Origin of the sequence: Pseudoalteromonas sp. S327 (assembly GCF_005886415.1) — a bacterium.
GTDB classification, from domain to species: Bacteria; Pseudomonadota; Gammaproteobacteria; order Enterobacterales; family Alteromonadaceae; genus Pseudoalteromonas; species Pseudoalteromonas atlantica.
In genome coordinates, this window is the sequence record NZ_PNDP01000004.1 from 1 (window position 1) to 81,936 (window position 81,936).

Annotated in this window: 76 protein-coding genes and 4 pseudogenes; 38 read left to right on the plus strand and 42 right to left on the minus strand. The window is 41.1% G+C overall.

The window, feature by feature from the left end:
• Positions 1 to 1,246: 1,246 nt before the first annotated feature.
• The 3 genes from CWB60_RS02355 to CWB60_RS02365 form a co-directional block, all read right to left on the minus strand.
• Positions 1,247 to 2,248, minus strand: a complete 1,002-nt coding sequence (locus CWB60_RS02355) for a glycosyltransferase family 2 protein (RefSeq protein ID WP_138579587.1) — start codon at positions 2,246 to 2,248, stop codon at positions 1,247 to 1,249.
• 1,533 nt (positions 2,249 to 3,781) lie between these two features.
• A complete protein-coding gene (gene deoD, locus CWB60_RS02360) occupies positions 3,782 to 4,483 on the minus strand; it encodes a purine-nucleoside phosphorylase (RefSeq protein ID WP_138579589.1) in 702 nt (233 codons plus the stop codon).
• A gap of 15 nt (positions 4,484 to 4,498) precedes the next feature.
• Positions 4,499 to 5,716 (minus strand): phosphopentomutase, encoded by a 1,218-nt coding sequence (locus CWB60_RS02365; protein WP_096042662.1) that lies wholly within the window; start codon positions 5,714 to 5,716, stop codon positions 4,499 to 4,501.
• A 194-nt stretch (positions 5,717 to 5,910) separates the two neighbouring features.
• On the opposite strand from CWB60_RS02365, the gene udk reads away from it, so the two are divergent.
• From udk to CWB60_RS02380, 3 genes are all read left to right on the plus strand, one after another.
• Positions 5,911 to 6,540 carry a uridine kinase gene (gene udk / locus CWB60_RS02370; protein WP_004587190.1) on the plus strand — a complete coding sequence of 210 codons (630 nt, stop codon included), beginning with the start codon at positions 5,911 to 5,913 and terminating at the stop codon, positions 6,538 to 6,540.
• 17 nt (positions 6,541 to 6,557) lie between these two features.
• On the plus strand, positions 6,558 to 7,781 hold the full coding sequence (locus CWB60_RS02375) for a NupC/NupG family nucleoside CNT transporter (protein ID WP_004587189.1): 1,224 nt from the start codon (positions 6,558 to 6,560) through the stop codon (positions 7,779 to 7,781).
• A 354-nt stretch (positions 7,782 to 8,135) separates the two neighbouring features.
• Positions 8,136 to 8,837, plus strand: coding sequence for a substrate-binding periplasmic protein (locus CWB60_RS02380; protein ID WP_055254351.1), 702 nt, complete (start codon positions 8,136 to 8,138; stop codon positions 8,835 to 8,837).
• A 93-nt stretch (positions 8,838 to 8,930) separates the two neighbouring features.
• Here the strand turns inward: CWB60_RS02380 and CWB60_RS02385 are convergent, their stop codons facing one another.
• Complete coding sequence (locus tag CWB60_RS02385; protein ID WP_404821060.1) at positions 8,931 to 9,467, minus strand: hypothetical protein; 537 nt, start codon at positions 9,465 to 9,467, stop codon at positions 8,931 to 8,933.
• Between the two features lie 340 nt (positions 9,468 to 9,807).
• Positions 9,808 to 10,017: a cold-shock protein gene (locus CWB60_RS02390; protein ID WP_004587186.1), complete on the minus strand. Its 210-nt coding sequence runs from the start codon at positions 10,015 to 10,017 to the stop codon at positions 9,808 to 9,810.
• Positions 10,018 to 10,574: 557 nt separating this feature from the next.
• On the opposite strand from CWB60_RS02390, the gene CWB60_RS02395 reads away from it, so the two are divergent.
• The 3 genes from CWB60_RS02395 to CWB60_RS02405 all read left to right on the plus strand — a co-directional run bounded on the left by CWB60_RS02395 (position 10,575) and on the right by CWB60_RS02405 (position 15,506).
• Positions 10,575 to 12,371, plus strand: coding sequence for a glycoside hydrolase family 3 protein (locus CWB60_RS02395; RefSeq protein WP_138579593.1), 1,797 nt, complete (start codon positions 10,575 to 10,577; stop codon positions 12,369 to 12,371).
• A 19-nt stretch (positions 12,372 to 12,390) separates the two neighbouring features.
• A complete protein-coding gene (locus tag CWB60_RS02400; RefSeq protein WP_138579595.1) occupies positions 12,391 to 13,125 on the plus strand; it encodes a 5-oxoprolinase subunit PxpA in 735 nt (244 codons plus the stop codon).
• A gap of 344 nt (positions 13,126 to 13,469) precedes the next feature.
• Positions 13,470 to 15,506 (plus strand): S9 family peptidase, encoded by a 2,037-nt coding sequence (locus tag CWB60_RS02405; protein ID WP_138579597.1) that lies wholly within the window; start codon positions 13,470 to 13,472, stop codon positions 15,504 to 15,506.
• Between the two features lie 489 nt (positions 15,507 to 15,995).
• Here the strand turns inward: CWB60_RS02405 and CWB60_RS02410 are convergent, their stop codons facing one another.
• Positions 15,996 to 17,597: an isocitrate lyase gene (locus CWB60_RS02410; protein WP_004587182.1), complete on the minus strand. Its 1,602-nt coding sequence runs from the start codon at positions 17,595 to 17,597 to the stop codon at positions 15,996 to 15,998.
• A gap of 236 nt (positions 17,598 to 17,833) precedes the next feature.
• On the opposite strand from CWB60_RS02410, the gene CWB60_RS02415 reads away from it, so the two are divergent.
• Positions 17,834 to 20,026: a malate synthase G gene (locus CWB60_RS02415; RefSeq protein ID WP_138579599.1), complete on the plus strand. Its 2,193-nt coding sequence runs from the start codon at positions 17,834 to 17,836 to the stop codon at positions 20,024 to 20,026.
• A 292-nt stretch (positions 20,027 to 20,318) separates the two neighbouring features.
• On the opposite strand, the gene CWB60_RS02420 is transcribed toward CWB60_RS02415, so the two are convergent.
• The 4 genes from CWB60_RS02420 to CWB60_RS02435 all read right to left on the minus strand — a co-directional run bounded on the left by CWB60_RS02420 (position 20,319) and on the right by CWB60_RS02435 (position 25,024).
• A complete protein-coding gene (locus tag CWB60_RS02420) occupies positions 20,319 to 21,044 on the minus strand; it encodes a YebC/PmpR family DNA-binding transcriptional regulator (RefSeq protein WP_024032996.1) in 726 nt (241 codons plus the stop codon).
• A gap of 178 nt (positions 21,045 to 21,222) precedes the next feature.
• Positions 21,223 to 21,840, minus strand: coding sequence for an HAD family hydrolase (locus CWB60_RS02425; protein ID WP_004588262.1), 618 nt, complete (start codon positions 21,838 to 21,840; stop codon positions 21,223 to 21,225).
• A 257-nt stretch (positions 21,841 to 22,097) separates the two neighbouring features.
• Positions 22,098 to 22,589 carry a DUF6702 family protein gene (locus CWB60_RS02430; protein WP_004588263.1) on the minus strand — a complete coding sequence of 164 codons (492 nt, stop codon included), beginning with the start codon at positions 22,587 to 22,589 and terminating at the stop codon, positions 22,098 to 22,100.
• Entirely contained in the window at positions 22,589 to 25,024 is a 2,436-nt protein-coding gene (locus tag CWB60_RS02435; RefSeq protein ID WP_024032997.1) for a M1 family metallopeptidase, read from the minus strand. The genes CWB60_RS02430 and CWB60_RS02435 overlap by 1 nt, the downstream gene beginning before the upstream one ends.
• Positions 25,025 to 25,406: 382 nt before the next feature.
• Here CWB60_RS02435 and CWB60_RS02440 point away from each other — a divergent pair, with 382 nt between their 5' ends.
• From CWB60_RS02440 to CWB60_RS02460, 5 genes are all read left to right on the plus strand, one after another.
• The gene (locus CWB60_RS02440) at positions 25,407 to 25,643 is read left to right on the plus strand and encodes a hypothetical protein (RefSeq protein WP_004588265.1); all 237 of its coding nucleotides are present in this window, start codon (positions 25,407 to 25,409) and stop codon (positions 25,641 to 25,643) included.
• Positions 25,644 to 25,778: 135 nt separating this feature from the next.
• Entirely contained in the window at positions 25,779 to 26,015 is a 237-nt protein-coding gene (locus CWB60_RS02445; protein ID WP_004588266.1) for a hypothetical protein, read from the plus strand.
• A gap of 78 nt (positions 26,016 to 26,093) precedes the next feature.
• A complete protein-coding gene (locus CWB60_RS02450) occupies positions 26,094 to 27,341 on the plus strand; it encodes an exonuclease SbcCD subunit D (protein ID WP_138579601.1) in 1,248 nt (415 codons plus the stop codon).
• Positions 27,338 to 30,988: an AAA family ATPase gene (locus CWB60_RS02455; RefSeq protein WP_138579603.1), complete on the plus strand. Its 3,651-nt coding sequence runs from the start codon at positions 27,338 to 27,340 to the stop codon at positions 30,986 to 30,988. The genes CWB60_RS02450 and CWB60_RS02455 overlap by 4 nt, the downstream gene beginning before the upstream one ends.
• A gap of 12 nt (positions 30,989 to 31,000) precedes the next feature.
• Entirely contained in the window at positions 31,001 to 31,657 is a 657-nt protein-coding gene (locus CWB60_RS02460) for a class I SAM-dependent methyltransferase (RefSeq protein ID WP_138579605.1), read from the plus strand.
• Between the two features lies 1 nt (position 31,658).
• On the opposite strand, the gene CWB60_RS20715 is transcribed toward CWB60_RS02460, so the two are convergent.
• Positions 31,659 to 31,829 (minus strand): hypothetical protein, encoded by a 171-nt coding sequence (locus CWB60_RS20715; protein WP_171036110.1) that lies wholly within the window; start codon positions 31,827 to 31,829, stop codon positions 31,659 to 31,661.
• A gap of 103 nt (positions 31,830 to 31,932) precedes the next feature.
• Entirely contained in the window at positions 31,933 to 32,538 is a 606-nt protein-coding gene (locus tag CWB60_RS02465; protein ID WP_138579607.1) for a short chain dehydrogenase, read from the minus strand.
• Between the two features lie 144 nt (positions 32,539 to 32,682).
• Here CWB60_RS02465 and CWB60_RS02470 point away from each other — a divergent pair, with 144 nt between their 5' ends.
• Entirely contained in the window at positions 32,683 to 33,564 is an 882-nt protein-coding gene (locus tag CWB60_RS02470; protein WP_138579609.1) for a LysR family transcriptional regulator, read from the plus strand.
• 125 nt (positions 33,565 to 33,689) lie between these two features.
• On the opposite strand, the gene CWB60_RS02475 is transcribed toward CWB60_RS02470, so the two are convergent.
• Genes CWB60_RS02475 through CWB60_RS02485 form a run of 3 tightly spaced genes read right to left on the minus strand, consistent with a single transcriptional unit; the run spans position 33,690 to position 35,099 of the window.
• Positions 33,690 to 34,082 carry an ACT domain-containing protein gene (locus CWB60_RS02475; RefSeq protein WP_138579611.1) on the minus strand — a complete coding sequence of 131 codons (393 nt, stop codon included), beginning with the start codon at positions 34,080 to 34,082 and terminating at the stop codon, positions 33,690 to 33,692.
• Positions 34,083 to 34,099: 17 nt separating this feature from the next.
• Positions 34,100 to 34,642, minus strand: a complete 543-nt coding sequence (locus CWB60_RS02480) for a DUF6942 family protein (RefSeq protein ID WP_138579613.1) — start codon at positions 34,640 to 34,642, stop codon at positions 34,100 to 34,102.
• 1 nt (position 34,643) lies between these two features.
• Positions 34,644 to 35,099, minus strand: coding sequence for a YaiI/YqxD family protein (locus CWB60_RS02485; protein WP_004588273.1), 456 nt, complete (start codon positions 35,097 to 35,099; stop codon positions 34,644 to 34,646).
• A gap of 120 nt (positions 35,100 to 35,219) precedes the next feature.
• Between CWB60_RS02485 and CWB60_RS02490 the strand changes: the two genes are divergently transcribed.
• Positions 35,220 to 35,741: a lipocalin family protein gene (locus CWB60_RS02490; RefSeq protein WP_138579615.1), complete on the plus strand. Its 522-nt coding sequence runs from the start codon at positions 35,220 to 35,222 to the stop codon at positions 35,739 to 35,741.
• A gap of 237 nt (positions 35,742 to 35,978) precedes the next feature.
• Here CWB60_RS02490 and CWB60_RS02495 read toward each other — a convergent pair whose 3' ends face one another.
• The 3 genes from CWB60_RS02495 to CWB60_RS02505 are packed head-to-tail and all read right to left on the minus strand — an operon-like array spanning position 35,979 to position 38,247.
• Complete coding sequence (locus tag CWB60_RS02495; protein ID WP_055254328.1) at positions 35,979 to 36,320, minus strand: DUF3325 domain-containing protein; 342 nt, start codon at positions 36,318 to 36,320, stop codon at positions 35,979 to 35,981.
• Positions 36,317 to 37,912, minus strand: coding sequence for a PepSY-associated TM helix domain-containing protein (locus tag CWB60_RS02500; RefSeq protein ID WP_138579617.1), 1,596 nt, complete (start codon positions 37,910 to 37,912; stop codon positions 36,317 to 36,319). The genes CWB60_RS02495 and CWB60_RS02500 overlap by 4 nt, the downstream gene beginning before the upstream one ends.
• A complete protein-coding gene (locus CWB60_RS02505; protein ID WP_138579619.1) occupies positions 37,909 to 38,247 on the minus strand; it encodes a hypothetical protein in 339 nt (112 codons plus the stop codon). The genes CWB60_RS02500 and CWB60_RS02505 overlap by 4 nt, the downstream gene beginning before the upstream one ends.
• Positions 38,248 to 38,469: 222 nt before the next feature.
• Here CWB60_RS02505 and CWB60_RS02510 point away from each other — a divergent pair, with 222 nt between their 5' ends.
• The 5 genes from CWB60_RS02510 (at position 38,470) to CWB60_RS20865 (ending at position 42,847) form a co-directional block, all read left to right on the plus strand.
• Positions 38,470 to 38,826, plus strand: coding sequence for a VOC family protein (locus CWB60_RS02510; protein WP_138579621.1), 357 nt, complete (start codon positions 38,470 to 38,472; stop codon positions 38,824 to 38,826).
• 149 nt (positions 38,827 to 38,975) lie between these two features.
• Positions 38,976 to 39,566 carry a uracil-DNA glycosylase family protein gene (locus CWB60_RS02515; protein ID WP_138579623.1) on the plus strand — a complete coding sequence of 197 codons (591 nt, stop codon included), beginning with the start codon at positions 38,976 to 38,978 and terminating at the stop codon, positions 39,564 to 39,566.
• A complete protein-coding gene (locus tag CWB60_RS02520; protein WP_138579625.1) occupies positions 39,563 to 40,300 on the plus strand; it encodes a phytanoyl-CoA dioxygenase family protein in 738 nt (245 codons plus the stop codon). The genes CWB60_RS02515 and CWB60_RS02520 overlap by 4 nt, the downstream gene beginning before the upstream one ends.
• A 163-nt stretch (positions 40,301 to 40,463) precedes the next feature.
• Positions 40,464 to 42,491 carry a TonB-dependent receptor gene (locus CWB60_RS02525; protein WP_249318308.1) on the plus strand — a complete coding sequence of 676 codons (2,028 nt, stop codon included), beginning with the start codon at positions 40,464 to 40,466 and terminating at the stop codon, positions 42,489 to 42,491.
• Entirely contained in the window at positions 42,452 to 42,847 is a 396-nt protein-coding gene (locus tag CWB60_RS20865) for a hypothetical protein (RefSeq protein ID WP_249318309.1), read from the plus strand. Before CWB60_RS02525 ends, CWB60_RS20865 begins: the two co-directional genes overlap by 40 nt.
• On the opposite strand, the gene CWB60_RS02530 is transcribed toward CWB60_RS20865, so the two are convergent.
• Positions 42,831 to 43,760, minus strand: a complete 930-nt coding sequence (locus tag CWB60_RS02530; RefSeq protein ID WP_138579627.1) for a LysR family transcriptional regulator — start codon at positions 43,758 to 43,760, stop codon at positions 42,831 to 42,833. The two genes, CWB60_RS20865 and CWB60_RS02530, sit on opposite strands and share 17 nt — an antisense overlap.
• Positions 43,761 to 43,850: 90 nt before the next feature.
• On the opposite strand from CWB60_RS02530, the gene CWB60_RS02535 reads away from it, so the two are divergent.
• The 3 genes from CWB60_RS02535 to CWB60_RS02545 all read left to right on the plus strand — a co-directional run bounded on the left by CWB60_RS02535 (position 43,851) and on the right by CWB60_RS02545 (position 47,646).
• Positions 43,851 to 44,657: a class II aldolase/adducin family protein gene (locus CWB60_RS02535; protein WP_138579629.1), complete on the plus strand. Its 807-nt coding sequence runs from the start codon at positions 43,851 to 43,853 to the stop codon at positions 44,655 to 44,657.
• 129 nt (positions 44,658 to 44,786) lie between these two features.
• Positions 44,787 to 46,772, plus strand: a complete 1,986-nt coding sequence (locus tag CWB60_RS02540; RefSeq protein WP_138579631.1) for an AMP-binding protein — start codon at positions 44,787 to 44,789, stop codon at positions 46,770 to 46,772.
• A 1-nt stretch (position 46,773) separates the two neighbouring features.
• Positions 46,774 to 47,646, plus strand: a complete 873-nt coding sequence (locus CWB60_RS02545) for a bile acid:sodium symporter family protein (protein WP_054982042.1) — start codon at positions 46,774 to 46,776, stop codon at positions 47,644 to 47,646.
• Between the two features lie 58 nt (positions 47,647 to 47,704).
• Here the strand turns inward: CWB60_RS02545 and CWB60_RS02550 are convergent, their stop codons facing one another.
• Positions 47,705 to 48,613 carry a LysR family transcriptional regulator gene (locus CWB60_RS02550; protein WP_138579633.1) on the minus strand — a complete coding sequence of 303 codons (909 nt, stop codon included), beginning with the start codon at positions 48,611 to 48,613 and terminating at the stop codon, positions 47,705 to 47,707.
• A 115-nt stretch (positions 48,614 to 48,728) separates the two neighbouring features.
• Between CWB60_RS02550 and CWB60_RS02555 the strand changes: the two genes are divergently transcribed.
• From CWB60_RS02555 to CWB60_RS02575, 5 genes are read left to right on the plus strand one after another with little or no spacing between them, the layout of a single operon-like run.
• Positions 48,729 to 49,949 (plus strand): acyl-CoA dehydrogenase family protein, encoded by a 1,221-nt coding sequence (locus CWB60_RS02555; RefSeq protein ID WP_138579635.1) that lies wholly within the window; start codon positions 48,729 to 48,731, stop codon positions 49,947 to 49,949.
• A 9-nt stretch (positions 49,950 to 49,958) separates the two neighbouring features.
• Positions 49,959 to 50,780 carry an SDR family oxidoreductase gene (locus CWB60_RS02560; RefSeq protein ID WP_055254307.1) on the plus strand — a complete coding sequence of 274 codons (822 nt, stop codon included), beginning with the start codon at positions 49,959 to 49,961 and terminating at the stop codon, positions 50,778 to 50,780.
• 12 nt (positions 50,781 to 50,792) lie between these two features.
• A complete protein-coding gene (locus CWB60_RS02565; RefSeq protein ID WP_138579637.1) occupies positions 50,793 to 51,866 on the plus strand; it encodes a phosphotransferase family protein in 1,074 nt (357 codons plus the stop codon).
• Positions 51,866 to 52,570, plus strand: coding sequence for a histidine phosphatase family protein (locus CWB60_RS02570; protein WP_138579639.1), 705 nt, complete (start codon positions 51,866 to 51,868; stop codon positions 52,568 to 52,570). The genes CWB60_RS02565 and CWB60_RS02570 overlap by 1 nt, the downstream gene beginning before the upstream one ends.
• A gap of 10 nt (positions 52,571 to 52,580) precedes the next feature.
• Entirely contained in the window at positions 52,581 to 53,327 is a 747-nt protein-coding gene (locus CWB60_RS02575; protein ID WP_171036111.1) for an SDR family oxidoreductase, read from the plus strand.
• An 89-nt stretch (positions 53,328 to 53,416) separates the two neighbouring features.
• On the opposite strand, the gene CWB60_RS02580 is transcribed toward CWB60_RS02575, so the two are convergent.
• The gene (locus CWB60_RS02580) at positions 53,417 to 53,989 is read right to left on the minus strand and encodes a hypothetical protein (protein WP_004586261.1); all 573 of its coding nucleotides are present in this window, start codon (positions 53,987 to 53,989) and stop codon (positions 53,417 to 53,419) included.
• Between the two features lie 193 nt (positions 53,990 to 54,182).
• Between CWB60_RS02580 and arfB the strand changes: the two genes are divergently transcribed.
• The gene (arfB, locus tag CWB60_RS02585; protein ID WP_024033019.1) at positions 54,183 to 54,596 is read left to right on the plus strand and encodes an alternative ribosome rescue aminoacyl-tRNA hydrolase ArfB; all 414 of its coding nucleotides are present in this window, start codon (positions 54,183 to 54,185) and stop codon (positions 54,594 to 54,596) included.
• A gap of 81 nt (positions 54,597 to 54,677) precedes the next feature.
• Here the strand turns inward: arfB and CWB60_RS02590 are convergent, their stop codons facing one another.
• The 5 genes from CWB60_RS02590 to CWB60_RS02610 all read right to left on the minus strand — a co-directional run bounded on the left by CWB60_RS02590 (position 54,678) and on the right by CWB60_RS02610 (position 58,904).
• The gene (locus tag CWB60_RS02590; RefSeq protein ID WP_004586263.1) at positions 54,678 to 55,727 is read right to left on the minus strand and encodes a DUF2955 domain-containing protein; all 1,050 of its coding nucleotides are present in this window, start codon (positions 55,725 to 55,727) and stop codon (positions 54,678 to 54,680) included.
• A gap of 10 nt (positions 55,728 to 55,737) precedes the next feature.
• Positions 55,738 to 56,802, minus strand: a complete 1,065-nt coding sequence (locus CWB60_RS02595) for an HlyD family secretion protein (RefSeq protein WP_138579641.1) — start codon at positions 56,800 to 56,802, stop codon at positions 55,738 to 55,740.
• An 8-nt stretch (positions 56,803 to 56,810) separates the two neighbouring features.
• Entirely contained in the window at positions 56,811 to 57,284 is a 474-nt protein-coding gene (locus CWB60_RS02600; protein ID WP_054982034.1) for a MarR family transcriptional regulator, read from the minus strand.
• Between the two features lie 119 nt (positions 57,285 to 57,403).
• On the minus strand, positions 57,404 to 58,288 hold the full coding sequence (locus CWB60_RS02605) for a spermidine synthase (protein ID WP_138579643.1): 885 nt from the start codon (positions 58,286 to 58,288) through the stop codon (positions 57,404 to 57,406).
• Entirely contained in the window at positions 58,281 to 58,904 is a 624-nt protein-coding gene (locus CWB60_RS02610; RefSeq protein WP_004586267.1) for a fused MFS/spermidine synthase, read from the minus strand. Before CWB60_RS02610 ends, CWB60_RS02605 begins: the two co-directional genes overlap by 8 nt.
• A 168-nt stretch (positions 58,905 to 59,072) precedes the next feature.
• On the opposite strand from CWB60_RS02610, the gene CWB60_RS02615 reads away from it, so the two are divergent.
• Positions 59,073 to 61,154, plus strand: a complete 2,082-nt coding sequence (locus CWB60_RS02615) for a TonB-dependent siderophore receptor (protein WP_138579645.1) — start codon at positions 59,073 to 59,075, stop codon at positions 61,152 to 61,154.
• A 77-nt stretch (positions 61,155 to 61,231) separates the two neighbouring features.
• Here the strand turns inward: CWB60_RS02615 and CWB60_RS02620 are convergent, their stop codons facing one another.
• Positions 61,232 to 62,107 (minus strand): LysR substrate-binding domain-containing protein, encoded by an 876-nt coding sequence (locus tag CWB60_RS02620; RefSeq protein WP_138579647.1) that lies wholly within the window; start codon positions 62,105 to 62,107, stop codon positions 61,232 to 61,234.
• A 107-nt stretch (positions 62,108 to 62,214) separates the two neighbouring features.
• Here CWB60_RS02620 and CWB60_RS02625 point away from each other — a divergent pair, with 107 nt between their 5' ends.
• On the plus strand, positions 62,215 to 62,895 hold the full coding sequence (locus tag CWB60_RS02625; RefSeq protein WP_138579649.1) for a hypothetical protein: 681 nt from the start codon (positions 62,215 to 62,217) through the stop codon (positions 62,893 to 62,895).
• A 35-nt stretch (positions 62,896 to 62,930) separates the two neighbouring features.
• On the opposite strand, the gene CWB60_RS02630 is transcribed toward CWB60_RS02625, so the two are convergent.
• Positions 62,931 to 63,272 carry a gamma-glutamylcyclotransferase family protein gene (locus tag CWB60_RS02630; RefSeq protein ID WP_138579651.1) on the minus strand — a complete coding sequence of 114 codons (342 nt, stop codon included), beginning with the start codon at positions 63,270 to 63,272 and terminating at the stop codon, positions 62,931 to 62,933.
• A gap of 171 nt (positions 63,273 to 63,443) precedes the next feature.
• On the opposite strand from CWB60_RS02630, the gene CWB60_RS02635 reads away from it, so the two are divergent.
• Positions 63,444 to 64,418: a transposase gene (locus CWB60_RS02635; RefSeq protein ID WP_138579653.1), complete on the plus strand. Its 975-nt coding sequence runs from the start codon at positions 63,444 to 63,446 to the stop codon at positions 64,416 to 64,418.
• 245 nt (positions 64,419 to 64,663) lie between these two features.
• Positions 64,664 to 65,278 (plus strand): annotated as a pseudogene (locus CWB60_RS02640) (transposase); the annotation flags it as partial.
• Positions 65,279 to 65,715: 437 nt separating this feature from the next.
• Here CWB60_RS02640 and CWB60_RS02645 read toward each other — a convergent pair.
• The 3 genes from CWB60_RS02645 to gcvA form a co-directional block, all read right to left on the minus strand.
• Positions 65,716 to 66,945 carry an MFS transporter gene (locus CWB60_RS02645; protein WP_138579655.1) on the minus strand — a complete coding sequence of 410 codons (1,230 nt, stop codon included), beginning with the start codon at positions 66,943 to 66,945 and terminating at the stop codon, positions 65,716 to 65,718.
• Positions 66,946 to 67,002: 57 nt separating this feature from the next.
• Positions 67,003 to 67,524 carry a carboxymuconolactone decarboxylase family protein gene (locus tag CWB60_RS02650; RefSeq protein ID WP_138579657.1) on the minus strand — a complete coding sequence of 174 codons (522 nt, stop codon included), beginning with the start codon at positions 67,522 to 67,524 and terminating at the stop codon, positions 67,003 to 67,005.
• 155 nt (positions 67,525 to 67,679) lie between these two features.
• Positions 67,680 to 68,609: a transcriptional regulator GcvA gene (gene gcvA / locus CWB60_RS02655; protein ID WP_138579659.1), complete on the minus strand. Its 930-nt coding sequence runs from the start codon at positions 68,607 to 68,609 to the stop codon at positions 67,680 to 67,682.
• 169 nt (positions 68,610 to 68,778) lie between these two features.
• Between gcvA and CWB60_RS02660 the strand changes: the two genes are divergently transcribed.
• From CWB60_RS02660 to CWB60_RS02670, 3 genes are all read left to right on the plus strand, one after another.
• Positions 68,779 to 69,552, plus strand: coding sequence for an SDR family NAD(P)-dependent oxidoreductase (locus tag CWB60_RS02660; RefSeq protein ID WP_138579661.1), 774 nt, complete (start codon positions 68,779 to 68,781; stop codon positions 69,550 to 69,552).
• A gap of 84 nt (positions 69,553 to 69,636) precedes the next feature.
• On the plus strand, positions 69,637 to 70,311 hold the full coding sequence (locus tag CWB60_RS02665) for a cupin domain-containing protein (RefSeq protein ID WP_138579663.1): 675 nt from the start codon (positions 69,637 to 69,639) through the stop codon (positions 70,309 to 70,311).
• A 3-nt stretch (positions 70,312 to 70,314) separates the two neighbouring features.
• A complete protein-coding gene (locus CWB60_RS02670; RefSeq protein WP_138579665.1) occupies positions 70,315 to 71,424 on the plus strand; it encodes a flavin monoamine oxidase family protein in 1,110 nt (369 codons plus the stop codon).
• Positions 71,425 to 71,662: 238 nt separating this feature from the next.
• Here CWB60_RS02670 and CWB60_RS02675 read toward each other — a convergent pair whose 3' ends face one another.
• Both CWB60_RS02675 and CWB60_RS02680 read right to left on the minus strand, forming a co-directional pair.
• Positions 71,663 to 72,655, minus strand: a complete 993-nt coding sequence (locus CWB60_RS02675) for a restriction endonuclease (protein WP_138579667.1) — start codon at positions 72,653 to 72,655, stop codon at positions 71,663 to 71,665.
• A 403-nt stretch (positions 72,656 to 73,058) separates the two neighbouring features.
• Positions 73,059 to 73,943 carry a LysR family transcriptional regulator gene (locus CWB60_RS02680; protein ID WP_138579669.1) on the minus strand — a complete coding sequence of 295 codons (885 nt, stop codon included), beginning with the start codon at positions 73,941 to 73,943 and terminating at the stop codon, positions 73,059 to 73,061.
• A 166-nt stretch (positions 73,944 to 74,109) separates the two neighbouring features.
• Here CWB60_RS02680 and CWB60_RS02685 point away from each other — a divergent pair, with 166 nt between their 5' ends.
• Both CWB60_RS02685 and CWB60_RS02690 read left to right on the plus strand, forming a co-directional pair.
• Positions 74,110 to 74,592, plus strand: coding sequence for a DUF2938 domain-containing protein (locus CWB60_RS02685; RefSeq protein ID WP_138579671.1), 483 nt, complete (start codon positions 74,110 to 74,112; stop codon positions 74,590 to 74,592).
• A gap of 21 nt (positions 74,593 to 74,613) precedes the next feature.
• A complete protein-coding gene (locus tag CWB60_RS02690; RefSeq protein WP_138579673.1) occupies positions 74,614 to 75,024 on the plus strand; it encodes a hypothetical protein in 411 nt (136 codons plus the stop codon).
• Positions 75,025 to 75,151: 127 nt separating this feature from the next.
• Here CWB60_RS02690 and CWB60_RS02695 read toward each other — a convergent pair whose 3' ends face one another.
• The 8 genes and pseudogenes from CWB60_RS02695 to CWB60_RS02725 all read right to left on the minus strand — a co-directional run bounded on the left by CWB60_RS02695 (position 75,152) and on the right by CWB60_RS02725 (position 79,564).
• On the minus strand, positions 75,152 to 75,742 hold the full coding sequence (locus CWB60_RS02695; protein WP_054982011.1) for a TetR/AcrR family transcriptional regulator: 591 nt from the start codon (positions 75,740 to 75,742) through the stop codon (positions 75,152 to 75,154).
• 126 nt (positions 75,743 to 75,868) lie between these two features.
• Positions 75,869 to 76,819, minus strand: a complete 951-nt coding sequence (gene trxB / locus CWB60_RS02700; protein WP_138579675.1) for a thioredoxin-disulfide reductase — start codon at positions 76,817 to 76,819, stop codon at positions 75,869 to 75,871.
• Between the two features lie 19 nt (positions 76,820 to 76,838).
• The gene (locus CWB60_RS02705; protein WP_054982009.1) at positions 76,839 to 77,162 is read right to left on the minus strand and encodes a thioredoxin family protein; all 324 of its coding nucleotides are present in this window, start codon (positions 77,160 to 77,162) and stop codon (positions 76,839 to 76,841) included.
• A 544-nt stretch (positions 77,163 to 77,706) separates the two neighbouring features.
• Positions 77,707 to 77,928, minus strand: a pseudogene (locus CWB60_RS20870) (GNAT family N-acetyltransferase); the annotation flags it as partial.
• Positions 77,929 to 77,966: 38 nt separating this feature from the next.
• Positions 77,967 to 78,200, minus strand: coding sequence for a GNAT family N-acetyltransferase (locus CWB60_RS20875; RefSeq protein ID WP_249318311.1), 234 nt, complete (start codon positions 78,198 to 78,200; stop codon positions 77,967 to 77,969).
• A 57-nt stretch (positions 78,201 to 78,257) separates the two neighbouring features.
• Positions 78,258 to 78,461, minus strand: a pseudogene (locus CWB60_RS02715) (GNAT family N-acetyltransferase); the annotation flags it as partial.
• 160 nt (positions 78,462 to 78,621) lie between these two features.
• Positions 78,622 to 78,864 (minus strand): annotated as a pseudogene (locus tag CWB60_RS02720) (GNAT family N-acetyltransferase); the annotation flags it as partial.
• Between the two features lie 199 nt (positions 78,865 to 79,063).
• Positions 79,064 to 79,564: a lactoylglutathione lyase family protein gene (locus tag CWB60_RS02725; protein ID WP_004586277.1), complete on the minus strand. Its 501-nt coding sequence runs from the start codon at positions 79,562 to 79,564 to the stop codon at positions 79,064 to 79,066.
• Between the two features lie 114 nt (positions 79,565 to 79,678).
• Here CWB60_RS02725 and CWB60_RS02730 point away from each other — a divergent pair, with 114 nt between their 5' ends.
• Positions 79,679 to 80,548 carry a LysR family transcriptional regulator gene (locus tag CWB60_RS02730; protein ID WP_055254265.1) on the plus strand — a complete coding sequence of 290 codons (870 nt, stop codon included), beginning with the start codon at positions 79,679 to 79,681 and terminating at the stop codon, positions 80,546 to 80,548.
• Positions 80,549 to 80,613: 65 nt separating this feature from the next.
• On the opposite strand, the gene CWB60_RS02735 is transcribed toward CWB60_RS02730, so the two are convergent.
• A complete protein-coding gene (locus CWB60_RS02735) occupies positions 80,614 to 81,813 on the minus strand; it encodes a multidrug effflux MFS transporter (protein WP_171036112.1) in 1,200 nt (399 codons plus the stop codon).
• Positions 81,814 to 81,936: the final 123 nt, after the last annotated feature.

Genomic DNA, 81,936 nt, shown 5'->3' on the forward strand with positions numbered 1-81,936 from the left:
GGAGACCTCCAGCTACGCGGTTAGCTCGTGCTTTGTAGACGCGCGTTGTTTTCGTTCATGAGTGATTTTGTTACCACAGAGAAGTGAAGGAGAAGAGCAGGAGAAATGTTACCACCCCCCATTGTTTCTTCTGTGTAGCGCTAAGCGCCTCTGTGTCCTCTGTGTCCTCTGTGGTGAAAAACAAGTTAAGCCAATTATTCACAAAGAGGTTAAGACACGCTGCGCTTTTAGAGGTAGAGAATAAGTGATTTAAAAAGTGATGAGCCAATCCCCGTGCTCTCTGTGTAACGCTAAGCGCCTCTGTGTACTTTGTAGTGGAATTCATGAGTAGCAGCGGCTTTATGCCGCGAAAAAAATTAATACCAAACGCGAGGTGAACTCCAGCTACGCGGTTAACTCATGCTTTGAATGCGCGCATTGCTTTTGTTTAAAAGTGATTATGTCACCACCGAGGAGTGAAGGAAAAGAACAGGAAAAATGCCCCCCATTGTTTCCTCTGTGTCCTCTGTGGTGTAATCAATGAGTAGCAGCGGCTTTATGCCGCGAAAAAATTTAATACCATACGCGAGGTAAACTCGCTGCTACACGATAAACCCTATTCTCTAAACACGTCTTAAAAGTGGTTATGTCACCACCGAGAAACCATAAGAAGTAATATAACCAGCCCCCATGTTTCTCTGCGTAGCGCAGAATGCTTTCTGTAGTTAAATTAATGAGAAAATACGCATCAACCCTCAGCAACCTAGGTATCTGCAATGTTTACATTAATCTTAGAGCTAACCCAACTCTATACAGCTTGCTGGCATTTTAAAAGCAACGCTTTTACCTAGGGGTTACATAATTCTTATTAAACTTTAATTAAACGAAGTAAATTTCTGTAAACTTATTTAGCTTTAACTATAAACAATAGATTAGGATTAATATTTCTCTAATGCATTAAACATTAGGTGAATATAAAATTTAAACGCTTAAAGACTTAAAATATTTGGTTCTGTTCGTAATACGATTTTGGAGAAGACAATAAGAATGGAATTATTATAGAATGAGAGGGGCCATACGCTGTTAAATTATAACTCTAACTCCTGAAAAGTGTAAAACTTAAATAATCACTACAAGCACTATATAAACTAAATAAACCAAATAAACATTATATAAATTAATTTATACTCACTTAAACAATAAAAATAAAATTACTTTTATTAATATAAAAAGCAAAAAAAGAAGTGATAAATAGAGTTTATAAAGACTATTTTATAGACAACTCAACTTCTACGTTTATATGCTCGCCTAGGCTAGAAAGATCTTTACTTACTAAATATTTAACTAATAGAAGAGTATTTTTGAAGTCTATCTCACGAAATTTTAGCATATGTTTTACCATTAATTTAAAATAAACATAGCAATGAGAGTTGAAAGTTTTCTTTAAAATTTTTCTTTGCTCTGAATCTAATGGAATATTCTCTAAAATCATCGCTGTTGCCAGAGCTTTACTTCCCATAATGTTACATGAACCTACAAGGTCCCAGCTTATGTTCGAAAAAAACATATTTACACCCTTGCCGCATTTTGTGATGTCACAAGGGTAGTACGCAACTTTATCAGCATTAGAACACAACAATAGCCACATTAGTTCATCTTCACCTGCAAACCTTAGTTGGTCGCAAAATAATACCTCAGGAAATTTACTCAGCCTGTACATAACTGTCGATGTTTGCGATAAATATTTATTGTACATTGACTGGATAATAACAGGTGAATCTATTAAAAATTTAGACTCGCCTACTAAAAAGTGGCTTAAATCGCGCTCCATTTCAGGAATATCAGTATTCCAATTAGAATCATAGAAGCCATCTCGATCTGTATTGCCAAAATAAAAGCTAGCACCTAAGTCGAAGGCCTCTAATGCTAAAGTGCTATGGCTTACACCCCATTGATCATCCGAGTCTAAAAATGCAACATAATCAACTATATTGCAAAGCTTAGTTTGAATATATTTTAATGCTGTATTTCTAGCTATAGCTGGTCCAGAATTAGTTTTGTGGTAAAGGCTAATTAAATGTATATTTTTTGGTAAAGTAGGCAGGAGTGCCAATTCTTCAGAAAGTGAAAGAGGAGAACAATCATCAACAATAACAACATAGTAAGTTATTTTACTTAAGCTTTCTTGCTCAATTATAGACTTGAGAGATTTTAACAATATTCCTTTATCTCGTTGATAAAATGGTATTACGACCCCTATACTATGCATAATAATTCCTATAAATCATCCATGTATTTAATCAATTCACTTAATTATTTGCACAAAGCCAAATTAATTATTTTTGTATGAACTAATTAATATTTTTATATTAAGTTTGTTATTTAAACCTTTAACGATTAAAAATAATACTAATTTTTAACCGTTGAAGCAATAAAACATTGCTAAAATAGCGATAGTTTTTAATTTATTGCTAGCAATCAGTAAAAAAGATTAGCTTAATAAGAATAAAAATTATTTTATATTTATTCTTATTAACTTTAATTTCGGTACAGCCACCCAATAAAGTAAGCAACTAAACTGAAAACTTACGAATAAAAGCTATTGTTCCCTATACTAACTACTAGCTAATTTATCCATTGCAGTTAACGGCATAATAGTAAAACCGTGGGGACTAAATACCTATAAATTATTTTCCCATTCTTACAAAGGGACACCATCATGAGCTTAGTGGTTATTTGGGGTATAATTTTAACCCACAGCCCCCTGCTGCTTGTAAATTTATAAAGATTATTAATAATACCTAGAATCAAATGGTCTATCAAAGAACTTCTTGGATAATTTTTTATAGGTTGCTCAAATTCCTTACTGTCAATAAGTATCTATCAGCTTAGTTGCTTGTATCCCCTCTTCTTTCCTCCTACAAACGTATATTAGAAGCTGCAAAGTTTTATTGTTACGCTTCAACGAGTGTTAGGCATGACTGTGACAGACCTGAAGCGATACTTTTTACTATTAGTGGGCTTATACGATATAAATTTGTTGTGATGCTTACAATGCAATCATTGAAAAAGTGAAGATGCTCAGGCAAATGGTAGTAGTGCAAATCAACTCTGAGCAAGCTCTACGTTTACAATATCAACATTAACACCTAAGCTGAGCCTTTCCCAGTAGACGCAAAGCTTGCTGGCGTTTTAAAAGCAACGCTTTTACCCTAGTGTAAGCCCCTTTGCTAAAGCCATGAGGGACTACCCTTCTAGCGTGAGCAAGCTCAACGACTTGTATCTCTCATTGATAAATGATTAGCTATCATTTATCACATCGAGTTCAGTGAGCTTGCCTCGACGTCTACAAGTCAAGTTAACGTCGGAGCTACCTCCTGTAGACGTGCATTGCTTTTGTTTAAAAGTGATTATGTCACCACTGAGAACACCGAGAAGATAATGAGAAGTGATGAACCAAACCCGTGTTTTCTATATGTAGCGCAAAGCGCCTCTGTGTACTTTATGGTGGAGTTAATGAGTAGCAGCGGCTTTATGCCACGAAGAAATTAATACCAAACGCGAGGTAAACTCCAGCTACGCGGTTAGCTCGTGCTGTGTAGACGCGCAGCTTGCTGGCGTTTTAAAAGCAACGCTTTTACTTAGGTGTAAATCCTTTTCCCAAAGCGCTTTTATAGGCATAAAAAAAGCCGCATAAAATGCGGCTTTGGGGGTTTAGTCTCACTTCACTTTGGGCGTGTCTCCAAAACTTAGTGAATACGTTACCAAGGAACTGTTTGCTAATTTAATAAAATTGCGTTTATTAAATAGACTCTAAAGCAATTTTAACCATTTCGTTAAATGTGCTTTGGCGCTCATCTGCAGGTGTTGCTTCACCAGTGATCACGTGGTCACTTACGGTAAATAATGCCATTGCGTTAGCACCATACTCTGCAGCTACACCATATAAACCTGCTGTTTCCATATCTACAGCTAGTACACCTAGTTTATCTAGGTCTTTGTAGAATGTGTCGTCAGCTTGGTAGAAGGTATCGGTAGTAAATACGTTACCTACTTTTGCTTTAATGCCTAGGTTTTTAGCGGCGTTAACACCGTTTAAAAGTAGGTCAAAGTTAGCAATTGCTGAAAAATCATAACCACGAACGCGTGCACGGTTTACGTTTGAGTCGGTGCTTGCGCCTTGTGCAAAAATTACGTCGCGAATTTTAATATCTGTACCAATACCACCACAGGTACCAATACGAATAATATTTTTAACGCCAAAGCTTACAATTAACTCACGCGCATAAATAGACATAGATGGTATGCCCATGCCCGAACCCATAATACTTACAGGTTTACCTTTATATGTGCCTGTAAAGCCGTACATGTTACGTACGCCTGTTACTTGCACTGCATCATCTAAAAAGTTTTCAGCAATGTATTGTGCACGAAGCGGATCGCCCGGCATTAATACTGTTTCAGCGAAGTCACCAACGTTTGCACTAATATGCGGAGTACTCATTAATTGTTTTCCTTTTTATTTAGGCGCGTTTAGCTTATTTAAAAAGCCGTCACCGTATTCAAGTGCAGGTAAGTTAAACCACTGTGCAAGGGTTTGGCCTATATCTGCAAAGCTATTGCGCTCGCCAAGCGGGGTATTTTGCATGCCCGGTTGATAAGCTATAACTGGTACATATTCGCGGGTGTGCTCTGAACCTGGAAAGGTTGGGTCACAGCCGTGATCTGCAGTGATCATTAACACGTCATCTGCATTTAATTGGTTTAGTATAGTTGGTAAGTAATCGTCAAATTCTTTTAACGCTTTTGCATAACCAACTGGGTTGCGACGGTGGCCAAACTTTTCGTCAAAATCTACTAAATTAGTAAAAATTAAGCTGTTATCTGGCGCACTTGCTAATACTTCGCTGCTTTTTTCAAGCAAATTCATCAGCCCTGGGGCTTTGTGCTTTTGGGTAATGCCTTGGTGTGCATATATATCTGCAATTTTACCAATGCTTATTACTTCACCGCCGTGTTTAGATAGCACATCTAATAGGGTCGGTGCTGGCGGCAATACTGAATAATCGCGACGATTACCAGTACGGGCGAAATCTGCGTTGCTTGTGCCTAAAAATGGCCTAGCAATAACACGGCCTATATTTAGTTTATCAAGTAATTCGCGGGCAATTTCGCACACTTCGTAAAGGCGCTCGAGGCCAAAAGACTCTTCGTGTGCGGCAATTTGAAACACGCTATCTGCTGAGGTGTAACAAATTGGTTTGCCTGATTTTACATGCTCTTCGCCTAGCTGCTCTAATATGGTGGTGCCTGATGCATGGCAGTTGCCTAAAATGCCAGGTATACCGGTAGCGGCTATAAATTCGTCTACAAATTCTTGTGGAAAACTCGGCTGTGTTTTAGGGAAGTAGCCCCAATCAAATAACACAGGTACGCCGGCCATTTCCCAGTGCCCTGATGGCGTATCTTTACCGCTTGAAAGCTCTTTTGCATAACCCCATGCACCTTGTGATGCTTGACGCTCAGAAACTAAACACGTTTCACCGCCCGCGGCTTCACAGGCATCGATTAAACCTAATTTAGATAAATTAGGTAACGATAACGCTTTACCCGTTTCGTCGTGGTATGCTTTTAATAAGTGGGCGAGTGTATTTGCTCCAACATCACCAAATTTGTCTGCATCGGGTGCTGCGCCTATACCTAGGCTGTCTGCCATTAAGATGATTGCTCTTGCCATGTTGACCTCACTTTGCTTCTAGGTGGTTACTTTATCCGCTGATCGAATTTTCCGTACAGGACATAAGTCCTGTTTCATAAAAGCTAAACATTATAAATTTGCGTTCTTAAGCAAAGCAAAAGAGATTATTCGTGTCTTTTTTGCTATTGTGATCAACCAAACAACTTTTCCTTTCTGTGTGGGTGAGAACTTTAGTGACACGAACTATTATAGCTATTGCTGGCGCATCAGCGTCGGGCAAATCTCTTTTTAGCCAAACTATTTACAATGAGTTGGTTAATGAGCTTGAACCAGGCGCTATCGCCATTATTGAAGAAGATGCTTATTACAAGGATCAGTCGCATTTGCCTATGGAACACCGTACGCAAACTAACTACGACCATCCTGATGCATTTGAACATGAGTTAATGCTTGAACATTTAACTCAACTTCGTAGTGGTAACTCTGTCGAAGTACCTACTTATGATTATGCACAACACACACGAAGCGATGAAACTCGTCGCGTTGCTGCAGCTAAAATTTTAATAGTAGAAGGTATTTTATTATTAAGTGATAAAGCACTTAATAAAGAATTTGATATTAAGGTATTTATAGATACACCCCTTGATATTTGCTTAATGCGTCGTATGCAACGAGACATGGAAAAAAGAGGCAGAACATTACAATCTGTTGTTGAGCAATATCAAGCAACTGTTAGACCGATGTTTTATCAATTTATTGAGCCTTCAAAGCATAACGCTGATTTGGTTGTGACTCGAGGCGGAATGAACCGCGTTGCGATTGATATTATTAAAAGTAAAATTAAGTATTTACTACAAGAATAATAACGGGAAACATCTGTATGACAACATTTATGAGCTTAGTAGGCATGTTTGTACTACTAAGTATTGCTTTTGCGGCTTCGACTAATCGTAAAGCAATAAACTTACGCACCGTAGCGATAGCCTTTGCTATGCAAGTAGTTATTGGTGGGTTTGTACTGTTTTTTGAAGCAGGTAAAAATGTGTTAGCAAGTATGTCTAGTGCCGTCTCTTCGGTAATTAGCTTTGCAAACGACGGGATTGGGTTTTTATTTGGCCCACTTGCTTCGCAAGATACACTCGGTTTTATTTTTGCTATTCAAGTTTTACCGGTCATTGTGTTTTTCTCAGCACTTGTTGCTGTGCTTTACCACATTGGCATTATGGATTGGATAATTAAAATTCTGGGCGGCGGTTTACAAAAACTATTGAAAACCTCTCGCACAGAGTCGCTCTCAGCAACGGCTAATATATTTGTAGGCCAAACTGAAGCACCCTTAATTGTTAAGCCGTTTATAGCAACCATGACTAAGTCTGAGTTGTTTGCAGTAATGGTAGGTGGCTTAGCCACGGTAGCAGGCTCTGTAATGGCAGGTTACGTAATTATTGGTGTAGAGCTTAAGTATTTAATTGCCGCTAGCTTTATGGCTGCACCAGGTGGGTTTTTAATGGCCAAAATGATTGTGCCAGAGACCGAAACACCTAAAGATACGCTTGCTGATTTAGACACCGATGAAGACAAGCCAGTTAATGTTATTGATGCAGCAGCATCAGGCGCAGCTAACGGCATGCATTTAGCGCTAAATGTGGGCGCAATGCTATTAGCTTTCGTAGCATTAATAGCATTATTAAACGGTTTACTAGGCGGTATTGGTGGGTGGTTTGATTACCCTACTTTAACGCTACAAGAAATTTTAGGTTATGTATTTGCCCCTGTTGCATGGTTACTTGGCGTACCATGGGATGAGGCAATCATAGCAGGTAGTTTTATTGGTCAAAAGTTAGTAGTAAATGAGTTTGTTGCTTACTTAGACTTTATAAATTATCGCGATACGTTAAGTGCGCACACTCAAGCAATTGTAACATTTGCGTTATGTGGGTTTGCTAATCTATCGTCGATAGCTATTTTACTAGGTGGATTAGGCGGTATGGCGCCTAGTCGGCGAAAGGATATCGCACGCTTAGGGCTCAGAGCAGTGTTAGCAGGATCTATGGCTAACCTTATGAGCGCAGCAATTGCTGGGTTTTTCCTCTCGCTAGCTTAGAAACTTAATGAGATGAACACCGGTGTTGCAAAACAAGAAGATAGTACTTTAAGGGGTTAAAGCACTATCTGACTTGAACGATACTTCACCAAGGGCCGCAAGGCCCTTTTATCGTTTTAGGGCCCTTATAAATATATTCTTCCTTTTAATAACAACTTTCTCTTTCTTACCTTTAAGTACATATACGCACATGGCTTTTTATATTTTTGCGATAAATTTGTATTATTGAAAAGTGGTAAATTATAAATTTTAGGCCACACTTAAGTTTATCCTAATGTAACCTACTGTTTTATTGATGCTCTACCTTTAAGCACACTCATAAAATAGCCGCTGTTGAAAAGTCGATTTATATAAATGCGTAAACTTTTATTAGTATTGTTGTTTGTTTTTTTTAATAGCTACGCAAGCTCTGACCCTCTTTTAGTTGTCACGGAACTCTCGCCGCCCGATCAAATACTTGTTGATGGAAAAGTGACAGGCAAAGGCACTGAGTTTATAAGGGCGATTTTTGCAAAGGCTAACCTAACGCCCGATATACAAATGTACCCATGGGCGCGAGCATTTAGACTTGCCAGCACTATTCAAAACACCTTTATTTACACCATAGCGCGCACTAAAGGGCGAGAAAACAACTTTCATTGGATAGGCCCTGTTTCGCATTTTGAGCTTGCTTTTGTAGCGCTTAAAGAGCGTGACGACATAATTATTAACAATACTGAGGAGGCAAAAAAATACAAAATAGCGATGCAACGTAACGACTTTTCTACTGATATATTAACCAACTTGGGTTTTGAGGTTGTGCTAACCACCGATATACAAAAATCGTATGCGTTATTGGTTGCCAAAAAAGTAGACTTAATTGTTGATGACCCCGAACTAATACATCAAATAAGTCAGTATTTACCCACCCCTGACGCTGAATTTAAAGCCATATATAATGTAGAAGAACTCAAGGTAGATGCCTATTTGGCAGCAAATAAAAACACCGATATGCGCTATATAAACGCGCTACAAAAAGCCTTTTACACACTTAAAAATACCCAAGGGCTACCCTAGCACCTAAGCTAAACCTCGCTTATTTAAGCGCAGTTTTAACGCTTAGTTACGTTAATTAGTGAAGTAATGAAGTCTAAAATAGGGGCTTAGTAATCAATTATTGCTATATGGCGCTATGAACGAATCGAGACTGCGCTCTTGTTTTAGCACTTTAAAGACACGTTGAAAGCGATCTACTATGTGCTGCGGCACCGCTTTATTAAACGCTAAATAATTATCTTTAAGGTCGTTACTTACAGGTAGCTCAGTAAGTTGCTCTACATCAAGTAAGCTCACGTTATAAGGCTTTAATTGGTTATAAATAACGTGCTCCGAGCCTAAAATAAGATCTATTTTATTGTTTATAAAAAGCTGAATATATTGCTGCTCTTCACCAAACGTCATTAAGTTTTGCCCGTTTACAAACCCTATTTTTTTGACCAATGATTGATATATGTCTCCCCTTACCATGCCTAACGAATAAAGAGTGGTGTCGTTAAGGGTATTTACAGTGACATCAGGACGGCTTTTTAACTTATAAAAATAAGTTCGTGCAGTAGTTAACGGGCCAAGCCAATTAAATAAAGGAATTCGGTTAGTATGTTGCGCCATTGAAAAAATGGCTGAATAAGGCTTTTTATGTACAAGCATTGCGGCACGCTTCCAAGGCATGACTTTAAAGTCGCACTCTACTTCTGCTTTAATACACAGTGCGTTGACTATATCGTAGTTAGCGCCAACAAGTTGGCCGTGCTAGTTTATAAAATTATAAGGTGCAAACTGATCTGTATAAATAACTAACTTAAAATGGTTTGCATAAGTAAACGTGCTAAAGAAGAAACAAGCAATAAAAGGAAAGAGTTTTAGAATAACCGCACCACTACATTAATTTATATTATTAAATGATAGATGGCGCTATTTTACAGTCAAATTTTAGACACAAAAAAAGCGCCTTAAGCGCTTTTTTTTATTTTTACTTTAAAAGTAAAAATTATAACGGAGTGATGTTATCCGCTTGAGGACCTTTTTGACCTTGTGAAAGAGTGAACTCTACACGTTGGCCTTCAGCTAAAGTTTTGAAACCTTCGCTTTTGATTGCTGAGAAATGTGCGAAAACGTCTGGGCCGTTTTCTTGCTCGATGAAACCAAAACCTTTAGACTCGTTGAACCACTTAACTGTACCTGATACGATGTTAGACATTGTAATATCCTGATATAAAAATAAAAAATATGCTCATAAGAGCGGGTGTAGCAAAAAATGAGATGGTACTTAAAAACTTCAGGACGGTACTACAAGTATTACTTATACAACAACGAAATGGAGATTTATAAATTACATGCTTTCTTTCTAGCTGCGGCCTACTATATAGAGTTAACTATTTATGTCAAGCCTTTATAGTAATGCAGGCAATAAATAGTGTTTGTGCTTAGCCTTTAATAACTCCCGTGGCTAGCCTATAGCTTAACCCCTGCGCGGCTTTAATAGTTAACTGGCCAATTAAAACAATGAACTATTTAAACTTTAGTTTTTAAAACGGCGGCAATGAGTACAGCTAATTTAACACCTACTCACCATTTAGATAAAACGTATTCAGCCATGATACACGCCTTACAACTTACCCTGTGTGTACAAACAGCTGCACTTTGCAGTTGTACACAAAAATAGATAAGCTACTGCCACTTATCTATTTAGCGTTGGAGTGTGTTTTGCTAAATAAATGCTTTATTTCGTCTGTTGTTTTTTTATCTGGGTGTTTAATGCCATTACAATCTTCTTTTGCTAAGCCTACACTGTCTCTTGAACAACAATTGGGGCAAAAACTAATACTCGATTTACGCTATTTTTGTCAGCAAGGGTCAAGCAAACAATGCAGAACACCGGTTACTACCCTACCTGATGAACTAGCAGCGGCCATTGCTAAGCATAATATTGGTGGTGTAATTTTATTTTCTGAAAACACCCAATCTATTGAGCAAACCATTACCCTTAATAGCCAATTACAAGCTGCGGCGAGTAAATCAAGTTCAAAGCTGCCATTATTTATTTCGATAGACCAAGAAGGCGGCCGAGTAGCGCGTTTACCACGCGATGTAGCCACTTCATTTACTGGTAATATGTCTATTGGTGCAACTTATAAAAAGTATGGCACTCAATACGCAACCCAAACTGCCACTGTTATAGCTAAAGAGCTTAATTCGTTAGGTATTAATGTTAACTATGCCCCTACGGTAGATGTAAACATGAACCCCGACAATCCAGTAATTAATGTGCGCTCGTTTGGTGAAAACCCAGCGCTTGTCAGTAAGCTAGGCGCAGCACAAGTGGCAGGATTTGAGAGCAACGGCGTTATTACATCGTTAAAGCATTTCCCAGGGCACGGCGATACCAACGTAGACAGCCACACAGGGTTACCACAAGTAAATCACTCCAAAGAAGACATATATCAACAAGATTTAGCTCCCTTTAAACACATAATTGCCACGCAAAACCCAGGCATGATTATGACGGCGCATATTCAATACCCACAACTCGATAATAGTACGTTTGTAAGTGTTGATGGCAAAAGCATGATAAAACCCGCCACTATGTCGCGTACTATAATTACTGACATTTTAAGAGGGGAGTTAAATTATCAAGGTGTGGTGGTAACCGACGCTTTAGATATGGCTGGCATTAGTCATTTTTTCACCCCAACCCAAGCGGTAATCAATACCTTTGCAGCAGGCGTTGACCTAGCGCTTATGCCAATAGAGATCAGAACACCGGCTGATTTAAACGCACTCGACAAACTAATGGATGAATTAGTCGCATCTGTTAATAATAAGCAGCTCAGTAAAGACGAAGTGGCTCAATCGGCTGCACGTATAACCGCTTTAAAAAATAAATTTAAATTAACCACACAGCTAGACCCATTAAGCACTTTGGCTAAAGCAAAAGATATTATTGGCTCTCAAGCACATCGCAAAATAGAAGCTGAGCTTGCCGTAAATGCTATTACTGAGGTTAAAAATAACAATAATGCATTGCCTCTTAATTTAAGAAAAGGGCAACACATCCATATTATTATGCCCGATACCCGAAAATGCATGGCCATGCAGCAAGCGCTTAGCGCTATAAGTAATGCGGCGCTTAAATATAGTTGCAGTAGTTTACAAGGGTTTGACCCTGTAAAGGCGCATAGCTTAATTAAAAATGCAGATGTTGTTATTGCAGGCAACGCTACGCCTAATCAAAGCGCTGTAGAGATTGGAGGAATGGATGATTTGAAAGACGACCCTCGCTTTGCACTCAATACCGCTGAGCAACCTAAAGCGCTGTCATCATTACTGGATATAGCTGCATCAGTGAATAAAAAAACAATATTTATAAGTTTACGTGCCCCCTACGACATAGCGCAGTTTGGCAGCAGAGCTAATGCAGTTCTTGCTTCTTATGCGTATAATATAGATTCAGATAAAAACAATGCTGTTGCGGGGCCTGCATTTACAGCGCTTGCTAAGGTATTGTTAGGCAGTGCACACGCTCATGGCGTACTGCCAGTTACCATAAAATAATAATAACAAGGGATAAAAAATGAAACTTAATTGCGATTTAGGCGAAAGCTTTGGCGCATGGAAAATGGGATTAGATGATGAGGTAATGCCTCATATTGATATGGCAAATATTGCGTGTGGTTTTCATGGTGGAGACCCAGATGTAATAGCCGATACGTTGTATTTAGCAAAGCAGCACAGTGTACAAATAGGTGCGCACCCAAGTTACCCCGACCAACAAGGCTTTGGCAGGCGCTCTATGGCGCTTAGCGCGCAAGAACTGACCAATTGCTTACATTACCAAATTGCCGCCCTTGATGGCATGGCTAAAGTACAAGGCTTAACACTTAGCTATGTTAAGCCACATGGTGCTTTATATAACGACATGATGAAAAACGATCATATTTTACAAACAGTTATTACTGCCATAGCGCACTACCCTGCACCATTAAAGCTTATGCTGTTAGCCACAAAAGACTCTGCAAAACACACCTTTGCCGCCAATAGTTTAGGTGTAGATCTTATTTTAGAAGCCTTTGCTGATAGGCAATATACAGACGAAGGGCATTTAGTATCTCGCCACCTTGATGGCAGCGTTCACGACAAGCCAGCACTTTTAGCACAAGTAAAACAGCTATTAACCGACGGCTGTGTAACCACTCGCTCAGGAAACACCCTGAACTTAAATGCCAACAGTTTGTGCGTGCATGGCGATAACGCAGCCGGTATAGCTCTTATTAAAGAAATTAAATCACTGTGTGCATCAGCAACCTAACCTTGCTTTTAACTCGTTATTAAGCCTCAAGCTATAAAACGCATGTTTACTTTAAAAACTACTTAGCTGTAAAGGGGCTTTACAGCTTTAACCTCCATTAAGTTCAATCACGTAAAACCTGATATTGCTTTAAAAAAGCACAGTAACAAAGCATAAGTAACACAGCGCTGAAATACATGGCGCTGCATATAAAAAATTTAACGCAGTAAGCCCGCTATTTATTACTCTAAAATAACCAAGTTTTACTTAAACCGGTATTAAATTTTAGTTTCACCGCATCGCGCTTTTCATCCCTTCCCTACTGACATATAACTACATATACAAAAACCAAACAGGGAATAAAAATGAAGACGCTTTTAGCACTTAGTTTAAGTAGCAGTTTATTACTTGGTAGTAGCCAGTTAGCTTTTGCAAAGGACAACACATTACAGCTACAAGATGTGTTTAATCTTGAATACGCCAATCAAATTGATATAACAGACGATGGTAAAACGGTGTACTTTGTACGTAACCGTATGGATATAAAAACGGACCGCAAAGTCAATAACATTTGGTCAGTTGATTATAAAACTAAACAACTGCAACCGCTTACCTCGGGCGTGCATATGGATCACTCCCCGGTACTATCGCCAGATGGGCAACGCCTTGCATTTATATCTAACCGCGATGGCAGCAGCCAAATTTATATGAAGTGGCTTAAAACAGGTGCTGTAGCAAAAATTAGTAACCTAACCAGCAGCCCACGCGCAATTACCTGGCATCCCGACTCTCAGCAGCTTATTTTTAGTATGTTTGTAGCAAGTAGCAGTGCACCACCTGTTAACTTACCTGGCAAGCCTAAAGGCGCTACATGGGCAGAACCTGCTAAATTTATAGACGATGTATACTACCGTGCCGACGGAGGCGGTTATAGCCAAAAAGGATTTAGCCAATTATTTGCAATAGATGCAAATGGCGGCAATGCAAAGCAGCTCACACACGATGAGTTTAATAACGCCGGCGAAGTAAGCTTTAGTAAAAACGGCAATAGCCTTTATTTTTCGGCCAATCGGCATGAGCAAAATCAACTAAAGCCCACTAATAGTGAAATATACCAGCTTAATTTAAGCACCTTAAAAATTGCTGCCATTACCAATAGAAACGGCCCGGACCAACAACCCAAAGTATCTCCCGATGGGCGTTACCTAGCCTTTACAGGGTATGATGATAAACGCACCAATTACGAAAACACGCAGCTTTATATTCGTGATTTAAAAACGGGCGATACAAAAAGCCTAACCCCTAATTTTGATAGAAGTGTGGGGCAAATTAAATGGGGTGCCAATTCAAAAGGGGTTTACTTTAGCTACGCAGACGAAGGCCAAACCGCCCTTGCCTACCAACCACGCAGTGGTAAGCGTAAAGTGCTCACCGAGCAAATAGGTAGCGTTGCGTTTGGTCGTCCTTATTCGGGCGGCGATTTTGATGTAAGCGAAGATGGCGAAATTGCTTTTACACTTGCCGATACTCAGCGCCCTGCAGATATAGCCACTATAAAACGAGGCAAAGCTCGTCGCCTCACTACACTCAATGCCGATGCGTTAGACGATAAAGAACTCGCCAACGTAGAAGAAATTTGGCTTAAATCGAACCACGACCAGTTGCCAATTCAAGGTTGGATTGCATACCCTCCTGGGTTTGATAAATCAAAAAAATACCCACTTGTTTTAGAAATTCATGGCGGCCCTGTGGCCAATTATGGCCCTCACTTTAGTACCGAGGTGCAATTGTTTGCAGCCAAAGGGAACGTGGTTTTATACATGAACCCACGAGGCAGTGACTCATACGGTAAAACGTTTGCCCAAACAATTCATCATAATTACCCAAGTAACGATTTTGATGATTTAATGAGCGGCGTTGATGCGCTAATAGCGAAAGGCTTTATTGATGAGTCTAAACTATTTGTAACAGGTGGCTCGGGCGGTGGTGTATTAACCGCATGGATTGTAGGGCACACCGACAGGTTTGCAGCAGCAGTGGTGGCTAAACCCGTTATTAATTGGATCAGCTTTGTACTAACTGCCGACTTTTATCCATTTTTTGCCGATTACTGGTTCCCAGGTAAACCTTGGGATCATATTGAGCACTATATGAAACGCTCACCTATTAGCTATGTAGGTAACGTAACAACGCCCACTATGCTTTTAACAGGGGAGGCAGACTACCGTACCCCTATTTCTGAAACCGAGCAGTTTTACCAAGCCCTTAAGCTGCAAGGTGTTGATACCGCCATGGTGCGTATTCCTAATGCATCACACGGTATTACGTCGCGCCCTTCTAATTTAATGACCAAGGTAGCCTACATTCAATGGTGGTTTGATAAACACTCAAACAAAAAATAAGCTTCGTGTTTAGGTTTTAAAATAGCCACACCTACGTGGCTATTTTTTGTAGTTAACCAACGCTTAGGTCAATTAATGCAAAACTGTAAACCCCCTTTACAGTTTTGAGCTTATCCATATCGGACTTAGGTGTTTTTCAGTTAGTAAAATTTCGGTTTATTGTAATTTTAATCGTTTGAGTTGGTAAAAAATCGGTTTGAACCACTGTTTATAAGCACTCAGTTAGTAAAAAATTGTTTTATAAAGGCACTAGGTTAGTAAAATTTCGGTTTATTATTTTACTTATACTTAGTAAAACAGCTAAAAACAGCCTTTTAATAGGGGGATTTTGCACTTTAAAGCGGCTTTACAGTAAAAAAGCAGCCATATAGCTGTACTTAATATCTACCTAGTTAAATTGTGATCCAGACTAAATTTAGCCGAGTCCGATTTATATTAATACAATAAAAAAAGGGCCTTACGGCCCTTGAGTAACACTATCTAGAAAAGTTAAAACTGGTTCATGGTATTATCTTCACCACCGGCTTTAAGTGCGTTTTCACCAGAGAAGTACTCTTTGTGCGTATCGCCAATATTAGACCCAGCTAAATCTTGGTGCTTAACTGAGGCTTGTTCGCGGCGGATTTCTTGACGTTGTACATCACGTACATAAGCAAGCATGCCCATATCACCAAAGTAACCTTCTGATAAAATATCGGTGCTTAGTGCAGCCGTATGGTATGTAGGCAGTGTAATTAAGTGATGGAAAATACCCGCTTCACGTGCACCATCGCGCTGGAAGTTTTGCACTAATACATCCGCTTCAGCAGCAAGCTCTGTATCGTCCATTTCTGGCGCCATTAGGCCTTTATTATCACCTAGGCTTGGGTAAGCGCTCAAGTCGCGACCCGCTTCTTGCCACTCTTGGTACACTTGCTCACGGAACTTAAGCGTCCAGTTGAATGACGGTGAATTGTTATAAACAAGCTTAGCATCAGGTACTTGCTCTTTAACGCGGTTAACTAGCTCTGCAATTTGTTTAACATGTGGTTTTTCGGTTTCAATCCACAATAAGTCAGCGCCCGATTGTAAGCTTGTTACACAATCTAGTACTACGCGGTCTTTTTCAGTGCCTTCGCGGAACTGGTATAAACCGTTTTCTAAACGCGTTGGCTTACATAATTGGCCATTAATTTTCATTGCCGTATCACCTTCGTTTAAATCATCTACACCGTTAATAGGTGTGGTTTCTAAAAACGCGTTGTACTGGCTAGCTAAGTCTCCTGGCGTTTGAGACACAGGCACTTTTTGCGTAAGGCTTGCACCTAATGAGTCGGTACGCGCAACAATAATACCGTTATCAATACCGAGTTCTAAAAATGCGTAACGTACAGCGTTAATTTTTGCTAAAAAATCTTCGTGCGGTACAGTTACTTTACCTGCTTGGTGACCACATTGTTTAGCGTCAGACACTTGGTTTTCTATTTGAATGGCACACGCACCTGCTTCAATCATCTTTTTAGCAAGTAAGTAGGTTGCTTCTTCGTTACCAAAACCAGCATCAATATCGGCAATAATAGGCACTACATGTGTCTCAAAATTATCAATTTTATCAAGCACCGCTTGCACATCGCCGCCATTGGCTTTCGCTTCGTCTAGATCATTAAATAAGTGGTCTAGTTCACGGGCATCGGCTTGTTTTAAAAACGTATAAATTTCTTCAATAAGCGCAGGCACTGAGGTTTTTTCGTGCATGCTTTGATCCGGTAACGGGCCAAATGCAGAGCGAAGTGCAGCAACCATCCAACCACTTAAGTAAACATAACTGCGCTTAGTTGTTTTTTGATGACGCTTTATTGCCATCATCATTTGTTGCGCAGTAAAACCATGCCAACAACCTAAAGACTGTGTGTATTGGCTGGTGTCTTTATCGTAAGCGGCCATATCTTCACGCATTACATCTGCGGTGTATTGTGCAATTTCAATCCCTGTACGAAAGCGGTTTTGTAAACGCATGCGACTTGCATATTCAGGGTTAATGGCTTTCCATGCGCTACCTTGAGATTGGCAAAGTGTTGCTAGAGTATCGGTTTCACGTGTGTATGTTGTCATAATAAAATCCTTCGAACGGGTCTATAAATTATTTAAATTATTGTGAGAGTGGCTAGGAGTGTGTGCTCCGTATCGCTTAATTCAACATTAGGCTTATTTTTTAGATTTAGTAAATTTATAGTTGTTATTACCGCTATATTTTTTGTGAATGGCTAAAAAGCACGCACTGAGCCTTTTTTGCGTTATTGTTGCTTTAACGCACACAACAACACCGCGACCGTTTAAGGAAGGTAAACATGGCACACACTCTCACACACTCAGGGCTAAGCGTAGATACACAGCTGGCCAACTTTGTAAAAACACAGCTACTCCCAGGCACTCATTTATCTGAGCAGCAATTTTGGCAAAGCTTTGCAAACATAGTACAAACGCTTACCCCGAAAAATAACGCTCTTTTAGCTAAGCGCGAGCAGCTACAACAACAAATAGATGACTACCATAAAACAAATAAAACGTGGGATAGCGCGCAGTACCAAGCGTTTTTAACAGACATTGGCTACCTAGTACCAGAGCCTGCAGACTTTGCCATTGAAACCCAAAATGTAGAGCCCGAAATAGCACTCAGCGCAGGCCCTCAGCTTGTTGTGCCTGTTAGCAACGCACGTTTTGCGCTTAATGCGGCTAACGCGCGCTGGGGTTCGTTATACGATGCGCTATACGGCACCGACGTATTAAGTGAAGACTACGGCGCTGAAAAAGGCACTACGTATAATCCGGTTCGTGGTTTTAAAGTAATGGCGTATGCGCGCCAGTTTTTAGATAAGGCCCTGCCCCTTAAAAATGGCTCACACATAGAAAGCACCAACTACTCAATTGTTGAAGGCGCCTTGTCTATCACCCTAAGAGACAGCTCGCATACTCAACTAAAAAACCCTGAGCAACTTATTGGCTACCAAGGCGAGGCGCAAAACCCAAGTGCTATTTTATTAAAAAACAATGGCCTGCATGTAGAGCTGCAAATAGACCATCACCACCCTATTGGCCAAGCCGACAAAGCAGGATTAAAAGATGTTTTGCTTGAAGCTGCACTAACAACCATTATGGATTGCGAAGACTCTGTTGCCGCAGTAGATGCCGAGGATAAAGTACAAGTTTACAAAAACTGGCTGGGTTTAATGCAAGGTAACTTGGTTGAATCGTTTAAAAAAGGCGATAAAACCATAGAGCGTACTTTACAAAGCGATAGGCAATATACAGCTCTTGATGGCAGCAGCCTTACGCTTAAAGGCCGCAGCATGATGTTTGTCCGTAATGTCGGCCACTTAATGACAAACCCTGCTATTACCGACATTTACGGCCAACCCGTATTTGAGGGCATTATGGATGCGATGTTTAGCGCAACCGCAGCCCTGCACGATTTAAATAAAAAAACAGGCATTAAAAACACCAGTGCGCAAAGTATCAATATTGTAAAACCCAAAATGCATGGCCCTGAAGAAGTTGCTTTTACAAATACGCTTTTTAGCATGGTAGAAGAAGCACTTAGCTTGCCAAAAAACACCCTAAAAATGGGGATTATGGATGAAGAGCGCCGTACTTCAGTAAATTTAAAAGCCTGTATACACGCAGCCAAAGCGCGCGCGGTGTTTATAAATACTGGCTTTTTAGACCGCACGGGCGATGAAATTCATACCTCTATGCACGCAGGGGTCGCTTTGCCAAAAGCCGCTATTAAAGCTCAGCCGTGGATCAAAGCATACGAAGACCGTAACGTTGATACAGGCCTTGCCTGCGGCCTAAGCGGTAAAGCACAAATAGGTAAAGGTATGTGGCCAATGCCAGATAAAATGGCACTTATGATGGAGCAAAAGCTTGCTCATGTGCAATCTGGCGCTAATACCGCGTGGGTGCCCTCGCCTACCGCAGCCACTTTGCACGCTATGCATTATCACGATGTAGATGTATTTACCGAGCAAAAAGAAATTGCCAAACGAGGCATGGCAAGCCTTACTGATTTACTTACACCGCCTTTAATGGCACAGCCGAAAACGCTCAGTAAAGAAGATATTCAAAGTGAGCTTGAGAACAATGCACAAGGCATTTTAGGCTACGTAGTACGCTGGATAGACCAAGGTATTGGCTGCTCAAAAGTGCCTGATATTAACCACATAGGCTTAATGGAAGACAGAGCAACCTTGCGTATTTCAAGTCAACATATGGCAAATTGGCTACAGCATGGGGTGTGTACTCAACAACAAATAGAGTCGATTATGGCTAAAATGGCTAAAGTGGTTGATGGCCAAAATGAGCACGACAGCGCGTATAAGCCAATGGCACAAAGCGAAGAGTCACTAAAAAATAGTATTGCTTATCAAGCCGCTTTAGCACTTGTATTAGAAGGTGCTAAGCAGCCAAGTGGCTACACCGAGCCCTTATTACACAGTTACCGCTTAAAATATAAAGCAAAACACTATAACCTAGCTGAATAGTTAACATTAGTTTAATAGCAAAAAAGCGCGTTTTGCCTACACAAAACGCGCTTTTTGTTTATTAGGGCGTGTTGATCTTTGCAGATTGAAATTTGTTCAACCTAGGCAGAACCCAAAAGGGCAGCGTATGTTTGGCATTTATGCTACGTTATCGCCTATTTATGGGGAATAACCACACTTCATAGGCTCTGCCTTGCCTAAAAACCAAACATACTGCTGCAAATTCAAGCGCCAAAGGTCAACACGCCCTAGTACCGTTATTTATTTAGTGCGCACTGTACCAAGCGCTAAATTAATTTTTAATTATTGCATTGTGATACACGTTTTGAACGTCATCACAGTCTTCAAGCATGTTGATGAACTTGTCAAAATTAGCAATAACTTCTTCATCTTCAATTTCTACATGCACTTGCGGAACAAACGTAATTTCATCTACTTCAAAGTTAATCCCTTCAAAGTTTTCCTCAAGCGCTGTTTTCGCTTTATAGTACTCAGTATGGGGTGCAAATACCGACACTTTACCATTTTCAACTTCCACATCGGTTACATCAACATCGGCCATCATTAGTGCTTCAAGGACCACTTCGTCATCGTCACCGGCAAAACCAAGTACAGCAAGGTGATCGAACATATGTGCAACACAGCCCGGTGTACCAATTTTTGAATCTGTTTTGGTAAACGGTAAACGTACATCTTTAATTGTACGGTTTGGGTTGTCGGTTAAGCAATCAACAATAACCATGCAGTTGCCTGGGCCATAGCCTTCGTAACGTGCGGGAGAATAATCTTCCCCTGCCCCACCGGCTGCTTTTTCAATTGCTTTTTCTATTACGTGAGCAGGAACCTGGTCTTTTTTTGCTTTTTCAATTAGACGACGCAGTGATTGATTGACATCGGGGTCTGGTTCGCCATTTTTAGCGGCAACATAAATTTCTTTACCGTACTTTGAGTTAACTTTAGTTTTTGCGTTGGCTGTTTTAGCCATCGAGCTCTTACGGACTTCAAATGCTCTGCCCATCTTGTGCCTCTAATCAATACGTTAATTTTGCCATATTTTACCAATTCAAACCCTATTGGGCTAGGGTCTGTTGAACTTTACAAACTGAATTTAAAACAACCTATTTGCTAAATAAATAAGGCCGAGCCTATGCAAATAATACAGGAGTAATTACACAAAAATAAAAGCTAAGCGCTATTTAACATAACTCTACTTTTTGTGAGTAACTTTCGACTAAAGTAACTAACTCTGTAAATTCACGTAAAACGTAATCAGCTTGGTCGGCATAAATAGGCACCGCGTTTGGCGCGTACAAACAAGCGCGCATATTTGCATTATGTGCTGCTTGAATGTCGTATAAAAAATCCCCTACGTATAACAAGTTGCTGGCGTTTATATTCCAAAGCGTGGCAATTGCATTTAAGGCACTGGGATCGGGTTTGGCTGGGGCATCGCTACGGGTTAATACCGTTTCGATAGGTAGCGGGTTATTTTGTAGCTTTATTGCTGCCGCTTTATCAAAATTGCGGGTAACAATAGCCATAGGAATATTTTTAACTTTAAGGGCGTTAACAGCTTCGGTTACGCCTGGCAATATAGTAGCAAACTGAGCGTCTTGCAGCTCGTGCTGGTGCACTATATTCATCGCTTCTTCACGCATGTAGGGCGATGGAAGCTGGGCAATATAATCAAGTAGGTCTTGCTCGCATGGGCAACCTATTTGTGCTTTTATAAGAGAGAAATCTAACTCAGACGATACTAACGTGCCATCTAAATCAAATATAACTCCTTGAATAGCCTCTACTTGAGCTTTCATATCATTCCTTGAATGGGGTAAAAATCAATACAACATGTGTACACATAATGACTCTACTTCATGAGAATAATTTAGCAAATGTTTATCAAACAAATTATTAGAAAAGTATTCACTTATCTATTACTTAGCCTTATAAACACCAATTAATTACTAAAATTCTACGAACAGCTAGTAGTAACAGATCAAAAATGAACACAGCATAAACAAAAGGAGAATACGCGCACATAAACTGCAGTGCGCGTAGGTTGGGGAAGTACTTATTGCTCGAACTTAGCCTCGAGCCAGGTATCGTTTTGGGTAAAGTGAAGGGTTTTAATCTTACCTTTACCTTCTACGTTTACCATATTTACTTGAGAAGGCCATAAGTCACGCAGTGCGCCATTACTCATTTTTATGCCTTCAATCCCTTTTGGGATAGGAGCTTCTTGATACACCCAAAAAAACTTTCCATCAATTTGCGCACCGACTTGGCTAAGCGTTAATGGCTTACCCTTTAAGGTTTGCAGCGCAACATGCGACTCAACATACTCTACAAAACGTTGTTGGTCGGCCTTGTTGCTAATGATATCGGCTTTTCCATTAAATAAATGCGCTACAGCATGCTCAGTATCATGTAAATAAAAGCGATGCATAAGCTCAATATTGTTAGTGCGTTTATTAAAAAGCACCGTAGTAACCGATGACTTTAGTTGATGCGCCATACTTGGCGCAGCAACTAAAAGGCAAACAATAATAAGCAAAAAGCGCATTATTGTTGCTCCTCACCATCTTTTTTCTCGTCTTTTTTAAGCTCAGTTTTAATGTCTTGCATAATATCTCGACTTACTTTCGCTTTACTCTTTTTCTTTTTATACACTTCAATACGTGAAGGAATAATACGACGAGGGTAGTTGTTGTTCTCAACATCTACATCAGCTGTTTCCCAGCGAGGGTCAACGCTTACCGATACCAATGGCTTATTTTTATCTGTAACAATAAGCTTTTGTACATTTTTGTGATTACGGCGCCAAATTTCAGCCGGAATGTAACGCTCTTCGGTTGTGCCATCTTCATAAGTTAGCTCTAATAAAATAGGCATTACCAAGCCACCTAGATTTGAAAACTCCATAACATAGTAGTTTTTATCTTCTTCAAGCGCGCGATCTAGCGTTTTACGCTCCCACGGCTCTAAGCCTTTTAAAAACTTGTTGTACGCGTTTCGTTCTTTATTGGTAACAGTAAAGCGGTCGTTTTCGTCGTAAAAGTCGGTAATATCTGGATTTTTTTCAACCCAAGTTTGCTTACCTTCTTCACGGTTGCGCTTAACAAATAGTGATGTTGGTTTGTCTGCTTCTATATCGCGTAAGCGTTTAAAGTCAATATCAGGGTTTTTAGTATCTAAACGTAATTGATACACTTTATCTAACGAGATATCTACATGGTCGGTGCTGTAAAACCAGCCGCGCCAAAACCAATCTAAATCAACACCCGAGGCTTCTTCCATCGTACGGAAAAAATCTGCTGGAGTAGGGCGCTTGTATTTCCAGCGCTGTGCGTACTCTTTAAAAGCAAAGTCGAATAAGTCACGGCCTAAAATAACTTCACGTAATATATTAAGTGCCGCGGCTGGTTTAGTATAAGCATTAGGGCCTAAACGAAGTACGCTGTCTGACTGCGTCATAATAGGTACTTGGTTTTGCGATTTCATGTAGCTCACAATATCGCGCGGCTCAACACCCCACGGTATAGTTGGGTCCCATTCACGCCCTGCAACGCCATCTAAAAAGCTATTTAAACCTTCATCCATCCAGGTCCATTGACGCTCATCAGAGTTTACAATCATAGGGAAGTAAATATGGCCAACCTCGTGAATAACCACACCAATTAAAAAGCGTTTTTCAGCTTGAGAATAAGTGCGCGAGCCATCATCTTGCAGCTCTGTACGTGGGCCATTAAAAGTGATCATTGGGTATTCCATACCACCTACAGGGCCATTTACCGATTGCGCTACAGGGTATGGGTAGTCAAATGAATAGCGAGAATACACTTCCATTGTATGTACTACAGATTCAGTTGAATACTTTTTCCATAAATCGCCACCCTCTTTAGGGTAAAACGACATAGCCATCACTAAAGGTTGTTCATCGCCACCTTGCTGATAGCCCTTTGCATCCCACATAAATTTACGCGACGACGCCCACGCAAAGTCACGCACATTTTCTGCTTTAAAGTGCCATGTTTTTGTTTTATCGGTACCTTGTTTTTCGTTTTCTAACGCTTCTTCTTCAGTAACAATAAATACAGGGCGTTTTGCTGTTTCAGCTTTTTCTAAGCGGTTACGCTGCGTGCGTGTAAGCACTTTGCTTGCGTTATCTAACTTACCTGTTGCCGATACAATATGATCAGCAGGTACAGTAATTTCTACATCGTAATCACCAAACTCAAGCGTAAACTCACCACGGCCTAAAAACGGCTTGTTTGTCCATGCTTCGTAATCGGTGTACGCAGCTAAACGCGGAAACCACTGCGCAAGTAAAAATATATCGTTGCCATCTTCTTCAAAGTGCTCGTAACCAGAACGTGCACCTACGGCATCTTCTTCAACAATGTTAAAAGCAAAGTTCATACTAAACTCAGCTTCTTTGCCTGGTTTTAGCGGCTCGTTTAAATCTATACGCATTAGCGTATCAACAACAGTTACGCGCAGTTCATCGCCATTGTCATCTTTTACATTGCTAATTGTATAGCCTAACTCGTTGTCGCTCATAAATTGTTGACGACGTAGCTCACCTAAACTTAATTTAGCCGGCTTTTGCGCAGGTAAACTATTTAGCGTGCTTTTAAACGTTTTTGTGGTTTCGGCAATTGAGTCGCTTTTAAAAATATTTTGATCTAACTGTAACCACAAATATTTAAGTGTATGCGGCGAGTTATTTTTATACTCAATGCTTTGGCTTGCTGTTAAGCGGCGCTTTTTTTCATCAAGCTTTACATCTATGTCGTAATTAACACGTTGTTGCCAGTATTTTTCGCCAGGCTCACCTGCGGCACTACGATAAACATTTGGGGTAGGAAGCGCTTCGTCTAACTGGCGAAACTTATCAACGAATGAGCCTTTAGTTTGCTCAACGGATGACGCTAACACAGCGCTCGACATTGCCAAAGGCAACACAAACGCGCTTAGCGTAAGAACTGTTTTTTTCATTATGAGTCCTAGTGGAATTTTGTGAGCGTACTTTGACAAAGTTACTATTTTTGTTCAATTAATTAGCGACCAACCGCCCATTAAACACGGTAATATTCACGTTGTTTTAACATGGTTTTTGAATCAGTAAATTAAGCCGCTTTTAAAACTGTAAAGGGGGTTAACACTTTATAGCTAGTTGATGTGTATTAATTAAGGTACAAACACAGTATTTATAAGGGTTCAGGCCTAATTCATGCCATTAGCTTAGGATTAAATTAAGGTGCAAAAATATGTTGTTTAAATTGAGCTTAAATTTATAGCGTTAGCAGTGTTTACACGGTTTTAATGCGCTCAGGTTCAATACAAATTAAGCAGCATATTTAAACTAAAGGAGCCCGATATGAAATTTTACATTGTAAAAAAAGATCATCAGCTCGAAGCTATCCCTGCTGATAAAGACTTACTAGAGCGCTACGAATCAAACCAATATTCGTATGTTAATGTGGTGTCGGCATGCAATAAGCAAGATGCACTAAAACGCCTATCTACTGAACAAAAACACAGTAAAAAGTGGTTAATAATTGGCGCAAATATTGCCGTGATCTCACTAATATTAACTATTTATACGATAAATTAAAAATAGTGAAATTTTAGGTTGATATTTAGTGCATTTTATATTTAAAATCGCCCACTTTTTTTATTTGAGCATAATAAAATCGTTACAATTATTCTCAAATATGTACTTATTACCAGTAAGCAATGTGGTGGGTGTATGGATTTTTATATCCTAAAAAAACAACAAGAGCTAATAGCCATTCCAGCAAATCAGCAAAGTTGTAAGCAGTATCTAGACTCAGGTTATTTTTATATTGATAAAGTAGCCGCCTGTAACGAAACGAATGCCATAAAAGCATTGCAAGCAAAGCAAACTAAAAGTTTAAAAATGCCGCTAGGTATGGCTTTGTTAGCGCTTCCTGTCATTATTATTGCTATATATAGTTTTACCTAAACTAAAGCCCTCCCGAGGCTTGCATCTTTACTTGCCTTGGGTATATTGGCGCTCTTATGGTTTTTTCAAGAGCGCGATATGAAAGTTCTCCACACCTCAGATTGGCACCTAGGCCAACAATTTTATGAACATGACCGCCGTGATGAGCACGCTGCATTTTTTACTTGGCTACTTAGCACCCTAGTAGAGCAACACATAGATATACTTTTAGTTGCAGGCGACATTTATCATACAGCCACACCCAGTGCCAGCGCCGAAAACCAACTTTACCAATTTATAAAAGATGCTAAAAAGCGTTGCCCGCAATTGCATGTAGTTATTATTGCCGGCAACCACGACTCAGCAAATCGTATATTAGCGGCGCAGCCATTACTTGCTCAGTTTGACACCCATGTAGTGGGGCGCTTTGAAGTAACCGACCCAGCCAATACCGTGATTGAAATAAATACGCAAAATAAACGCGCTGTAATCGTCGCTATGCCTTTTTTACGTACCAGCGATATAAGTTCACTTAGTCATACTAAAAACGGCCCTAGTTACGCACAAGGCGTTGAAAAAGCCTATAAGCTTGCTCTTGATCACGCCTATAGCATTAACGCGCAAAATTCGCCGTTAATTGTAATGGGGCACTTACATGCCAAAGGCGGTGATATTTCAAGTGACTCAGAACGTAATTTAGTGATTGGTGGGGAGGAGTCTATTTCGGCCAATGTATTTGGTAACAAGGCAGACTACGTAGCACTGGGGCATTTACACAAAGCGCAGCAAGTCGCTAAAAAAGACGTTATTCGTTACAGCGGTACGCCTATTCCTATGTCGTTTTCAGAGCGTAACTACACGCACCAAGTTAATGTAATAGAATTTAAAAGTGATGAAAAACAAACTATTAGCACATCTGTAAACCCCCTTTACATTCCACGCTCTGCTGAAGTAATTATTTTACCAAAAGGGGAGTGCGTGCCATTAAGCGACTTATGCGAGCAAATTAAAGCGCTCGATACATCACAACATACTATTGCGCCTTATTTACGCGTAAAACTTAAATCAAGTGATACCGACACCACCTTTAGGGAACAAATAGAGCAAGCACTTGAGGGTAAACACGTAAAATTTTGCGGCATTGAGCGGGTACGAGAACAAACCATAACAAGCGATAACAGCGCCGTATTTGAAGATTTAAGCGAAATTGAAATGCTCAACCCATTAAACTTATTAGAACAAGCCTTTGCAAACGACAAAGATATGGCCGGCCAAGCTGTACCAGATGAGCTAAAAACACTGTTAAACGATGTAATAAGTGAGCTGACGGAGCAAGAGCAACTATGAAAATAACCGCAGTTCGTATTCATAACTTAGCCTCAATAGTCGATGCCGAAATCGACTTTACTCAAGCTCCACTAAAAGACGCTGGTTTATTTGCAATAACCGGCGACACAGGCGCAGGTAAAAGCACCTTTTTAGATGCTATTTGTTTAGCGCTTTATACTAAAACAGCGCGCTTAAAAGGCGATAAAGGCAACTTAATTGATTTTAACGGCGACAGCATAAAGCTAAACGATGCGCGTAACTTACTGCGCAGAGGCAAATGGGAAGGCTTTGCTGAAGTTGATTTTGTTGGCCAAGATAAACAATTATACCGCGCACGCTACGTTATTACCCGTACCCACAAAAAGGCAACAGGCAAGTTAAAAGTAGCTGAGCATACGTTACTAACCCTGCCCGATGAAACCCTAATAGCCGATAAAAGCCAAACCATAAAAGAAGTAGAGAACAAAATAGGGCTAAGCTTTGATCAGTTTTCGCGTGCGGTATTATTAGCACAGCACGAATTTGCAGCCTTTTTAAAAGCCACAGGCGATGAACGCGCACAACTTTTAGAGTGTTTAACCGGCACCGATAAATTTAGCTTAATAGGTAAACGTATTTTTGAGCGTAATAAAGCGCTAAAAGATCAATATGAATTACTTAATGCAAGCCTTGCAAGCTACACCTTATTAAGCGATGACGAATTAAGTGCTAAACAAACCCTGCGCGATGAGTTACTTAAAAAAATTGAGCAAACTAAAAAAACGCATGCAGCAACAGAGCAAGACTTAAATTGGTATAAACAATCAGCTAGCTTATCGCAGACACTAGAACACGCAGTAGAGCAGCAACAACACGCGCAACAACAGCTTGATGCAATAGCAAAGCAAAGTGAGCAAGCTAAACAAGCACAAAGCGCCCTTGAAATAAAAGACAACCGCAAACGTCATGAGTACTTAACGGCGCAAAACAAAGCACTTAGTACGCAAATAAGCGATTTAAAAGCGATTGACCATGCTGCGCTTATAAAAGAGCAGGCCGCAACACTTACAACAAAGCAAAGCGAGTTAAAAACAGCGCAAGAGCAAAAGCAAACGGCAGAGCCAATTATTGCAAAAGCCCGCGAGCTCGACAGCCAACTTGCTATACACGCACAAACTATTACAAGCCTGACTCAGCAAAGCGAAAAAGAGCAGCAGCAACTTAGCGAATTACAAACGCAGTACACGCAAAGCCAACATGCACTCGATGAGGCAACAAAACTCAGCACTGGGCATCAAACGTGGCTAAACGAGTACACGCAGCTTAAACCATTGGCTAATGATTGGAATTATTACCAACACAGCTTTAATACGTATTTAAGTGCTAATGAGCAAATAAAGGCAACCGCTTCGCAAAACCAACAGCTGTTAGAAGAGCAAACTAAACAAGCGACACTGTTGGCTGAACAAACTAAAAAAGTAGAGTTGCAAGAGCAACAACTTGCGCATCAACAAAAAGATCTTAACCAGCTAAGTGAGCAACAACGCCAATTTAATATTGAACAATGCGATAGCAAACTTAAAAATATTGAATATTTAAAAGATCAGCGCTTGCGCTACCAGCAGTTTAATCAAGAAATAAAACACAGCACACAACAACAAGCGGCGGTTGCGGCCAAGCTTGTACACAGTGAGCAAACGCAAACAACATTGCAACAAAGCTTAGCCTCGTGCGAGCAAGCACTTAAACACAGTGAATACGCATTAAACCAAGCTCGCCTGCGTGCCAGCGAAAACGTAGAGCATTTACGCACGCAGCTTACCCCTAACGAGCCATGTGTAGTGTGCGGGGCAAAAGAGCACCCGTATGCAAGCAGCCAAAACCCGCAATTAAATAACCTAATAGCCGATTTTGAAACAAGTTATAACCAAGTTAAGCAGCAACACGATAGCGCCCAAGCTAAGCTGCATCAGCACCAAACTCAACATGCTGTACTTGTCACTGAGCACGCTCAATACAGCCAAGCTATACAGAGCGCACAGGCAAAGCAGCTAGAAATTAAAACAACAATGCAAGGGGCACGTACAGAGCTTAACGACTTAACAGCACAGCAGCTTGATGAAACATACGCCCAGCTCAGCAGTCAAAAGTCGCACTATTTTGAATCGCAAAAACAGCAAACAGCCCTGCAAGAAAAAGTAAATCAGCTAATAAATAACTTAAAAGCCGAGCAACATACACAGCAGCAATTGCATAATCAGCATGTTGAATTAACCAATAAGCTTGGCCAAATAAACACTAAGCATGCAGAGCTAAATACGCAAGTTAACGAGCTTACCAGCACCCTTAACGCACAGTTTGAGCACAGTGACTTTTGGCAGCAATTGCAAAATAACACGCTTAATATGAGCGATTTAAGCCAGCAGGTTGAGCTGTACAAGCAAACACAGGTTCAGCTTGAACAAAGTCAAAAACAAATAGACAGCGCTAATCAGCAATTACAGCAACTCACACCGTTAATTGCTAAAAGTGAGCAAGCGCTTAAAGTTTTAAACGACGATTTAGCCAAGGCGCAACAGCTGCAAAATACCACACGCACAGAGCGCCTTGCTTTATTTAACAACGAGCCATTAAGTGCCGATGATTACCAAGCAAAACTTAATGCGCAGCTTGAGCAGTGCCAAAAGGCGTTACATACAAGCCAACAAGCCCACGACAGCGCAATTAAAAAACGCGATGAGCACGCTATAACACTCAAAAACATTGAGCAGCGCTTGGCAGAGCAAATTCAAGAGCAAAGTACACTTGAAGAGCGCTACAATGACTGGTTTAGCGACTTTAAAGCGCAATATAGCGAGGCAAATCACGAACAGATCGCTATTTTACTAACTCTGACTAGTGAGCAAATAAAAGAGCAATTAATGCAGTTTGAGCAGCGTTTAGCAGCACTTACAGACGCAAATGCAGCGCTTAAGCAACAGCAAAAGGCGCAAACAGATCACCAAAATACTAACAAGCCCGAAAAAAGCGAAAGCCAATTAGCAGAGCAAGAAACGACCTTAGCCAATGAGCAAACTGAGCTACAAAATAGTTTGCTTGGCACTAATACCGCGCTTGAGCAACACAATCAAAACGCCACAGCACTTAAAGGCAAACACGCTGAACTTGCTACCCTTAAAAAGCAGGTAGAGCAGTGGCACGTACTTAATAAAGTATTAGGGGATGCAACCGGTAAAACCATGCGTAACTTAGCGCAAACACAAACCCTTAAAATATTGCTGCATTATGCTAACAGCCATTTAAAAACCCTCAATAAACGCTACGAGCTCACTGCCATTGCGCAATCGCTCGATATAGCCATTATTGACCGCGATATGGCCGACGAACAACGCTCCGTTAATACGCTCTCTGGTGGTGAATCATTTTTAGTATCACTAGCACTGGCTTTAGGGCTTGCATCGCTTTCTTCAAACAAAGTGCAAATCAACTCTTTGTTTATTGACGAAGGGTTTGGTACGTTAGATAGCGAAACACTCAGCGTTGCTATGGACGCACTCGACTCATTACAAGCACAAGGCCGTAAAGTAGGGGTTATATCGCATGTGAGCGAAATGAGTGAACGCGTAGCCACGCAAGTACATGTAAGTAAAAAAAGTGGTGGATACTCCACTGTTGAAGTCTTATAAAGGAGTTAAAAAATGCCAACATTCACAGGCGAGCAAGCAACGCATTACAACGACCGCATTACCCGTTTAGTCCCTGGTTATGAGCTATTGCACCAACTTACTAATGCTCAACTTAAAGCAACCCTTAAAGATAACGCACATATTTTAGTCGTGGGCGCAGGCACAGGCAAAGAAATACTCGCCCTTGCCGCGCTTAACCCTACTTGGCAATTTACCGCGCAAGATACCTCAAGTGATATGCTCGCAATTGCTAAACAAGCGTTTGAAGCGCACGGCATAGCAAAGCGCGTTAATGTTATTGAAGGCGAGCTTGATAAGCTATCTACCAAGGCCGATGCGGCCCTATGCTTACTCGTAATGCACTTTTTAAAAGACGACGGCAGCAAAAAGCAGCTATTAAAAAATATTAAAGCTAATTTAAATAAAGGCGCAAACTTATTTATTAGCGATTTAATGAAACCCGAAACCGACTTTGAGCGCGAAGCACAAATTACTGTGTGTGCCGATTTAGGCTTAAGTGATGCAGGGCAAGCCTACACAGCTCAAAACTTAGACAGTGAATTTTACCCACTTGATAGAATGCGCTTTAGCGAGTTACTTAACGAGTGCAAATACGGTATTCCTAAGCTTTATTTTAAAGCGCTTGGTTTTAGCGGATACGTTGTTTAACTTATCTTGAAGGATGCGGCCTGCACCATTTAACCGTATGTTTATGGCGCGGTATGGTTTTACATTCTTTATTAGAATCGGCACTTGGCTCGCTAACATATTGCGAGCTTGGTGCTACACTGGCACAGCCTGCGGCCAATAATATCGCAAATACGGGTATTAATTTTTTCACTTCATCACCTATTAAAATCTGTATTTAAGCGCTTTGCAGTTACTGTTAATGCAGAGCGCTTATTTGTTTAATTTGCCACGTCACTCACCAATATGGCGGGTAGTTATGCATCTACAAAAATAACTTCGCCAGTAATAAAGCCATCAACCGAGCGCTCAAACGCTTTACCTACAAGCTTGCCTGGCACGGGTTGAAAACCTGGCATCATTTCGCCATATACGTCCCACGCTTCTTCAAGCACGGTAGGGTTAACCACATTAATACGCGTGCCACGTGGCATTTCCAGTGATACGCATTTTGCAAACGTATCTATTGCGCCGCTTGTTGTTGCATCGGCAATCGCAAAAGGAATCGGTTTAACGTTTAAAATACCGCTAATCAGCGTAAATGAGCCGCCATCAGCAATGTACTTTTGACCAATACGTACAAGGTTAATTTGCCCCATCATTTTGCTCATAATGGTCGTCATCCACTGCTCTTCGCTCATATCAGCAAAGGTTTCGTATTCGCATAAACCCACTGTATTAACTACCGCATCAAAGTGGCCTACTTTTTCGTACAAAGCAGTAATTGACGCTTCACTCGTAATATCAACAATATGATCTACATCGCCCGAGCGACCCGCTGTAATAACTTTATGCTTAGATAAACCGGTCAATGCCGCTTGACCCATTTTGCCCAGTGCACCGATTAAAATTACTGTTTTCATTGTTTGCTCCAATCATTCAATTTAGTGTGTAGGGGCATAATAAGGGGGTAGCTCGACAATTAGAAACAACCACTTCATGTAAGTGATACAAAAATAAATGGTAATGTGATACGTTAATAATGCTAAAACAACAAAGGCATTGGCATGAGTAAGTTAGACAGGCTAGATATAAAGCAGCTGCGTATTTTCCAGGCGCTCATTCGCGAAAAAAACGCATCAAAAGCGGCGAGTAAATTAGGCTTAACCCAACAAGCTGTGAGTGAGCAACTCAAAAAGCTGCGTGATGTATTTAACGACCAGCTGTTTTTAAGAAAAACCACCGGCTTTGTGCCAACGCCTTATGCAGAAGAGTTATCGGGAGATATAGACAAGCTGCTAAACGATTTTCAGGCATTATTAGCGCCTAAAATATTTGACCCAAAAACAGTTGATGGTGCGTTTGTAATAGCCGCTACCGACTACGCACAGCAAGTTGTTTTGCCAGCGCTTGTAAAAGAGTTAAGAGAGCAAGCGCCTAATTTAAAATTAATAATAAGAGACTTTGAACTCGATAGCCTGCACGATTTAATGGAAAACGGTAAAGTTGATTTAGCCATTGCCTTCCCCGACTACATCCCAAGTACTTACCCCATTATTAAGTTATTTGAGGAGCAACATATTTGCGTTACTTCAGCTAACTCATCAATAGCAGGCACAAAACCAACCCTTGCACAAATAGCCAGTTACCCAAGCATTATAGCCTCGCCTTCGCGCCCAAATTTTAAAGGCTCTATTGACGATTGGTTTAAAAGCTTTGATTTAACGCGCAATGTTGTTGTATCGGCACCGTGTTTTTCAATTGTGCCTATGTACCTAGAAACCACCGACTCCATCGCGTTTTTACCCTCACGCGCGGTAAGCTCCGAACTGGTAAAGATAGAGCTACAGCAGCTGCCAGCCCCGTTTGATGTAATAGCGGCGTGGCATCCACGCTACAATAAAAACCCACTGCATAAATGGGTAGTGTCAAAGTTAGTGGTTGAGTAATTTGGATATATTAACTCTGATCAAACGCTTAAGACAAGCTCATCCTAAAACGTAGGTCGGTTAAGCGAAGCGCCACCCGATGCGCTAATATCCACATCACCTAACATGTTGCTGTGCCCGCAAACTCAAGAAATTTCACCAAGTGCTTTCATCGCGGCCTGCGCTTTATCGGTTTGTACAAAAATATGATCGTGATAAAACGCAGCTACTACGTTAGCGCTTATATTATGCTCGGTTAATTTGGCCGATACCGCAGCGGTTAACCCAACAGCCTCAAGGCTTGAATGCACATTAAGGGTAATTAAATTATATTTAGCTTCATAAGTAATACCGGCTTTATTGGCGGTATCTGCATTTAAAATAAGGGTTAGGCCTTCTTCTTCAACGTAACTGGCAAGCGGGTTTAAATGAACGTAGTCAGCAAGGCTGCCTGCTAAACAACAAAATATATATTCACCTTGTTTAAGCTCGGGGTTCATTGATTTTAATAACGTATTTAGCTCTAAAATTCCCGCCATGTTGAGTCCTTACATTTTTAATTAGATGTTTTAAGCTTGGCAACTAGCTCGCTTAATCGGGCTATTTTAATATTACTTAACTGCCGGTAATCAAAGTACGGGCACACGATAATGTTATTCGTTGTATCAATTGCAAACTCATCGTCTAACCAATTAAATTGCGCATTAAGCTTACCTTGCTGTAATAAGTTTTTAGCATGGGTTCGCCCAGCAATAATATGCAGTTGGTTTTTATTTGTGCCGTTAATAATGGGCGCACTAAATAACAGTGCTGTTTTACTGTTTTTTTGCAGTAAAAATGTATCGCGATACGCTTGCCAGCTAGCGGCTTGTTTAGCAAAGTTGTAATGCTCACTCGGTAGCGCAAACAACACTTTAGCGTATACGTTAAACACTTTACGCCAGCCATTACCACAGTGCTGGTTTATGGTATTTATTTGCTCGTTTATTACAGGCTCAACACTGTGTAGAGTTGCAAAGTAGGGCATAGGCGGCGCTTTTGCCACATAAACGGCTACGCTAAAGGCTTGCTCACCTAAGCCAATTAGTTGCTCACTCACACTAGCTCGCCTTTTTTTGCGCTAAAATACGGTCGAGGTTATTGGCAAAGTTTTGGCGGTCGGTTTGGCTAAGCGGTGGTGGCCCGCCACTCATTTCTACGCCGCTTGAGCGCATGGTATCCATAAAGTCGCGCACGTTTAATAACGAGCGAATATTCTCTGGCGTGTAAAGCTCACCACGCGGGTTAAGTGCTTGGCCACCGTTATCTATAACTTCACTGGCTAGCGGTATGTCGCCAGTAATAACTAAATCGCCTTTTTCTACGCGTTTTACTATTTCGTCATCGGCCACATCAAACCCGCTCGAAACCTGTACGCGGCTTATAAATTTTGAAGGCGGAATGCGCATTGCATGGTTAGCTACTAAAATAGTTGGTGTTTGCGTGCGCTCAGCGGCTCTAAAAAGTATTTCTTTTATTACCACAGGGCATGCGTCGGCATCTACCCATATTTTCATGCTTAAATCTTTTAATTGCTCTAGTATTTAGCTGATCCTATAGCAATTTATTTTAATCGGCTAGCAAACTTTATTGGCTTAGAGCCGTACAAACAACATCACTTTTAAAAAGGAGCTTTCATGAAGGCCATTACGACTATTTTACTCATTACAGGGTTATTTTTACTCACCGCCTGCACAAGCGCACCAGGGGGCATTACTCCAGTTAAAAACTTTAACCTAGAGCAGTACAAAGGTAAGTGGTACGAAATTGCCCGCCTTGATCACTCATTCGAAGAGGGTATGGAGCAAGTAACCGCGACTTACACCGTAAATGACGATGGCACAGTAAAAGTGCTCAACAAAGGTTTTATAACTGAAGAGCAAAAGTGGGATGAAGCACAGGGCTTAGCTAAATTTGTAGAAGGCACTGACACAGGCCATTTTAAAGTCTCGTTTTTTGGCCCATTTTATGGTGCTTACGTTATTTTTGAATTAGACCAAGACGACTACCAATATGCGTTTATTACAAGTTATAACCGCGACTTTTTATGGTTTTTATCGCGTACACCGACCGTTAGTGACAAGCTTAAACAACATTTTATAGCTAAAGCAAGCAAACTAGGCTTTGCTACAGAGCAAGTTATTTGGGTTAAACAGTAGGTTATTTAGCTATGTAAAGGGGCTTTACAGTTGTTGAGCAAATGATTGTTACAGCTGTAATAAAACGATCACCTCACTGTAAGGTAAGTTAAATATGTTCGGGCTATATTAGCTGCACTTGCAACGAGACATGCAAGTGTTGGACATACTGAATATCCCCCTATTGTTGGCAAGCTTTATAGCTTGCCATTTTTTTGCCTAAAATTAATGGCTTTCTTTGGATCAGGTTTTTACTAACTAAAGTGAATTTACTGCCAGTAATAGCCCTGATAAGCCAATCAGTAACATATTTAAAAAGCTAAATGGCTTAATCAACTTTTCTATAAAATTATAAAAAATCGTTATAATTAATACACTTAGACCCATAAAGCCACAAAACAGTAAAGCACCGTATCCCTGCTGCGTAACCACGCAGAACAATAAACTTAGTAAAATACTGATCCAAGCAACTATTAGTAGCAAATTACTTTGCAGCTTAGAGGGACGCGTTGTAAACACCGTTTTAAAATGCGCTGGTTTTGCCAAAGCAAAACCATTAAAAGCAAACAAACAGAGGCTAAAGCTAAGTAAATCAATCATACTTTTTGCCTCTTTTTATTATCGGCTAGGTTATTAGCTGTTTTTTTAGATGCGCTAGAAGCAGTACGTAATTTTTCGGTTTGTACTAAAAACAGTATGCTAAACAGTAAAAATACCGCATCGAAAATAAACAAGGCCCATTGTTTATTAAGTAAGTAGCTCACTATATTGCCCTGTGTGGTGAGCGCATTTATTGCCGGTACACTCAAACAGGCGAGGGCATTTATGGCTGCCATTACACGCCATTGCAGCCTATCGCGCTTTAAAAGTGCCATAACGGCAACCACTAACCACGCTAAAAAGAACGCTGTAACTTCTTTTTCACCACGCCCTGCTACGGTCGGGCTAAGTAATCTATTGGCAATAAAAAAGGCGCAGGTAGCCAGTGGTAAACCCATGATGGTGGCAAGGTTTAAAGCTTCGACTAATTGTAAGCCAAATGAGGCTTTACCCTTATTACGCTCGCGTATGCGTTTAGCCCACATTATGCAGCCAGAGCCAATCATTACGCAGCCTGCAATACCGCCAAGTACGTATAACCAGCGCAGTAAAGGCGTAGCAAAGCGCCCTGTATGCATAGAGTTAAGTGATTCATAAAGTGCTTTACTACTGCTAAGTTCGTCATCAGTTTGTGCAACTAATTCGCCCGTAGCACCACTAAACAAAAGCCGCGGAGATTGATCGCGAAGCGCCTTTGCAGGGCTTACCAATACCGTTACTGTTGAAGCGGCCATATTCGGTTTACTAACCTGAACACGCGTAATATCTGCACTAGGCCACTTGGTATAAACTTGATCCAAAATAGTGTTTATAGGGAGCAATTCTGCACTGCCTTGGGCGTTATTAGTCACGTTATTGCTAGGTGTTACATCGTTAAAAAAGCCACGCATACCCTTGTCGTAAGTCGTTAACGCAGGGTAGGGGAACAACATAAATATAAGCGTAATGATGCCTGTGTAGGTAATCATTAAATGAAACGGTAGGGCAAGTACCGAGCTTAAATTATGTGCATCTAACCAGCTACGAGCCCCTTTATTGCGCCTAAAAGTAAACATATCTTTAAATATGCGCTTATGAATAACCACGCCCGAAATTATTGCCAGCAGCATAAAAAAGCTGGCAAAACACACTACCCAGCGCCCTGTTATGGCATCTAAATAATAAAGCTGATAATGCAACCGGTAAAAAAAGTTACCGCCTTTACTTTCAACAAAAGAAGGCAGCGCTTGCATGGTGTTTGGGTTTAATTGGGTATTTACAAACTGGCTGCGGCGCTGCCCCGGCTCTTTAGGTTTTGCATAGCCATATACCAAATATGGTATTCGCTCTTCAGGCAAGATAATACGCCAACTAGGGGAATTTGCAGCGTGCTGATTTAAATAATCAAAGCCCTTTATAATTTGCTGCCTTTGCGCGGCCACTCTGTCGGTTTGGGCTTGCACATTGTGTATAGCCGGCTGATTCCACAAGTTTATTTCATCTCTAAAAAAGCTCGCTGTGCCTGCAAAAAATATTACGTAAATAATCCAACAGGTAAGTAAGCCCACCCAGGTATGTAGCCAGGTCATCGACCTAAAAAAACTGTCTTTCATAGCCAACCCTTCAGTAATGCCAATACAGCAACAAAAAAACCTGTGCTTAGTAAAATACTGATCCAAACAGTTTTTAACGACTTAACCGAAAACGCATAAATAAACACTGCGGCGTAAATTAAAATACTGATAGACACACACAGTAATACGGCATCTTGCTTAGGAATGGGCAGCAGTACACTTAATACTGAAATACACGCTGAGGTAAACGCATAGCCACCCACTATGGCAATAATAAAACGCAAAAATACTAACACTCTATAGCTTTGGGCCACCTTTAAAAGCGCAGCTAGGTTAGTTTTTGTAAAAGGTGCTATGTGCAGAGGTGCCTGCATAGTTAACAAATCCCTTATTCAAATACGAGGATAAAAATAAGGCGTTATTATAAAGCTTACAAATACAAAAGATAGCGATTCTCATTTGTATATTCTAGTTAATTTAACATTAGTGCCTAGCATGTTAGTAAAATACTGATCTCTGCCGTTTTAGGGTTATTGCTTAGCTAATTACGAAGGTTTACAGTGGTCAATACTGGCAAGCCAAAGAGTAAATTTAAAATGAGCAACCACGAAAAACTAAATTATGTAGAGTTTCCCGCGTGCGATTTAACAGCTACAAAAAGCTTTTTTACTAACGTGTTTAACTGGCAATTTACCGACTATGGCCCAGGGTATACGGCATTTAGCGGCCAAGGGCTTGATGGTGGCTTTTTTAAAGCACCGCTTAAATCACTTACTCAACATGGGGCCGCACTGCTGGTGTTTTACAGTAACGACATTCACGCAACCTATAAAAAAGTAGCGCAATATGGCGGCAAAATAGTAAAACCTATTTTTGAGTTCCCCGGTGGCTGCCGCTTTCATTTTACCGAGCCCAGTGGTAACGAATTTGCCGCATGGTCAGAAAAACAATAATATATCAAATAATTAGCTGTTATTTTCAAGTGAGATCACGATTTTACCAACTAATAACTAATTTGAGTAAAATAAACCGATTTTTTACCAACTCATCAGGTCTAAATGGCCATTTAGAACAAAATTTAAGCATTTAAGGCCAAATTTATATGGATCCGATCAATTTAATTGAGCAAGTTAGTAAATGCGTGATCTGTGAACCTCATTTACCGTTAGGTGCTCGCCCCGTTATACAATTTAATGCCAATGCGCGTATTTTAATTGCCGGCCAAGCACCGGGCCTAAAAGTACACGAAACTGGCAAGCCCTTTAACGATGCCAGCGGAAACCGCCTACGCGAATGGCTTGGGCTAAGTGTTGATGAGTTTTATGATCCGCAAAAAATAGCTATTTTACCTATGGGCTTTTGTTACCCTGGTAAAGGTAAGTCGGGCGACTTACCCCCGCGTAAAGAATGTGCACCTGCTTGGAGAGCGCAATTACTGGCCGCTCTGCCAAATTTAGAGCTAACAATCGTGCTCGGTAAATACGCGCAGGCTTATCATTTACCGCATACTAAAAACAGGCCCTTAACCGAGTTAGTAAAATCGTGGCGTGAATATTGGCCGGAGCATTTGGTGCTACCACACCCAAGCCCACGCAATAATATTTGGCTTAAAAAGAACCCATGGTTTGCACAAGATGTACTGCCAGAACTTGCTGAGCGCGTTGCTGCAATATTAAATGAAGAACCACAATGAACAACTATAAATCAAACGGTTATATGCTTGTAAAGGGGCTTTACAGCACCGAAGAGCTAAATAAAATTAAGCTCCTAGTTAATGCCTTTCATACACAGTGGAAGGTTAATAACCGTGAGTTTTATCAATCCCGTGCCATTAATAGCTCGGGCATAACAAATAGTGAATATTTAACAGCGCAGCAAAACGAAACCTTATTTAGTTTAATAGCTGATAACAAATTAATTAAGTGTGTAAAACAGGCGATTAGTGAGCCACTGTTTTTAAATACTCAGTTATTTTTTAATCCCGTTAATGTTACACAAAAAAATTATTGGCATCGCGATATGCAATACCATTTAAATGTGCAAGAGCAACAAGCTGCGTTAAACGGGCCCGACGTAGTGCACTGCCGATTAGCCCTTGAAGACGAACCAGGTATAGAGCTTGTGCCCCACTCGCATAAAAATTGGGATACACCAGAGGAGCTAAATGTACGTTTTGCAAAAAATAATAAACTGCCAAGCGATAACCTAACTACAGGCAAAGTCATTAAACTTAATGCGGGAGACTTACTGTTGTTTTCAGCCAATATGATTCACCGAGGCTTATACGGCAAAAACCGCTTAGCACTGGATATTATTTTTTGCGAAAATGCGCCACAGCTTACTGCCTTTATCAATGCAGCAAACACCCCAAGCTCGGCAATAGCAAATAAAACCGCTAATCCGCAAGTATTTTTTAACCCACTTTAAACCCGCTATAACCCCATTTAAGACAACACTTTTTCGCTTAACTATAAATATTACTAATAGTGCTGAATAAATAAACATCACTGTTATTTATTTTAAGACTCGTCAGTATGAAATAGACGCAAAATTATCCAATAAAAATAACCTCTATAATGGAGTTGCAGCTATGACAACTGAACACACACAGTCACACACACGTTTAAAACCTGCTTTTTTAAAACAAAAAACACTTACTTTATTTACGCTCAGCGCATTAAGCGTGGGCATGGCACAAGCTGGCGAGCAAAAAATAAATAAAAGTGAGCTTGAAACCATTACCGTCACCTCGCAAAAGCGGGTGCAATCGCTACAAGATATTCCTACCTCTATTCAAGCGCTTTCTGGCGACTACCTCGAGCAAAACAGTGTTGATGATTTACTCGCCCTAAGCGAAAACCTACCCAACGTGCATATAACCGAAACCTCAAGCAGCAAACGTATTTTTGTACGCGGCATAGGCTCGGGTACTAACTCAGGCTTTGAGCAATCGGTTGCTATGTATAAAGATGGCGTGTATTTAGGGCGCGGGCATCAAGCTAAATTTCCATTTTTAGATATGCAGCGCCTTGAGCTTATAAAAGGCCCGCAGTCGGTTATGTTTGGTAAAAACGCCACAGCAGGAGCCTTTAGTATGATCTCAAATTCACCAACCGATGTACTTGAAGGCAACGTATCGGCAGAGTTTGGCTCTGACAACGAAAAGCGCTTTACCGGCGTTATAAATATTCCTGTTAGCGATGATTTAGCCATACGTATTGCCGCGTTTGATCATTCTGTTGATGGCTTTTTATATAACCAAGCGCGCCAAAGTGATGAGCAATCTAACGACTCATCAGGTGCACGTTTATCAATAGATTGGCAAATAAACGATGATATAAACGCATTGTTTAAGTGGGAACACGGTGAGTTTGAGTCGCACGGTTCGCGCTACCAATACATTATTGATACTCCCAACCGAGATTTACAAATAGCAAATGACCCTACTAACCCAGGCAATGTAGGGTATCGTTCACTTTTATTAAGCGACAACTCTGGCCTTGATTACACAAGTTCGGTATCGGGCAATTGTCACCCAGGTGGGCTTAATGAGCAAAGTAAAACCACGCTTGATAACGCATCACTTAAATTAACCTATAACCATGGCGAATACGAATTTACCTCTGTAACCACGTATAGCGAGTACGATTGGGACTCAACCTTTGACGCCGACTTTTCAGAAATCCCGCTTATAAAACAAGACTACTTAGAAAACTATAACCAGTTTACGCAAGAGTTTAGAGTAAGCTCGCCAACAGGGCGCACGCTTGAATACGTAGCGGGCATATTTTACATGAGCAGCGAGCTTGAACACCCAAACGATATTTTATTTGGCGCATCGTTACTTATTCCTGATTTAGTGGGTACATCATTGGGCGTAAATGCGCTGTTTGATCAAGACCAACAAAGCTACTCCGCATTTACCGCCCTTACTTGGAATGTAAACGCGCAATGGCGCGCTAATTTTGGCCTGCGTTATCAAAAAGAAGAAAAAGAAGTAAGCAGCGTACAAAGTGTGTATAGCGTATTTGAGCCAAACACACCGCAAGCCGTACAACAGTTTGCCAATGCCGCTGCGCCCACTATTGCAGGGCAGCTTTCGGGCGCGGGGGTACATAACCTTAACGCTAAGCGTGATGAATCGCACTTATCACCCAATATTAGTGTGCAATATTTAGGGTTTAACAACACCATGTTATTTGCAAGCGCTGGCATAAGCTACAAAGCCGGTGGTTTTGATGGCTCTGGCTTAAATGGCTCACAAGGTAACACGGTTGATGCAAACTCAGGCTTTGAGTTTGACGACGAAAAAGCCACAAACTTTGAATTTGGCATAAAAGCCGAGCCAATTAAAAATACTCTACAAGTAAATGCTACACTGTTTTACACCCTATACGATGACCTACAAGTATCTGAATTTAATGGTAATGCATTTGTAGTTAAAAATGCTGCCGAAACCAAAGTAAAAGGGATTGAGCTCGATTCACGCTGGGCAATAAATCAAAGTTGGCAGCTATCGGCAAACCTTGCGGTGCTTGATTTTGAAACGAGCAATACGCCAGTGCATCGCCAACGGTTATGCAAAGCGAGCTACTTGGCCAAGCATTTCAAGATTTAACTGGGCAAACGGGCGCGTTTGCTCCCGATTACTCAGGCAATATAGCGATTGATTACAATACCGAGGTGTTTTCAAACCTTACTTTAAGTAGCAATTTAGCGCTTAACTTTAGTGACGATTACTTTTTAGAGCAAGATCTTGACCCAATAGCCAAGCAAAGTGCTTTTGAAAAGCTAAATTTACGCATAGAACTAGGTAGCAGTGAAGGAGATTGGTCGGTGGCGTTATTGGCTAAAAATTTAACCGATAAACACACTTTTTCGCAGGCCAACGATGTGCAAGTAATTAGCTACGCACACCGTTTTTTATCAGAGCGTGGGCGCAGTTATCACGCACAATTTAATTACCGCTTTTAAGTTTGTCAGCAGGGATAAGTTGCTGAGCTAAACCTAGCAGCTTTTCTCGCATCCAACTATTTACTAAATCGTCATCGGCTTGTTCGTGCCAATACATGTGCACGGGCATTAACGGCACATCAAACGGCAAGCTAGTTACATGCACAGGCATTTGCTCTTTTAATACCTGCGCGTACGCGTTTGGCATTGTCATTATCATGTCGCTTTGGCTAATCACTTTAGTCGCCGCAAAATAATGTTCACATTTAAGCACTACATTACGGGCAAGTGCATGCTTTGCCAGCGCCATATCAATAATATCTACCTGCGCACCTTTTAACGACACCAACGCGTGCGATGCCTTTGCGTAATTTTGTACGGTTAAGTCATTTAATATTGGGTGATCGTGCCTACAAATTAGCGAAAAATGCTCATTACAAATAAAGGTGTTTTTTATGTGGTTACTCGTTGGGGTAAGCACATCAATGACTATATCGAGCTCTTGGTTTTCGAGTGATTTTTCCATATCAACATGCGACACCTGTCGGCTGTTAATCGTGATATTGGGGGTGTTTGTGAGTAGGTCGCTCATTAGCGGCGGAAAAAATATCGATTCTAAAATATCTCTAAAGCCAAATTTTATTTCGCGCTTAAAGGCGGCTATATCAAAAAGCCGTTCGTTATTTAAGGTTGACTCTAATACCTGCACCGACTCAATAACTTGCACTATTATTTTTTGGCAAAAAGGTGAGGGCACCATACGCCGCCCGTGACGAATAAATAATGGGTCGTCAAACTTTTCTCTAAGGCGAGAAAGCGCATGGCTAACAGCAGGTTGCGTTAAATGCAGTTTATCCGCTGCAGTGGTAATACTGCCCTCTTGATATACCGTTTTAAGTATTACAAACAGGTTTAAATCTATCTTTCCATGCATAGTATTTATGTTTAACCATTAATTAACATCACTTCTATTTATCTTAAGCGAGACTAAACTAAAGTCAACAGAGTTTAATTTAGGATTATTATGAGCAATACACTAGAGCAGCAAGCCGCAAAAATGACCATAGGCAGCGACAAATTCAAACTTATTATGCCGCCTAAATTTAACACCCTAGAGGAGCAACGCAGCTACGAAAAACAACGCCTAGCCGCAGGCTTTAGAGTATTTGCCATGTACGGTTTTGATGAAGGACTTGCTGGGCACATAACACTTCGCGACTGCATAGAGCCCGATACATTTTGGGTAAACCCTGTAGGTATGCATTTTGCGCATATTAAAGCGTCAGATCTTATTCGAGTTGATCACAAAGGTAATATTATTGAAGGCAGCACACCGATTAATAATGCCGCGTTTGCTATTCATTCACGCATACATATGGCGCGACCCGACGTAAACGCAGTAGCCCATGCCCATACACGTTATGGCCGTGCGTTTTCGGCATTAGGAGAGTTACTTAAACCAATTTCGCAAGATGCCTGCGTATTTTATGAAAACCACAGTGTATTTGATGTATTTAGCGGCGTAGTGGCCGACAGCGAAGAGGGCGATATGATAGCTAAGTCACTGGCTGATCACTGCGCTGTTATTTTGCAAAACCATGGTTTACTTACCGTTGGTTCGTCGGTTGATGCCGCAGTTGCCAATTTTGTATTGCTAGATAGCTGCTGCCAAAGCCAATTATTAGCGCAAGCCGCAGGCGAGCCCAAGCTTATCTCGCACGATGTTGCGCTACACACTAAACAAGCCAATGGCTCAGAGCTAGTTACATGGGGGAACTTTCAGCCCATGTATCAGGTTGTTGCCGCAAAAGATAACAGCTTTTTAGATTAAAACACTGGCAATAGCTTAATTTTGATAGACTAAAATTTGCGCGGTAATGGCCCACACACCCAAAGCCGCGTTTAAATACTATGCACTCACACGCAAACACACACATTATAAAGATACGTTGAGGGTTTTATGAATATAACAACAATTAAAAACCACGCCGATGTTGGCAATTTAAACCTTGCTGAAATATCACCAGAGCAACTTCCTCGCTCTACTTATCATGCCATTTTACAATCGGCAAAAAACTTTGGTGATGCAACCGCTATTGAATACATTTTAGATGGCGACTGCATTAGCGAAGCGCAAATTCCGTTTGCAAAAAAGCTTATTCACCGCATTTTAATGACCTTTAAAGGTAAAAGCTTTGCTAATCCGCACCGTAAAATGAGTTACAACGCGCTCGCAAAAAACGTAACAGGGCTTGGCAATGCATTGCACTCGTTGGGTATTACAAAAACCGAGGTTACCTCGCTGGTATTACCTAACTTCCCTGAAACCTATGTATCGCTTTGGGCAGCAGAGGCCGCAGGCATTGCAAACCCCATAAACCCCTTGCTTGATGAGTCCATAATGAAAGAAATTATGATCTCAGCCAATACCAAAGTAATCATTGCCCTAGGCCCAGTCCCTGGTAGCGATATTTGGCAAAAAGTAATGGCAATTAAAGAGCATATACCCGGCCTAAAAGCGGTTATTAGCTTATTTGGTGACGACATAGCGTGCTCGCAAAATAATAAAGTACCCGTGTATGGGTTTAAAAAGTTACTCGCGGCGCAAAGTACGCAAGCAGCTAATTTTACTTTGCCTGAGCAAAGCGATGTGTGCGCGTATTTTCATACGGGTGGTACCACCGGCCTACCAAAACTTGCCAAGCACTTGCACTTAAACCAGCTCACCAATGCAGGGCAGGTTAATTTACTTTCGCCAGTAAACGCAGGCGATACCATGCTAGTAGGTTTGCCCATATTTCATGTAAATGCGGCGGTAGCCACAGGCATAGCCTCGGTTATGAAAGGCTGTAAAATTTTACTCGCAAGCCCTTCTGGCTTTAGAGGTAAAAACATCATTCAAAACTTACTCACCCTAATTAATAATTACGATGTAGCCGTTATGACCGCCGTACCTACTGTTTACGCGGCTATGGTTGAGCAAATTACCTCGCAAAAAATATCGGTGCCACCGCTTAAAATGAAGTTTGCTATTTGTGGGGCCGCGCCGCTTTCATCAGATTTACAAGCCCTGTTTACTAAACTCACAAACACCCCACTGGTAGAGGGTTATGGCTCAACTGAGGGCAGCTCGGTAAGTACGTTAATGCCTGTAAACCCAATTAATAAAGAGGCTTCTGTAGGGCTGCCAATACCTGGTATTACGCTTAAAATTGCCGATATAAACGAGCAAGGCACGCTTGTTAAAATGTGCGATACACTCGATGTTGGCGAAATAATAATAACCGGTAATAACGTATTTCCCGGTTACGTAGAAGATGCGCATAACCAAGGCGCATGGGTAGTTGATGAAAACGGCCAACAGTATTTTAGAACCGGCGATTTAGGAAAAATAGATGAGAGCGGGTATGTATCTTTATGTGGTAGACAAAAAGAGCTAATAATACGTGGCGGGCACAATATAGACCCCAAAATGATAGAAGATGCCGCAACCAGCCACCCCGATGTAACACTTGCAGCCGCCGTGCCACGCCCCGACTGCTACGCAGGCGAAGTGCCGGTACTTTACGTAACGCTTAGCCCACATAGCACGCTTAAACTTGATGATCTCACCGCGTATGTTAGCGCCAACATACCTGAGCGAGCAGCAATACCAAAATCTATTTATATAATTGATGAAATACCGCTTACTGCCGTAGGTAAAATTTATAAGCCCGAATTGGTTTGCCTAGAAATAAAACAAACCATTACAGAGGCTCTAAGCGAGCAATTAATCAACAAAACCGTGCAAATAAATGTGTTTGCTGATAAAAAGTTAGGCATAAAAGCCACAATTTTAGTTAATGAAGATGAGATAAACGCGCTGAAACAACAGATAAAGACGCTGCTAACCCCGTACTCATTTAACTACGAAGTGCTGGCATTAAAAACAACAGAGGCCGCCTAATTTGAACGCATCATTTTTAACAGAAATCATACTCCCACTCGCCCTTGCCCTTATTATGTTTGGCATGGGGCTTGGGCTTACAGTTGGCGACTTTACGCGGCTTTTTAAAAAGCCCTTAGCAATTGCTATGGGCTTACTAGGCCAAATTATTGCCATGCCGCTACTGGCTTTAGGTTTGTGTTATTTACTTAATTTACCCACACCTATAGCAATAGGGTTAATGATTTTAGCCGCGTGCCCAGGTGGTACTATGTCAAACGTAGTGAGCCAGCTGGCAAAGGCTAATTTGGCGCTTTCGGTAAGCTTAACCGCTGCCTCAACCGCTATTAGCATTATTACCACACCGTTTATTATTGGCTTTGCCATGCACCAATTTGCGCCGCAAGACGATGCTAATTTTTCTATATTAACTACATCACTTGGGCTATTTGTAATCACCTTAGTGCCTGTAGCCATAGGGATAAGCCTGCGCCATTTTAAAAGCGAATTTGCGATTAAAAGCGAGCCGTTTTTTAGGCGTTTTTCGTTATTTTTTATGCTCGCCATGATAGCCGCGCTAGTAATAAAAGAACGCGCCTTACTGGCAAGCTCGTTTGATGCTGTATTTTGGGCCTGCCTTGCATTAAATATTGGCTCAATGGTCATTGGCTTGCTCATAGCTAAGCTTTCAAACCTTAATTTGACCGATTCGCTAACACTTGGGATTGAGGTAGGGATTCAAAACGCATCGTTGGCTATTTTAATTGCTATAAGCTTTTTAAATAAGCCCGAATACGCAGTAACGGGCGGTGTATATGGCCTTGCCATGTTTATTGGGCCGCTGTTATTAATTGCTGGGCTTAAGTTTAAAAACAAACGCCTTGTAAACGCTTAAAAAAACAACGCGAAGCGCCAAATTTAGCTCACTAAGTTTGGCGCTTTTATTATAGCTATTAACGTTTAAAAATATGCTGTACTTGCCCGCGTAACCATACTAAAGCGTCGTCTTTATCAGTACTTTGATGCCAATATAAATGCTGATAAATAGCAGGCATAGTGGTGGGTACGGGCCGTGCTATTAGCGTGTCGTCTAGCAGTTGGCTTGCCACCATAGAGGGCAGGGTGAGTAAAAATGGCGCGTCTTTTATTACCTCTTTCGCGGCAAAATAATTTTGACAACGTATAGCCACCTGCCTATTAAAACTCAATTGCAATAACGCAATATCTTCAATAACAGTACCGGTTGCCCGGTTAGATACCGCAACATGCTTAGCCGCTAAATAATTGTCTATATTGAGTTGGTTTTTAAGCGGGTGGTTTTTTTTCATGAGTACACAAAAGTGATCACTTGAGAGAACAGCGTGGCTAATGGGCGCTTTTATTGGCCGTGCTATATCAATTGCCATATCTATTTGATGATTAGCTAATTGCTTATGCATATCTTCACGGCTTAATTTTACGCTCGCTAAGCTTGCATTGGGAGCATGTTTTGCCAGTGCAAGTTGCAATTTAGGCAAAACAATAGGCTCTATTGCATCGTGCAGGGCTATTTTAAAGGTTTGTGCAGTGGTCGCTAAATTAAAATCACCGCAGGCTTGTAGCACCTGGCGTAATTTTTCGAGTAAATCTATTAGCTCGGGTGCCATACGTTGGCACGCAGGGGTGGGCAGCATTAATTGCCCTTGGCGCTCAAATAACGGATCGTTTAATACACTGCGCAAACGTTTTATAGCATGGCTGACTGCTGAGGGCGTTATGTATAGCACCTTTGCGGTTTCGCTCATGTTTTTTTCACGGTATAGACATTCAAATATTTTAAGTAAATTTAAATCTAACTGCTGAATATTTTTAGCTTCAATCATTATTACCCGCTCACATTATGAATGTAATTCACACTTAACTGGTAATATATTTCATTTAATTCATTGGGGCGAATGTTTTATGCTGGGTTAACTAAAAAATAAACAGGCAACCCTAATGAACTTTGAGCCAAGCCAAAAAAGCCAAGACTACCTAAAGCTTGTAACCGCCTTTATGGATGAGCACGTATTGCCTATTGAGCAAGCAGTAGTTGCGCATAACCATGCTAAAAATAATTCAAACGATTGGACCACTTGGCAACTAAGTGAGCACATTGAGCCATTAAAAACTAAAGCAAAAGCCGCTGGCCTGTGGAACTTATTTTTACCCGATGCAGAACTAGCACAAGGCTTAACCTGCTTAGAGTACGCCCCTATTGCAGAGCAAATGGGTAAATGCTTATTTGCATCAGAAATATTTAATTGTAATGCCCCCGACACCGGCAATATGGAAGTGCTTTATCATTTTGCAAACGATGAGCAAAAACAGCAGTGGTTAACCCCATTATTAAATGGCGATATTCGCTCAGTATTTGCCATGACTGAGCCCGATGTCGCTTCATCAGATGCGACAAACATGCAAGCAACCATAGATGTTGATGGCGACGAGCTTATTTTAAATGGCAAAAAATGGTGGACCACCGGCCTTGGTCATCCTAATGCACAGGTGGCTATTTTTATGGGGCTTTCTAACCCCGAAAACGATAAACACAGCCAGCATTCAATGGTACTTGTGCCGCTAAACACACCCGGTGTAAACATTAAGCGTATGCTAAGTGCCTGTGGCGATTTTGATGCCCCCTACGGCCACGGCGAAATGGAATTTAATAACGTACGCGTACCAAAACAAAATCTTATTTTAGGGTTAGGCAAAGGTTTTGCCATCGCACAAGGGCGCCTGGGGCCTGGGCGAATTCATCATTGTATGCGCGCAATTGGCGCAGCAGAGCGCTGTTTAGAGCTCATGATTAAACGCGGGCTGTCGCGCAGCGCTTTTGGTAAACCATTACTTAAATTAGGCGGTAATTTAGAACGCGTTGCGCAAGCGCGTATGGCGATAGACCAAGCCCGTTTATTAACCCTGCACGCGGCATGGAAAATAGACACCCAAGGGGTTAAACACGCCATGACCGAAATATCGAGCATAAAAGTAGTCGTGCCTAATATGCTGCAAATGGTCTCAGATATGGCGATACAAGTATTTGGTGGCGCGGGGGTGTCGAGCGACTTTCCTATTGCCTCGTTTAATGCAATGGGGCGTATTTTACGCCTTGCAGATGGCCCAGACGAAGTACATATGGGCATGGTTTCGCGCCTCGAACTTAACAAATACCGCTAAGGCAACACCATGAAAACACGACTAATAATAACAGGTGGAGCAACAGGGCTGGGTAAAGCGTTAGCCCTGAGTTACGCAAGTAATTTGGGCGCTAACTTACAAATTTGTATTGCCGATATAAACGCCGAGCGTGCAGCCACAACCATTAGTGAGCTGCAAGCACTAAAAAGCGATGCCTTTTTTTACGCCTGTGATGTAACCAAGCAAGCAGATGTAAAGGGGCTTTACGATATTATCCAGACCAAGTGGCAGGGCGTAGATATTGTTATAAATAACGCAGGCGTTGCCACGGGCGGCTCGCTTGAGGGCGAATCGCTTGAGCAATGGCAGTGGATTATGGATATTAATTTGCTCTCTATGGTGCGGGTGTGCCAAACGTTTTACCCCGCCTTTGTGCAACAAGGCGGTGGCTACTTTATTAATATAGCCTCACAAGCAGGGCTTACCCCTATTCCGTTTATGAGCAGTTATAACGCCGTAAAAGCGGCGGTTATAGGCTTTAGCGAAACCCTAAAGCTCGAACTCGCCCACGATAATATAGATGTAAGTGTTGTGTGCCCGAGCTTTTTTAAAACCAATCTTGATGAATCCATGCGCACCAGCGAGCCGGCCATGAAAACCATGCTTAACCGTGCCTTTGAGCGCTCCCCCATAAACGCAGAGCAAGTTGCCGATATTATTTATCAGCAGTCGCTTAACCGCCCATTTTTAATTTTGACCCATAAATTAGGTAAACAGGCCTTTTTAATGAAAAAACTACTCCCCGTTGAGTGGTACATTAAAAACATGCTGAAAAAAACACGCTCTATGCAACGTTTAAAATCAAAATAATAAAGGCTAGCAATGAACACACAATTATTAGATCAAGCCAAAAACGTACGCCAAGGCGAAGAGCTCGACACACAAAAAGTAGATGCCTGGCTTAAACAGCACCTTACACAGTTAACTGGCGAGCCAAGTGTTACTCAATACGCAGGGGGGGCATCAAACTGGACCTACTGCCTAGAGTACCCAGAGCAGTCGCTTATTTTACGCCGTGCGCCCAAAGGCACCAAAGCCAAAGGCGCACACGATATGGCCCGTGAATATAAGCTGCAGCAAGCGCTAAAACCAGTTTACAGCTATGTGCCAAATATGGAGGCGTTTTGCGACGATGAAAACATACTCGGCACCGACTTTTACGTTATGGAAAAGCTTACGGGGATAATTCCGCGTAAAAATTTACCACGCGGATTAACCCCCACGCCCGAGCGAACTAAAAAGCTGTGCGAAAACGTACTCGACTGCCTAGTAGAGTTACACAAAGTAGATTACAAACAGGCCAATTTAAGCCATTTAGGCAAAGGCGAAGGCTACACCCAGCGTCAAATTAGCGGCTGGAGCGAGCGCTTTACTAAAGCCAAAACCTGGAATGTACCCAGCGGTAAAAAAGTCATTAAGTGGCTTGAAAACAACATGCCAAGTAACGAGCGTATTTGCATAACACATAACGATTTTAGGTTTGATAACGTTGTGCTTGATGCAAACGACTACACCAACGTACTGGGTATTTTAGATTGGGAACTTGCCACCCTTGGCGACCCACTTATGGATTTGGGCAATACATTGGCTTACTGGGTAGAGCCAGGAGATGACTTTTTAGCCCAAGCCACGCGCCGTCAACCCACTCACTTAGAGGGCATGCTAACGCGCAAAGAAGTGGTGGCCTACTACTGTAAAAAAATGAATATAACCGTAGATGACTTTACCTTTTACGAAGTGTACGGGCTATTTAGACTTGCCGGCATTGTGCAGCAAATTTATTACCGCTATCACCATGGGCAAACTAAAAACCCCGCCTTTAAACACTTTTGGGTGTTTGTACATTACCTTTTATGGCGCTGTAAAAAAGCCATTAACAACCAAGGTAAAGTCTAATGTGTATTTTATATTTAGTACGCCACGGGCAGGCCAGTTTTTCGGCTGATAATTACGATACGCTCTCAACAAAAGGGCAACAGCAAGCCACACTACTGGGTGAATATTTAGCACAAAAGCAGCTTAAGCCCGATGCTGTATTTGCAGGCAGTATGCTGCGCCATAATCAAACCGCAGAGCTGAGTTTAGCATGTGCTAATAATACGCCAGTGGTAATAAACGATGCGCGATTAAACGAGTACGATCACGAACATATTTTAGCCGTTTATAACCCACAGCTTGCCACCCCAAGCCAAGTTCGCGCGGCACTTAGCAAGCAAGCCGAGCCTATGGAATATTTTAAAACGGTATTTATTAGCGCCATACAGCAATGGGTACTCAATCCCGACAGCACTCAATATAACGAAAGCTTTAATGCATTTACTGCGCGTGTACTTGGCGCGCTTGAACAAATAGCCAATGAAAACCACGGTAAGAAAGTACTTATTTATACCTCTGGCGGGCCTATTAGCATTATAACCAGCCATTTAATGGGGCTAAAGCTCGAGCGCTTTATTGATATTAATTGGAGCTTAGTAAACGCAGGCGTAACCAAAGTAGTGGCGCGCGGCAAAGGAAAAAATCAAAAATTAACGATAAGTAGTTTAAACGAGCATCACTTTTTAGAGTGCCACCCACAACAAAAATTAATTACATACACCTAAGGATCTAATTATGCGCAAAAACATACTAATAACAGGTGCAAGTTCAGGCTTAGGCAAAGGCATGGCAAAAGAGTTTGCAAAACAAGGTTGTAATCTTGCTTTATGTGCTCGGCGCTTTGAGCTATTAGAGCAGCTAAAAAGTGAGCTTGAACAAATAAACCCAAATATAACCATTAGCATAAAAGTGCTTGATGTTAACGACCACGAGCAAGTATTTAGCGTATTTAACGCCTTTAAAGATGAGCTTAACGGCCTTGATAGAGTGATTATAAATGCTGGTATGGGCAAAGGGGCTTCTATTGGTACGGGTTATTTCAATGCCAACAAACAAACCGCACAAACTAACTTTGTGGCCGCACTTGCGCAGGCTGAGGCCGCAATGGAAATTTTTAGAGCGCAAAACCATGGTCATTTAGTGACTATTTCATCTATTAGTGCTGTACGTGGTTTTAGGCGCGCCATGACCGTTTACGCCGCCACTAAAGCGGCTATTACCTCATTAAGTGAAGGCATACGCATAGATGTAATGCACACGCCTATAAAAGTAAGCTGCGTACACCCAGGTTTTATAAGAAGCGAAATAAACGAAAAAGTAAAAACAGTGCCGTTTATTGTTGATACCGAAACTGGCTGCAAAGCACTGGTAAAAGCAATAAATAAAGAAAAAGCCAACAGCTTTGTGCCAAGCTGGCCGTGGGCATTCCTGCATTGGATTTTACGAATAGCACCGCTGAGTACAATTCGTAAAATGTCGTAAGGTTTTTAAATTTTAGGCATTAAAAAAGGTGGCAAATGCCACCTTTTATGTACGTGTTTACTTAACCTACGTTTAGGTTATTTGTAAAATTATAGTAGTGCAAAAATCTTTTGCAGCTGTGGCATGTACTCGCTCACAAGCTCAAGGTTGTTTTCGCTTACTAGTGGGTCTGTAGATTCTTCAGCCGCGCTTGAAGCCTTACCAAACGAGCCCATTAACGAGCTAGCGTCACTGCTTTTAGCACTTTTAAGGCTTTGCAGGCCACCCATTACTTTATTTGCTGTTTCTTGGTTTTCAGCTGAAAGACCCGATTTAAGGTTTTCGATGTAAGCCATAGATACTTCTGAGCCAACAGATACTAATTCTTCAGGCGAAAAACCGTAACGGTTAGTAATATCGGCAAAGCTTTTATATAAACCTTGCTCTTTAATCATGCTTAATGCGCTATTAGCAAGAGAGCTTTGCTCTTCAACATTTTGATCAGCAGAGCCACCTAGCATGCTTGCTAAATCTAGGTTTTTTAACGAATCTTGGCTGCTAGCCCAGCTAGAAACAGCCGGCAGTGCTTTCATGTAGCTTTGTAATTGGCCTTCGCTAATATCTTCAGCAAGGCTTGAAAAACTCATTGCTAATAAGCTAAGTGATAAAATTATTTTTTTCATTGGGCGTTTCCTATTATTTAATTAAAGCCATTAAAAACTAAATGTAAGCGCTTGCCAATACATAACTAAAGTATTAGGTGTATTTAGGCTATAAAGTAGTATAAATACTTTAAAGTTCTATAACTTAAGCTGATTCAGCACAAATATAGTTACAAATGTTATACTTCATTTTTGTCGATAAGAGCTGAACGTAATGTTAACTATTTCAAATACTGTCACTATAGATGAATGGGAACTAGAGCTAACTGCTATACGTTCGCAAGGTGCCGGTGGCCAAAACGTTAACAAAGTAGCCAGCGCCATTCATTTACGCTTTGATATTAACCGCTCAAAGTTACCCGATTTTTACAAAGAACGTTTATTAAAGCTAAACGACTCTCGGATCACCAAAGAGGGCGTGGTGGTAATTAAAGCCCAAAGCTTTCGCACCCAAGAGCTTAACCGAGAAGATGCACTAAAACGTTTAAAAGATTTAATTTTAAGTGCTACCAAGGTAAACAAAGCCCGCCGCGCAACCAAGCCAAGCCGTAACTCGCAGCGCAAGCGCATGGATAAAAAAACCAAACATGGGCAAACCAAAGCCCTGCGCGGAAATATTAAGTTATAACTCACTAAGTTTATATGGCTTTACAGTAAAGTATGCTTAATTTACGCCTACAGCTAATAGTTAACCGTAGGCGTGAGTGGGTTATTCGTAGGTATGATGGCGGGTGGCACTAAAGCGGTTTAATATATGGTGCATTACATACACCGCAGATAAACTTGCCACAATAGCCACCGCAACAGAGCTAAAGCGATACATGGCGCTATAAACAAGGTCTTGCCCGGGACCTAATGAGTTGCCAAACAAAATACCAAACGTGGTTAACACACCAAACCCTATGCCCGGTGCGCCGCCGCCAATAATATGAAAACGGCTAAATACAAACGATAACGTCCACAGTATAAGCACCGGAAACAACAAAAAGTCAGAGTGATTATACAATAACACTTGCGCCAACAGCGCGGCATTACAGCCAATTAATGTACCAATAGCGCGCTGCCAACCGGCCATACCTGCGGCTTTCCAGCACAGCGAAAACAAAATTAATACCGATGAGGCTTGCGCCGATATTGAATCTTGTAAATCGAGTACTTGAAACGCCACAAACGAAAGCGTAGCAACCGTTGCGCATAATAATACCTCATGGCGAATGCTTTCTTTAGCTTTAGCGGGTACCGCTCTCACGGCACGCGCGGTTACATCAGGAAAAACACCATGCATAACAAACGCAATAACAATAGAGAGAACAGTAGCCAAACCATTACTTAAAATAAGCGGGTATACACTACTTGTACCGGTTACATAGCTTGAAAAGTGCAGCTGAATCGACAACCCAACCACGCCTAGTGCGCCAAATAAAAAAGCCGCACCTGAGCTCATTTGATAAAACAAAAAGCAAAACGCTAAAAATACAATAATGGTCATCAGTACCGGAAGGTGCGAAAACAAGCCCTGCATAATTAAAACCATTGGAATACTAATGGCGGCACTGGCTAAAAACTGGCGCACAATGCTTTTATTTAACACCGGCACTAAACCAAGTAGCAACATAGGGTAAACAGTAAAAAATATACCGTATGGCCAGTTCATTAATTTACTAATAGTAAATCCTATGGTGCAACCGCCAGCTATGCGCAGCGCTTGGCGTAAACCGTTTGAGTCTAATTGCGGTGCTTGGCTAACAGCTTGAGTCATACGGCCTCCATTAATAAATGTAGTGTAGCCAGCTAATAAACCTAATTTGAGCCGACGCTAACCATTGCCCAATTGTTGACTCTGGCAATAGTTGCACAGTGGCACGCGCACCACTTGGCATATTAGCAATTAATTTAGCATTATCTGGCATCACTAAATGAATACGCTGGCGCTGAGCGTCGCGCACCCAACGATTACTAGTTTCGGTACTACTAAGCGAGCCATTTGCACTGAGTTGCCCATCGCTTACGCCTGCCTCAAACGTGCTTATATGCGCGTTGTAAACCTCACCTGGGCGGCTATCAAATACCACTTGCGCCAAACTACCTGGTTTCATATTTAGTAATGATTTTTCTCTAAAATCGGCAACAAGGTCGGCCTTATTAGCCACAATAGCTAAAAGCGGGCTACCCGTTACCGCATATGCGCCATCTAGTAGTTGTAAGTTAGAAACCACACCAGCGCTTAGCGCACGTACTTGGGTGTACGATAAGTTAAGCTCGGCTTGTGCTAATTGGTTTGCAGCATGGCGAAGCGCTAAGTTTTGCGCGCCGCTTTCGCCGCGGGCAAGTACTGCTTCTGCCAATTGCGCTTCTAATGAGGCGACATTTGATTTACTTGCTTCAAAGTTAGCTTTAATGCTTTCAAGCTCTTGCTCTGAAATAGAGCGCTGCTTAAATAATGCTTCGCCACGGTTATTAAGTAATTGCTGTTCGTGCAGCTTTGCCTTGGCCGCCGAAATTTGCGCCTCAAGTGCTTTTACATTGGTATCTAAACGTTTGTTTTGTAATTTAGCGTCGTCAAGGGCAAGCTGTGCCTGCTCTAGCGCTAATTTATACGGGCCTGAGTCTATTTCAAACAATACATCGCCAGCTTTTACGGTTTGATTATTATTAACCAATACCTTAGTAACACGGCCACTTATTTGCGGGGCAATTTGCACCACAGGATGATAAACCCGCGCTTGCGGCGTTACCGGCATAAACATGTCGGCAATTAAATAGTAAATAAATATAACAACAAAACCCGCTAACGAAAGCCTGACATAACGAGTAAATTTTTGATCTGGTGTCATTGTCTCTCTTACTCTTTACTTTGATTTTTAATACAGTTTAGTGCGTTTTTTTCCATATTGACGATGCCATAAGCAAGCGCATCGAGTTGCTGTGTGCTTAGCCCGCTGTATAGCTGGCTTTTAATATCAATGAGTTTTTCGTTTAGCGACTGTAAAATTGCGCCACCTTGCTCGGTAAAGTAAATTTTTTTACTGCGTTTATCGTGCTCATCAACTTTACGGGTAATTAAAAGCTGCTCTTCTAATTGCTTTAATGTGCGGGTAAGCGAGGGCATTTCTATTCCTAAACTCTGCGCAAGCTCAAGCTGCGTTATGCCCTCGCCCAACATATTTATATGGGTTAGTGCCGTCCAGCGCGATTGCGTGAGCCCTAAAGGTTCTACAGCTAAAGTGATGGCCTCACGGCACAGCCTATGAACCCGCCCCATGTTACCAATAATGGTCAAATCGAGCGTTTCGTGAAAAGGTTTTTGAGTAGTCATAACCACCTCAAATTAGTTAGCATGCTAAGTATTTTAGCATTGGTTAGCGTGCTAAGTAAATATTGAGGGGTGTTGCAAATAAAAAAGCCCCAAAACTGGGGCTAAATAAATTTGTGGATTTAAAAATTAAGGAGGTTAGCAGGGGAGTATTGGTCGGTAAGCACTTTTGTATTGGCAGGCCAATCTTGCTTGTTTTTGGTACTTTGCATATAGGTACTAATTGCTTTTAAATCTACATCGTATTTTTTTAAACGCGGGTTAAGTGCTTTAATACGCTGATTAATTTGCGCCTCAGTAGGCATAGAGTTTACACCCGCTAAAATAATACGGTTAGAGCGATTAGCACGGCTTACGTTAATAAAATCGCCAAACACGGCGTGGTAAGTTGCCGACTCATGTTCGTATAATTTACTGCTCGAAAACGTATTAGCGGCAATTACACCGCCCTCGGCCAATACGCTTTTTACCTCTTCAAAAAACTCTTTGGTGAGTAAGTGCTCAGGAATATAATCGCCGTTAAACGCATCAAGAATAATCCAATCGTACTTTTGCTTTTTAATGGCTGCGCGCTTTATAAATATACGCCCGTCTTGCACGCTTGAGGTGACCGCATCGTTTTCTATAAAGTTAAAATAGTTACGGGCTACTTTTAAAACGGCGAGATCTATTTCAACATTATGAATTTTAGCTGCAGGGTAAAGCGCATGAATGACATTAGAAAGCGTACCGCCACCTAGGCCAATAATAAGCACATTTTTAGGGTTGTCGGTTACTAAAAGGCTGGCAAACGTAAGTTTTGTATAATTAAAAACCAGTTTGTCGGGGTTGTTTTTGTACATACAACTTTGGCTGGTTTGGCTACTTTTTGTATTAAATTTTAAGCAGCGTAGGTCATGTGTTTCATCAACAATAATATTGCGATATAAAGAACGCTCCTCGTGCACTACATTACTGTGCGCCGCAACCGAAAACAGTACCGCTAAAAATAATAAACAGTTACGCATGGGCAAGCTCCTTATTACCAGCAAGGCTATTAACAGTAATTGCCAGCACACCTAACAGGCCCAAGGTTAACGCAAAGGCACTTATAATGGTGTTTACATCAAACGCCAGTACAAAGTAAAACGAGGTAATAATAGTCCCTAAGGCGCTGCCCAACGTGCTTACAAAATATAAAATACCCGCAACTTGGCCACTTTTATGGCTGTCGGTGACTAATAAACGCACCGAGTAAGGCGAGATCATGCCTAAAATAACGGTAGGAATAAAAAACAAAGCCGTAGAGGCAAGTAACGAGCCGTAGCGTGTATCTTCAATGTGAGTAAAAATAAATTCCATTATTGGCTGCGAAAAAAGCGCGATAGGCACCACCATAATACTGGCAGTTAAAAATATTAAGCCATATTTTGTAAGCGATGCATTTTTAGTACTTAGCTTACCGCCGAGTAAATACCCAAAAGAAAGGCTAAGCATAAATACGGTAATGATGCTGCCCCAAATGTGTACACTACTGCCAAAAAAAGGCGCTAAAATACGCCCGCCTAATAGCTCAATACCCATAATGCAAAAGCCACTGCAAAAGGCTAAAAAATAGATTAACGCGTTTGTTTTTATACTCATGTAATTATCGTTATGTAACCTAAAGAGATCTCCATACTAACGTGATGGCTCGGCAGTCGCTAGTGCATTAATTAATCGCTCTGTGATTTTTTAAAAAGTTGTTTTGTTATAAAGTAACACATGTTAAACTTGTTGTTATAATATAACACCTTCGATTTCCCTATTATCATGAAGTATTCTTTAGTTTATTTAGCCTGCTTAGGCATAAGTGCGCAAACAGTGGCGCAAGAGCAAAACGACGAAATTGAAAAAATATCGGTTACTTATAAACAAGCATACCGTGGCGACATTCCCCAAAAGCAAATGCCGCAATCTATTGTAAGTGTTAGCAGTGCTGCGCTTGATCAAAAAGGCATTACTAAATTACAAGACGCGCTCGATTTTTCGGCCAGTATTTCGCGCAAAAATAACAGTGGCGCACTATGGGATAGCTTTTCTATTCGGGGTCTTTCGGGTAACGAAAACATGCCATCGGGCTATTTAATTAATGGCTTTAGCGGTGGGCGTGGTTTTAGCGGCCCGCGTGATGTATCTAACATTGATTACATTGAAGTACTAAAAGGCCCAGGCTCAGCACTTTATGGGCGCTCAGAGCCTGGCGGTACTGTAAATATTGTGACTAAAAAGCCTCAGTTTGAGCCACAAGGTGAGCTAAAACTAAGCTTAGGCAGCGACAGTTTTAATCGCGTTGAAGGCGATTACACAAACGGCATTAACGATACCACCGCGTTTAGAATAAATGGCGCGTGGCAAGATAGCGACAGCTACCGCGATGAGGTGTACACCAATAAAAAGGTAATTACGCCGTCTATTTATCATCAAATAAACGCATCAACCAGTGTGACTTATGAGTTTGAATACGTAGATTTAGCGCAGTTATTTGACCGTGGTGTTGTCGTACTCGATAACGACTTTGACACCGTACCAAGCTCGCGTTATTTAGGTAACCCTAACGATGGCGACACGCAGGTGTATTCGCGCGGGCACCAAATTACTTTAAATCACGATATTAACGATGAATGGTCTTTAGTGGCCGGTGCAAACTACCGCAGATCTACGTTAACGGGGTTTTCGTCGGATGCTGAGCTTTCGCCATCGCGCCAATCGCTATTTGATGATGGCCGCACACTTACTCGCCAGCAGCGTTATCGCGACTACGAAGTAGAAGATTTAAGTGTAAAGTTTGAGCTAAGCGGCAGTGTAGACACAGCCGGTATTACGCATCATTTATTAATAGGTGCCGATGCATACAAGTACGATTTACGTACAGCGCTTTCTCGCTATCGAGGCGGTAACGGCACTTATACCGTTGATATTTTTGAGCCAAATTACGATGTAGAACGCCCAGCAGTAAGCCTGCTTTACGAAAACGACGAAGAGCAAAAGGCGTACGGTATTTATGTTCAAGACCAAATGGATATTACCGACAAATTTAAGCTATTAGTGGGCCTGAGGTTTGACAGCGTTGACCAAGACATTTTAGAAACCAACAGCGGCGTGTTTTCGACCAGCTCTGAAAGCCAAATAAGCCCGCGTGTTGGCGTAGTGTACGAGCTAAATAACGCTCTCACTTTTTACAGCAGTTACTCAGAAGGCTTTTTGCCACTGAGCGGCACAGATGCAAGCGGCGATCCCTTTGGCTTTGAATACAGTGACTCGTTTGAGGTTGGCGCTAAGTTTGAATACTTAGGCATAAACGGTACTGTGGCATTTTTTGATGCGTCTAAAAGTAATATGTTAGTGGCAGACCCTGTAAACGTTGGATTCTCTGCGCCTATTGGTAAAGCCGATAGTAAAGGGTTTGAGCTTGATTTAAACACCTATATTACTGATGCAACGGCGTTTAACTTATCGTACGCCTACATAGACGCCACCACAGCAAACGACATTATTAATGCCGATTGGGGCGTGCCAATTGAAAAAGGCAGCCCGCTGGTGAATGTACCAAAAAATAACTTAAACCTTACGCTTAGCCACCAAACAGCATTAATGGGCAAAGAGCTTGAGTTTGGTGCAAGTTACCAATACACCAGCAGCCGTTTAGGTGATGCCGCCGATTTAAGTTTTAGGCTACCGAGCTACCAATTAGTAGGCGTTTTTGGCAACGTTAACTTAACCGAGCAAACCAAGCTTAATATAAGTGTTAATAACATTTTTGATAAAGATTACGCCGAAAGCAGCTACAACGCTTTATGGGTTTACCCAGGTGCGCCAACTCAATTTAAAATGTCGTTAGCGTATAATTTTTAATAGCTAGCAAATTAAAGTTTTCATCCTAAAGCGTCTTAATGTAGTGGTTAAGGCGCTTTATATTTTTAAGCCCTTTTTTATAAAGAATTCATAAGTTTATTAAGCCAACCATCGGCCTTTGATGGTTTGTATATCATTACAATGCTTTCACTGTAGTGACTGTTAACCCCCTTTACAGTTATTTTTGTAAGCCCTAAATCGTCAATCACAAAGTTAGGTAAATACGCCAACGCCAAGCCACTTTGAACCACCTCTATTAATGCACTGTAATCGCTACATCTAAATACAATATTGCGCGGTGCAATATTATCTTGCCAGCCGTCGGAGCCTACTCCTTGCTCTAAGCCGCACAGGGGTGAAAACAAAGGGCATGCAAAAGCCGCCTGCAGTAATTGGTTTTTATTAAGCGTTAAAGAGCCAGTTTGTACTAGCTGATGCGAAGCATGCGCAGCCACACTAAACCCAGTATTTAATACATCAACCGCCACTAAATTAGCGTGTGAGCTGTTATTTAATGCCTCACGAGTTACTAGCGCAATATGCGCAGCGCCTGATGCAACTTGGCTTATGGCTTCACCTTCAAACACATTATTAATACGTACCGAGCAGGGCAGGTTACTAAGGGGTGTAAGCAGCTTTTTAAGGCCACTTTTAAGTAAAATGGCAGGGCCTGCAATAACTGCATTAAATTTATGATTATCGCTTTTAAAACGGCTAGTAAGCTGCTGGTAATTATGTACTAAATCACTACTGTGCTTAACAAACTCTTTGCCTTTATCATTAAGTACCAAGGTTTTGCCCACACGATTAAACAGCTCTGTGGCTAAGTTTGCCTCAACCTTTTTTAGCGTTTTAGACAGCGCCCCTGGGGTAATATTAAAATGCTTAGCGGTTGTGTGCAGGTTTTGCGAACTCGCCATATGAATTACTTTTTCAATGTCATCTAAATGCATAGCGCCAAACCGTATTGATTAAAAGGAAACAACTAACAACTTATTATCGATTATTTATATATATAAATCAGCTTATAGTGACGCTATATTTATTTTTGAGCATTAACATGAAACACATACTGCTACTTTTTATTTTATTCTCGAGCGCAGCACTAGCAAGCGACCCTCAGCACAAGGCACACAACACACATAAAGCCCACAGCTATATGGGCTTTCATGGCATGTCGCTTATATTAGCCGGCGATAAAGTACTTGCCAGCCACATGCCTTTATACGCCCCCCCACACAACTACCAAATAGTGTACGAAGTAACTACCAATGACACCCATCTTAAAATAATCAAAAAAGCACTGAACGAGGCACCAAACAAACAAACTCAGATCACCATTTTACCAACCAAGTTTGATTTGAATTTATTAATAAATAAGCTGACACCCACTTTAAATACTACTGTGTTTAATGGCCATTTTGAGCGCGGAGGTACGGCTTTGTTTTCGACAAAGCTGACCTTTAAAAATCCGTTATATGTAAAAAAGATCGCTATAACACAACCTGAAAAAGAAGAGTTTGATTTAATAAAGGTTTCAGGAGAGCAGGGGGTGGTGATTCATAAAATACAAAGTAAACCAAGCTATGACTCACTCAGTTTAGTAGCACTAACTAACGGAAAATATAATGGCCAGTTAAAATGTGATGCGCCAGTAACCACAGCGCTTGCAAGTAAGCTAAAGGCCTGTTTTAAAAGCGTACCAAGCTATTTAGAAACTCGCGATTTTGAAGTTAATTAAAAAATCATAGCAGCGCTTTAGCTTAAAAAGCGCTGCTATATAAATGACTTAACGTTAAGAGCATATACATTTGCCTGAACGTATTCGCCGTTTAACAATTTTATTTGCGTTAAAATGCGTGAGTACGCATCGCCTTCAAATTCATCGAGCACATGCCAATGATCTTTTAAATTAGTTGAGCTAAACACATAGCCATTTATCTCTTGGCCTGTTTCGTCTAATACCAGTGCAGGAAAGCCCATTTTGGCGCCCCAGCCCTCGTTAATTAAATTGCCAACCACACTGCCTTGCTCAAATGTACCGCCAATATTGGCAAGAATATGCTCGTTCGGATGCCCTGGGCACAAGGTACCATAAACAAATAACGCTTCTAACACGTAAACTCCTAAATTAGGCTAATGATTATGTTTAGCTAAGCTAAAGCTTAACTAAATATGAAAAAAATCCCGAGTGAAACTTTACTTTTATAATGACACCCACCTTTATTTTTGCACTTTACGCAATAAGCATCTACTTTTTTAATTGGTTCATCAAAAGCTAGGTGCTAAATGGCTATTGCAAGAAAACGCCAAATCAGTTTGTCAGATACAAAATATTATCACTGTATTTCGCGCTGTGTACGTCATGCTTATTTATGCGGCGAGGATTCATTAACGGGTAAATCCTACGAACATCGAAGGGGCTGGGTAGAACAAAAACTATTTAGCCTCGCTAAAATATTTTGTATTGATATATGTGCTTATGCAGTTATGAGTAATCACTCCCATATTGTGCTTTATGTTGATGATAAAAAAGCAAATAGGTTAAATGACAAAGCCATAGTGCTGCGCTGGCATAAGCTTTGTAAAGGCACACCCCTTACACAAAAATTTTTACAAGGTGAGGAGCTTAGCAGTACAGAGCGATACTTTTTAAGCCAAACTATTATTCAATACAGAGAAAGGTTATCTAGCATTAGCTGGTTTATGCGCGTTTTAAACGAACACATTGCTCGTAAAGCAAATAAAGAAGATAAATGCACTGGCCGATTTTGGGAAGGGCGATTTAAATCACAAGCTCTTCTTGATGAGGCAGCCCTTGCAGCTTGCATGGCTTACGTTGATTTAAACCCAATAAGAGCAAAAGTAGCTAAAACCCCCGAGTGCTCAAACTTCACCAGCGTGCAAAAGCGCATTCAGGGCGCTAAAAACGCAAAACAACCCAAACAACTTTTAAAATTTGCAGGTAAACCCTGTAAATTTATGCCTAAAGGTTTACCGTTTGAGCTTAAATGTTACCTCGAATTAGTTGAGCTGACGGGGCGTATTATTCGCAATGATAAACCTGGGTTTATTGAAAACACTCAGCTCCCTTTATTAGAAAGAATAAACATAGCACCAGAGAACTGGTTAAAACTCACTAAAGACTTTACCCGCGTATTTCACGGCGCTGTAGGTAAGCCGCAATCACATGTAAGTTACTGCGAGCATTTAAATAAAAAAAGACGAGTAAATTATAGTAATTGTAAAAAGCTACTAGCCTAAAACCTCCTTAATAGTTTTAAAACTGCCTAGATGCAGGTTTAAGCATGCCTAAAATTAATAAATCATAAATATGCCAACCCAATAAATTTTAAATTTATCCATATTCCTGCACTTTTTATAATTACAGCTAATAAATCCTCATTAAAAGCGCTTAATTTAACTACTAATTACATATTTGAAGTGGGTGTCATGTTAATTTTTTGAACTGCCAACTCAAAATTTATAGTGGGTGTCATTATAATTTCTTTTTAAGCCAAACTATTATTCAATACAGAGAAAGGTTATCTAGCATTAGCTGGTTTATGCGCGTTTTAAACGAACACATTGCTCGTAAAGCAAATAAAGAAGATAAATGCACTGGCCGATTTTGGGAAGGGCGATTTAAATCACAAGCTCTCCTTGATGAAGCAGCCCTTGCAGCTTGCATGGCTTACGTTGATTTAAACCCAATAAGAGCAAAAGTAGCTAAAACCCCCGAGTGCTCAAACTTCACCAGCGTGCAAAAGCGTATTCAGGGCGCTAAAAATGCAAAGCAACCCAAACAACTTTTAAAATTTGCAGGTAAGCCCCGTAAATTTATGCCAAAAGGTTTACCGTTCGAGCTTAAATATTACCTCGAATTAGTTGAGCTCACAGGGCGCATTATTCGCGATAACAAACCAGGTTTTATTGAAAACACACAGCTCCCTTTATTAGAAAGAGTAAACATATCGCCAGAGAATTGGTTAAAACTCACTACTGATTTTACACGCGTATTTCATGGCGCTGTAGGTAAGCCGCAATCACATGTAAGTTACTGCGAGCATTTAAATAAAAAGCGACGAGTTAATTTTAGTAATTGCGAAAAGCTATTAGCCTAAAACCTCCTTAATAGTTTTAAAACTGCCTAGATGCAGGTTTAAGCATGCCTAAAATTAATAAATCATAAATATGCCAACCCAATAAATCTTAAATTTATCCATATTCCTGCACTTTTTATAATTACAGCTAATAAATCCTCATTAAAAGCACTTAATTTAACTACTAATTACATATTTGAAGTGGGTATCATGTTAATTTTTTGAACTGCCAACTCAAAATTTATAGTGGGTGTCATTATAATTTTTTTTAAGCGGCGATCATATCAGTAGCACCAGTACAAAAGAGCTTGGTTTTATCAAGCAAGGGAATATTTTAGGCCGTGTTATATTTCATATAAAACAGCCTCGCTACAAGAATTAAAAGTAAGGCAATTTTGCCAGCAGCTTAATAAGCTTTAGCTTGCTAATAAAAGCGGCTTGTAGGGCAGTTAGTGTGTTTAAGCTTGCTCGCTAAAATTGGCTTGGTATTTTTTGGTTAATATCAAAACAATAACGGCCAGTAATAAAGGCAAAAACGACGCCCATAAAACGGTGTGCCAACCGTACGCACTTAATAACCCACCTGATGAAAAAGAGCCTACCGCCATTAAGCCAAACACTATAAAGTCACTAAACGATCGAGCACGGTTTTTTTCTTCTGGCTTGTGCGTTTCTAGCACTAATGCGGATGCCCCTAAAAAGCCAAAGTTCCAACCTATGCCTAACAAAATTAATAGCGCGTAAAAGTGATATACACCTTCACCTAAAAAGCCTATAGCTGCTGAAATTGCAGTTAAAATAATACCAAAAACAGAAATACGAGCAGCCCCAAAACGTGCAATGAGCTTACCGGTAAAAAAGCTAGGTGCATACATAGCAATAACATGCCACTGCATTCCTAAGTTTGCTGACTCTTGGCTATGCCCGTGCATATGCATTGCCAAAGGTGCCGATGTCATTAAAAAGTTCATCACCATATACGATGCTGCACCACAAATAACCGCGCTTCTAAATCGTGGTTGCAAAGCAATTGTTCTCAATGGTCTTCCTGAATATGCTTGATTTGCTAAAGGCTTAGCCAATTTAACGCCAAACAAAATAACACCAGCGAGAGCCGCGACAATGGCTTGCGCAATAAATGTGGCAGCAAACATTTTGTCTGACCACAGGTGCATGGTATGCGTAACTAACTGCGAGCCAATAACACCTGCAGCTACGCCACCGGCCATTACCATAGAAAGCGCTTGCGGGCGTTTATTTTCGGGCACGCCATCGGTTGCAGCAAACCGAAATGACAAAGCCACTGCCGCATAAGCGCCGCCCAATAGCGCAGATAAACAGTACAGCCAAAAACTGTCTATATACAACGCAATAGTCGCTAATAGTCCGGTTAAAACACCCGCGCCAGTGCCTGCCATAAAGGCTGCACGCCGGCCATATTTTCGTGCTAATTCACCGGCGGGTAAAACACACAACGCCATTCCTAAAACAAAAATAGAAACAGGTAAAGTGGCTAAAAGTGCAGTAGGAGCAAGCAAGCTTCCCACTACCGCACCTGTTGCATATAGCACAACGCTATTAGCCCCAGAAAGTGCCTGGGCTAACATTAAACGCCATAAGTTAGCTGTTTGAACTTGAGGGTCGCTTTGCTCAAGCCTATCTGAGTCTATAGCGTTTAATTTTTCCATGATTTCACTTTCCTAAAAGTATTCAAGGCGGTTAAAAGCAATTTATGGTTGAGGTATTTAAATGTCTAACGCCACTAAAAAGCGCGATACCATGTTGTAAGCAGCAACCGTTGCTACCGCTTCTACTGTTTGCGTTTCACCAAATAGTGCTTTTAAACGTTCAATAACGTCGCCATCAACATTTACTTTAGTGGTTGATTGCTCAGTAAGCTCAAGCAAAGTCAGCTCCTGCTCAGAGAATAACTCAGCATTTACTACCACACTTTTAAGAGCCGTTGCTTTTTCATCGCTACCGCCAGCCTGTATGTATGCAGGGTAGTGCACATTCCACTCAAAATCGGCTTTGTTTAATACCGCTACACGCAGCATAATAAGTTCGCGATACTCAAGCGATAAGCCAAAGTTTGCTCTAACGCGCCCTAACAGCTCATTCCAGCCTTTAGCTAAAGGAAAGCTTTTTAGTAGTACTCTATCTATGCCTATTAGTTCACCGTTTGGACGACGACCTTGCATTTCGGCTAGTAGTTCGCCTGGGGCTTGCTCGCCATCTTGCCATGGCGTTACTATTACTTGTGACATAATGTTTACTCCTAATTAAACGCCACTTTAGTCATTAAAGTGGCTAACTTGGAGCGAAAGCTTACGGGGAATGAACGTACTTAACTACAGAGATTATCTTTTACCATGGTAAATATTTTCTTTACTGCTGTATTTTATCAAAGTACTCCTGAGCTTTAATCTCTTTTAGCCCGCGGGTTTCCTACCTCTTTAAACAGCCATTCTTTAAATGCGTGTATTCTTGGCAGTTCAGCACATTCGGGGCGGTAAATAACGTAATACGCCAAAGGCGATTCAAAATAAATATCAGGGAATAACCTGACCAATCGCCCTGCGGCTAGATCATCTTTAGCCATAACACTGCGTGCTAACGCCACGCCGTGGCCGTCAATAGCTGATTGCAATACAGCCGCTGAGTTATTTATTTGAATGCTTTTAGTGGTTAAAGGGCCTGTTACTCCGGCTTTTTTTAACCACGCCGACCAAGACGGAAAACCCGTATGGTCATCCATTGATTGATCGTGTATTAGGGTTTCGTTCAATAATTTATCTATGGTGTTTAAGCGGTTTGAGTCTTCTAAAAACTTAGGTGAGCATACCGGGTATACCTCTTCATCCATTAGTTTTTCTGCGTTCAAGCCTTGCCAAGTGCCTACACCAAAGCGTATTCCTATATCTATACGCTGCTCAGTAAAATCAACAGGTTTTAAATTAGTATTTAGATTTACACTGGTTTGCGAGCATATCTCTTGAAAGAAATGCAACCTAGGTAATAACCACTGGGCGGCAAATGCGGGGCTTACTGCCACTGTTAACGCGCCACTTATGGCGTTGTCTTTTAAAATGTCTAGTCCTTGGGCAAGTTTATCAAAGCCTTCGCGTATTAGTGGCAGGGCACTTTGCGCGGTTTCGGTGGTTACTAGCCGTGTTTTACCTGAGCTCATTCTATGAAATAGCGGCGTGTCGAGCCACTCTTCTAATGTTTTTACCAGCTGCCCAACGGCTGCAGGCGTTACATTTAGCTCTTCAGCTGCCGCTGAAAAACTTTGGTGCCTTGCGCTTGCTTCAAACGCTTTTAATGCATTGAGGTGTATAGGAGATTTCATGCGATAAACTTTTTCTTTATTGACGGTTCAGATTATCTCGTTTGTTAAAGCAAGTAAATAAGTAAAAAATACCTCCCAAGCCAAACAGCAAGTTATTTGTTATTAGGCAACTCAATACTTTTTATTTATATAACAAATACAGCGCATAGTGGCGCTTGGAGAAATAATCATGACTAAGCAATTTTCAGGTAAAAAATTACTCGTTATTGGTGGTACTAGCGGAATGGGTTTTGAAACGGCTCGATTAATTTTAGAGCAAGGCGGCCAAGCTGTCATTGTTGGGCACCGTAAAGAAAAAGCCCAAGCAGCAAAAGAGCAGTTATCAGCTTTAGGCACTGTTGAGGTGTTAACCGCTGATTTAACCAGCGATGAAGGCGTGAAAAACTTAATTAACACACTTTCACAAGACCACGCAGATGTCGATTTACTGGTAAACGCCGCCGGTGTGTTTTTCCCTAAACCATTTTTAGAGCACGAAGCGGCTGATTACGATCAGTACATGCAAATTAACCGCGCACTATTTTTTATTACACAAAAAGTAGCCGCTAATTTAGTGGCAGCAAAACGCGCAGGCGCCATTGTAAATGTGGGTTCTATGTGGGGTAAGCAAGCTATTGCTGCTACACCATCGTCGGCATATTCAATGGCTAAAGCAGGTTTACATGCGCTAACTCAACATTTAGCAATGGAATTAGCCGCGCACAACATTCGCGTTAATGCAGTATCGCCAGCGGTTGTACAAACGCCAATTTACGAAGGTTTTATTCCTAAAGCAGAAGTAAACGATGCCCTACAAGGCTTTAACAGCTTCCACCCAATTGGCCGTGTAGGTACAAGCGAAGATGTCGCCAATACCATTGCGTTTTTACTCAGCGACAAAGCCGCTTGGGTAACGGGTGCTGTATGGGATGTTGACGGCGGTGTAATGGCTGGTCGTAATTAATACGTAATTTTAAAGCCCTCGATGGGCGCAAATTTATAGAGCAATAATGTATGTTATTGCTCTTATTTTATTTAGGTTGGATAAATGCGAGTCAATTCAGATTTTTCAAAAAACGCTTTAATGCTGCCAAGTCAATATAGTTGGCAAACATCGCCTCAGGCGGGTGTTGAGCGGGTAATGCTCGACAGAATAGGCGCTGAAAAAGCCAGAGCAACTAGCGTAGTACGCTACGCGACTGAGTCTACTTTTCCAAGCCATGCTCACCCAGGTGGTGAAGAAATATTGGTACTTTCGGGCACTTTTTCAGATGAGTCGGGCGACTACCCACAAGGCTTTTATTTACGAAGCCCGCCAGGGTCTTCACATGCACCTAAAAGTAAAAGTGGCGCAACCATTTTTGTAAAACTGTGGCAAATGTGCGTAACAGAAACCGCCCCAGTGCGCATAAATACACACGATCAGGCTACGTGGATAACCCAAAATAACCGCCTAATATGCCCGCTTTATCAAGATGATAACGAAGTAACTAAACTGGTAAAGTTAACCCCGCAACAGCCCCTATTCGATAATCTAAAAGCACATAATGCCTTGGAGTTATTTATACTGGGCGGCAGCGTAATACACAACGAGGTAGAATATTCAAAAGGAAGCTGGCTAAGGCTGCCAAGCACGAGTAAAGCGTTAATATCTGCGGGAAATAACAGCGCTACAATTTACCTAAAAGTAGGTAATTTTAAAAACATAGGCTGTGGAGGCTAAATAATGCGTACAAAAATTGCGATTATAGGCGGTGGGCTAAGCGGCGTGTATGCAGCTTACCAGTTAGAGCAATGCGGCATTACCGATTACATATTGCTTGAAGCCAGAGACCAATTAGGTGGCCGTATTATGGACTTTACAAGCCTGTCGCAAGCGACAACAAATAGCTTTGATCTTGGCCCAACGTGGTTTTGGCCAGAGTTTCAGCCGCAATTAAATGCCATTATTAAAACCCTAAACCTAGAAACATTTGCCCAGTACGAGCAAGGCAATACGTTAGTAGAGCGCTCACATACACAACCGCCCACAGCAATGCCCGGTTATACGCATGCGCCTACGTCTATGCGGTTAAAAGGTGGCATGGGCACACTTATTAATGCCTTACATGCAAAGCTTAGCAACAAACACATAGTGACCGGCGCTTTGGTTAAAACAATTACCCACCAACACGGTAATATTGAAGTTAACTTTAGCACCTCAAACACAACCGATAATAAAGTAAACGTTGAGCACGTAATGCTTGCGCTACCACCACGCTTAGCCGCAAGCCAAATAACATTTACCCCCGCATTGCCAAGCGATTTAGTAACGCAGTGGCAAAATACCGCAACCTGGATGGCACCCCACGCTAAGTATATTGCAGTGTACGATACGCCATTTTGGCGCAAGCAAACGCTCTCGGGCAGCGCCCGCAGCAGTGTTGGGCCAATGGCAGAAATACACGATGCATCAAATCCACAAGGCCAAGCCGCATTATTTGGCTTTATTGGCATACCCGCCGATGATCGAAAACACATTAGTAATGAAGATTTAATCACCCATTGCAGAGCGCAGTTAGTCAGGCTTTTTGGCGCACAAGCCGCCACACCCAAAGCCGATATTATTAAAGACTGGGCACAAGACCCACTCACCGCAACACATTTAGATGCACATGCGGCTAATACGCATACCCCAGCACCTTGCATAACCGCGCAAAATGGCCCATGGCATCAAAATTTAGTCGGTATTGGCAGTGAATGGTCAGTGCAATTTCCGGGCTACGTTGCCGGTGCAGTTGATGCGGCAAACATAGGCGTTGAGCTGTATTTAAAAAAGTTAACGAGTGATGTGTAGAGGCTGAAGTTTGAGCTTAGTGCTTTAATGGATAGCTCATAACGGCAGCTGATGGGCGGTTATGAAAAGTTCGTTCAAACACATTTTCGGACAAAAACGTTTTAGGTCGTCGGCTGTATTGGGTAGATTTCTATGGGCTAACGCTTTGCTAAGCGGCAATAAAATAGCCGGCTAAAATTAGCGAGGAACGAGCAAAAGCCAGCTGTTTTTTGTCCGTTTGAGCAACTTGTTATACGAATTATGCTACTTGCCTATTTTTTAATAATGAGGTGAATTCACTCATACTAACAACTTTAACTTTACTATCTTCACTGTAAAACCCCTTGGAAGGAGCAGGCTTCTTAGTAACTAAATATACGCTATCAACACCGTCTTCTCTCGCCATTGCCTCTAGGCGGTATATAGTCCGCCTGATGTTATTTAATGGAATGACATCTCCCCATGCTTTAGCATCCACAGCAATATTTTTATCGCCCGCCTCTATAACAAAATCAGGTTGATGCTTACCTATACGGGGCTCTGCTTTATATGCGTACCCAGATTTTTCTATTGCCTTGGCAACCTCGACTTCAAAAGCTGCCGCTGCAAGTACAGCTGAACTTCTACTAGGTGCGACAACTTCTTCTTTTTCACGTCTTACAACAGTTAACAAGCTAAGCATGGCAATACTCGCGATAAACACTCCAACACCTGATAGTAGCCAGTCTGAATTAGACGCTATGAGTGAACCGGGATCTTTTAAATAGCTATAAAGGACAGACGTAGTTGCACCTACCATAGATACTGAGACTGTTAGCATTGCAACAGAATCTCTTTTCTTTCTGTTTTCGGCTTTCAGTTGTTTAAACTCTTGAATTGAAGGAGTGGAAGGTTTGTTTTCTATTTTAGAGAATAGCTTATCTAATCTCGATTCGATCTCTACTCTCTGAGGTGGCGATATTAAGTCACTATCAAATACTTCGGTAAATATGCTATTCAGTATTTGTTCCTCGGATAGCATGTCGTTAGGAGATGTATTAAATTCCCTAGCTTTGCCTTCAATTATTCGTGAGATGTCTTTGTACTGAGGGGTATAATCCTCTAGTACCATTCTGCGCATAACAGCACGATGCAAAGATTTATTAGCATTTCGCGTTCGCTCTTTTTTAGCCCCAATTGTTTGGCGATAACTAAGCCAAAACAATAAAATCGATACAGCTATACCAATGCCTGTTTGAAGATAACCATCCATATTAATATCCATACTCTAAAATTCGTATAACAATTTTATAGTGCGCTCGTCGCGCATCTTTCTGCCGATGTTGCGCGCATGTATTATTAAATCTATTTTTAACAAATAACGTAATGTATTGCTAACTATAATTTTTTTATTGATGCGAAAGAGATTCAGAAAAAAGAAAGTGCGCTCGTCGCTCATTTTCTTGAATATGGAAGCACAACAACAGAACTGTGTATTAATACAGTTATTTATATCATCACCAACATAAAATGTTGATAATAATTGGCAAGGTATTTTACTGTATCGGATGGCGCTTCGCTTATCCGACCTACGTTTATGTATACTTGGAAGCGCAAGCTAATACATTCCAAATTATTAATTCACTTTAACGCCCTACATTTAACGGCAAAGCCATTTACACATTAGAGCGTGTTGATTCTATAAACCCTTTTACATAATCAAGCTGTAAGTCGTTATCGCGCACGCCTACATTAACGCTTTTTTGCAGCCCTTTATTACCTATGCTTATGCCTTTTATGCCTAAACGGCTTTCGTGCGATGACACTAGCCACTCTGGTAATACTGCTACCCCCCGATTAGCAGATACTAATTGCAGCATCATTTCGGTGCTTTCTATGGGTACTCTGCGTCTGGGTTGCACGTTAGCGGGGTCCAAAAATCGAGTGTATACATCTAAGCGGTTGTAGCCTACAGGTACGGTGTAAAGTATTTGGTTTTCGAGATCTTGTGCTGTAACAAATTCTTTGTTGTATAACGGGTTTTGCTCGCTCACGACAATACATAAATTGTAGTTAAACACAGACCTAAAGTTTAAGCCCTCTGTATTGACGGGGTCGGGGGTTATTAGCACATCAATTTCGTTGGCTTTTAGCGCTGCTATGCCATCAAATCTAAAGGCACTTTTTATTTCTACGTCTACCTCTGGCCATGCTTTTAAAAATTGCTGAATTTTGCCCATTAACCATTGCTCACACGGGTGGCATTCCATGCCTATACGCATGATTCCTCGCCGGCCTTGGGCAAATTCTTGCAATACGCGCTCGGCGTGCTCAAACTCGGTGACCATTTTGTCTGCAAGTGAAAGTAAATAAAGCCCCGCCTGAGAATACACCAGCGTATTGCCTTTACGGTGCCACAGTTTTACGCCAAATCGGCGCTCTAATTTAGCAATAGTATGGCTCACAGCCGACTGGCTTAAGTTTAAACTCTCGGCCGCGGCGGTCACGCTTTTAAGGCGATTAACCTCTTTAATAATGTGTAGATGATTACGTTCAAGCATTATGATTTATATTCATTCCAAAACCAGTTTTTACCATTAGTGTTCATAATGGTGTTTTGGTAATATTATCACATTACATACTCAAGTCTATGCACTTTGCTGTTGTGCTATGTATACACACCAGCAAAACACCTAGCATTTAACGTATTACCAGGAGATACAGCCTATGTTTAGCGACTCTATCTATACTTTTATATTAATAGGTATAGGGGGCACACTAGTGTTAGATATTTACGCGGGGTTACTCGCTAAGTTTTTTGATTTACCCGCCACAAATTGGCGATTAGTCGGGCGCTGGGTAGGTCATATGAAGTCGGGGCAATTTTATCAGCCTGCACTACCTAAGGCCGAAAAAATACCGGGTGAGCTTGGTATTGGTTGGGTTGTACATTACCTAATTGGCATAGCGTACGGGTTAATATTAATGGTGTGTGTAAACACGCAGTGGCTTGATTTGCCAACCATACTACCTGCATTACTTGTTTCGTGGTTTGGCATAGTTGCCCCCTTTTTTATTATGATGCCAGGCATAGGGGCGGGTATGGCCGGTGCAAAAACACCTAACCCCACAGTTACGCGCATAAAAAGCTTTGTAGGGCACACCATATTTGGCTTAGGCATGTTTTTAACCGCACTGGTTTTAGCATAATTTTAAGTAGGAAAGCAGACTATGAACATTTTAAATTTAAGCACCTATTCTACGCATATAAAAATAGTGGGCTTATTAGCTATTGTTATTTCAATAGCTGCGTGGAGCACAGATTTATTAGGCATTGTGTATGCGTGCCCCTATTGTAGAGTGCAGCGCTCAGTAATAGGCCTGTTAGGCTTATTATTAATAACGCCTGCGGTTACACACTGGATAGGCAAATATTTCTCTTTAGTAATTGGTTTTTTTGGCGCTACAGTGGCTGCTAATCAGCACTTTATGGGCTGGAAAAAAATATCAGCAGGCACCTTTGAATTTAAAGATAACCTGTTAGTTGACCCATTTATTTTATCGGCCTGTGCACTAACAGGTATTATTGGGCTCACTTATTTAGCAATAACAGCCGCAAAGTTACCTGCTAAAACGGCTTAACATTTAGTACCGTAGCTAAAACAAACAAGGCGCACTTTTTATTAAAAGTGCGCCTTGTTTTTTATATATAAATTTAATTTAGTTACGTTAAATCTGTTTTTTCTATGCGCTTAAAGCAATCTACTTATTACCACCTATCTAAAAATAACTCACAGGCTTCTAAAAGCTTTTCCCGTGCAATGCCGTCTCTTGATTGAATAGAAAGGCCATTAATAAAGGTATCTAAAATTAGCATAAATTGCTCTACGGGCATTTCTTGTTGCCACTCTTGCTGGGCTGTTCCGCGCTCTATGCATTTTACAAGCGCTTTACGAATGTCGTTGCGTACCGACAGTGCCATTTGCTCAACTTCTTTATTTTCGTCGCCGCAGTTTAAGCCAGATAAAACAATCATGCAGCCCGATGGTTGCTTAGTTGAGGTTTGCATATGAATGGTTTTAAACACCATGTTTTTAATCGCTGCTTTTGCAGGAACCGACTCGTTTTCTAGCTCCGAAAAGGTCTCTCCACAGGTGCTGGTATAAAGTGCTAAACATTCACTGTATAGAGCTTGCTTTGAGCCAAATGCTGCGTAAAAACTCGCAGATGAAATATTGCCTAACACTTTGCGTAGCTCAGCTAAAGAAGTGGATTCGTAGCCTTTTTGCCAAAATAAATCCATTGCACTTTTTATTGCATCTTCACGGTTAAACTGGCGTGGGCGTCCGGTTCGGGCCATATAAATTACCTCAAGTAAGTAAATTTTAAATAAGTGTATTGTTAGTTAAAACACTCAAGCCCGAAATACTAAGTATTGTCGGGCATTGTGCTGATCATATCATAAGTTTTAAATACAGTTGCTGTGCTAAGCACCTAAGCGAGTAAAGTATTGCTCTACATCTAGTGCTGCTTTACACCCAGAACCTGCAGATGTAATTGCCTGCCTATAATGGTTATCGCTTACATCACCTGCGGCAAATACGCCGGGAATATTCGTTAATGTTTCACCATTTTCAAACCCAGAATACACATTAATGTAGCCATCGCTCATATCAAGCTGATCTTTAAAAATATCTGTATTAGGCTGATGCCCAATGGCAATAAACACCCCATTAACGCTCAGTGTTTCTCTATCTTGCTCCGGTAACGTTGATTTAATAGTAATTCCTGTAACGCCGTTAGCGTCACCCACTATTTCATCTACTTGGTTATTCCACTTAATAGTTACTTTACCTTGCGCTACTTTATCAAATAGGCGCTGTTGTAAAACCTTTTCGGCACTGAGTGAATCACGACGGTGAATAAGCGTAACGTGCGAGGCAATATTAGCTAAATATAAAGCCTCTTCTACAGCGGTATTACCACCGCCAACCACAGCTACGCTTTGGTTTTTATAAAAAAAGCCATCGCAGGTTGCACATGCCGATACACCCTTACCTTTAAACTCGGTCTCGCTTGGTAGGCCAAGGTACTTTGCCGATGCACCCGTAGAAATAATTAACGCATCAGCTGTGTAAGTTTGCTGCCCTTTAAGCACAAATGGCCTTTGCTGCAGGTCAACATGTGTGATGTAGTCATGCACGATTTCGGTATTAAAATTTTCAGCATGTTCTTTAAACTGCCTCATCAGTTGTGGCCCCTGAATACCCGTTGGGTATCCTGGCCAATTTTCAACATCAGTTGTTGTTGTGAGTTGCCCACCCACTTCAAGGCCAGTAATTAGTAATGGTTCAAGGTTTGCTCTAGCTGCATAAATAGCGGCAGTGTAACCAGCAGGCCCTGAACCCAAAATTATCAACTTTCGATGTGTGCTCATTTATCACCTCTTTGGCGTACTAATCTTTTAAAATTAGCGCTTGTAGCTCTGGCGCAGGCATCATACCTACAGAGCGATTTATTTCTTTACCGTTTTTAAATACAACCACAGTAGGAATACTTCTTACCGCTAATTTGGCTGCAACTGATGGAAAATCATCAATATTAAGCTCACCCATAATAATATTTTCATCAGCGAGGTTATCGGCTACTTGCTCGTAAATAGGCGACATCATTTGGCATGGAGCACACCACTCGGCCCATAGTCTTACAACTAATTTGGCGTCTTTTTTGTTTAGCGATTCGAAGTTTTCATCATTTAATTTAATTACTTGGTTAGTCATTTTTGGCTCCTAGTTAAAAGTAAAAATCGACCCACAGTGACACACCTATATTTCGCCTAACAGGTTATTTATATATGCAAACTACGCATAATAAATATCAGAGCTATAAACGTGTTTTAAAAAGATGCTATTTAAAATAAGAGGAACAAACTCTTAAAAATATCAACTTAAAACACATTACCCAGCACAATTGTGGATCGATTGATCCGAAATTTACACTCAAGAATAGCGAGTGTCAACAACTTATAGAACACTCATTCCACAAATAAGTAAAATTAACACTCAAAAAGCCGCACTCATAAATTAATTTGAAGCGACTTTGTTTTTATTTTTTAAATTAAAGCAATAGGTTATAAAGTAAAAAAACAACGCAGCTAGGAGCTGAAATTTAAAATAATTAATTTATGGTTTTTGAGAAAAGAGTAGGGAAGGTGAGCAATATACATTCTGAGGTTGTGAGTTTTTCTTAAATAATTTGAATAATAAATGCGATTTAAAAGCATAATAATGAACGCACATTGTATTTATTATGCTATTTGAAGGTTTAGAGGCCTACAACGGCGCTGCGCCTTTCCATTAAAGTTACATTGCGCCATACGCCATGCAGTTGGCCTAATTTTTCTCGGTTTCCAACTTGCCTAAAACCATTACGAGTATGTAGTGTAATGCTGCTTATGTTTTCAGGGAATATACTGGCTTGTAGCATCCATATACCGTTTTTTTCTGATTCTTTAATGAGTGCACAAAGTAATGCGTGCCCCAAGCCTTTACCTTGGGCTTGGGCTTGGTTTGCAACATATACACTTACCTCGGCAACGCCCGAGTAAACCTCACGGCTTGAACCCTAGATAACCCAGCCCAGCCAAGCACCTTTTCATCCTCAACTGCAACAAGACGACAACAGTTGAGCATAGAACTATTCCATTGTTCCCAATTTTTAGCTTTAGTTTGAAAAGTCGCATTGCCGGTATCAATACCTTGCTGGTAAATGTTTTGAACGGCTAAAAAATCGTTTTTTGCAAATGCTCTTATGATCACAGTATTTCCTTACAACTATTATTACTATCTAAAATTAGCGGCTTACTTATAAATGAGTTAACGGCTAATTTTAATAACCGCTAACATATCGTCTTCGTCCTCATCGAGGCCCACTTCCTCAAACCCAAAACTTGTATAAAAGTTTTTAGCAACAGGATTTTGCGGGTTATAACAAATCTCGATTTGTTCAAGCTTAGGAGTTGCTTTAATCTCTTCAATTGCCATAGCCAGTGCTTTGCGCCCAATGCCTTTATTTTGATAATACCAACTCCATTAAGTATGTGTTCTAAATTTTACGCCGAAAAAACAATTCAGTTCTAGGCGTAAATTGATGTAAATGGTTGTTCCCTTTACGAAATTTAAAACAAAGAAATGGGTTGTTTTAGCAAGTAAAATAGAGCAGCTATTTATTGGAGTTGGTATAAGTTTGATCTACCATAAAGCGCCAAATAGAAACCTTTTTAGGGGTTTCTTGTACCCACATAAAAAAGCCTACAGGTGTACTATTTAAGTAAATCGCTTTACAGGTATACCCGCTATTGTAGTGCGCCTCTACTAACGACCACATATTACACGCTACGTATTCTTCTTGCGTTTTAGTAACATCCAATTCGCATATGGCTTCATAGTTATCGGCGGTGATGTCTTCCAGTGACAGATTCATGTTTTTTCTTTAGAACAACTTTGTGCAATTAGTAAGCTATCAGTGTATGTACCTATAATAAATCAAATGAAGATATTGATTTTTATACACCCTATATTAGCCAAATTAATAATCTACAAGTCTATTTAAAACAAAAAGGCCGCAGTAAATAAATACTGCGGCCTTTGCTTTTAGCTAAACTTTTTTAAACGAGCTACGTTTAATAAGCGCCTGCGCTGTAAATAAGCTCATAGCTGTGGCTGTAAATCTCAAGGATGTTACCAAACGGGTCTTCCATGTAGATCATGCGGTACGGCTTTTCGCCAGGGTAGTAGTAACGTGGCTCTGGCATACGTTTTTTACCACCTGCAGCAACAATACGCTCCGCTAAGCCTTCAACATCTGGGTCTTGTACACAAAAATGGAAGATACCGGTTTTCCAGTATTCAAAGTTGTCTTTAGGGTTTTCTTGGTTTTTAAATTCGAAAATTTCGACACCAATACGGTCGCCTGTTGAAAGGTGCGCAATTTTAAATTTTTCCCAATTTGGACCAAATACATCGGTGCACATTTCGCCAATGGGGCTGTTATCTTCAGTGATCACGGTAGGCTCCATTATGGTGTACCAGCCCATCACCTTAGTGTAAAACTCTACGGCTTTTTCAACATCCGGTACTGAAATACCAATGTGCGAAAAACTACGTGGATATGTATGACTCATAATGCTTCCTCTTTAACGTGTGACTTATCTTGTGACTAGTTGATGGAGTTAGTTTACGAATTGACCAATATTAAGTAAAATTATCATTAATCATCATTTTGAGTACGTTTTGTAATGATAAACCCGACATGGTTAAACACGTTTTGTACGTTGGTTGAGGTAAATCATTTTACCCAAACAGCCGAGCGCTTATTTATGACCCAATCAGGCGTAAGCCAGCATATTAAAAAGCTAGAGCAGCAAGTAAACTGCGCGCTATTAGAGCGCCACGGCAAACAATTTACCCTTACCGTACATGGGCAAAACTTGTATCAGCAAGGCAGCTTGTTATTAAAAGAATGGCAATTTTTAGAACAACAATTAAAAGATGACTCGCCTTACAGTGGCCTAGTAAAAATACAATCGCCTGGTAGTTGTGGGCTACAATTTTATAGCCAATTATTAGCATTACAGGCTGAGCATACCGAGCTTAATATTGATTATCGCTTTGCACCTAATACCAGTGTAGAGCAAGCGGTGGCAAACCACAGTGCCGACATAGGCTTTTTAACCCAAGCCCCCACGCTTAGCGAAGTTACCAGCCATAAAATTGGCCAAGAAGCTTTATTATTAGTAACCCCCGCACATATTAAAAACCCAACATGGGAGGTTTTATGTGAGCTTGGCTTTATTGGCCACCCCGATGCAAAACACCACGCGCAGCTATTACTTAGCGAAAACTACAGTGAGTTTGAACATGTTGATCAAATTAAGCGTACGGGGTTTTCTAACCAAATAAGTTTAATACTCGAACCAGTAAGTTTAGGGCTAGGTTTTACTGTTTTACCTGCTTATGCGGTGGGCGCATTTAATAAACCAGCGCTTATAAAAACGCACCATTTAGCCAACCCAATCAGCGAAAATATTTATGTGTGTCATCATCGAAACAGGCCAATGGCAAAGCGCATGCACACGGTAATTGAGGCGATAAAAGCGGGGGAATAGTTTTTTTAAAAAGGCAGTACAGCCAGCTTTTATTTACTGTACTGCCTTTTTGGGTTTTAGCGTGTTTAAACCTTAGACATATAGGCGCTTACATACGCCTTATTTTTAAATACCAACCACAAAGTAAGCGCTATAAGGCCAATACTTAGCTGAATAACACCTAAGTTTTTAATTAATGTTTCTGCGTTAAGCGATACAAGCGCCATACCTATTGCACCTGCAATCATAGAGCAAAACTGAATAACGGCCACAGCAGAGCCCGTGTCCGTTGTTTGTTGCTCTAACATTAAATTAGTACCGGGCACGCGGGTAATAATAACGGTTAAGGTAGCTATTGCTGCTAATGCACCAAATACCCAAGGCGATAAACCGCCTATAAAAATGGTACTTATACCGCATGCTGTTAGGGTTAAAAAACTCGCAGTAATTATTTTTTTTATCGATACACGTTTAGAAAGCCGCATATAAATCGTTGGCCCAAACGAGGCGCACACAGCATTCGCTGCAAAGGCGTAACTAAAGGTTTGCTCAGACAAACCAAACCCATTGATATATACATAAGAGCCCGCCGCTAAAAACGACATTAACGCCATAGGCACAATAGTAAAAACAGCCAATAGCGATAAAAATGGCGGATTTTTAACTACTACAGCTAATCGCCCCCACGACTGAAAAACAGAGCCGGCGTAGCGTGTATGTAAGGTTTCGCGGTAAAAAAAGGTAAATAACATAGCCACCGAGCCAAACACGGCTAAAGCAGCAAACATCATATGCCAATTAGCAATTTTTAATAGCAATGCGCCCAGCACAGGCGCCACCATAGGGGCAATAATAACCAGCGACATAATAGTGGCGATAATTTTTTCTCGCTCGCGGCCATCGTACAAATCTTTTACTATTGCCGTGGCTACAACCGTTACTGCACTTCCGCCAAAGGCTTGTAATAAACGCGCGCCTATAAGCATTTCTACAAAATTAGATAACGCACAAAGCACACTGCCTATTACGTATATTCCAAGGCCCATAAGCAAAACAGGTTTACGGCCAAATTTTTCACTTAATGGACCCCAAAACAATAATCCTATGGCGTAGGCTGCAAAGTATACGCTAAGTGTTAAGTTAACCATGGCTTGGTTAGTATTTAGTTTCTCTACCATAGTAGGTAAAGCAGGAAGATATAAATCGGTAGTTAAAGGGGGAAATGCACTAGGGCGTGTTGATCTTTGATGGTTGAATTTGCAGCAGTATGTTTGGTTTTTAGGCAAGGCAGAGCCTATGAAGTGTGGTTATTCCCCATAAATAGGCGATAACGCAGCATAAATGCCAAACATGCGCTGCCCTTCGGGTTCTGCCTAGGGGCGATAAACTCTTTGTTGCTCGGTTTTTAC

Coding starts and splice junctions, on each gene's coding strand:
- CWB60_RS02695 (WP_054982011.1), bottom strand. CDS start 75,742: ATGGCCCGAACCGGACGCCCACGCCAGTTTAACCGTGAAGATGCAATA.
- CWB60_RS02535 (WP_138579629.1), top strand. CDS start 43,851: ATGAGCAATACACTAGAGCAGCAAGCCGCAAAAATGACCATAGGCAGC.
- CWB60_RS02565 (WP_138579637.1), top strand. CDS start 50,793: ATGAACACACAATTATTAGATCAAGCCAAAAACGTACGCCAAGGCGAA.
- CWB60_RS02725 (WP_004586277.1), bottom strand. CDS start 79,564: ATGAGTCATACATATCCACGTAGTTTTTCGCACATTGGTATTTCAGTA.
- CWB60_RS02375 (WP_004587189.1), top strand. CDS start 6,558: ATGACAACATTTATGAGCTTAGTAGGCATGTTTGTACTACTAAGTATT.
- CWB60_RS02380 (WP_055254351.1), top strand. CDS start 8,136: ATGCGTAAACTTTTATTAGTATTGTTGTTTGTTTTTTTTAATAGCTAC.
- CWB60_RS02615 (WP_138579645.1), top strand. CDS start 59,073: ATGAAGTATTCTTTAGTTTATTTAGCCTGCTTAGGCATAAGTGCGCAA.
- CWB60_RS02445 (WP_004588266.1), top strand. CDS start 25,779: ATGGATTTTTATATCCTAAAAAAACAACAAGAGCTAATAGCCATTCCA.
- CWB60_RS02645 (WP_138579655.1), bottom strand. CDS start 66,945: ATGGAAAAATTAAACGCTATAGACTCAGATAGGCTTGAGCAAAGCGAC.
- CWB60_RS02690 (WP_138579673.1), top strand. CDS start 74,614: ATGAACATTTTAAATTTAAGCACCTATTCTACGCATATAAAAATAGTG.
- CWB60_RS02540 (WP_138579631.1), top strand. CDS start 44,787: ATGAATATAACAACAATTAAAAACCACGCCGATGTTGGCAATTTAAAC.
- CWB60_RS02500 (WP_138579617.1), bottom strand. CDS start 37,912: ATGAAAGACAGTTTTTTTAGGTCGATGACCTGGCTACATACCTGGGTG.
- arfB (WP_024033019.1), top strand. CDS start 54,183: ATGTTAACTATTTCAAATACTGTCACTATAGATGAATGGGAACTAGAG.
- CWB60_RS02590 (WP_004586263.1), bottom strand. CDS start 55,727: ATGACTCAAGCTGTTAGCCAAGCACCGCAATTAGACTCAAACGGTTTA.
- CWB60_RS02620 (WP_138579647.1), bottom strand. CDS start 62,107: ATGCATTTAGATGACATTGAAAAAGTAATTCATATGGCGAGTTCGCAA.
- gcvA (WP_138579659.1), bottom strand. CDS start 68,609: ATGAAATCTCCTATACACCTCAATGCATTAAAAGCGTTTGAAGCAAGC.
- CWB60_RS02495 (WP_055254328.1), bottom strand. CDS start 36,320: ATGATTGATTTACTTAGCTTTAGCCTCTGTTTGTTTGCTTTTAATGGT.
- CWB60_RS02415 (WP_138579599.1), top strand. CDS start 17,834: ATGGCACACACTCTCACACACTCAGGGCTAAGCGTAGATACACAGCTG.
- CWB60_RS02730 (WP_055254265.1), top strand. CDS start 79,679: ATGATAAACCCGACATGGTTAAACACGTTTTGTACGTTGGTTGAGGTA.
- CWB60_RS02355 (WP_138579587.1), bottom strand. CDS start 2,248: ATGCATAGTATAGGGGTCGTAATACCATTTTATCAACGAGATAAAGGA.
- CWB60_RS02430 (WP_004588263.1), bottom strand. CDS start 22,589: ATGCGCTTTTTGCTTATTATTGTTTGCCTTTTAGTTGCTGCGCCAAGT.
- CWB60_RS02555 (WP_138579635.1), top strand. CDS start 48,729: ATGAACTTTGAGCCAAGCCAAAAAAGCCAAGACTACCTAAAGCTTGTA.
- CWB60_RS02600 (WP_054982034.1), bottom strand. CDS start 57,284: ATGACTACTCAAAAACCTTTTCACGAAACGCTCGATTTGACCATTATT.
- CWB60_RS02680 (WP_138579669.1), bottom strand. CDS start 73,943: ATGCTTGAACGTAATCATCTACACATTATTAAAGAGGTTAATCGCCTT.
- CWB60_RS02570 (WP_138579639.1), top strand. CDS start 51,866: ATGTGTATTTTATATTTAGTACGCCACGGGCAGGCCAGTTTTTCGGCT.
- CWB60_RS02530 (WP_138579627.1), bottom strand. CDS start 43,760: ATGCATGGAAAGATAGATTTAAACCTGTTTGTAATACTTAAAACGGTA.
- CWB60_RS02515 (WP_138579623.1), top strand. CDS start 38,976: ATGGATCCGATCAATTTAATTGAGCAAGTTAGTAAATGCGTGATCTGT.
- CWB60_RS02665 (WP_138579663.1), top strand. CDS start 69,637: ATGCGAGTCAATTCAGATTTTTCAAAAAACGCTTTAATGCTGCCAAGT.
- CWB60_RS02385 (WP_404821060.1), bottom strand. CDS start 9,467: ATGCTTGTACATAAAAAGCCTTATTCAGCCATTTTTTCAATGGCGCAA.
- CWB60_RS02650 (WP_138579657.1), bottom strand. CDS start 67,524: ATGTCACAAGTAATAGTAACGCCATGGCAAGATGGCGAGCAAGCCCCA.
- CWB60_RS02685 (WP_138579671.1), top strand. CDS start 74,110: ATGTTTAGCGACTCTATCTATACTTTTATATTAATAGGTATAGGGGGC.
- CWB60_RS02425 (WP_004588262.1), bottom strand. CDS start 21,840: ATGAAAGCTCAAGTAGAGGCTATTCAAGGAGTTATATTTGATTTAGAT.
- CWB60_RS02625 (WP_138579649.1), top strand. CDS start 62,215: ATGAAACACATACTGCTACTTTTTATTTTATTCTCGAGCGCAGCACTA.
- CWB60_RS02395 (WP_138579593.1), top strand. CDS start 10,575: ATGCCATTACAATCTTCTTTTGCTAAGCCTACACTGTCTCTTGAACAA.
- CWB60_RS02660 (WP_138579661.1), top strand. CDS start 68,779: ATGACTAAGCAATTTTCAGGTAAAAAATTACTCGTTATTGGTGGTACT.
- CWB60_RS02455 (WP_138579603.1), top strand. CDS start 27,338: ATGAAAATAACCGCAGTTCGTATTCATAACTTAGCCTCAATAGTCGAT.
- CWB60_RS02580 (WP_004586261.1), bottom strand. CDS start 53,989: ATGAAAAAAATAATTTTATCACTTAGCTTATTAGCAATGAGTTTTTCA.
- CWB60_RS20865 (WP_249318309.1), top strand. CDS start 42,452: ATGCAAAGCGAGCTACTTGGCCAAGCATTTCAAGATTTAACTGGGCAA.
- CWB60_RS02465 (WP_138579607.1), bottom strand. CDS start 32,538: ATGAAAACAGTAATTTTAATCGGTGCACTGGGCAAAATGGGTCAAGCG.
- CWB60_RS02525 (WP_249318308.1), top strand. CDS start 40,464: ATGACAACTGAACACACACAGTCACACACACGTTTAAAACCTGCTTTT.
- CWB60_RS02575 (WP_171036111.1), top strand. CDS start 52,581: ATGCGCAAAAACATACTAATAACAGGTGCAAGTTCAGGCTTAGGCAAA.
- CWB60_RS02470 (WP_138579609.1), top strand. CDS start 32,683: ATGAGTAAGTTAGACAGGCTAGATATAAAGCAGCTGCGTATTTTCCAG.
- CWB60_RS02390 (WP_004587186.1), bottom strand. CDS start 10,017: ATGTCTAACATCGTATCAGGTACAGTTAAGTGGTTCAACGAGTCTAAA.
- CWB60_RS02485 (WP_004588273.1), bottom strand. CDS start 35,099: ATGAAAATATGGGTAGATGCCGACGCATGCCCTGTGGTAATAAAAGAA.
- CWB60_RS02420 (WP_024032996.1), bottom strand. CDS start 21,044: ATGGGCAGAGCATTTGAAGTCCGTAAGAGCTCGATGGCTAAAACAGCC.
- CWB60_RS02405 (WP_138579597.1), top strand. CDS start 13,470: ATGAAGACGCTTTTAGCACTTAGTTTAAGTAGCAGTTTATTACTTGGT.
- CWB60_RS02510 (WP_138579621.1), top strand. CDS start 38,470: ATGAGCAACCACGAAAAACTAAATTATGTAGAGTTTCCCGCGTGCGAT.
- CWB60_RS02440 (WP_004588265.1), top strand. CDS start 25,407: ATGAAATTTTACATTGTAAAAAAAGATCATCAGCTCGAAGCTATCCCT.
- CWB60_RS02560 (WP_055254307.1), top strand. CDS start 49,959: ATGAAAACACGACTAATAATAACAGGTGGAGCAACAGGGCTGGGTAAA.
- CWB60_RS02670 (WP_138579665.1), top strand. CDS start 70,315: ATGCGTACAAAAATTGCGATTATAGGCGGTGGGCTAAGCGGCGTGTAT.
- CWB60_RS02550 (WP_138579633.1), bottom strand. CDS start 48,613: ATGATTGAAGCTAAAAATATTCAGCAGTTAGATTTAAATTTACTTAAA.
- deoD (WP_138579589.1), bottom strand. CDS start 4,483: ATGAGTACTCCGCATATTAGTGCAAACGTTGGTGACTTCGCTGAAACA.
- CWB60_RS02400 (WP_138579595.1), top strand. CDS start 12,391: ATGAAACTTAATTGCGATTTAGGCGAAAGCTTTGGCGCATGGAAAATG.
- CWB60_RS02505 (WP_138579619.1), bottom strand. CDS start 38,247: ATGCAGGCACCTCTGCACATAGCACCTTTTACAAAAACTAACCTAGCT.
- CWB60_RS02605 (WP_138579643.1), bottom strand. CDS start 58,288: ATGCGTAACTGTTTATTATTTTTAGCGGTACTGTTTTCGGTTGCGGCG.
- CWB60_RS02460 (WP_138579605.1), top strand. CDS start 31,001: ATGCCAACATTCACAGGCGAGCAAGCAACGCATTACAACGACCGCATT.
- CWB60_RS02490 (WP_138579615.1), top strand. CDS start 35,220: ATGAAGGCCATTACGACTATTTTACTCATTACAGGGTTATTTTTACTC.
- CWB60_RS02610 (WP_004586267.1), bottom strand. CDS start 58,904: ATGAGTATAAAAACAAACGCGTTAATCTATTTTTTAGCCTTTTGCAGT.
- CWB60_RS02365 (WP_096042662.1), bottom strand. CDS start 5,716: ATGGCAAGAGCAATCATCTTAATGGCAGACAGCCTAGGTATAGGCGCA.
- CWB60_RS02520 (WP_138579625.1), top strand. CDS start 39,563: ATGAACAACTATAAATCAAACGGTTATATGCTTGTAAAGGGGCTTTAC.
- CWB60_RS02705 (WP_054982009.1), bottom strand. CDS start 77,162: ATGACTAACCAAGTAATTAAATTAAATGATGAAAACTTCGAATCGCTA.
- CWB60_RS02435 (WP_024032997.1), bottom strand. CDS start 25,024: ATGAAAAAAACAGTTCTTACGCTAAGCGCGTTTGTGTTGCCTTTGGCA.
- CWB60_RS02475 (WP_138579611.1), bottom strand. CDS start 34,082: ATGGCGGGAATTTTAGAGCTAAATACGTTATTAAAATCAATGAACCCC.
- CWB60_RS02410 (WP_004587182.1), bottom strand. CDS start 17,597: ATGACAACATACACACGTGAAACCGATACTCTAGCAACACTTTGCCAA.
- CWB60_RS02595 (WP_138579641.1), bottom strand. CDS start 56,802: ATGACACCAGATCAAAAATTTACTCGTTATGTCAGGCTTTCGTTAGCG.
- trxB (WP_138579675.1), bottom strand. CDS start 76,819: ATGAGCACACATCGAAAGTTGATAATTTTGGGTTCAGGGCCTGCTGGT.
- CWB60_RS02450 (WP_138579601.1), top strand. CDS start 26,094: ATGAAAGTTCTCCACACCTCAGATTGGCACCTAGGCCAACAATTTTAT.
- CWB60_RS02635 (WP_138579653.1), top strand. CDS start 63,444: ATGGCTATTGCAAGAAAACGCCAAATCAGTTTGTCAGATACAAAATAT.
- CWB60_RS02675 (WP_138579667.1), bottom strand. CDS start 72,655: ATGGATGGTTATCTTCAAACAGGCATTGGTATAGCTGTATCGATTTTA.